Here is a 111,169-nt window from a genome sequence, read left to right as displayed (position 1 = left end):
GCGGCTGTTTTGCTGGCCGGTGCCGCCTCGGCTGAAACTGTTGCTGAGCTGCATGAAAACGAGTTGAAGGCCATCGACGCAAATAATGACGGTTTCCTGTCAAAAGACGAGTTCGACGCCTTTTCCGACTATGCGTTTCAGGAGATGGACGACGACAAGAACGGTACGCTGGGATTGGACGAGGCCAAACCGTTTCTGGACATTAAGCAGTTTCAAGACGTTGACCGTAACAACGATAGCTTTATCTCCCGTGCAGAATACGACGCGCAGATGAATGAAGACTTCTCATCTGCCGACAAGGATGGGAACGGTCAGTTGGATTAAGTGCCTGCAGCCCCGCAAGCGGCGGGGCTGACCCGCATAGACAGGAGCATGCGATGAACAGATGGGTTTGTGTTGGCCTTATAGGCCTGCTTGCGGCCTGTGACGTACCTCAGGCCCCGGTGGTTACCGGGCCAGATGGGCAGCCGCGCATTCAAATCAGTACATCGGGGCTGACCTGTTATAACAATCGTTGTCTGGACATTAACCCGGCCGCGCGCAGTGTGCGTCAGATCGGGAACCGGACAACGCGCATTCCCCGTGACATCGACGTCAGTGACGGTACCGTTACCCCCGCTGAATTCGAGCAAATGGGCGTAACCGCCGCATTGGCAGGTGGTGTCGGTGAGGGCAACCGCTAGCAGAGACTGTCCATCTTTCGTGCCAGCTTGGCGTCCAGCGCCGACAGGCCGCCCACGTCATGGGTGGCCAGCGTCACCTCGACCGTGCGGTAAACATTCGACCATTCGGGGTGGTGGTTCCATTTCTCGGCAAATATCGCCACCTGCGTCATCCAGCCAAAAGCGTGGACGAAATCCTCGAAAATAAAGGTCTTGGTGATCGCATCCCGGCCTTCAACCATGGTCCAGCCATTTTCGAACAGCGGGTCCAGCAGCGGGCCGCGGGTCTCGGGCGACAAGAGTTCGGTCATTGCTGTTCCTCCGGGTTCAATTTCCTGAACGGACCGTATTCCGTCAGAATCTCGATCTCTTCTCCCACTGCGGCGGCCTCGGCGTCCAGATATTTTCGAATCGCATCGGCAAAACCGGGGTCACCGACCCAATGCAAGCTATGCGTGCGCGTAGGCAAATAGCCTCGTGCCAGCTTGTGTTCACCTTGCGCGCCCGCTTCAACCCGGGTCAGGCCTTGGGCAATGGCAAAATCAATCGCCCTATAGTAGCACAATTCGAAATGCAGGCAGGGGTGATGTTCAACACAGCCCCAATAGCGGCCAAACAGAGTTTCGCGCCCGATGAAATTCAGCGCCCCGGCAATCGGATAGCCGTCGCGTTCCGCCAGCACCAAGGCCATGTCATCCGCCATGGTTTCCTGAGAGATATCAAAGAACTGACGGGTCAGGTACGGCATACCCCATTTGCGCGACCCGGTGTCCTGATAGAACCGCCAGAAGGCATCCCAATGCTCCGGCCGCAACTGGTCTCCGGTCAACGTGCGAATCTCACCGCCGAACCCGCAGGCCTGCGCCCGTTCCTTGCGGATATTCTTGCGTTTGCGCGACGAAAGCGCGGTCAGAAACCCGTTAAAGTCCGAGTAGGCGTCATTGAGCCAGTGAAACTGCTGCGAGGTGCGCAGCATCAGGCCCATCTGTTCACCGGCGATGGCCTCACCCTCGGTACAGAAGGTGGCGTGCAGCGACGACACACGGTTGTCTGCGGCCAGTTGCACCGCGCCTTGCACCAGCGCCGACATACCCACCGCCTCGTATCCCGGCCGCACCAGAAAGCGCCGCCCTGTTGCGGGAGTGAAGGGTACGGCGATCTGCAGCTTGGGATAGTACCGCCCCCCTGCGTTTTCGTAGGCATGGGCCCAGTTGTGGTCGAAGATATATTCGCCCTGACTGTGCGACTTGGCATACATCGGGGCCGCGCCGATCAGCATCCCGTCCAGATAGGCGGTCAGGTATTGCGGTTGCCAGCCGGTGCCACGCCCGACCGAGCCGCTGTTTTCCAGCGCCGACAGGAACCGATGGGTGGTGAACGGGTCCAGCGGCCGGCCGCCATCGGAGGCCTCGGGGCAGGCGCAACTGTCCCAATCCTCGGCAGAAATCTGCGACAGCGATCCCAGAACCTGAACTTCGATTTGCGCCTGATCCATGTGCCCTCCGCGTCTGGTCTTTATCTGTGACGGTGGGGGAAGGGTTCAACCCGCACGCCGGGCCAAATACCCCTCGAAGGTCACATTGTCGGCAACCTCGCGGGCCTGTGCCTCTTGTTCGGGCGACCGCACCGTCCAGCACAGGACCGGCACACCACGCGCTTTCAGTTCAGCCACGCGGGGGCGGGACAGATCGGCAACCTCATGGCTGATGAAACTGGCGCCGACCCGGTCGAAATCCGGGATGTCGCGCAGGTGATCGCATACCTTTTTCGGCAACAGTTCGACCTTGGGCTGATACGAGCAGGTCACGATGCCGCGCGGCAGGTGCGGCGCAAGGCGTGCCAACTCGGCCACGGAATTGGGGTTGAACGACATCAGCGCCACTGGCCCGTCATAGCCCTGCAATGCCCGCACCGCGTCCGCCTCAAGCGGGCCGACATCGGTTCCCATCGCGCCATCCTGATCCTTGAATTCGATCAGCAGTGGCACCTTGCCGCCGACCATCTCCAACACCTCGTCCAGCGTCGGAATGCCGTCATCTGCGTGTAGCAATTGGGTGGCCTTCGCCTGCGCCGCCGTGACCTGCTGAATTGGGCCGGACTGCCCGGTCAGGCGCGTCATGTCATAGTCATGAAACACCATCGCCCGGTAGTCCGAGCTCCGTTGCAGATCAATCTCGATCCCGTACCCGGCCTCGACCGCAGCCCGAATGGCCGCCCGGCTGTTTTCCGGGCGGCTGTCCGATTTGTCATGCAACGCCCGATGCGCAAGCGGGGTCTGCAGGAACACGGAAGGCAAGGACGGTGTCATTGGACCTCGAAAATACCTTCGATTTCGACGGCCACGCCCAGAGGCAGTGCTGCGGCGCTTACGGCGGAACGGGAATGGCGACCGGCATCACCCAGAGCTTCGACCAGGAAATCGGACGCGCCATTGATCACCTGCGGTTGCGCGGTGAAATCGGCGGTCGAGTTCACGAAACCGGTCAGCTTGATCACCCGCACCAGTTTTTCGATATCACCGTCGCAAGCCGCCTTGACCTGGGCCAGCAGGTTGATGGCGCAGACCTTAGCCGCTGCTGCGCCAGCCTCAACCTCCATGTTGTCGCCCAGCTTGCCGGTGATCAGATTTTCGTCTTTGGAAATCTGGCCCGACACATAAACGATGTTGCCGACCCGTACGAAAGGCACGTAGTTGGCCGCCGGTGCGGGCGCATCCGGCAGGGTGACGCCGAGGCTTTCCAGTTTCGCTGCGATGCTCATGAGGGTTCCTCCAAATCTTGAGTCGCGGCGAAGCTAACCGGGAAGGTCAGGTTCGGAAAGCCTGAAAACGGGGATGGACGTGCCCGAAAGGTGGGCGTAACTCTTCTTATTCCGAACAGTTGAAGCGGTGCCGCTTTACCTCAGCCCGTCGGGCGGGTTAAACGCTATCTGTTTCATACGTGTTTTGGAACGTATATGTGACGTCGGATTGGGCCGCTCTATGTGGCCATAGGCAGTATTGATTGATAGTTCGGGCAAACGAACCCGAAAGGTTTGGAGTGGCAAAGACCGTGTTGAGCAGACCCCGCCTGAAATACCTGATCGTTCTGCCCCTGATGGCAGTTCTAAGCGCCTGCGCTACGCGGCCACCAGAAGGCACCCCACCAAGCGAAGTTTTCGATCCCTATGAAAGAAACAACCGGGGCATTCACAAATTCAACCTCGGTGTTGACCGCTTTCTTTTCCGCCCGGCCTCGAAAGGGTACGTAAAGATCGTTCCGGATCCGATGGTGACCAGTTTCAGTAACTTCGCTGAAAACCTGACGCTGCCCGGACAGGCGCTGGACTATCTGCTTCAGGGTAACCCCAAGCAATCCGGTAACGCTCTGCTGCGGTTCGTCATCAACATGACAGTGGGCGGCGTGGGCCTGTCATCCCCCGCCGATGAATTGAACCTGCCGCCGGTGGATACCGATTTTGGCGAAACCCTTCACGTCTGGGGCGTTGGCGAAGGTGCTTATGTCGAACTGCCGTTCTATGGTCCGTCGACGCAGCGGGATGCGATCGGCGTTGTGGTTAACCTGTTTTCTAACCCGATCAACTTCAGCCCCACCCGCCCGGTCGATAACATCGGTGTCTATGCCGAAGTTGTGCGCCGAATGGGTGATCGGGGCCGGTTTTCGGATACGGTCGACTCGATTCTTTACGAAAGCGCCGATAGCTATGCGCAGGCACGGACAATTTTCATCCAGAACCGCCGCTTCGAACTGGCACGGGACGATGAGGAAGCCTATCTGGGTCTTTATGACGACCCCTATGCTGAAACCGGGACCGACCCAGTCAGGGACCCCTACCTAGACCCCTACGAGGACCCCTATGCCGAGTAATCATCTGAACAGACGCAATTTTATCGCCACTGGCCTGGCCGGTGTGATGCTGACCGCCCTTCCCGCCTTTGCCCAGACTGAAGCCAGCGCAAAGGCACTGGTTGTTAGTGTCGTTGACGAGATCAACCGCGTGATCGCCTCGGGCAAGTCCGAAAAAGCGATGATCCGCGATTTCGAAAAGATCTTCGTGCAATACGCCGATGTGCCGATCATGGCGCGCTATGTGCTGGGGGCCGATGGCCGCTCGGCCAACCCGTCGCAAATCAAGCAGTTCACCAAGGCGTTTCAGGACTATATCTCGAACAAATATGGCCGTCGCTTCCGTGAATTCATCGGCGGCCAGGTTACCGTGCGCAATGCCCGCAAGATCAAGGCAGGCTACGAAGTACGCACCTCGGTCAAGCTGCAGGGTTCGTCTCCGTTCGAGGTGACATTCCTTGTTTCGGACAAGTCGGGCCGCGACAAGTTCTTCAACATGTTCATCGAGGGGGTGAATATGCTGCTGACCGAAAGGACCGAGATCGGCGCGATGCTGGACGCGCGAGGCGGCGATCTGAATCGTCTGATCAAGGACATGAAGCAGAACAGGGTCAGCTGACCCTGTTCGCAAGTTAAAAAAGCGCCGCGCGATTGGGTTCGCGCGGCGTTTTTTCGTTTAGTTCAGCCGCTCACCGGTTTCCTTGGCAAAGTAGGACACTTTACTCATGTCGAAAGCGAGGTTTAGCATCCTGCCGGCCTGCGCGCTGGTTTCCGCGTGCAGACGCGCAGTGACCTGCTTGCCGCCCAGTTCTGACACCACATAGGTGTCGGCCCCGGCGGGTTCGACCATATCCACCAGACATTCGGCCTCTTGCACGCCCGCACCGGCGCGGAAGCCGGCCTCGGCGATATCTTCGGGACGCAGACCAAGGATCACGTCCTTGGGCAGCGACAGATCACGGGAATCTTTCAGCACCAGCGTATCACCGGTTTCACGCGCGATGGCGATCTCTGTGCCCGAGCCATTCTTGGTCGCCTGCGCCGGGATCAGGTTCATCGCGGGCGAGCCCATGAAGTCTGCCACAAACAGGTTGGCCGGATTGTTATAGATCTCGGCCGGGGTGCCGATCTGCTGTACGATGCCGCCTTTCAGAACCACAATTTTGGTCGCCAACGTCATCGCCTCGATCTGGTCATGGGTCACATAGACGATTGAAGCATCCAGCGTCTGGTGCAGTTTCTTGATCTCAGTCCGCATCTCGACCCGCAGCTTGGCGTCGAGGTTCGACAGCGGCTCGTCAAACAGGAACAGCTTGGGATCACGCACCAGCGCCCGGCCCATCGCCACACGCTGACGCTGACCACCCGACAATTGGCTGGGGCGGCGGTTCAGCAGCGGCTCGATCTGCAGCAGTTGGGCAACCTCTTTCAACTTGGCGTCCTGCGTCGCCTGATCAACCCCGCGCACCTTCATCCCGAAGGTGATGTTCTTGGCCACGGTCATGGTCGGGTACAGGGCGTAGGATTGGAACACCATCGCGATGTCGCGGTCCTTGGGGCTGACATGGGTCATGTCGTTGCCACCGATGGACAGGGTGCCGCCGGTGATTTCCTCTAGCCCTGCAATACAGTTCAGCAGGGTGGACTTGCCACAGCCCGAGGGGCCGACCAGCACCAGGAAATCGCCCGGTTCGATCGAGATGTTGATGTCCTTCAGAATCTCGGTCGCGCCGTAGTTCTTGTAGAGTTTGTTGATATCAAGGATGGGAGCCATGGGTCTTATCCCTTCACTGAGCCAGCGGTCAGACCGCGGATGAAATACTTACCGGCGACGACATAGACGAGCAGTGTCGGCAGCCCCGCGATGATCGCGGCGGCCATGTCGACGTTGTACTCTTTGACGCCGGTGGTGGAGTTTACGATGTTGTTGAGCGCCACGGTCACGGGCTGCGTGCCCGCCTGGCTGAACGACACGCCGAACAGGAAGTCGTTCCAGATCTGCGTGAACTGCCAGATGACGGTCACCACGATGATGGGTAGCGACAACGGCAGGAAGATCGACCAGAAAATCCGCATGAAACCCGCACCATCAACCCGGGCGGCCTTGGTCAGCTCAGCCGGAATGGTGACATAGTAGTTGCGGAAAAACAGCGTGGTGAAGCCCAGCCCGTAGATCACGTGGACAAAGATCAGACCCGGAATGGTACCTGCAATGCCCATGATACCCAGCAAACGCGCCATCGGCAGCAGAACAACCTGGAACGGGATGAAGCAACCAAACAGCATCAGCGAGAAGATGATGTTGGCGCCTTTGAACCGCCATTGCGCCACAACATAGCCATTCAGCGCGCCCAGCAGGGTCGAGATGGCCACCGCAGGCACTGCGATCAGGACCGAGTTCCAGAAGTAAGGCCGCAGTCCTTCGCACTGGATACCGGTACAGGCACCGGACCAAGCGGTTTTCCAGGCGTCGAAGCTCACCTCACGAGGCAGCGAGATCAGGGACCCGGTGCGGATTTCCTCAAGGCTTTTCAGCGATGTGGTCAACATCACGAACAGCGGCATCAGGTAATACAGCGCGAACAGGCCCAGCAGGACATACAGCAACCAGCGCAGGGCAATCTTGCCAGCGGCACTTTGGGTGCGGGTTTGAGTTTGGGATTGGGGCATCGAAATATCAGTCATTTTTAGCCCTCAGCTCTGAGTAAAGGTAAGGAACCACGATGGCAAAGACGACCAGCATCATGATCATCGCGGAAGACGCCGCCTGACCAATATCGCCACGCGAAAAGGCCATTGCGTACATGTAGGTTGCCGGCAGGTCGGTCGCGTAACCCGGACCGCCACCTGTCAGGGCGATGACAAGGTCAAAGCTCTTGATCGCAAGGTGCGCCAGCACGATGAAGGCGGACAGGAAGATCGGGGCCATCGAGGGGATGATAATCGCCGTGTAGATGCGCCATGTGGGGATGCCATCGACCTGGGCTGCCTTGATGATCTCACCATCCACCGACCGCAAACCGGCCAGAAACAGCGCCATGACGAAGCCCGAGCTTTGCCAGATGGCGGCCATCACGATGGTGTAGATGGCGTAATCGGGGTTCACCAGCCAGTCGAATTCGAAGTTTGTGAATCCCCAGCCCTGCACCATGGATTCGATGCCCAGACCCGGGTTTAGGATCCACTTCCACGCGGTACCGGTCACGATCATCGACAATGCCATCGGGTACAGATAGATCGTCCGAATGGCCCCTTCGACGCGGATTTTCTGGTCCAGCAGGATCGCCAGCAACAGGCCCAGCACCATTGCGATCACGATGAACAGCGCGCCAAAGATATACAGGTTGTTAATTGCCGTATCCCAGCGGGGCGAGTCGAACAGGCGTTCATACTGGATGAATCCCTTGATCTCGTATTTCGGCAACAGTTTCGATCGGGTCAGTGACACCCAGGCCGTCCATCCGATAAAGCCGTAGACAAAGATCAATACGGCAATGAACGACGGTGCCAGCACCACCTTGGGCAGGTGGTTTTCCAGCCATTCGGACATTTTTTCCTCCGGGAGAAAAGAGGTTCTGCCCCTCAGTATAGGGGCAGAACCGGTTCGGATCAGTAGCTGTTGGCCACCGCGTCCGCCAGTTGCTGAACCGCGTCAGCCGAGGACATTTCCGAGTTGAAGTGAGCGGTCACAACGTCAGTGATTGCACCGGACTGCGATCCGCGCAAAGCCATACCGTGCGCATAAGACGGCAGCAGCGAACCGGCCGCCGAGGTCGAGCCCATATCTTCGGCCGACAGGTTGGCGCAGATGTCAAAGTCATCCAGCGCCACGTCGGTGCGTGCGGGGATCGAGCCCTTGTTCAGGTTGAACACTTTCTGGAAGTTCGGTGCCACGATCAGCTTGGCCAGCAGGTCCTGACCGGCTTTCTTGTCATCACCGTCCACGTCGAACATGGCAAAACTGTCGACATTATACAGATAGCCGTCGCCGGGGGTCGAGGCACACAGGAAGTCTTCGCCGGGTTTCTTGCCCGCAGCCAGGAACTCACCCTTGGCCCAGTCGCCCATGATCTGGAAGGCAGCTTCGCCGTTCATGACCATCGCAGTGGCCAGGTTCCAATCACGGCCCGAGAAGTTTTCATCCACGTAACCGCGCATCATACGCATTTGGTCAAACACCTGAACCATCGTGTCCGAGGTCAGCGCCTCGGGGTCCAGGTCAACCAGCGCCTTCTGGTAGAATTCAGGTCCACCGATGCCCAGCACAACGGCTTCGAATACGGTGGCGTCCTGCCACGCCTGACCGCCATGGGCCAGCGGGATCACACCGGCATCCATCAGCTTGGTTGCAGCAGCGTTGAACTCATCCCAAGTTGTCGGCATCTCTATACCGTTTGCCGCCAGCACGTCGGCATTGGCCCAGATCCAGTCGACGCGGTGTACGTTCACCGGCGCGGCGCACCATGCGCCTTCGCACATCATGTGTCCCGCGATCGAGGCAGGCAGTACGTCGGCCCAGCCTTCGGCCTCGGCCACGCTCGAGATATCGGCCAGCACGCCCTCTTCATACCATTCCTGAATGGCGGGACCTTTCAGCTGAACAGCAGTCGGCGCGTTGCCCGAAAGAACACGCGCCCGCAGCGCGGTCATCGCCGCATCACCACCGCCACCGGCAACCGGCATATCGGTCCAGCTGCCACCGTTGGCCGCGAACTCTTCCTGCAATACAGCGACCGACTTGGCCTCACCACCCGACGTCCACCAATGCAGAACTTCGGCCTGCGGTTCGGCCACAACCGACGTCCCGGCCATCACGGCCAGAGTCGATGCAGTGGCAAATACAAAACGCTTCATTACGTGTCTCCTCCCTGAGAACTTTGTGACTGCAAACGCAGCGATGCCCGACATACTGCGCCCGGAATGCCATCTGGCAACGCTTAATCCCGTGCGAAATCCTGTCGCCGCCCAAATATTCACCGCTTTTGTTACAGCGTGTTACGTTGACATTGAATCTGTTTCCGTTCGTTACAATGCACGATACCGGAGGAGCAGAAATTGGGAGGACAAGCCGCGTGAGCATTCCGCGACTACTGGTGGTGGATGACGACCCCGAGATGCGGTCGATGATGACCCAGTTCCTGCAGCAGAACGGGTTCATCGCGCTGCCCGCCAGTTCGGAAAACGAAATCCGGTCGCACCTGACTGCAGGCCGGATCGACCTGATCCTGCTGGACGTGATGCTGGGGGATGAGAACGGGGTCGAGATCTGCGCCCGCCTGCGGGCCGAGCAGGATGTGCCGATTATCCTGGTCTCGGCGCTGTCTGCCGATCATCAGCGCATGGCGGGGTATGAGGTCGGTGCCGATGACTATATCGCCAAACCGTTTAACCCACAGTTGTTGCTGGCCCGTGTCCGCGCGGTGATGCAGCGTGCCCGGCGCACGCCGTCACTGGCTTATCGCCGCCGCACGCGCAACTTTCGGTTCAACGATTGGACCTATGACGGCAAGCGGGACGAGGTGCACTCGCCCGAGGGCTATCTGGTTTCTCTGTCTCAACGGGAAACCGCACTGCTGAAGGTTCTGCTGGCTAATCCGCATATCCCCTTGACCCGGGATGAGATCGCTGCCGCACTGGACGTCACCGGCAGCGCCGACAAGCCCGAAGCGCAGGGCCGCGCCATCGACATGTTGGTCGGGCGGCTACGATCCAAGATCGAGGCGAACCCTAAAGATCCACAAATGCTGCGCACTGAACGCGGTGTCGGATATGTCTTTGCCGCCGAGGTGTTCGTGGACGAGGGCGCATGACAACGCGCGCTCCGCGCCTGCGCAGCCTGGGCTGGATCTGGACCGGGGCGGCCTTTGCCTCGGGTCTTTTGTCCGCCGGGCTGTGGTTTTCATCGGCCCGCGCCTGGGACGAATTTCTCACCCGCGCCTATGTCGCTGGCTTTGCTGTCTACGAGGAGCTGCGGGTCGGAATAACCCCTCCGCCGGGTGTCACGGTCAATGCCTTGTCGCCCGAGGCGGCGAAACTGGCCGATGCGGGCCAGTTCGAACAATTGCCTGGCCTGTCGGACCGCAGTTTTGTCACTAACCTGTCGATCCTGACCGACAACACCGCCCCTCTGACCGGGCGAGAGTTGACGCTGGCGGTGATGTCCGAACGGCTGGTCTATCCGGTGTCCGATATCCTGTCGCGCATCGATCAGACCGGGGCCGAGAAGATGGGCAACCTGACCCGCCTGCTGGCTACCTATTGCAGCGAACCCATCCTGATCGCCCGGTTCGGGCGCAATGACTGGCGGCAAGTGGATGGCACAGATGTCTGGGGCTGCAAGGCCGCCCCCGCCGATCTTCGCCTTCCCGCCATTCTGGCCGCGATCGTGGCACTGGCGGTCATCCTGACCTCAGTTGGCAATGTTTCGGATACCTTCACCCGGTTCGCTGGCGCGCTGCGCGATCGCAAGCGCCGGGGCGGGCCGAACAACTATGAAGCCGATGGCCCGGCGGAACTGCGCGAGATTGTATCTGCTGTGAACGACCATCTGGATGCCGAGCGGGCGCAGCTTGAAAAACGCGCCACCGTTCTGTCCGGGGTCAGTCACGATCTGGGCACACCCGCCACCCGGGTCCGCCTGCGCGCCGCCCTAATCCCCGATGACGAATTGCGCGAAAAGCTTGAGGCGGATGTGGATCAGATGACCGGCATGATCGAAAGCGTCCTGACCTACACGCGATCCGAGTTGAGCGTCGAAGAACCCCGTCAGATTTCATTGACCGCGCTGGTCGAGTCTCTGGTCGCCGATTACCAGGATATGGACCTGCCAGTGACGCTGAGGAAAATTACTCCCGTCGCAGTCGAGGGCGCGCCGTCGCTTTTCATGTCGCGACGTGGGTATGGATCGCTGCCGGAAACACGGCGCATGCTGGTAATGGCGCGGCCAATCTCGTTGAAACGCGCGCTGACCAACCTCATCGACAATGCCTTGAAGTATGGCCGCCATGCCGAGGTTCAGCTGGAAACCGATGCCCGCACGGCCACCATCACCGTTGAGGATAAGGGGGCCGATCTGTCCGTTTCAGATATCGAAGTGCTGATGGCCCCGTTTCGCCGCGGGTCCAATATCGGGTCCTCGGATGGGTTCGGCCTTGGCCTGACCATCGTGGCCACGATTGCCGAACAACATGGCGGTTCCCTCAGTTTCGAGGCCGGGGATCAGGGCTTGCGGGCTCGGCTGCAGATCACCCGGCAGTAAGGGGTCAGGTCATGTAACTGCGCACCAATGCGCCTGCGATCATCGACCACCCGTCGGCGATGACGAAAAATGCCAGTTTGAACGGCAGCGAGACGGTTGCCGGCGGCACCATCATCATCCCCATCGACATCAACACCGCCGCCACCACCAGGTCGATGATCAGAAACGGCAGGAAGATCAGAAAGCCGATCTGAAAGGCGCGGGCTATCTCGGATAGCATGAAGGACGGCATCAGGATCGACAGCGGTGCCTCGGGTGACAACGCGATAGCGTCGCCGTCGGGGCGCAGGGCGGCCATGGAATGGAACGTATCGGGGTCCAGCCGCGCGGCCATGAAGGCGCGGAACGGTTGGATCGCGATTTCCAGTGCCGGCTCAACCTCCATCGTTTCTTCGACCATGGGTTTGATGCCGGTGGTCCAGGCCTGGGAAAAGACCGGTTCCATGATGAAATAGGTCAGGAACATCGCCAGACTAACGATCAGCATGTTGGGCGGAGATTGCTGCAACCCGATGCCTTGCCGCAGGATGGCCAGGACGGTGATCAAAAACGGAAAACAAGTAATCATGATCGCCAACCCCGGCGCGAGGCTGAGCACCGTGATCAACAGAATCAACTGGATGGTCCGCGCCGAGATCGAGCCCCCCTCACTCAGTGACAGCGACAATTCCTGCGCCGCAGCCAGCGAGGGGGACAGGGTTGCAAGCGCGATAACCAGCCAAAGCAAAACGCGCATCAACCTATCCCGTTCTGCAAATCCGCGATCTCGGTCAGGCGCACGGCCAGTTGCCCGGCCTGATCGCCCTCCATCTCTTCCAGCAGGCCACGGGCGACCAGCTGATCACCGACATACAAATCAACCGGGTCCTCGATCCGCTTGTCCAGCGTCAGCACTGCGTTTTCACCCATGTTCAGCAAATCGCGGATCAAAGGCCGCGCACGACCGACCGAGACTGTGACTTCGATCGGGACGGCTTCGAACGGGTTGGATTTCTCCGGTTTCGGGGTCTGGGGATCACTCATGGTTCACTGCCTCTTTAGCCTCAAATACATATGCGTCAAATGCCCCGGCGACCGAGGTGAGCAGGCCGCTGCAATCCACCTCGCGCTGCGAGATTCCGACCTGCAACCTTGCCTGTCCGGGCTCCAACGACGGGTCCTCGATCACGCGGGTGGGTGAGGACAAATCCTGCGGCAACAGGGCTTCGATCTCGTCCGTGCGACCTGCGGGTACGAATATCTGCATCGGCTGGCCGATCTGTTCGAGCGCCATGTCGGCCAGTTGTTCCACCAGCCGAGCGGCAAATCCTCGATCCAGCGTCTCGGGCAGGACAACCTGCACCAGACTTTGAAACATCGGTTCCAGCGACAGGGTCATCCGGGTGACGGCCTCGTGATAGGTAAAGGACATATCCTCAAGTGATTTGGCCAGTTCAGCCGAAACCTGCCCCCGGCTTTGTTCCTGCACCTGAATCGCGTCTTCCCACCCGGCGCTGTAGCCTTGCTCAAAGGCGGCCAGACGTTGCTCCTCCAGCGCATCTTCGTCCAGAAGGTGCAGTTTGCCGCCCCCGGCTTGCAGGGTGAAATCCTCAAGAAGATGAGCAATCGGCATCAGACACGCTCCTCCCCTTCTTCAAGCCAGCTGCGCAGGATCTCGACGGTTTCCTCCTGCTTTTCGCCGATCATCGCACGTAGCCGATCCACCGGATCAGCCCCTTGCTGCGTGGCCAGCGCCGGTACGTCACCAGCAGGTGCTTGCCCCGGCAGCGAAGTGAATTGTCCGTTCTCATCGGTTGCAATTTCACCGGTCAGATAGGCCTCAGGCTCAGGGGCAGTCCCGGCAGGCAGCAACGCGGGCGCCATCGCCGGTTTCGTCAGGATCGGGCGGATCACGAACAGCCCGAGCACCAGCGAGACAATCGCCAGAACCGCCATCTGGATCAGCGACATCGCGTCGAAATGCACCTTTTGCCAGATCGAGGCCGAGGCCATCGTGCCCTGTGGCTCAACTACCGGCAAGTTCAGCGATTTCAGGGTAATGACGTCCCCGCGCGCCTCGTCAAACCCAACGGCCGAAGCCACCAGCTCTTTCAGCGCGTCCATCTCGGCCTCGGGCATGGGTTCAAAGCTCTCGACCCCGGCCGCGTCCACCGTGCGGGTTCCATTGACCAGAACCGCAACGGTCAGGCGTTTGATTGCACCGGGTGCATTGTGAACCTCAAGCTCAGTCTCCGAGACTTCATAGTTCACCCGCTCGCGCGTCTGCGTCGCGTTGGAGTTCGATTCGTCGCCGCCAGCGCCATCGCCATCGGGCAGATTCGACGCCACGGTGACATCGGCGGATTGATTACGGGCGCTGTCCGAGCGTTCTTCGATATCGGTGCTGATGGCGACGCGCCCATTGGGATCAAAGCGGCGCTCGCGGATGGATTCGGTCTTGGTCACCGTATCGACGCTGACCTCAACCACCGCATTCCCGGTGCCGACGCGCGCCTCGACCAGTCGCATCACCCGTTCGCGCAGTTCGCGCGCCTTGTCATCGGCCGTATCCGCAGCCACGGCTGTTTCCTGCGCCCCGATCACCGCCCCGTTTGAATCAACGACGGTGACATTTTCGGGCGCCAGACCACTGACGGCCGAGGCCACCAGAAACCGGATCGCCTTGGCCTGATCGGACGTGACCTGCGCCCCCGACGGCACCAGATAGACCGAGGCCGTCGGCGCCACGCTGCGCTGGAATGGATTGGTCGACCCGTTGGCGATATGCACCCGCGCCTGGCTGACATGCGGGCTGCCGACGATGGTTCGGGCCAACTCACCCTCTTTCGCGCGCCAATAGGCGGCATCGAACATCTGCGACGTTGTACCGAACCCGCTGAGCGAATCCAGCAGCTCATAGCCCTGATTGCCGTTGGCGGGCAGGCCCTCGCTGGCCAGGGTCATGCGCAGCTCATCCCGCTGCGACCCGGGCACATAGATCGAGCCACCGCGAATCTCATACGTGACCCCGCGCTGTTCCAGCGAGCGGACAATATCCCCCGCGGCACCGCTTTCCAGCCCCGCATAAAGAAGGGTCATCGACGGCGCCGTCACCAGACGTGACATCGCAAGGACCCCAAGAAACACCAGCACGACCGCACCGGCAACGATGATTTGTTTACGCCTGTCCAAACTTGCCCAGACAGTTCCGATCTGCTGCACGCTCACCTCCGACTCGCCGACATTCTGCCCGGCGCATCCCCTGTTTGGACGATTGCCCTTAACAATCGGTTAGTCCCTGCCGGGTTATGACGATTGCAGAACGGACAAGTGAGGACGTCATGACTGACGCGACCGCAGAACAGGCAGAAGCCCCAGAAAAGTCGGGGAAAAAAGGGCTGATCATCGGGGTGATTCTGGCCGTCACCGGGGCGGCAGGCGGGTATTTTCTGACCACGTCCGGACTGTTGCCTTTCGGCGGCAAAGCGACTGTGGAAGAGGCCAAGGAAAAGGATAAGGGCAAGCCGGTCAAGGCGTTGCCGCAGGTCGGTTTCGTCGATCTTCCGCCGGTGATCCTGTCGGTAAACGCGGGCGATTCGCGGCACCTGAAATTTCACGCTCAGCTTGAGGTGAACAGCGAATACGCCGCCGATGTCGAGAAGATGAAACCGCGAATTATGGACATCCTGAACGGCTATCTGCGCGCGGTCGAAGTGTCGGATCTTGAGGATTCTCTGGCCCTGATGCGCATCCGCGGACATCTGCTACGGCGCATTGAAATTGTCGTCGGCGAGGGGCGTGTACGCGATGTCCTCGTGATGGAATTCGTATTGAACTAGGAGGCGAAGTTGGAGCTGATTGCAGATATTTTGCTGGTCGCCGGCGCGCTGGGTGCGGGTCTGTATTGTTTCGTGCTGTCCCGGCGGCTCAAGCGGTTCACCGATCTGGAAAGGGGCGTTGGCGGCGCGGTTGCTGTGCTGTCGACTCAGGCCGAAGAGCTGAAAAAGTCGCTCGGTGCGGCGCGAGAGGCATCGGATCAGTCCGGTGAGGTTCTGAAAGGGTTGACGCAACGCGCCGAAGCGGTCGCCCAACGCCTTGAGCTGATGATGGCCTCGATGCACGACGTCATTCCGCCCGAAGACAAGCCTGCGAAACCGGCCGAATCGGAACCTGCCAAACCCGCTAGAGAGACAAGCGCACAGCCTGAGGCGGATGGGGAAACAACCGCAACAGAGTCGGAAGACACGCCTGAGTCGAGCGAAAAACCTGCAGAGACGGAAGACAGTGTTGAAGCGGCCGACAAACCGGAACAGCCGGAAGACACCGCTGAAACAACCGAAAAGCCTGTAGAGCCGGACTGCGAGACACCTGCCGCAGCCCCGGCCAAGCGGCCCGACGGCCTGATGTTCTTCCGGCACAACCGGTCTCAGGGGAAGACCGCGACATGACCCGCAAGCCAACCAAAAAGCGCCCCAAAAGCGGCGTGCTGGCGGTCATCTCGTTACTGATGATCGGATCCGCCGCGATTCGCATCGGGCTGGAGGCCGGCCCTGCACTGGCAAAAGGTGCCGAGCCGTCAATGCCCGAAGCCCAACACGCGCGGGCCGAATTGCCCGGGGCTAAGGTTTTGTTGACCGAGTTGTTGCGACGGGAAGAGGCGCTGAAACAGCGCGAGGCGGCCGTTCTGGACAAGGAAAAGGTGCTGGCTATTGCCGATCAGGCGATCGAAAGCCGCCTGATTGCGCTGCAAGAGGCCGAAGAAGCCCTGCGCGAAACGCTGGCCATTGCCGATAAGGCCGCCGAGACCGACCTGACGCGCCTGACGGACGTCTATCAAAGCATGAAGCCCAAAGACGCGGCCGCGTTGTTTGAGACGATGGACCCCAGCTTTGCCGCTGGCTTCCTGTCGCGGATGCCGCCGGATGCGGCTGCAGGCGTTCTGGCCGGGCTGAGCCCCGAGGCCGCCTATACGATCAGCGTTATCATGGCGGGCCGCAACGCCGCGGCACCGCAGGAATAACATTTAAACCCGCACAGGAATTTGCTGGAGACCACCCATGATCGGAATAATCGGAATTGTCGTCATTTTCGCCATGGTGTTCGGCGGCTATCTGGCTGCGGGCGGCAAGATGGCCATCATTATGAAGTCGCTGCCGTTTGAGATGATGATGATCGGCGGCGCCGCGGTGGGTGCCTTCCTGATCAGCAACGACATGAGCGCCGTAAAACACACCGCCAAAGACATGGGCAAAGTGTTCAAGGGCCCCAAATGGAAGCCAGAAGATTACCGCGACCTGCTGTGCCTGCTGTTTTCGTTGATCCGCATCGCCAAGGCCAACCCGGTCGAGGTTGAACAACATATCGAAGACCCGGATAGCTCGTCTCTGTTCTCGGCTTACCCGAAGATTCAGGCCGATAGAGAAGCCGTTGACCTGATCTGTGACACGATGCGGTCTGCCTCGATGAACTACGACGATCCGCATCAGGTGGAAGAGGTGCTGGAAAAGCGGATGGAGGCGAATTTCCACCACGCCATGCATTCCAGCCACGCGTTGCAAACGGTTGCCGATGGCCTGCCCGCTCTGGGCATCGTGGCGGCGGTTCTGGGGGTGATCAAGACAATGGGCTCGATCGATCAGCCGCCCGAAGTGCTGGGTAAACTGATTGGCGGTGCGCTGGTGGGAACCTTTCTGGGCGTGTTTCTGGCCTACGGTCTGGTCGGTCCCTTTGCCGGCAAGCTGAAGGCGGTGGTCGAAGAGGACAACCATTTCTACCAACTGATCAAAGAGGTTCTGGTCGCCAACCTGCACAACCACAACGCTGCCATGTGTATCGAGGTCGGGCGCCAGAACACGCCGACCCATAACCGCCCGGACTTCACCGAGCTTGAAGAGGCGTTGAAAGAACTCAAACAGGCGGCGGCATGACCCGGTTTACGCTGATTTTATCTGCCCTGCTTGCAGTGGCCACCGGCGCCGTTGCGCGGGATGTAACCGTACGCTCGGGCGAGCATGACGGCTACACAAGGTTGGTTGTTCAGGTCCCACCAGACACCGGCTGGGTATTGAAACAGACAAAGAACGGCGCCCGCTTGAACGTCGCGCTGGAGGATGTGGCGTTTCAAACAGGAGCGGTTTTTCAGCGCCTGACCCGGAACCGCTTGGCCGCCATTTCACAGGCGGAACCCGGTGCGCCCCTCGAACTGGAGTTTGGCTGCGACTGCGTCGCCACGGCCTTTCTGTTCAAGAACACAATGATCGTGGTGGATATCGCGCCCGGCACCTTTCAGCCGCCGCTCACCAGCGACATTCCGGGCTTGGCTCTGCCCAAAGCACCCAGGAAAAACACGCCGCCCGGGCTGGATCACAGTACCTTTGCACTGGAACTGCCTTTGCTGAACCTGAACGCGAGCGGGTTCGAAGACCAGCTTGCAACGCGCCTGCTACAGGATGCGGACCGGGGAATCGTGGATCTGAAAATTGCACCGGGCGGGCCTCGTGCCTCCACGGGAAATCAGAGTCTATTCAATCCATCAGGCCTTGAACTGAACATTCAGGTCACCTCGATACTGGACGACCTGAACGGGCTTCTTGGTCCGAGTATACCTCTGCTGGAAAGGCGGCCGCCATGTGTGTCGAGCGCCGAACTAGCCTTTGACGACTGGTCCGACAAGTACCCATTTGCAGAACAGGCCGCACGGCTGCGAGCTGGGCTGTATCAGGAATTTGATACCATCGATAAGTCGCGCGCGCTGCAACTGGCAAAGCTTTACGCCTATTTCGGGTATGGTGCCGAAGCCATCCGCGTGTTGGAACTGCTGGACGACAACACGCCAGAAACTGATCGTATCGAGGCTATTGCCCGTGTGCTGGACGGAGGTCCGCTGAGCGATTCAAATGTGTTCGCAGGTCTTCAGCGTTGCGAAAGTGATGCCGCTTTTTGGGCCGCCCTGTCCCAAGGCAGGTTGTGGGATGACGCCAATCTGACGGCAATTGAACAGACTTTTGTACGTTTGCCCAACCACCTGCGGCGACACACCGGACCGATGCTATCGAACATTCTGTTAGAAGCGCAGGAGTTGGAGGCCGCTCGACGTGTCTTGCGTTCGGTGGGTCGGGTTGAACACCTTGCCAGTGCGAGTACGACCCAAGCCAAGGCAAAAGTTGCAGCCGCCGAACGTGACGATCCTTTGGCAGAAACGCTGTTGACCGAGGCGATTGAAGCCCCGGACGCGACCTTGGAAGCGCCGTTGGCATTGGCCCGGCTGGTTGACAAACGTTGGGTGGAACGGGGCTCAATCTCTCCACATCAGCTGGATCTGGCAGAGTCTTACACGGTTGAATTTCGTCGGTCAGACATTGGCTCCCTAATGCGCCAGACACATGCGGTTGCCCTGAGCCTGGGGCACGAATTCGACGCGGCGCTAGATGTCGTAGCTGATCTACAGACAGGCGACACCGCCGAGACGCTCAACCGTGTGGTGCTTGTTTTGACCGAGCGGGCCGATGATGCGACCTTTCTGCGGCGAGTTCTGACCTTGTCGCACGACCAGTCACAGGAGTTGACGACCGACACCGCAGTCATTGTTGCGGACAGGTTGGCAAGGCTGGGTTTTTTCACACAGGCGCGGGCTCTGGCAAAACGTCCACAAGACAGTCTGAAACGTAGGGAGCGTGCCCGCTTGCGCGCCAGGGCCGCTCTACACGACCAACGCCCGCATCAGGCAATTTTGGAACTGGCCGACGATTCCAGTGAAGAAGCCTCACCCATAAGGGCTGAAGCCTTTCAAAAAGCAGGGGATTTCGCGGCAGCAGGTGATCTTTTGCGCGTCTCAGGACGCTTGGAAGAGGCAAATCGATTGTTCTGGCTGGCAGATCTGACGGAAAAAGCCGTGCTGGAAGAGGGTGAAAAGTACAGCCGGATCACTGAAACGACCCAAGATTTAGTAACGTCGCCGTCCCGCTTGCCTGAAAAACCCTTGGCCGACGCCAGGGCTCTTTTGCAGGACAGTGAAGCAACCCGGAAGAGGATCAGTGAGCTGTTCGCGACTTTGCGAATAAAGAAGTAGCGGCTCCAACAAAAGAGTTCTACGTCGAATTCCACGAAAATAAGACCAACTTTCGCTCAGGCCAAAGATCCAGTTCTCAAGGATAATAAATCAGCTGTGAAAGATCGGAATACAGCGAGTTTGGATCGACCCAACCGAGTATGGCTTTGCGGATCGCGTCGGCCCGCGATTTTCCGATCACCGGGGTCGCGAACTCTGCATACTTGGCTAGCACCTCGTCCCAACTGATCGGCGCTTCGGGACCGCCGCGCGCATGGGTGTCTCCGGACTCAAACACCCGCCCGTCGCTGGTTGATATAATGACATCGGCCCAACGTCCTTGCGGGAAACGGCTGCTGTGTCGGTTGGATTCTGCCACCTCGATCCGCGTCATAAACTCTGCCACGACCGGATCACACAATCCGGCCCCGGATATATGCTCCACACCAATCCGGCCGTAAATGGCCTGAACAGCGACGGCAAAGGGCAGAGAGTACTGAGCCTGGGATGTCGTGCCGGGCATCCCGTCGTAAAGGCAAGCTGCCTGATGGAAACTGTTTATCCGGATGTTCTGTATCTGTGCGTGGGTCAGGTTATTGACTGACATGACTGCTCGTACAGCATCAATCGCCGCATGCGCCCAGCGACAAATTGGATAGGGTTTCACGTATTGATGTTCGACTTGCCAGAACTGCCCCAGATCAACCCAATAAGGGGCGGCAGCCTCTGCTTCGATGGTGATAGCGGGCGCGCCGGTAAACCCGCGCTCGGCCAGAACGGCGGCAGAGATGCCAACCATCGCGCCCCAGCCTGAACCATCATGCAGCATTGTTGGGTTGGCAATCTCGCGCATCATCTGACTGCGGGGTCCGTGATATTCGGCGATCCCCATCGCCTGCCGGGTCTGTTCGGGTGTGAATCCCCGCAAACGCGCCGCCATGGCCACTACGCCCAGCGCATTCCAGGCGCCCGAGGTATGGTAATCACTGACCGACGCATGCAGTGACAGCCCAGCGCGCCCCGCGATTTCGTATCCTGTGATCACCGCAGCCAGAGCTTCGGGTCCGGTCAGGTCAGGGCGATGTTCCGCCAAGGCCGCCAATGCGGGTAAAACCACTACCCCGATATGGCCCTTGGTTGGATTGTATCCGTCGTGCCCGTCCAGATTATCGGTCTGGGTGGCTGCTGCATAGGCCGCACCCGCTATACTGACCGGGCGGCCGTCGAACAACATGCGCGCGCTGTAAGCCGGATCAGAGCTGGCATAGAGCAGCGCCGCCGTATCGCGCGCGATCACCCCGGCCTCCATCGGGCCGGATGCGATCAGGATGCCTATTGTGTCCAGCATCATCAGCGCCGCGGCCTCTTTTGCACTGTCCGGCATTTCTTCGACAGAGCGGTTCAGGGTGAAATCGGCGACACGCGCGAAGGTTTCTGTCACGTGGCCCCCTCCAATACCGGTTGGACATCACGTAGCCGGAGACCTTCGGGATCAAACGGTGGTTTGGCCAGAATTGTGGCACGGTGCGGTTTGCCAAGGATGAAGATTTCAACCTTATCACCCGGACCCGCCACCTTGGGGTCGGCAAATCCGATGGAGAGAGATTTGCCCACCGAGTACCCATATGCGCCCGAGGTCACGCGACCAACAGGGGTGCCATCCGGGGTGAAGATCGGTTCTCCACCTGTGGCATCGGCCACATCGGCGTCGACCTCAAAGATCGACAGAACCTCACGCGCCGGGTTGTCCTTGACGGCAAGGTAAGCGTCTTTGTGCAGGAACTCCTTGTCGAGCTTGATCAGGCCCGCCAGGCCAACCTCTTGCGGCCAATATTCTTGAGAATACTCGCGGCCCCAGGAGCCATAGCCCTTTTCGATACGCAAAGACCCGAGCGCACGGCCACCGACCGGGCCGCCGTTTAATGCCTTTGCGGCCTCCAAAAGTGCGGAATAGAGCCTGATTTGATCCTCTTCTGCACAGTGCAGTTCCCACCCCAAATCGCCAGTAAAGCTGACGCGGATGGCCAGACAGGTGATCCCAGCGACTTCAATCGTGCGGGATCGCATGAAGCGGAAGGCCTCATTGCTCAGGTCCGCATTCGTCAGCCGCTGCAACAGATCGCGGGACTTTGGCCCAGCCACGTTGAAGCCCGCGATGCGGTTGGTGGCGACCTCGAAGGTCGTGCCCTCGGGCAGATCGACCATGTTGAAGAACCGTTGTTGATAGCGTTCGGCCATGCCGGAACCGATCATCATGTATTCGTCGTCTGCGACCTTGGTGATGGTGAAATCCCCCGCCACGCCACCACGGACCGAAATCAGCGGAGTCAGACAGGACCGTCCAACCTCGGTCGGCACCCGGTTGGCGACCAGACGGTCAAGCCAATCGTACGCCCCTGGCCCCTTTATCACGTAATTGGCAAAGTTCGAGATATCGATGACACCCACATGATCACGCAGCATCTGCACCTCGCGGCCCACCGGTTCCCACCAGTTCTGACGGGTGAAGCCGTTTGTCTCGACCGCGCCGGGCTGATCGGCGAACCACAGCGGGTGTTCCCAGCCGCAATTCAGGCCAAAGACGCAGCCCATGTCCTTTTGCATTTGATAGGCCGGGCGCAGGCGGGCGGGACGCCCTGCGCTGCGTTCTTCGTTCGGGAAATGAATGGCGAAGCGGTGGGTATAGACGTCCTCGACCCGTGCCTTTGTGAAGGCCTTGTCTGCCCAGTCACCGAACCGAGTCAAATCCCAGGCGAACATGTCGTATTGCGGTTCGCCCTCAATCATCCACTGCGCCGACAACAGACCAAGACCGCCCGATTGTGAGAATCCGGGGATGATCCCTGTACAGCAGAAGTAGTTTTTCAACTCCGGCACCGGCCCCCAAAGCGCGTTGGAATCCGGAGACCAGATCATCGGCCCGTTGATCACTCGTTTCACACCCGCAGTCGCGGCGACCGGCACACGTTCGGTGGCGCGGATCACATTCTCCATGATGCGGTCCAGATCGTCGGGGAACAGATCATGGGCAAAATCCAGCGGCGTGCCGTTTTCGGCCCAGAATCGCATGTCTTTCTCATAGGCGCCGATCAGCAGACCGTTGCCTTCCTGCCGGAAGTAGTACTCTCCATCCCGGTCGGCGATTGATGGCAGGCGACGACCAAGGGCGGCCACCTCATCAATCGCATCGGTGACGAAATACTGGTGTTCGGTTGGTTGCAGGGGCAGTTCGATCCCGGCCATCGCGGCCACCTCACGCCCCCAAAGGCCAGCCGCATTCACCACCCATTGCGTGTGAATATCACCCTTTTCGGTGCGCACGATCCACGATCCATCAGATTGCTGTTCAGTCCCTATTACAGGGCAAAACCGCTCAATCGTGGCCCCCATCGCCCGCGCACCGGCGGCATAGGCATAGGTCACGCCCGAGGGATCAACATTGCCGCCTTCGGGTTCGAACATGATACAGCGGATATCATTGAACTGCGCCAACGGGTGCAGTTCCATCGCCTGTTCGCGGCTGATCTCATAGAAGTTCAGGCCATAGAATTTCGCCTTGGCCTCTTGCAGGCGCAACTGATGTTCCCGGTCCTCGGTCTGCGCCAGATACAGCGAGCCGGGCTGGAACACGCCACACCCCTGCCCTGTCTGTTCCTCCAGCTCTTTATACAGGTTCATCGTATAGTGCTGGATACGGGTGATGTTGTTGTTGTCGTGCAGCCCGTGAATCCCGGCCGCTGCGTGCCAGGTCGAGCCCGAGGTCAGTTCATCCCGTTCCAGCAGGACAACGTCGGTCCAGCCGAGCTTGGCCAGATGGTAGAGGATCGAGCAACCGACAAGGCCACCTCCGATCACAACGGCCTGAGCGTGGGTTTTCATGGGCGGATCTCCTGCTTGCGTACAAAGCGCTTGCAGGAAATTCAGCCACAGGTCTGGGGCAGCTTATGCTCTGTTCCCGACGCGAAATGTCGGGAACAGAGCTCTCGTACCTCGAATAATTTTCAACCAGACTTGAATCAGTACGGTGCCTCGACATCGTTCATCGACACGTAGACCGTCTTCATCTCGCTGAAATGGTTGATCGCAAGCTTCGAGTTCTCGCGCCCAACACCCGACATCTTGGACCCGCCGAACGGCGCCTCAACCGGAGCGAGGTTGTAGGTGTTGATATAGCAGGTGCCCGCCTCGAACCCGGCCACAATACGATGAGCGCGCATGACGTCCTTGGTGAACACACCCGCAGCCAGACCGAATTCTGTGTCATTGGCACGGGCCATGACCTCTTCCTCGGTGTCGAAATCCAGCACCGACATGACCGGGCCAAAAATCTCTTCCCGCGCGATGGTCATATCGTCGGTCACGTCGGCAAAGACGGTCGGCTGCATGTAGAAACCGTCGCCATCAATGCGCTCTCCCCCGCAAAACAGACGCGCACCCTCGGCTTTACCCTTTTCGATATAGCCCAGCGCGATATTCATCTGGTTTTCGCTGACCATCGGCCCGAAATTGACCTCTTCATCCAGCGGATCGCCGATTTTTGCGGTCGCCAGGCGTTCGGACAGGCGGGCGAGGAACTGTTCCTTGATACCCTTTTGCACGAACACACGAGTACCGTTCGAACACACCTGACCCGAGGAATAGAAGTTCCCCAGAATCGCGCCCGAGACGGCGTTTTCGATATCAGCGTCGTCGAACACAATCATCGGGGACTTGCCGCCCAATTCCATGGTGACGTGCTTCATGTCCGCAGCAGCGGCAGCATAGACCTTGCGGCCCGTCGGCACCGAACCCGTCAGCGAGACTTTGGCCACGCGCGGGTCGGTCACCAGCGACGCGCCGACGTCGCCATAACCCTGAACCACGTTGTAGACGCCTTTGGGCGCTCCGGCCTCGATCAGGATTTCCGCCACTTTCAGCGCAGACAAGGGCGTGGTTTCGGACGGTTTGAAGATCATCGTGTTGCCACAAGCCAGCGCGGGTGCGCCTTTCCAGCAGGCGATCTGGGTCGGATAGTTCCATGCGCCGATGCCAACACAGACACCCAGCGCCTCGCGGATCGTATAGACGAAATCGCCACCACCCAGCGGGATATGCTCTCCGGTCAACGAGGCCGCCAGACCGCCGAAATACTCCAGCGCATCGGCGCCGCTGGTCGCATCGGCCACCAGCGTTTCCTGCAGCGGTTTGCCGGTGTCATGGGTTTCCAGAACCGAAAGGTCGTAGTTTCGTTCACGCATGATGTCAGCGGCACGGCGCAGAACGCGGCCGCGCTCAGTTCCTGACATCGCAGCCCACTCCGCTTGAGCGGCTTTTGCGCTATTTAGAGCCTGATTCACGATCTCGGGCGTCGCGGAATGCAGCTGTGCGATGACCTCGCCGGTGGCCGGATAGATGACGTCGATCGGGGCGCCATTGGTGTCTTCGACATATTCACCATTGATGAAATGGCTGGCCTTGGGCTGAAACTTCATGCCGCGTCCTTTTCTGTTCGGATGTCCCTTTGATGCAAGGGAGTTGGGTGCGTTACGCAGGGATTTAGCTTTTATTGATTTGTCAGTCAATAAAAGCCATTTCAGGCGGCTTATTGCCGAGTCGAAACAGCCAAACCTTGAAATGAAAGGTTTATGTTCTATTTATGTTCTATACAGTCAGAGGATCACCCGATGACCCGGAACATGCGAAATTCCGCCCTGAGCGGCCCGTCGAACGACTATCACCTGCTGCCTGTTACCGACCGGCAAATGCGGTATGCCCGCGCCATCGCGGAGCAGTCGGCGCTGGACATTCCGGTGGAGGCGCAACGCGACCGCAGATCGATGTCAGACTGGATTTCGGCCCACAAGCCGCACGACCCGTCACCGTTTGCCAATTATCCCACCGGCAAACAGGTCGCCTTTGCCGAGCGCATCTCGCGCAGCAAACGCAGGCCGATCCCGTCCGAGTGCTTTCGCGACAAACAGATGATGTCGCGCTGGATCGATCAGAACAAATAGGCCGGCGCAGTTCAATGCGGTTGGTGGTTACGGGAATAGATGCTGACCGCCGCCGCGACAAACATCCCCAACAGCACATAGCCCATCACGGCTTCGGCTGCGGCAAGCGCACGACACAACCCAACAGGAGCCATGTCGCCATACCCAACCGTGGTGAAGGTGACGTAAGAGAAATACAGCACGTCCGCTGGCCCTTTGGCGCCAAGCACACAGATGTCGTAGTACCCAAAAGCCCCATAGGCAGCCGCGAACAGGAACGGCACCACCTGTATGAAGGACACGCCCATCAGGAACACCAACCGGCGTGGGGATTTGACCTGCGTCACGTAATACCAAGACTGTGACGCGATCCAGATCACCAACCCGACGGAAGTGATCGTGCCGATCGTATCCCCCGCCGCCGCCTCGCTGAGACGGGACAACCCATACCAAGCCATGAAACTGGCCACGATCAGCCCCAGGGCTGCAACTAGGGTCGACTTCCACTCTGCCAGGGTTGTTGGTTCACGACGCATGACACCTCCGATACCGTGTGCGCGGAAGGATGATCCGCTTTCCGGTGCATGGCTGCAATAAGATTTATCAGTGCGTTAGTCGGTGCCCAGATGTTCCTGCCCGCGTTGCCGCGCCAGTAGGATCTGCTTTTGCCGTTCGCGGAACCGCGTCTTGTCGGCCTCGGAAGTCTCGTTGATGCACTGATGGCAAGACACGCCGTGTTCGTATTCGGGGCGCTTCATGTCCTCGGGCAGGATCGGACGGCGGCAGCCGTGGCACAGGTTGTGCGGCCCCTCGACAAGCCCGTGACCGACGGAGACACGGTTGTCGAACACGAAACACTCACCCTGCCAGGTGCTATCTTCGGAGGGCATCTCTTCAAGATAGCGCAGGATGCCACCCTTCAGGTGATACACATCCTCGACCCCCTGCCCCAGCAGGAAGTTGGTGGATTTCTCACAACGGATACCGCCAGTACAGAACATCGCGACGCGCTTGTTGTGAAAGCGATCCTTGTTCTTGTCCCACCAAGCCGGGAATTCACGGAAACTGGCTGTTTCAGGGTCTATTGCGCCCTCGAATGTACCAATCGCCACCTCGTAGTCGTTGCGGGTATCGATCACCACAACGTCGTCCGAACGGATCAGGTCGTTCCAATCCTCGGGCTCAACATAATTGCCGACGCGGGCGCGCGGATCGATGTCCGGCTGGCCCATGGTGACGATCTCTTTCTTCAGGCGCACTTTCATTTTGCCAAAGGGAGGATGATTGGCGCTGGCCTCCTTCCAGTCCAAATCAGCGCAACCGGGTAGTGCGCGGATGTGCGCCAGAACGGCGTCGATCCCCGCTCGGGGGCCCGCGATGGTTCCGTTAATCCCCTCTTGCGCCAGTAACAGGGTGCCTTTGACAGCCTGCTCGCGACACAGCGTAAGCAACGGCTCGCGCAGTGCGGCGGGATCGGTGAAACGGGTGAAGTGATAGAGAGCGGCAATTGTGTACATGCCGCGATCTAAACGCACTGGCGCAAAGTCGCAAGGGATTGGATTGACGGCCCCTGCGCAGCCCCGTACCGATAATGCAGCCCGAGGAGATCGCGATGACCCATGCTTTGCTTGTAATCGACGTCCAGAACGATTTCTGCCCCGGCGGTGCGCTGGCCGTGCCCGGAGGGGATGAGATCGTCGCCCATATCAACGCCATGATGGGTGAATTCGACGCCGTGATCCTGACGCAAGACTGGCATCCGGCGGGCCATTCCTCATTCGCCACCTCACATCCGGGTAAAAACCCCTACGACATGACCGAAATGCCCTATGGCCCACAGGTGCTGTGGCCAGATCACTGCGTGCAGGGCACACTGGGCGCGGCGTTTCACCCAGAATTGCGCACCGATGGTGATCTGATCATCCGCAAAGGGTTCCGCAGTGCCATTGACAGCTACTCGGCGTTCTTTGAGAACGACCAATCCACGCCGACGGGTCTTGAAGGCTATCTGAGAACGCGCGGCATCGACAAACTGACACTGGTTGGTCTCGCGACGGATTTTTGCGTCCATTTCTCGGCCGTTGATGCGGCGCGTTTGGGGTTTGATGTAACCGTGCGGATGGAGGCCTGCCGCGCCATTGATCTGGACGGTTCACTGGCTGCGGCTGAAACCGCGATGCAAAAGGACGGCGTCACGATGACCTAGGGCGTTGCGCCTGCCGCCGCCAGATATCTGAGTACCGCAATCACAACCACCGCCAACCCAAGTGCAAACCCGATTCGCCCCTGAATCGAGCGCCTTTTTGCTTTGGGTTTAGGAGGTTGTTGCGGTCTTGACGTCCGGACCTGTGCTTGGCCGGGTGTTTCAGGTTGCGGTCGGGCTGTTTTCACATCCTCAAGGAACTGCCAGAAATCAAAATCTCCACGAAGCTCACCCTTGACACCAACCGCCCTGATATTGGCGAACAGCGCACGCAGGACAAGTTCACGCTCAACGTTCTCTTCCGGCCGATAGAACCCGTGTGGAAGGTCGCTTTCTGTTGGTTCCAAAGCAAACCCGGCATCTTCGAATATAAAACGGATTTTAGGTGAGCTATGACGCAAAGCTTCGGCCGTTTGTGCACTACGAAACATGGCACACACCGCCCCATCCGCAGATGTTGCGATCTTCGCTGATCCTGACTTCGTTCCGTCGTCGTCAATCGTTACAATATCAAAGTCGTACTCGAGAACCATTCACCGACTTAACCTTTAACTTCCATCCCCTACTTCTCACTAACCCATGAAAAGACAACACAATATGCTCGCTTTGTGTCCTGACCTTGTCATTGTCATCAAACGAGCGACTCTTGCCAATTAACGCACCTATTGATCTAACAACGGAAATCGCAGGAGTTCCCCATGGTCGATATTGCGACGCGTGTGTACAACCATAAATGGAAGATCGACCCGATTGTTCGGTCTTTGATCGATACGGATTTCTACAAACTTCTGATGTGTCAGTCAGTGTTTCGAAATAAGCCCCAAACAGATGTGGTTTTTTCACTGATCAACCGTTCGAATCACATTCCGCTAGCTGAATTGATCGACGAAGGGGAACTGCGCGAACAACTGGATCATATCAGGTCGCTCAGCCTCAGCCGGGGTGAAAGCACATGGCTGCGGGGCAATACATTCTACGGCAAACGGCAGATGTTCCGCTCGGATTTCATGGAGTGGTTCGAGAATTTGCGCCTGCCGCCCTATCATCTGGAGCGCAAAGGGGATCAGTACGAACTGACCTTCGAGGGCAAGTGGCACGAAGTCATGCTGTGGGAAATCCCGGCTCTGGCGGTGTTGATGGAACTGCGATCCCGCGCGGTACTGAACGACATGCGCCGGTTCGAGCTGCAGGTTCTGTATGCCCGCGCGATGACTCGCGTCTGGGAAAAGATCGAGCAGCTTCGGGAAATCGACGGGCTGGGTATCGCCGATTTCGGCACCCGCCGCCGCCATTCCTTCCTGTGGCAAGACTGGTGCGTGCAGGCGATGATCGAGGGTCTGGGTCCTGCGTTTTCCGGCACCTCAAACTGTCTAATCGCAATGCGGCGCGAGGTTGAGGCGATCGGCACCAACGCCCACGAACTGCCCATGGTCTATTCCGCACTGGCCGAAACCGACGAGGCGCTGGCACAAGCCCCATATGATGTTCTCAGCGATTGGCATGACGAACACGACGGCAACCTGCGCATCATCCTGCCCGACACCTATGGCACGCAGGGGTTTCTGGACCGTGCCCCCGACTGGCTGGCGGGCTGGACCGGCATCCGCGTCGATAGCGGCGATCCGGCGACCGGGGCCGAGATTGCCATCAACTGGTGGAAGTCGCGCGGCGAGGATCCGACGCAGAAACGGGTGATATTCTCAGACGGGCTGGACGTGGACAAGATCCGCGAGTTGCACGGCCAGTTTGCCCACCGCACCAAGGTCTCGTTCGGTTGGGGTACTCTGCTGACCAACGATTTCCGCGGGTTGGTACCAGATGACGCGCTGGCGCCATTCTCACTGGTCTGCAAGGCGGTGTCGGCCAATGGCCGCCCGACGGTGAAACTGTCGGACAACCCGGAAAAGGCGATGGGACCACAGGACGAAATCAAACGCTATAAACGCGTGTTCGGCGTCGGTGCTCAGCAATCGATCGAGGTGATTGTTTAGACCCTACCCATGGAAAGCCGCCACGGTTTTCAGCTGTGAAAACCCGTAAAGCGCCTCGAATCCCTTTTCGCGGCCATGGCCTGACTTGCCGATCCCGCCAAAGGGCAGTTCCACCCCGCCGCCGGCGCCGTAATTGTTGATGAACACCTGACCCGAGCGCAGTTGTTTCGCCAACCGCATCTGCCGCGCGCCATCGCGGGTCCAGATACTGGCGACCAGTCCGTAATCGGTGCTGTTGGCGATTTGAACGGCCTCTTCCTCGGTTTCGAAGGGAATCAGAACCTGAACGGGGCCGAAAATCTCGTCGCGGGCCAGCACGTGATCCGGGGGGACATCGGCAAACAAGGTGGGCCGGACATAGGCCCCCTGCTCCGGCGCGTTGTCAACGACCCGCCCCTGCCCTGCGATGCTCAGATCAGAGCCCTTGGCCAGAAACCCGGTCACAATCTCTTTCTGCCGGGCCGAGATCAGGGGGCCGACCCGCAAATCCTCCTGCGCCGGACCAACGGTCAGATCGGCATAGGCCGCTGCCATGCGGGTTTTGACCTGCTCATACACCCCGCGCTGCACCAGAATGCGGGACGAGGCCGAGCAAGTCTGCCCCGCGTTCTGAATGCCCGCATTCACCAGAAACGGCAGCGCGGCGTCCAGATCGGCATCATCAAACACCAGTTGCGGGGATTTGCCGCCCAACTCCAGTGTCACCGGCACCACATTACGCCCCGCCGCCTGCTGTACCAGCGCGCCGGTGGCAACCGACCCCGTGAACGAGATATGGTCAACACTCGGATGTCCGGACAGCGCCACCCCGGCCTCGGCCCCCAGACCCGGCACCACATTCAACGCGCCCGCAGGCAAACCAGCCTCCTGCGCCAAGTGGGCGAATGCGAGCGCGGTCAGGCAGGCTTCTTCGGCAGGTTTCAAAACGCAGGCATTGCCCATCGCCAGCGCCGCCCCGACCGAGCGCCCGATGATCTGCATCGGGTAGTTCCACGGTACGATATGGCCGGTTACCCCGTGCGGCTCGCGCAGAGTATAGACGGTGTAACCGTCCAGATAGGGGATGGTCTCGCCCATCACCTTGTCGGCAGCACCGCCGTAGAACTCGCAATACCGTGCAAGGGCCACTGCGTCGGCGCGCGCCTGTGTCAGCGGTTTGCCCACGTCAATCGCTTCGATATGCGCCAGATCTTCCACCTTTTCCAGCACCAACTGGCCCAGTCGGGTCAGGATACGGCCCCGTTCCAGCGCGGTCTTGCGCCCCCAGTCGCCCTGCAGCGCGGCCTGAGCGGCCTGCACGGCAGCGTCGATATCCACCACGCCCCCGCGCGCAATCCGGCAAATCTCGGACCCGTCCGACGGGTTGATCAATGGAATATCCGCCTGTGAGGTGGGGCTAACCCATTTGTCGCCAATCAGACACAAGCCGGGATTGAACCAGAGGGGGTTGGGCATTTGGGCCTCCTTTCAGGCTCTAAAAAAGGAATTTAGGCGACGCTCATGCCAATATCCGGCAAGACGGGCGCAGCTTCGATCAGGGTTTGGGTGTAGGGATGTTGCGGATTTGCAAAGACCTGTTCAGTTTCACCCTGTTCAACAATCCTGCCCGCCTGCATCACCATTACCCGGTCGGTGATGGTGCGCACTACGCTCAGGTCGTGGCTGATGAACAGATAGGTCAGATCATAGGCTTCACAAAGCTCGGCCAGCAAATCCAGTATCTGCGCCCGGACCGAGACGTCCAGCGCCGAGACAGCCTCATCAAACAGGATCAGTTCCGGTCGTATAATCAACGCACGGGCAATGGCGATGCGTTGTCGCTGCCCACCCGAGAATTCATGGATGTATTTGCCCGCGTCGTCGGGGCCAAGGCCCACAGCGGTCAGCATCTCGGCAATGCGGTCCTGACGCTCGACCCCCGTGGGCGGCGTCTCCAACAGGTGAAAAGGTTCAGTGACCAGGCGGGCCACACGGTGACGCGGGTTGAAGCTGCCATAGGGGTCCTGAAACACAACCTGCATCTTGCGGCGCACCACCGGGTTAGGCCTGTGGCCCGAGAAAACCGGTTGGCCGTCCAGACGGATGTCGCCGCTTTGGACCTCTTCTAGCCCTAAAATTGCCCGTGTTAGGGTCGATTTTCCGCATCCGGATTCACCTACCAGCCCCAAACGCTCCCCCTTATTGAGGGTAAAGCTAACCTCGTCCACCGCGCGGTGATGCCCCGGCGTGCCAAACAGGCCCTTGCGGGGCAGATGGTAATCGCGGGTGACCTGTGTCACCTCCAGCAGAGGGCGAGGATCGGTGGCCCGGGGCAGCGAAACCTGATGGCCAGACGCCTCGAACAGCATCCGTGTATAGGGGTGCTGCATGTTGCGCAGCAGGTGGGCGGTTGCACCGTTTTCGACCACCTCTCCGTGACGCATCACCACGATCTGATCAGCCATATCAGCCACCACTGCCAGATCATGGGTGATCATCAGCAGGCCCATGCCGTATTCCCACACCAGCCCTTTGAGCAGGTCGAGGATCTGCGCCTGAGTGGTCACGTCCAGCGCGGTTGTCGGCTCGTCAGCGATCAACAGCTTTGGGCGCAGGGCGATGGCCATGGCGATTACGACGCGCTGGCGCTGGCCTCCGGACAGCTCATGCGGATAGCGGGACAGGGGAAAGCGGTCAGGCGGCAGGCCAACGCGGGTCAGAACTTCCTGCGCGCGCTCACGGGCCTGCGGGAGCGGCAGGGCTTTGTGGATCAGGATCGTCTCCATCACCTGATCGCCGATGGTCTTGACCGGGTTCAGGGCGGTCATCGGCTCCTGAAACACCATCCCGATCGAGGCCCCGCGCAAGGCACACATCTCGGCCTCGGGGCGGTTCAACAGGTCTTGCCCCTCAAGCCGGACCGCGCCCTGTGCCTGCGCCCCGTTCGGCAGCAACTGCATCACGGCCAACGCGGTCATCGACTTGCCCGAGCCGCTCTCTCCGGTCACAGCCACGATCTCACCTGGGGTGATGGACAGGCTGACCTGTTTCAGAATCTCCGCACCGTGGATCGACAACGACAGGTTTTCAATCTGCAACAAACTCATGCCCGCGCCACCCTGATCCTTGGGTCCAGCCAGTCGCGCAATCCGTCGCCCAGCAGGTTCAAGCCCAAGACGGTGACAATGATCGCCAACCCCGGAATCAGAGCCAAATGCGGGGCAAAACTGACCATTGTTTGCGCATCGGCCAGCATCCGACCCCAGCTGGGTGTGGGCGGCTGCGCGCCAAGGCCGACATAGGACAGCCCGGCCTCGGCCAGAATGCCCAAGGAGAACTGAATGGTCCCCTGCACGATCAGCAAGTTGGCCACATTGGGCAGGATATGTTCGGCCGATATCCGCGCGGCCCCCTTGCCCGAAACGCGGGCGGCGAGGATGAACTCCCGCTCCCACAGCGACAGGGCCGCCCCACGGGTGATGCGGGCAAAAACAGGAATGTTGAAGATGCCAATGGCAATGATGGCGTTGATCGCCCCGGCCCCGAACACGGCGGTGATCAGGATCGCAATGACCAGCGAGGGGAAGGCAAAGACCAGATCATTGCCACGCATGATCACCTCATCCAGCCAGGACCCTTTGCGGGCCGCCGCCGCCAGACCCAGAGGCACGCCCAGCGCCATACCGATGCCCACCGCCACCAGCGCCACTGCAATCGACGTGCGCGCGCCAACCATGATCATCGAAAACATGTCGCGGCCGAAGTGATCCCTCCCGAACCAATGCTGCGCATTTGGTGGCTGCAATTTGTTGGGGATATCCAACGCCGCATAGTCATAAGGCGTCCAGACAAAGGACACCAAAGCCGCCAGCAGAACCAGCGAGGACAGCGCCGCGCCAAGGATCAGGTTGCGGCTCATGTCCGGCTCCTCAACCTTGGGTCAACGGCAGCATAAGCCAGGTCGACAAGGAAATTCACCGTGATGACGGCAAAGACCAGCAACATCACGACAGATTCCACCACGATCAGGTCGCGGGCGGAAATGGCCTGAAACACCAGCCGCCCGAGGCCGGGCAAGTAGAAGACCTGCTCGATGATGATCGACCCCGCCAGCAGGAAGGAAAACTGCAGCCCGATGATGGTCAGCACCGGGATCAGCGCGTTGCGCACCCCGTGCCGCCACAGCGCCTGACGGCGGGACAGGCCCTTGGCGCGGGCGGTGCGCATGAAATCCTCGCCCAGTATGTCCAGCAGCGATGACCGCATGACCCGTGCCAGAATCGCCGCTTGCGGCAAGGCCAGCGCGATTGCGGGCAAAGTCAGGGAATGCACTCCAGTCCAGAACCCCTTGTCCCAGCCCGCGAACCCGCCCGCGTTGAACCAGCGCAGGTTGATGGCGAAGATCAACACCAGCATCATTGCAAACCAAAAATTCGGCACGGCGATGCCCAACTGCGTCGCGCCCATCACCGTCAGGTCACCGGGTTTGCCACGACGTGCTGCCGCGTAAATCCCGGCGGGAAAGGCAATCAGGGTGGACAATGTCAGCGCGTACAAAGCCAGCGGCAGGGATACCCACATCCGGTCTGTAATCATCTGCGATACCGGCGTGCGATAGGTGTAAGAGGTGCCGAAATCCCCTACCAACATCCCGCCGACCCAGTTGAAATACCGCTGTGCCTTGGAAACATCCAACCCAAGCTCGGCCCGCAACGCGGCCAGAGTGTCTTCCTGCGCATTTACGCCCAGCATGAATGAGGCCGGATCACCGGGCGCAACCTCAATCACCGCAAAGATGACGACCGAGGCGACGGCGAGGCTGATCAGCAGTGAAATCAGTCGTTTGAGGGCATAGCGCAGCATTGGGGCCACGTTAGGCACACATCCCGCGCGGGTCCAGCGCCTATGGCACCAGAAGATAGATGAAAACCGCGTAGACGACGATGGCGCCGTACCCCAAAGGGTAAATCCATTTGATCGCGTAATTGTCCAGCTTTCTGGCCCCGTCTTCGCGCCCAATCACTTTCATTTTGCGCAAGGCGACGTTGAAGACGATCAATGCTCCGGTCATCAGGAACATGCATTGAAGGATGAAATCCAGAAAGGTCAGATAGCCCAGCTTGGGCAGATCTGCTGAGATGGCCCAGTTGAAGGCGACAAAGACCAGCAGATTGCCCCCGGCAATTTCGATCCGTCGGCGGTATTCGTCCAGAAAGAACAATGCCCAGCCGACACTCACCAGAACCAGCATCGGCAGAAACACTCGTATCACGTAATAGGTCAGATGCCGGTGACCTTCGAAGGCCAGCGCGATCTGATCGCTATCCCGACCGGACAACCCGATCACCGTCGAATGCTCGACCCGTGCGTTATCCAGTATCCACTCTTCTTCACCCAGCAGATCACCGAGGCCCGAATACTCCTCAAGCGGGTAATAAGACACGTAGTCGGACGGAAAAACCGAAACGACTTCGAAAAAGAACTCCTGCGTGTCGAACGGGTATTTGCGGAAATCGAAATGCGGGGCCTGCAAGGTCAGCGAGGATTTCTCGACATAGACCACATGCCCGTCATAGCGCAGCGAGGCGGCAGACTCGTGGATCCATTTGTTGGATTGCTGGTTGTGGATGACGAACGCGGGCACAACCGCGCCCAGACCCCGCGCATGATCGGCCAGGGCCGGAGGGTTGAAGACCTGAATTTCGCGCCCGACCTCATCGCGATCAAAGGCCAATGCCGGGTCTGTCCATTCGACCCGCAGAACGACGACTGCACCATAATTCTCGGCCTTCTGATCCACACTGGTGACCTGATCAATGTGAATGCCGACACCCACCTGCAGCGGGTTTTCAGGCGTACCGACCAGCGGACCCACCCCGCCTTCCAGCCCGTTTTGCGCCTGCGCCTTTCCGCCCACGAAAGAAAGGCAGGCGGTAACTATGACAAGGCACAAAAAACGGACCAGATTCATTGTCAGGCTCACTCTGGAACGGAACACTGGGGCCAGCTTCAGCCCCAGGATTGGTTATTCGGACCAGCTGATCTGGGTCAGGTCAATCGCGGCGGTGGGCGCGTTTTTCCAAAGACCTTGAACACCGGCCTTGGCGATCACCAACTTGGGCAGTTGGAACAAATACCCGTTGACGAAGTCATTTGCGATCAGGCGCTGCATTTCACCCAGCAGTTTCTTGCGTTCGTCCGGGTCAGTGGTCGCGTTCAGCGTCTCAATCAGCGTCTGTGCATCCAGACTGTCATACTGGAAATAGTAGTCCGGGCGCGCGTAGATGCCGATATCCATCGGTTCGGTATGGCTGATGATGGTCAGGCCGTAGTCCTTCCCCTTGAACACCGATTCCAGCCACTGCGCCCATTCCACGTTGATGATCTCGGCGGTGATGCCGACTTCGGCAAGTTGGGCGGCGATGATCTCACCCCCGCGACGGGCGTATGAGGGCGGTGGCAGGTGCAGCGTGGTCTCGAACCCCTCTTCATACCCTGCGTCGGCCAACAGCTTGGCGGCCTTTTCCGGGTCATGGGTCGAGAGCCCGGTCAGATCGACATAGGCAGGGTTATGCGGCGCGAAATGAGTGCCGATTGGCGTGCCATACCCGAACATCGCCCCGTCGATAATCGCCTGACGGTCGATGGCATGGGCCAGCGCCTGCCGCACCCGGATATCATCGAACGGAGGCTTCTTGTTGTTGGTTGACAGGATCGTTTCCCCCTCGGTCGAGCCCACCAGCACCTGAAAGCGCGGATCGGCCTCGAACTGAGGCAGGTTTTCCGGCGCGGGGAAGTTGTCGAACACGTCTATATCCTCGGCCATCATGGCGGCAAACGCGGCGGTCGGGTCCGAGATGAATTTGAACGTTGCAGTCTCTAACGCGGGCTGATCGCCCCAATAATCCGGGTTCTGGTTCAGCGTGATACTGTCGCCCTGCACCCAGTTGCCAAAGGTAAAGGCCCCGGTGCCCACGGGATTAGTTGTGACGTTTTCGATGCTATCAGGGGACACGATCACCGCATCGCCCCAAGCCATGTTGAACAGAAAATTGCCGTTAGGTTCAGACAGGGTGACCTTGACGGTCAGAGGATCGACCACCTCAACGCTTTCGATCCCGGCAAATAACGCCTTTTGTGCGTTGGCGCTGTCGTCGGCGCTGGCGCGGTCGAGGCTGAACTTGACGTCCTCGGCATCCATCACGGTGCCGTCATGGAAGGTCACGCCATCGCGCAGCTTGAAGGTATAGACGGTGCCGTCCTCGGAAATCTCCCAGCTTTCGGCCAGCCCGGGCACAACCGAACCATCGCCCATGAACCGGGTCAGCCCTTCGAAGATATTGGTGTAAACAACCGAGTCAATCGCCTGTGCCGCGGCACTTGTGGGGTCCAGATGCGGTGGCTCAAGCTGCATCGCAATGGTGATATCGGATTTGGCCAATGCCCCGGTGGCAAAGACACTGGCCCCCAGCACCAACGCCGATGCAAAGGATTTCAACATCTGATTTGTCATAAAAATCTCCCACCGTTTTTATGGCTGAACCCGCTGTTTTGCGGACCTTTCTGCAGTTAATGTCCCTTTAAACCTCGGGTCATTCAAGGAAATGTTCGCGCAACCGGGGTTTCTTTGGACCGTTCCGATCTGCTATGCCGCGCTGCAACATGAACACCGGAGGAGCGATCATGAGCGCCACCGCCCATAAAAAAGCGCCCAATGCCGAGGACATCCGCGCCCGCAAAGGGGGCACGCCGCTGGTCTCTCTGACCGCTTACACGACCCCGATGGCGCGGCTGATGGATGCCCATTGCGACTTTGTTCTGGTGGGCGACAGCGTGGGCATGGTGCTGCACGGTCTGGAATCGACGCTGGGCGTGACGATGGAGATGATGGTCCTGCACGGACAAGCCGTTTCGCGCGGGCTGGACAAGGCGATGATGGTCATCGACATGCCGTTTGGCAGCTACGAACACTCTCCGGCAGACGCGTTCCGCAACTCCGCCCGCCTGATGGCGGAAACCGGGGCCGGCGCGGTCAAGCTGGAGGGCGGCGTCGAGATGGCCGAGACCATCCGCTTTCTGGTCAAGCGCGGCATCCCGGTGATGGCCCATATCGGCCTGACGCCGCAGTCGATCAACACGCTGGGTGGCTACAAAGTTCAAGGCCGGGACGCACAGGCCGAGGCGGTGCTAGCCGACGCCCGCGCGGTGGCCGATGCAGGCGCGTTTTCCGTGGTGCTTGAGAAAGTGCCACAGGGTCTGGCTGACCAGATCACGGCTGAGATTGCGATTCCCACCATCGGCATCGGGGCCTCTGCCGGGTGCGACGGGCAAATCCTTGTAGTCGACGACATGGTCGGCTTTTTCACCGCCTTCAAACCGAAATTCGTCAAACGCTATGCCGAGCTTGGCCCGCAGGCCGAGGCCGCCATTGCCGAATACGCCGCCGACGTGCGCGCCCGCGCCTTTCCGGCCGACGAACATGTGTTCGCCGATCAGGCGCCCTCCAAAGGACCCAAGACATGACCGCCCCTATCCTGCGCCGCTTGGCCGACCTGCGCGCGCTGACGACCGAATGGCACCGCGACGGTGAAACCATCGGCGTTGTCCCAACCATGGGCGCGCTGCATCAGGGGCATCTGTCACTGGTCGAGGCAGCAAAGGCCGGTACCGACCGGGTGATCGTGACGATCTTTGTGAACCCCAAACAGTTCAACAACCCCGAGGATCTGGCCAAATACCCGCGCACCGAACACGAGGATGCGCAGAAACTGGCCCCCTTCGGCATCGACGCGATCTACGTGCCCGAGCCCGAAGAAATCTATCCGCAGGGCTTTGCCACTAACGTCTCTGTTGCGGGCCTGACCGATGTGATGGAGGGCGAGTTCCGCCCCGGCCATTTCGACGGCGTTGCCACCGTGGTCGCCAAACTGTTCCTACAGACTCAGGCGGATCGGGCTTATTTCGGGGAAAAAGACTTCCAGCAACTGATGGTGGTGCGCCGCATGGCGCGCGATCTGGATATTCCAATCGAGGTAATCGGCTGCCCAACGGTGCGCGAACCCTCAGGCCTGGCGATGTCATCGCGCAACCTGCGCCTGTCGCCCGACGGGCTGGCAATTGCCGCCAACAAGCACCGGATCATGCAGGGCCTGGCCCAGTCGTTGCAGGCCGGGGCTGCGTTTGATGCGCTGACCGTAAAGGCCGAGACCGATCTGCTGGCCGCAGGGTTCACGCAGGTCGAATACATCCACCTGCGATGCGCCGAAACGCTAGAGCCTTTGACCCATGCCAACCGCCCTGCGCGGCTGTTTGCGGCTGCCTGGGCGGATGGGGTTCGGCTGATCGACAATATTCCTGTCTGAGCCTCTGGCCCGAGTGTCATTGTTTGCGCTAAAGTCTCGCAAAACCAAACGGGAGGGGCGCGGGGAATGACCTATATTCTGGCCATTGATCAGGGCACCACATCATCGCGGGCCATTTTGTTCGACGCGGATATGCAGCGCGCTGGTACGGCGCAGCATGAATTCACCCAGCATTTCCCGCAGGAAGGTTGGGTCGAACACGATGCCGAGGAAATCTGGGAAAGTGTGTTGCGCGTCTGCCGCGAGGTGATGGAAACCACCGGCGTCACTCCTGACCAGATCGCGGGCATTGGTATCACCAACCAGCGCGAAACCACCGTGGTTTGGAACCGCAACACCGGCAAGCCGATCTACAACGCCATTGTCTGGCAGGATCGCCGCACCGCCGAAATCTGCGCCCGCTACAAACAGGCCGGATGTGAGGATGATGTGACCGCCCAAACCGGTCTGCTGCTGGACCCCTATTTCTCGGGCACCAAGGTGAAATGGCTGCTGGACAACGTGCCGGGTGCCCGCAACCGGGCCGAGGCCGGAGAGCTGATGTTCGGCACCATCGACTGTTTCCTGATCTGGCGCCTGACCGAGGGGCGCAGCCACGCCACCGACGCCACCAACGCCGCCCGTACGTTGCTGTTCGACATCCACAAGGGCGAATGGAGCGCCGAAATCTGCGACTTGCTGGACGTGCCGATGAACATACTGCCCGAGGTGCATGATTGTGCGTCGGATTTCGGAAATACGAGCCTAATTGGGGGAAATATCCCGATTTTGGGCGTGGCCGGGGATCAGCAGGCCGCCACCATCGGACAGGCCTGCTTCCAACCCGGCATGATGAAATCCACCTATGGCACCGGCTGCTTTGCGCTGCTGAACACCGGGGACCGACCGGTTGAATCGAAAAATCGCCTGCTGACGACCATTGCCTATCAATTGGACGGCAAGCGGACCTATGCGCTGGAAGGCTCGATCTTTGTCGCCGGGGCCGCGGTGCAATGGTTGCGCGATGCGTTGCAGATCATCGAAACCGCCCCCGAAAGCGGAGAGCTGGCGCAGCAGGCTGACCCGAACCAGCATGTGGTGCTGGTACCTGCCTTTACAGGCCTCGGCGCGCCTTATTGGAAGCCTGACTGCCGCGGCGCGGTGTTTGGCTTGACCCGCAACTCGGGCCGGGCGGAATTTGCCAAGGCGACGCTGGAAAGCATCGCCTACCAGACCCGCGACCTGTGGCACGCCATGCAGGGCGACTGGGGCGCCGAGACCGATGTGACCCTGCGGGTTGACGGTGGCGCCAGCGCCTCGGACTGGGCGATGCAGGGCCTGTCAGACTATCTGGGGGCCGAAGTTGACCGCCCTGTCATGCAGGAAACCACCGCATTGGGTGCGGCCTGGCTGGCGGGGATGCGGGCAGGTGTTTACTCGGATCAACAGGGATTTGCGGAGACCTGGGCGCTGGACCGCCGTTTCAAACCGGAATTGTCTGCCGAAGAACGCGACGCCGCCTATGATCGTTGGAAACGTGCCGTTTCCGCAGCGATGGCGTTCTGAAACTGCCGAAGGATCAGCTGTGATCCTTCATCAACCGCTGCTTCTGACGTGACCAGTCGCGCTTGGCCTGCGTCTCACGCTTGTCGTGCAGTTTCTTACCCTTGGCGATGCCGATCTTCAGCTTCGCCCGGCCCTTGTGGTTGAAATACAGAACCAGCGGCACCAGCGTCATGCCCTTGCGCTGGGTCGCGTTCCACAGGGCGGCCAGTTCCTTGCGGGACACCAGCAACTTGCGGCGGCGGCGTTCTTCGTGCTTGAATACCTTCGCCTGCTCATACGGCGCGATGTAGCTGTTGATCAGCCACAACTCGCCATCATCAACCGAGGCATAGCTTTCGGCGATGTTCGACCCGCCCGCGCGCAGGGATTTGACCTCGGACCCCTCCAGCACGATGCCGCACTCGATATCGTCCTCGATCGCGTAATCGAAGCGCGCACGCCGGTTTTCGGCGATGACTTTGTAATTCGGGTCTGAGTTCTGCTTTTGCTTGGCCATGACGCGTTGATTTAGGCGGCTTGGGCGGCCCTTGCAAGCCGTAGCCGTCAGGTCTTGGCCGAGATGATCAGATCGGGGCCAAAAATCGTGTCGGCATGGTTGTGCAAATAGATCTTCAGCCACGGCGTAAACCGCGCCGGATGGCGCTGCACTTCGGCCAGCAAATCGTGGTAATCGATCCAGCGGATATCCATCACTTCGTCCGGGTTAGGCTCAATCTTCAGCGGGCCGCGCACATGGGCAAGGAAGACGTCGACCACCTCATGCTCGACCATGTTGTTGCCGACATCGGCGTGATATTCCAGCCGGTGGCGGTATTCGGGGTACAGCCCGGTGATCCCCAGCTCTTCACGCAGACGGCGCACGGCGCATTCCGAGGGCGTTTCACCCCAATCCGGATGGGTGCAGCAGGTATTCGCCCACAGGCCCGGCGTATGGTATTTGCCCATCGCCCGGCGCTGCAGCAGAATCTCGGTGCCACGGACAACAAAGACGGACACAGCCTTGTGTTTGAGGCCTTTTTCATGCGCCTCGAGCTTGTCCACGGGGGTCAATTCGCCATCAACCCAGGCCGGGATCATGATTCCCATCTGTCGTCTCCTGCTGCCGATCTGTCTGAAGGGCCAAAGATATGAAAGTGACTTAGGCCGGATCGGCTTGGCTTTGCGCAAACATGCGGGCAAGGCATGACAGATCGCGCATACCCAAGGTGGCGCTGATCTTTCCTGTTATCAAGCGCACGAAAGGCCGCAGGGGCTGCGGCCTTTTGTAACTGTAGATGTTGTCAGGTTCGGACGTTATTCGCCTGAAACACTGACGATATAGGCATAGACGTCTTCGGCGCCCTTCTTCAGCTTGAAGGTCATCTTGGATTTGGCGGCGGTGTCATCCAGATAGGTTTTCAGGAACGTCTTGGGATCCTGGGCATATTCAACGAAAGTGGTTTCATCCCAGACCAGACCGTTTTCACCAGCGGCGACGATGCTGTCCCCATATTTGAACCCTTCGACAGTGCCTGCCGTGCGGCCTGCAATGCCGTAGAGGTTCGGACCGGTCTTGCCGCCTTTGACGATTGCCTCGCCGTCGGGGCCAGCAATCTGATGACAGGATTTGCATTTGTTGAAGGTTTTCTTGCCAGCTTCGGCATCGCCTTCGGCGTAAACGGGTGCGGCCAGAAGGCCTAGAATTGCGGTAGCAAGGATGCGATTCATAGCTTTAGCTCCGATACAAATTGGCTGCACCGAATGGACCGCCGGCGCAGTTGAGAGTCAACGCGCGGATTGCCGCGCGCGGGCACTGTGCCACTGCGGCATATTGGTCGTCCTTAACTTAAGTCATGTGACGCGGACCAACAGGGCAAAAGATCGCCCTTGGCCGGGGTCGCCAGATAGATCGCCCGCGCGATGGCCCGCGCAAGGCAGACCGAGGCCGCGTGTCCAATCAGCCCCAATTCCGCTTCAGCCGCGACCGGACGCACGTCTGTGCTGATCCCGAACACCAGATCGCCGTCGCCCGGCGTGTGGGCGGGTAGGATCGCCCGGGCAATGCCATCATGTGCCGCCACCGCCAGCCGCTGGCATTGCGGTTTCGTCAGCGCGGCATCGGTGGCGACGATGGCGATGGTGGTATTGCCCTTTTCCGGTTCAGCCAGGCGCATGGCCTGAGCCTTGAGGCTGGGCGCGGGCTGACCCATACCGGCGCCAGAATCAGACCCTAATCCGCCGAATTCACCGTCAAATTCGAAGGGCGCGGCCCAGAAATGACGATCTCCGGGCGTGGTGACACTGCCCAGCGGGTTGGCCGCGACCAGTGCGCCCAGGGTGATCCCGTTGTCCAGCACCAGCGAGGCAGATCCCAGCCCACCCTTGTGCCTTGCAGTCAAAGCTCCTGTGCCCGCCCCTGCCGTGCCCAGCGCGAAATCTTCGACGGCAGCTTCGAAAGCGGCCCGGCCCAAGGCACGATAGGGGTTTTCGCTCCAACCCTTGTCGCCGCCATTCAGCAGATCGAACAGGATTGCTCCGGGCACGATCGGCACCACTGTATCGCCGACCGGATAGCCCCGGCCCTGTGCCCGCAACGCATCCGACACGCCGGAACAGGCATCGAGCCCAAAGGCCGACCCGCCGGACAAGGTTATCGCGTCCACCCGTGCGACCGATTTATCCGGTGCCAGCAGATCGGTTTCCCGCGTTCCCGGTGCGCCGCCCATGACGTGAACTGAGGCGGTGAAAGCCTGATCTGCTGTCAGGACGGTTGAGCCGGATTTAAGGACTGTATCCTGCGCGTTCCCGACCAACAGGCCGGGAACATCAGTGATCAGGTTTCTGAGCCCGGGGGTCATAAGCGCACCTCAGATACAGCGGCCACCGTCGACCTCCAACGCTGCGCCGGTGATCATGCTGGCCTCGTCCGAACACAGGAAACAGGCGGCGTTGGCCATGTCTTCGGGGGTCGAGAACCGGCCCAGAGGGATGGTCGCCAGAAATTTGGCGCGCATTTCGGGGGTGTCTTGGCCCATGAATGATTTCAGCAGAGGCGTTTCCCCTGCCACAGGGCAGATCGCGTTCACCCGCACGCCGGACTGGGCCAGCTCTACCGCCATGGTCTTGGTTGCGGTGATCATCCAACCCTTTGAGGCGTTGTACCAGTTCAGGTTGGGGCGCGGCGACAGACCCGCGGTCGAGGCCACGTTCAGGATCGCCCCCGTCCCGCGCGCCTTCATCGCCGGCACCAGCGCCCGTGCGGTCAGGTAGACGGATTTCATGTTCACGTTGAAGACGCGGTCGAAATCGTCCTCGGTGACCTCTTCCAGCGGCATTGGCATATGGGTGATGCCGGCATTGTTCACCAGAATGTCCAGATGCCCGAACCGATCCCGCACGATGTCGGCCATTGCCTGCACCGAGGCGGCATCCGCCACGTCCACCAGTTGTGCAATTGCGTTGGGGCCGAGTTGCTTTGCCTGAACCTCGGCCGCGTCACCATTGACGTCGGCAATCATGACCCGTGCACCTTCGGACAGGAATTTCTGCGCGATCCCGGCACCAAAGCCCGACGCGCCACCGGTGACGATTGCGGTTTTTCCCTCTAACCTCATGATCTTGCTCTCCCTTGCGGGGCCAGAGTAACAAGGCGCGGCGAAACTACCAGATCAATCTTCCGAGACTTTGCCGCGCAGCGCCTTCACATCGCCGCGCGCCTTTTTCGCCGCCAGCCGCCGTTTGACTGACCCATAGGTGGGTTTCGTCGCAATCCGTCGCTTGGGTTTGACTAGCGCGCGGGTGATCAGCTCGGCCAGTCGCGCGCGGGCAATCTCGCGGTTGCGGGCTTGGCTGCGGGTTTCCTCGCACTGGATGATGATCGCACCATCCTTGGTCCAGCGCCGCCCCGCCAGCCGTTTCAGCCTGTTTTTCACAGGATCGGGCAACGAAGGTGAGCGCGCGGCTTCGAACCGCAGTTCAACAGCGGTCGAGACTTTGTTCACGTTCTGCCCACCGGGACCGGACGAGCGGACAAAGCTCTCGGTCATTTCCCAGTCTTGCAGGGTGATATCGTCGGTGATGCGCAACATGGGGTGGACCTTATCCGGCACGGGCAGAAACAAAAAGGGCCGCCCCGGCGGGACGGCCCTTCGAAAGTATAAGGAGGTCGGGTCGGTTAGATCAATCGACCAGCCGGAGCAAGCGCTCCGCCAAGGGCTGCCCTAGTAGGCGATCCCCCCGGTTGTTCCGACACCTCTCTCCAATCTCTTTCTCGACACTGGATCACCTCCTTTTCTATCTGTTGCGGTTAACTTTGAGCCTGACACAAGATGCGCCAATCTCAAAGCACTTTTTTACGCAGGCTGCGCGGTCAGGCGCGCCACGATCACTTTGAACGGGACCAAAGCGATCAGCGCCAGTGACAGTTTCACCAGCCAATCCGCAAAGGCCAACGTCACCCACAGAGGCGCCATCGGGCCGGACAGCATGAAGGGCACAGGCTCCCACGCCCAGTTGATCGCGGCATCCGCATTGGCGCCGAAGAAAGTGACTGAGGCCGAAAACGCGATGGTGAAGAACAGTGCGGTATCCAGTGCCGAACCAACCAGCGTAGAGACCAGCGGTGCGCGCCACCAGCGGCCACCGCGCATCGCGTTGAACACTGTGACGTCGGTCAGTTGCGCAATCAGGAAGGCAGTGCCCGAGGCCACGGCGATCCGCAGCGGCACTGCCGCATAGGTGAATCCATCGCCCTGCAGCATAATCTGGCTGCCGATCAGCGAGCAGATGATACCGGTAATAAAACCAGCAAACACGACCTTGCGGGCGGTGGCCACGCCGTAGACGCGGTTCATGATGTCGGTGACCAGAAAGGCCAACGGATAGGTAAAGGCACCCCATGTCAGCAGCCCGTCAAAGATCAGGAACTGGACCAGGATGTTCGAGGCCACAACGATGGCGGCCATGGCAAGAATGCCGGGAATATAAGCGCGTTGCATGTTTTGATGCCCGTTTTGACAAGGTAGCGGCGACTTGGCCAAGGGACCGTCCCAAGGCAAGCCGTGCGTTTAGACCTTCGGCGACTGCGAGTCAATCCGGCAGCAAAAATTCCACCAACTCGGTGCGTTGCAGGGCCAGAAAGTTGTCGTCCGAGATCATGGTGGCCCGCAGACGCCCCTGATCGTCGCGCCAAACTGACAGTCCTTCCAGGTTGTCATGTGCGCCAGTTCCGGTCTCGAACAATGTCTCTTCTGCCACTGGCGTGTCGCCGTCAATCTGCCACCGGCGCAGACGCGAGCGAAAACCGATGAGGGAAGCCGCGCGTTCCAAAACATACAATCGCCCGTCCGGCCCAAAATCGGCGGCAACGGGCAGAAACTTGCCTCGGGGTGGCAGAACAAAGGGCAAAGACCACCGTTGGCCATCCCACCGATAAACGGGGATTTGACCATTACGGGTGCGGCTTTCCTCTGTCAGAGTATACAGCCGTCCGGCTTTATCAATCGCCAGCCCCTCAAACGAACCGTTGCTTGCAAGTGCCTTGAAGTCCCGGGGTATTGGCAAGACCTGTGCCTTTGTTCCCGGCGCAGGGTAATAAGCAACCCGGTGAACGCCTTCGAACGAGATAAAAAAGCTGCCATCCGGCGCAACGGCGATTCCCTCGGAATCTCCGGCTCTGCCCGACATAAGGCGACCCTTGCTGGATAGAACCGGCCAATGGCCTGAAATCTCTACACCCTCGATGTGATCTCCGTTGCGGTCGATCTGTGCGGACACAAGAGTAGCCCGGTCACTAAGGGCTATCATGCGGCGCCCGCCATCAAAGATGTGAACCGCCGAAAACCCACCGAACCACTCGGCCTTGTGCCGCCAGGCAAAGCTGCTCAGTTGGGTGGCCGTCTTGAACTCGACCGCCCAAACCGACCCGGCCAGCAAGATAGCAATCAGTTGGATTGCAAAACGGCTGCGCATTGCTGAGGCAAATCAGTTAGAACATATTCTCGGCGTTTCTTGGGCGGCGGGGCGTTGGGATCGGGCGGCGGCGGGTTGAGGATATTGCGCACCCATTGCTGCGCCTCGGCACAGCCATCCCCTTTGGGCGGCGGATCCTGATTGACGCATCCGCGCGATCCTCTGGGGCATTTCAGGCGCACGTGGAAGTGATAGTGATGCCCCCACCAGGGTCGGATCTTGCGCAGATAGGCGCGGTTGCCCTTCTCATCCTTGCACATCTGGGCCTTGGCACCGGGAAAGACGAAAATCCGCGCCACGCGCTTGTCCTTGGCTGCCTCGCGCAGCACTGCGTGGTGCTGTTTCGTCCAATTGCCGTTCACATAGGCCCCGTTTGCGCGACGCAGGGAAATCGACGAGATATTCTCGCGCGCCTTACGGCTAAGGCGCATATTGTCACCGGGCAGCATCCAGATATCGATATCCAGACCGAGTTGATGCGAGCGATGGCCCGAGGTCATCGGCCCGCCCCGCGGCTGGCTGATATCCCCGACATAGAGACCATTCCATCCCGGCTGCTTGGCCGCAAACCGGCTGAGGTCCTGCACATAGTCGATCGCCACCGGGTGCCCCCAGTTGCGATTGCGCGACAGGCGCATAGCCTGCCATGTCGGCCCGGTCTCGGGCAGTTGCACCGACCCGGCGGCGCATCCGCGCGAATAACTGCCGAACGCCGCCGGCTTTTGCTGTGAACTTTGCTTTTGCGCCCCGAACAATTGCTTGGCCAGCGGTTGTGCGCCCGCTGTGCCAGCCCATGTGATCGTGGCGAGTATTGCCAAAAAACGTAGTAAATTCATCTGCTCTGATCCCCTTCCGGCTTGACCCAGCGCATCAGGAATAGGCCCAGAATAAACAACAGAATGATTGGTGACACCCCCAGCCGCGCACTGCCGGTGGCGGTTGTGGCAATCCCGATCAGCAAGGGCGCGGCAAAAGCGGTGGCACGCCCCGACAGACCATAAAGACCAAAGCTTTCAACAGGGGCTTCGGGATCAGTGTGGCGCACCATCAACGAGCGGCTGGCCGATTGCAGAATGCCGCCCATGCCACCGATCAGAACACCGCAGCCAAAGAACACCATATCCGGAAGGCCCGACCCTTCGGGCAACGGAATGCCGTAAATCTGCGTCCGATCCATCGACACCACGGTGATGCAGACGAAGATCAGAACCCAGATCGCGACCAGAATGACCGGTTTAGGGCCGTATTTCTTGTCCATCTTGCCGCCGATCCAGGCAAAGATGGCCGAGGCCAGAACGCTGACAATCCCGAACACGCCGATCTTGATCAGCCCCCATTCCAGCACCAGCCGCGCGTAGACGCCGCCAAAGCTGTAAAGCCCGTTCAGCGCGTCGCGGTAGAACATGGAAGAACCCAGATAGGTCGCCAGACTGACCCGATGGCGCAGATCCGATACCGCCTTTGCCAGAACACCCAGCGCTTCGCGCAGACTGCCGTGTTTACCGCTATCGGGATCATCGCGGACCCACAGGAAATAAGGCACCATGAATAGGATGAACCACCCGGCAGTGAACGGACCCACAAACCGCGTGCCCTGCTGCGTGGCGGCATCCAAGCCAAAAATCGGGTCGATACCAATCAGCGTTTTGCCATTAGGTTGTTCGACAAACATCGTCAGCATGATCGCCAGAGAGATCAGCCCGCCGAAATAGCCAAACGCAAAGCCCGAGCCCGAAATCTCTCCGACCTCATTGTCATCCCCCAGATCAGGCAGCTGCGAGTTGATAAAGATCAGCGCGTATTCCGCACCCACAAAGCCCAGCCCAAAGGCCGACAGCATCAGCCACATGTTTGAGCCATCGGGCATCGTAAACCACAGCGCCGCCGAGCCCACCGCATACATCACCGAAAAGGCGAATATCCACGGAATGCGCCGCCCTGTCACATCCGCCATTGCGCCCAAAAGCGGCGCACCAAAGGCGATGATCAGCCCGGTGATGGTCAGGCAATTGGCCCAGACCGTCTGCGCCTGAGCGGCAGCGGCCTCGGAGTCCAGCCCAGTGTTAGAGTAGTATCCCGCAGCGACCCCGGCGAAATAGGGGCCGAACACAAAAGTGACCAGAAGGGTATGATAGGGCTGGCTGGCCCAGTCGAAAAACCACCAGCCCCAAATGCGCTTGCGCTTGGAAATCTCTGCCATGACCGCCCCTGATTATCGTTGCGTTCATAAGACGGGCCTTTGTCCTGTTTCGCAAGCGTTCTGTTGGCGCGGGCTTGCTCTTTGCTGCAGGGGCGCTTAGGTCTCGGCAGACGAATACTCCGGAGGCCCCATGCTGTCGCTGATCCAAATTCTGCTGCTGATCCTGGACATTGTCTGGTTCATCATTCTGGCCCATGTGATCATGAGCTGGCTGATCAACTTTCAGGTGCTCAACCTGCATCAACAGTTGGTCGCGCAAATCTGGTACGGCCTGAACCGCATATTAGAGCCTATCTATGGCCCTATCCGCCGCTTTCTGCCCGCGATGGGCGGGCTGGACCTGACGCCTCTAGTCGTGCTGGTCGGCGTCTATGCACTGCGGATCATCCTGATCAACAATATGGTCTATTTCGTCTGACCTCTTGTTCACCGAATCTTAGTATGTGATTGTCCTGTCTTAAGAGCAGATAAACCTTAAAACAGGGCAACCCCGCACATGTTCGACGCCGCGCCTTTGCTGCGAGATGTCTTTGGATTCGACGACTTCCGCCCCGGTCAGGAAGAGATCGTCGATGCCGTGACCGCAGGCGAAAACGTGCTGGCGATCATGCCGACGGGCGGCGGTAAATCTCTGTGTTATCAGCTGCCTGCCCTGCTTCGCGACGGGGTGACGGTGGTGATTTCCCCGCTGATCGCCCTGATGCGCGATCAGGTGCGTGGGCTGCAAGAGGCGGGCGTTGAGGCGGGTGCGCTGACCTCGGGCAACACCCCCGAAGAAACCGACGCAGTGTGGGAGGCGTTGGAGGCCGGGCGGCTGAAACTGCTCTACATGGCCCCCGAACGTCTGGCCGCCGGGTCGGCGCTGGGCATGCTGCGGCGGATCAATGTCAGCCTGATCGCCGTGGACGAGGCCCACTGCGTCAGCCAATGGGGTCACGATTTCCGCCCCGATTACCTGCGGATCGGAGAGCTGCGGCGCACGCTGAACGTGCCGCTAGCTGCTTTCACCGCGACAGCCGACGCGGAAACGCAGGACGAAATTGTCGATAAGCTGTTTGACGGCACCGCACCCCGTAAGTTCCTACGCGGCTTCGACCGGCCCAACATCCATCTGGCCTTTGCCGCCAAGGACGGGCCGCGCAAGCAAATCCTCGACTTCGCCGCCGCTCGTAAAGGCCAGTCCGGCATCGTCTATTGCGGCACTCGCAACAAGACCGAAGTGCTGGCCCAAGCCCTGCGCGACGAAGGCCGCGTAGCCTGTTACTATCACGGCGGCATGGGCCCCGAAGATCGTCGTATCGTCGAAACCCGCTTTGCCCGCGAGGACGGGTTGATCGTTGTCGCCACCGTCGCTTTTGGCATGGGCATCGACAAACCCGATATCCGCTGGGTCGCCCATGCGGACCTACCCAAGTCCATCGAAGCCTACTATCAGGAAATCGGCCGCGCGGGACGTGATGGCGGCCCTGCCGAGACGTTGACCCTATTCGGCCCCGATGACATCCGCCTACGCCGCTCTCAAATCGACGAGGGTCTGGCGCCGCCCGAGCGCCGCATGGCCGACCACGCCCGCCTGAACGCTCTGCTTGGACTGGCCGAGGCGCTGGTCTGCCGCCGTCAAACCCTGTTGGGATATTTCGGCGAACAGGCTGCACCCTGCGGCAAATGCGATCTGTGCGATACGCCGCCCGAGGTGTTCGACGGCACCACGCCGGTCCGTATGGCACTGTCCGCCATTCTGCGTACCGAAGAATGGTTTGGCGCGGGCCATCTGATCGACATTCTGCTGGGCAATGAGACCGACAAGATCCGCGCGCGCCGCCATGACAATCTATCCACCTGGGCCATCGGCAAAGACTGGTCCCGCCCGCAATGGCAGGCCATCTTCCGGCAGATGATGGGCCATGACCTGGTCCGTCCAGACCCAGAACGTCACGGCGCACTGCGCATGACCGAGGCCGCCAAGCCGATTCTGAAGGGCGAGGCGCAAATCAACCTGCGCAAGGACACGCTGCGCAAAGCCGGACGTCGTCCCGCCGTCAAGATGATGGTGTCCGAGGAAGACGCGCCCTTGCTGAGCGCACTGAAAGCCAAACGCCGCGCTCTGGCGGAATCCGCACGCGTGCCTGCCTATGTCATCTTCCCCGACCGCACCCTGATCGAGATGGCCGAAAACCGCCCCGTAACGCTGGACGACATGGCACGCATCGGCGGCGTTGGCGCAAAAAAGCTGGAACGCTATGGCGATACCTTTCTTGAGGTGATCGCTGGCGCGGTCGAGGCCGTTCACCCCGCCCGCCGCAAACTGGCCGGGCGCGATCAGGGTGAGATTTACGACCGGCTGCTTGAGGTTCAATCGCGGCTATCGCGCGGTCCCGACGGGATCGACAAACCGCTGACCTGCTCGGCCTCGCAACTGGCCAAAGTTGCGCTGCTACGGCCCGACGATCCGCGCGGTTTGGAGCAAGTTCTGGGCGACCGCCGTCACGAAAGGTTTGGCGCCGCGTTTCTGGACGTGTTGCAACAGGCGGGCTAGTTCATTTCGCGTTTCAAAGGCGTCAAAAGACACCGTCTCTCCCAGTCGTCGACCGCGCCTTTCGACAAAAGCTCTTTTGGTAATACGCAAAACGACCTAGATACCGCAGGACAGGCAAGAAACGAGGGCGGATATGCTGGTAGTGATTTCCCCGGCCAAGCGGCTGGACTGGGCAGAACGGGACATTGAAGTTACACAGCCCGACTTTCAGGACGACGCGATCCGGCTTTCGAAAACCGCCCGCAATCTGACGCTGGGCGATCTGAAGAAACTGATGGACCTGAGCGACGATCTGGCGCGTCTGAACCGTGACCGGTATCGCGCCTTTTCCGACATCCCGGACGCCGACGTAACCCGCCCTGCCGCGCTGGCCTTTGCGGGCGACACGTATCAAGGATTGGAAGCGGCCTCGCTGGATGCCGAGGAAATGGCATGGGCGCAGGATCACCTTCGAATTCTGTCCGGCCTATACGGCGTACTGCGCCCTCTGGACGCGATTCAGGCTTATCGGCTTGAGATGGGCAGCAAGCTGAAAACCCGCCGCGGCAAGAACCTTTATGAATATTGGCGCGATCAGCTGAGCAAGGCTCTGAACACACAAGGGAATCAGATCGGCTCGGACGTGCTGGTGAACTGCGCCAGTCAGGAATATTTTGGCGCGGTCGATCCTAAGGCGCTGAAGCTGCGAGTAATCACGCCGGTCTTTATGGAGGACAAGGCGGGCACCCCCAAGATCGTTAGCTTCTTTGCCAAAAAGGCCCGCGGCGCAATGGCGCGTTATATCATCCAACATCGCCTGACTGATCCCAAATCCCTGTTGGATTTCGACACCGGCGGCTATGCATACCGCCCAGACCTGTCAGAGGACGACAAGCCCGTCTTTGTACGCCCCTATCAGGCCTGATCCAGCATCGACCGGTCATAGGCAACCAATTCAACCGTATTGCCCTCGGGGTCTTCGGTGAAAATACCGCGCCATCCGATCCAGCCGAACTGTTCGACGCGGTAGGGCTGGCCGATTTCGTCATACCAGCGCATCACGGCCTCTTGTTCTTCAAAGGGCAGAGACAGCGCGATATGATGCAGCGACGACCCGGCTCCGGTCGCAGGTTTGCCCTTGCCGCTCGGGTGCAGCCCGGGCCGTGGGGCAGCTGTGTGATGAAACAGGGCCAGCACCTGCGTGTGGCCGCCAAACCCTTCGGCAATGCGAAAAAAGGTGATTGTGCTGTTGTGATCTCCGGTTAGGCGTTCCAGCCCGATCACGTTCTCATAAAACGCAACCATCGCGCCCATATTGGCGCACCGAATAGCAATCTCACCTAATGCACGGGGCTGAAATCCACGGTTTGACATGGGGTCACGCTAGCTGGCAGTGACGCCTTCGGCAATGACGGGCAAGGTCTCCTCGGGCTGGTGATCCGCAATCATCTGGTGGATTTTGCGTTTCTGCAGCGGCTTGGTCAGATAGTGATCCAGCCCCGCCGACAGGATACCCTGATCATCCCCGGCCATGGCATGCGCGGTCAGGGCGACAATCGGCACGTGCCGCCCCGTTTCAATCTCGCGCCGTCGGATTTCCGCCGTCGCTTGTTTGCCATCCATTTTGGGCATCGAGATATCCATGAAAATCAGGTCTGGGTCGAAGTCCAGATGTTTATCCACCGCCTCGACCCCGTTGCCCGCAAATTGCAGGTCGATGTTCAGGTCCTTGACCATCTTTTGCAGGATCAGCTGATTGGTCCGGTTGTCCTCGGCCGCCAGCACACGCATCTGCCGTTGGCGTTCGTTGGTCTGCACGGGCGGGAATTCCGACGGCTCCAGCCCTAAGCCCGGAACGGCAGAGGCCCGCCCCAGCATGGTCAGGCGCGCATAAAGCTCGGCCCGGGGAATGGGCTTCTGCAACACCCCCTCGATCAAGTGACGGGCCGAGTTGGCATGGATCACGCCCGGATTGACCGACATCACCACAACCGGCAAGTCATCCCACCCCCTATCCTTGAGCGTGGTCGCCAGTTCCAACCCGTCCATGTCCGGCAGATCATGATCGCACAGCAGCAGGTCGACGCTGTCATCGACGGCCGCCAGCGCCTCACCCCTAGAGGCGCAGACGGTGACCCGAGACCCCAGTCGCCCCAACTGTTTCGAAAGGATGGCGCGGTTGACGGCCAGATCCTCGACCACGATCACATGGCGCAGGCGGCCCGCCAGATCGGGCGGTAAGGGTTGCGGACCTTCGACCGTGGGCAGTGAGATCCGGAACCCGAAACACGACCCCTGCCCCGGTTCGCTTTCGACCCAGACGGTTCCGCCCATCAACGTGACCAGCCGTTTGGTGATGGCCAGCCCCAGCCCGGTGCCTTCGAATTCGCGGTTCTTCTCGTCCTCAACCTGATTGAATTCACCAAAGATATGCCCGATCTTGTCGGCCTCGATCCCGATGCCAGTATCCTCGATCGCGACGTGGATATCGCACGTGTTAGTCTCTGAATTCGGCACCCCGGTCACGCGGATCAGCACATGCCCGTCCGAGGTGAACTTAACCGCGTTGCCCACCAGATTGGTCAGCACCTGCCGCACGCGGCCGGGGTCACCCACAAACAGGGTCGGCAGGAATAGGTCATAGTCGACCAGCAGCGACAGCCCCTTGTCGCGGACGCTGGGCTGCAGCAGCATCGCGACTTCAAGAATGCAGCGTTCGAAGTCGAACTGTTCGGGGTGCAGGATCAGCTTGTCGGCCTCGATCTTGGAATAGTCCAGCACGTCGTTGATGATCACCAGCAACGCCTCGCCCGAGTTGCGGATGGTGTTGAGATACAGGCGCTGCTCCTCGTCCAGCGGGGTTTCCGACAGCAATTCCGTCATCCCGACAATGCCGTTCATCGGCGTCCTGATCTCATGGCTCATATTGGCCAGAAAAGCGGACTTGGCCCGGTTCGCGGCCTCTGCCCGTTCGCGAGCGGCGTTCAGTTCGGCCTCATTGCGGACCGAAGCCGTGATGTTCAGACCCAGGCTGACCACGTCGCCGCCATTGCCGCGCTGGTCGATCATCTTGAAATACTCACCGTTCCACAGCTTGATCACCACCGGATCCGGATGCGGTTGCACCCAGCGCTCCTGCATTCTGGCCTGCCAGTCCGCCGCCTTTTCCGCCCCGGTATCGACGAGCCCCTCTTCGGTCAGAATCTCAAGGATACGCGCGTAGGTGATACCCGGCTCCACCTCATCCAGCCCGTCAAACAAGCTGAGGTAAGTCGCATTGGCCCCGATCAGGCGGTTTTGATGATCAAAGAAAGCAAAGCCGTCCTGAATGGTCTGCATCGAATGCCAAAGGCGGCGCTCGGCCACTTCGATCTTGGCGTTGGCCTCGGTCAGGTCGGATTTAACCTTTTCGTTTTCACCCCGAACGGTTTCAACCTCGGCCTGGGTTTCGCCGATGCGTTTGGTCAGCGCCATTGCGTGCAGGCCCAGCTTGCGATTGGCCGAGGAAAGCTCGGCCTGTTTCATCGCCAACAGACGCTCGGCCGCCAGCCGCGCGCGCCGCTCCTGTGCCAGTTTGTTTGCAAGACTCATCTTTGGTGATCCCGGACCGTTCCGCGACAAGCATCCGGGCAGAGCATGAAAAAGTGTTTAAGCCGTTGCTGGACCCGCGTGCCCCGTGTCAGAGTTTTCAAAACCGGAGGTCCGCCATGCGTTTTTTTCTCTCAACCGCAGCACTTTGTTTTCTTGCCTCAGTTGCATCGGCGCAGGCCGATTGCGCCACGGATGCGCAGGTGGATCAATATGTGCAGGACTATCTGACCAAGACGCCCACGCCCGCCCTGTCCGTTGGTGGCAGCATCGAGGACGCGTTGTGCACCCAAGCCAAGATTGTCTCTGCGTTAGAGCCACATATGGGTCCGGTGATCGGCTACAAGGCAGGCCTGACCAGCGCCCCTGCGCAGGAGCGTTTTGGCGCTTCTGAACCGGTTCAGGGCGTCCTGTTCCGCGACATGATGCTGGTGGACGGAACGACTGTGCCAATCAACTGGGGCGCCCGTCCGGTATTCGAGGCCGATTTGATTCTGGTCGTCGGCGACGCGGGCATCAATCAGGCCACAACTCCCGTCGAAGTCATGCAGAACATCCAGGCCATCCGCCCCTTCATCGAATTGCCCGACCTGACTCTGACTGAGGGCGAACCGATCACCCCGGTGACCCTGACCGCGATCGCGGTTGCGCCGAAACTGGGGGTGTTAGGTTCTGAAATTCAGGTATCTGATCCTGCGGCGATGACACAGGCGTTGGCAGATATGACCGTCACGCTCAGCGCCGCGGACGGGGAGGTTCTGGCAAAAGCCCCCGGCGCGGCGGTTCTGGGGCATCCGGCGAACGCGGCTCTATGGCTGATATCCAAAGGGATCGAGTTCCAGCCCGGCGACCTGATCTCAGTCGGGTCCTTCGGGCCGCTTGTGCCGCCTGCCAAAGGCAAGGGCGGCGCATCCGCCACCTATGTCGGGTTGCCCGGTGATCCGACGGTCAGCGTGGTGTTCGAATAATCAGCGCCGCCCCTCACGCAGCCAACCGGCCAGCAGGAATCCTCCGGCCAGCACCAGGACAAGCCACGGCGGCAGCAACCCGGCCTGCGTGACGTCGCGCGTCTCATAGGCGTTGCGCGGTGTCAGGCCGATCCAACCGCGACCCGAGGCCGGACGTCCGGCTCGGACATTTCGGATCGACGGCAAGCCGTCCTCCAACCGCATTGCACCGCCACGCAACTCATCCAGTACGGGTTGCAGAACCTCGTTGGTGGCAATGGTGCGCTCAAATTCCTTCGGTGCCGCAGGGCCAAGTCCGATCACCGCCATCTGTTCGCCCTCCTGCAGACGATAGAGCCCGATCTCTGGCCCAAAATACAGCGCCTCGAACCGCCCCGGAGACACCTCGTCCAGCGTGATCTCAAGCGTTTCGCCATTGGGGCGGGTAATGGTCACAGGCCCGGCCTGATCCTCAAGCGTCTGGCGGATGATACGCATGAGCTGACCGTTGGCCTCGGCCCACAGGGCTTCTTCCTCCAACTCGGGCTCCTTCATCATCCAATGGGCCAGGCGGCGCAGCAGCTCCAATTGCGGGCCGCCGCCATCGAACCCCCGGCTCCAAAGCCACGCGTGGTCCGAGGCCAGCAGCGCCACGCGCCCTTCGCCCACGCGGTCCAGTACCAACAAGGGGCGGTCATCCACGCCGGTCATCAGCAGCTCACCGGTGAGTTGATTCACGTCGATCTGACGCAGCCACGCACCCCAATCCTCGGAATCGCCCAGATTGGTCGTCACCGGGTGGCGATGGCCCAGATCGGTAACCATTGGCACAAAGCGTTCCTCGATCACGCGGGCGGTAGGTTGCGCCGGCAGAATCGACGCCAAGGGCGAGCGAAAGATACTGTCGGCACTGGCAAAATCCGGCCCGGCGGCAATCAGCACCGCTCCACCGTCGTTGATATAATTGGTGACGTTGTCCAGATAGATCGCAGGCAGGATGCCGCGCCGCTTGTAACGATCAAAGATGATCAAGTCGAAATCGTTGATCTTTTCCAGAAACAGCTCGCGCGTCGGAAAGGCGATCAGCGAGAGTTCGTCCACCGGCACGCCGTCTTGTTTCTCGGGCGGGCGCAGGATGGTGAAATGCACCAGATCGACCGAACTGTCGGATTTCAGCAGGTTGCGCCAAGTTCGTCCGCCCGGATGCGGCTCACCCGAAACCAGCAGCACCCGCAGACGGTCACGCACGCCGTTCATCTGGATCAGCGCGGTGTTGTTGCGGTCGGTCAGCTCACCCTCGGCCTGCGGTACAGTGAACTGGATGACGTTGCGGCCACCATGGGGCAGCGTGATGGGCAGTTCGACATCAATACCGATGGGGATGTTCAATTGCTCGGGCTCGGCCCCATCGACCGACAGCTCAAGCGGCGCGGTCACGGCCCCGGCGGGGGCGGCGCCGCTGTCCTCGATCCGCAGGGTCAGGGTCACGGGTTCACCGATGATGGCAAAGGCGGGGGCGTTGCGGACGATCAGACGGCGATCCCAGTCGCTGTCGCGCCCGGTTTGCAGCAGGTGTAGCGGCGCGGGCAGTTCGGGGGCCTGATCGACGTCATGCACGATGCCATCCGACACCACCAGAATACCCGCGATCCGGGCGCGCGGTTCCTCGGCCAGCGCTTCGTTCAGCGCGGCCATGACCTGAGTGCCTTCGTCACCGTTACCGTCACCCACCTTGATCCGGCGCAATTCGGTATTGTCGCGGGATTCGATCTCGGCGGCCAAGTCCTCGGCCGCCCGCGCGGTTTGCTCGGCCCGGTCCGAGAGGGTCTGGCTGGCGCTTTCATCCTCGATCATCAGCACGATGTCGGTCAGCGGCGCGCGGTCCTCGACCTGATAGACCGGACCCGCCAGCGCAGCGATCACCACCAAGGCCGCCAGCCCGCGCAAGGCCCAGCCGGACAGTCCGCGCCACAACGCCAATAGAACGCCAGCAATCGCAATCGCGGCAACAGCGGCCAGAACCGGCCACGGGATCAGTGGATCGAATATGACGGTTCCGGTCATTGTCCCAACCTGTCCAAAAGCGCAGGCACGTGGACCTGATCGGATTTATAGTTCCCGGTCAGCACATGCATCACCAGATTGACGCCAAAGCGATTGGCCAGCTCGCGCTGACGTTCGCCCGCATACCCGCGCCCCACCGGCAACAGCGCCTGCCCGTTGCGATCCACCGCCCAGGCCGAAGCCCAGTCATTGCCGCCGATCACCACCGGGGTCACGTTGTCATTGAGGTTGCGGAAGGGCATCCCTTCGATCTGTTCCGCATCCAGCGGCGCGGCCTCGACCCAGACCTCGGTGCCTGCGTAACGACCCGGAAAATCCTGCAGCAAATAAAACGCGCGCGTAAGCACATGGTCACGCGGAACAGGCTCTAGCGAAGGGATATTCAGCGGACCGGCCAGTTGTTGCAACTTGCGCCCATTGGGGCTGGCAGCACCAAACCGTGCCACATCCGCGTCCCGCGTGTCGAACAGGATCATCCCGCCCGAACGCAGATAGGCGTTCAGCTTGGCATATGCCTCTACAGAAGGCTGCGGCTGATCCGGTGTAATTGGCCAGTAGAGCAGCGGGAAGAATGCCAGCTCATCGCGTTCCAGATCCACACCGATGGGTTCCGCCGGTTCGACCGAGGTACGATAGAACAGCGTCTGCGCCAGTCCACGCATTCCCGCGCCTGCTACATCATCGACTTGCGCATTGCCGGTCAGCACATGGGCCAGCACCAGTTCCTGCGTGGCGTTCAGCGCAAAGTCGGTCTCTTCCGGCGTCTGCGCCTGCGCCTCAGGCACCAGCAACACCGCGCCCAGCGCAACTGCCGCTGCTTTGGCCAGACCAAGGCGACCAGACAAGGCCAGCGAGGCGATGACGTCCACGGTCAGCAACAGCAGCGCAATGCTGAGCAGGATGCCCCCAATGGGTGTCTCGTTGTTCACCTCTTGCCCTTTGATCGGCACCTCCGAGGGCCAGGCTATCGGGTTCAGCACCGCATCTTCTGACAAGACATTCAAAGCCAGCTTTTCCTTGCCGCTTTCATACAATCCGGGCTGCAAGTCCGGGCCGATTGTGCCCGAGATCAGGTCGGACCCCTCAACACCCGCCAGATTGCCCGCATCCGACAGAGTACCAAACCCGTCCATGACCTGTATCGGCTCCCACGTGGTCCCCTTTAACTGAGCCTCCTGACGGGATTTGGCGGCCGAGGCGACGGCAAGACGATCCAGCATTTCGACAAACAGGCCCGACAGCGGCAGGCTGGACCATTCCGCATCCGCGGTCACGTGAAACAGCACCACCTGCCCCAGCCCCAGCGCCTTGCGCGTGACCAAGGGCGTGCCGTCCGACAGGGATGCAATCACCCGATCCGCCAGATTAGGGTCTGGTTGTGCCATGACCTGCGTGGTGACGGTGACATCACCCGGCACCTGCAACCCGTAGAAAGGCGAATTTTCCGGGAACGCCGCCAACCCCTTGGCCTCACCCCAGCTCATCGCGCCACCAACTGAACGGCCACCGCTGCGCAGGCGGACCGGCAGCAGGTCATCTTCGGCATCGCGGCCCAAATCGCTGGCGGCCATGCGCGGACCGGCAAAGCGCAGCAGCAGCCCGCCCTGTTCCACCCATTCGACCAGCGCAGCCTGTTCGCCCTCGGACATTTTGGCCACATCGGCCAGAACAATCACATCCGGGTTGGCAGGTAGAACCTCAAGCAACCCGCCTTCGACGAACTCCGCCGTGGGTTTCAGAACCTGTGTCAGGTAATGCAGCGGCGAAAGCAGCTCCAGCCCCTCGCGGTTCAGGGTTCCGGCGATCAGGGCGACCTCGCGCCGACGCAGGCTGTCATCGGTCAGCGTCACCGCCCCGGCGGAACGCTGGCCCTGAATCTCGAACCGGGTGATCCGGGCGCGCAGTTCGGACGGCAGAGCTAGATCCACTTGCGCCAGGGTTTCTCCGCTGGGGAATTCCATTTCGACCGATTGCAAAACGCGCATTGCACCCGCCGGATCGCGGCCTTGCGCCAGCACAGTGACGCGGTCGGCGGGTCCCGGCACCGCGCGTTGGGCGGTCAGCTGGATCACACCGTCCTGATAGGCGGCAGGCAGGATCGCAACCACAGGCGCTGTGGATTGGTACACCGTTACCGCCCCCCGCGCCTGCAACGCCGCCAGAACTCGGTCATGGCCGTCATAGGCCAGACGGTCACTGAACCAATGGGTGTCGAACCCTCCATCCAATTGATCTAGCGCAGCCAGCGCCTGATCGATCTGTGTTTCAGTGGGCTGCCACGGGGTCGGCGTCAGACCCGGCAGGCGTCCACGCCATGCCTCCGCCGCCTGAAACACCGGCGCTTCGGGTTCGGTCAGGCGCAGGATGGCCACGGTGCGGCCCGCGCGCCCGGCCTCGGACAGTTGTACGTCGATCTGGTCCAGCGTTGAGGACAACCGCGTTGCCCCTGCCCAGCTGGCATCCAGTACCAGTAGCAGAGGCCCCGAACCAGTTTCATCCCGCGAAGGGTTCAGGACCGGACCGGCCAACCCGATAATGATCGCCGCCGCCGCCAGCATCCGCAACAGCATCAGCCACCACGGGGTGCGATCCGAGACGCTTTCGTCATCCTTCAACCCCAGCAGCAGGGTCACCGCCGGGAACAGGCGGCGGATCGGTGCGGGTGGCACCGCGCGCAGGATCAGCCACAGGATCGGCAGGGTCAACAGACCCAGCAGCACCCATGGGGCGGTAAAGCCGATGCCCGCCAGAACCGTCATCGCGTTCCCCCATCAAGCGCCCGATAGAGCCACAACAGAGCCGCTTGCGCGCTGTCACCGGTATGGTGCAGACCCAATTGCCAGCCCGTCGCGCGGCAGAGTTGCGTCAGCGCGTCCTTGCGTTTCGCAAGACGTTCCAGATAGCGGTCGCGCAGGTCCCCGGCCTTGAGGGTTTCATGCCGGACCGAGCCACCAACGCTTTCAAAAATGGTCCGACCGCGATAAGGAAAAGTCTCTTCACCCGGATCGAGAACCTGCAGCAAAACGCCCCGCACACCGCGATCGGCGGCTTTGGTCAGGGCCAGTTCGACCTCGTCCAGAGGCCCAAGGAAATCGGAAATGAACACGGCGCGGGCATGCGGGATCATCGCGCGATGTTCGGGTGGGGTATAGTCGGTGTCGGAATCCTCGGACCAGGCCTGCGCCAGACGGATGACCTGCGCATTTCCGCGCCGGGGCGGCAGAGTGGTGCCGGTCAGGCCAACACGTTCGCCGCCACGCACCAGCAGGATAGCCGTGGACAGGCCCAATAGACGCGCGCGGTCGGCCTTGGTGGGCAGAGACTTGTCAGACGCAAACCGCATCGACGCGCCTTGATCGACCCAAAGCATGACCGATTGCGCGATCTGCCATTCGCGTTCGCGCACAAACTGCTGATCCCCACGGGCCGAGCGCCTGTGGTCAATCATCCGGCGGCTGTCACCGATCTGCGCGGGGCGGTATTGCCAGAAGTCATCGCCAAGCCCGGAACGTCTGCGCCCGTGGTCGCCCAGTAAAACCGTTCCGGCCAGATGTTCGGCCCGCGCCAACAGGGGCGGCAGCCGGGACGCCTCGGCCTCAGATCTTTCGCGAAGGGTCAGCGCGGCATTCACGCCGCAGCCTCAGTGCGGATCAGACCGGCCGCGGTCGAGTCGATCAGATCGGCCAGACTGTCACCGCGCGCCCGTGCCGCAAAGTTCAGCGCCATCCGGTGGCTGAGGACCGGACGTGCCATGTCCAGCACATCCTCGGCATTGGGCGCCAGCCGTCCCTGCAGCATGGCCCGTGCACGCACCGTCATCATCAACGCCTGTGCCGCACGGGGGCCGGGGCCCCAGGCCACGGTTTCGGCGACGCGCTCGGACACGCCCGCCTCTTCAGGACGGAAAGCGCGGACCAGATCGAGGATCAGTTCAACCACCGACTCCCCTACCGGCATCCGGCGCAACAGGACCTGCGCGGCCAGCAATTCCTCTTTGGTGAAAATCTCGTGCGAGTCATCTTCTTCGACCCCCGTTGTCGCCAACAGGATATCGCGTTCGGTCTGACGATCCGGGTAGTCCACGTCGATCTGCACCAGAAAACGGTCCAACTGCGCCTCGGGCAGCGGATAGGTGCCCTCTTGCTCAATCGGGTTTTGCGTGGCCAGCACGTGGAAGGGTTCACCCAACGATCGATCTTCGCCCGCCACGGTCACGGTGCGTTCCTGCATCGCCTGCAGCAGCGCCGATTGCGTTCTCGGGCTGGCACGGTTGATCTCATCCGCCATCAACAGCTGACAGAAGATCGGGCCGGAAATGAACCGGAAATGGCGGCTGCCGTCATCGGCGGTGTCCAGAACCTCGGAACCCAGAATATCGGCAGGCATCAGGTCGGGCGTGAACTGAATACGGTTGCCATGCAAACCCATTACAGTCGACAAGGTTTCAACCAATCGCGTCTTACCCAGACCCGGCAAACCGATCAACAACGCGTGACCACCACACAGCAACGCGGTCAGGGTCAGATCCACGACCCTTTCCTGCCCGATAAAGCGGCGGGTGATCGAGGATTTGGCCTCTTGCAGCTTGTTTTCCAGCGCTTCGATCTCGGACACGAGGTCGACAGGTTCGGTCATGACTTTCCCTTCCGTGGACTATTATGATTGAAGTGTATCGCGCTGAGAGGAAATGGCAAAAGCAATGAGCGGACAAAAACCTGTGACACCTTCGCCTGATGGCCTGGCTGCATCAGTCAAAGCAGCCAAAACCAAGGGTTTGCCCCCCGTTCACCTTTGGAATCCTCCGTTTTGCGGCGATCTGGACATCCGGATCGCAAAAGATGGTACATGGAGTTACTTAGGGTCACCCATCAACAGGTTCGAGCTTGTGAAGCTATTTTCCTCAATTCTTAAGAAAGAAGACGGAAAATACTATCTGGTGACCCCGGTCGAAAAGGTGGGAATCATCGTCGAGGATGCGCCCTTTGTGGCCGTCGATTTCGACGTCGAAGGCGAAGGCAAGGCCCAAAACCTGAGCTTTACCACCCATGTCGGCGACACCGCGGTGGCAGGGCCGGACCATCCGATCCGCATTGTCATTGATCCCGAAACAGATGAGCCATCGCCCTACATATTGGTTCGCGCAAACCTTGAGGCGCGGATCGACCGCAAGAGCTTCTATCGCCTTGTGGACATCGCGGAACACAATGGCGATTGGTTCGGCGTCTGGTCCGGCGAGCAGTTTTTCCCCTTGATCAAGTCCGAAGACCTGCCGGATTAAGCGGGCTTTGCGACCTTCCGGTCCTGCGCCAGCACTACCGCCATTGCCACGATCCCCGCGCCCAGCGCGCGGGTCCAGTTCCACTCTTCCCCCAGCACCAGCATGATCAGCATCACGTAAAACGGCGCGATGTTGATGTGGAACGAGGCCAGCGCTACTCCCAGCCGTCCAACGGATGAGATGAACAACACCTGGCTCACTCCCATCGCCACCAGCGCGTAGATGCCCAGCATGCCGATCTGTTGAACATCGATAGGCGCGGAGGGCATGACTTCCATCCCCAGTTTCCCGGCCACGAAGAACAGCAGCAACGCCACAACCAACCCACCCGCAAAGGTAATGGTGCTGCGCCCGGTCTGGCTAAGCTCGGGAAAGTCCCGCGCGGTTGCCATACAGGCCCAGCAGAACAACCCCGTGGACACGATGGCACAGGCCGCCCCCATCCCCAATTGGGCCGGAGCCACGGCGCTGGTGGCAATCAGACCGCCAATGATCGACACGATCACGCCAAGGGCAAAGTTCCACCGCAACCGCCGCGTTCCCGTTGCCAGTTCGATCAGGGTCGCAAACAAAGGCGCGCAGGACGCGATGATCGCCACGGTCACTGGGTCAGTCATCTTTTGCGCCAGAATGATCAGGAACATCCCCGCACCCAGCATTCCGCCAACAAACAACGCATGTCCCCAGCGCGCCCGCAATACACGATTTGACCCGTCGATCAGCAGCCAGATCGGCAGCATGACTGCCACCGCAAGTGCCAGCCGTGCGGCAAACAACGCGACCGGAGGCCAACTCTGCAGCAGCACCTCAGCCGCCGGAAACCCTGCTGCCCATGTCAGCATCGAGGCTACGGCCAAGCCGTTGCCAGACAAGGCGGAATTTCCGCCACCAGACACAGAGAGAGTGTTCCCGCGCACGGGATCAGGGCTCATTGCCATGGGGTTCATACCTTCTGTTGGCACGGCGCCGATAAAATGATTCGCCGTATTCTTCGGAACGTCTCTGATTTGCGCGGGGCGTTCTGGCCGATTTTCGACAATCTGTCGTTTTCAGTCCCTTTCACCGAAAACTCGGCGCAGTTATGGTCCTGTGACCAACTGCACTGAGGCCATTCATGCCCAAATTCGCCGCCAACATTTCACTGCTTTTTGCAGAGCTTCCCTATCTGGAACGATTTCAGGCGGCGGCCGAGGCCGGCTTTCAAGCCGTCGAAATTCTGTTCCCCTATGAGTTGGCCGCCAAGGAGACCCACCGCGCCCTGCTGGCCAACGGGCTCGAACTGGTGCTGATCAACGCTCCACCGCCCAATTACACCGGGGGTGAGCCCGGTTATGCAGCCGTTCCGGGCGGTGAGGCGCGGTTCCAGTCCGATATCCGCCGCGTGATGCGCTATGCCTATATCCTTAGTCCGGGGCTGATCCACATCATGTCAGGCTATGCCTCCGGGCCGGATGCGTTAGAGAGTTTCGTGCGCAACCTGCAATGGGCCGCCGACTTTGCGCCGCAGCAGCAGTTCACAATCGAGCCGCTCAACCCGGTGTCACAACCCGGCTATTTCCTGAATGACTACGATCTGGCCGAGCAAGTGCTGGACCGGGTGGACCGCCCCAACATCGGCCTGCAATTTGACAGTTTCCACGCCCATATGATCCACGGCGATGCACAGGCAATTTGGGATCGCTTTCACCCTCGGGTCGTCCACGCCCAGATTGGGGCTGCCCCGGATCGCTGCGAACCGGGACTGGGGCCAACAGATTTCGGCCGGTTGTTCACCACCATGGACGCCGCAGGCTATGCCGGTTGGGTCAGCGCCGAATACACGCCCTCAACACCCCGAACTCCTGACAGTCTCGGCTGGATGCGGGTCTAGCTCTGGCCTTTTGACGGAAAATACAGCACATCAGAGGCATCTCGACCCTCAGGATGCCCACAATGATCCCTGCCCGCTATGCCCGCGCCTTATTCAGCCTGATCATGTCCGGCCTGATGTCCTGCATCGTGACCGGCATCGCAACGGTAAAGGCCATCGGCTTTGGCCCGAGCACCCTTGGTGACTGGATGGCCTCCTGGGCCTTTTGCTGGCCCATTGCCTTCACGGTAATCCTGCTTCTTGGCCCATCCGTGCAGCGGTTGGTGAACCGCATGGTCAGTCCACAGGACTGACCCGCTGCGAAGAGGGCCCGCCGGGCCTGATGAGCAGCGCGCGCCCAAATTGCCGGTCAGTGCGCCTCGGCCCAGTTCGCCCCTTGCCCGGCATCCACGCTCAACTTTACATCCAACTCCACGGCAGGATCGGACGCACCCTCCATGACGTCGCGCGCCACGCCGATTACCTGATCGACTGCGTCCTCGGCCACTTCGAACAGCAATTCGTCATGCACCTGCAGCAACATCTTGGCGGGCAGCCCGTTGATTGCATCCGGCATCCGCACCATAGCGCGCCGGATCACATCCGCCGCCGTGCCCTGAATCGGCGCGTTGATCGCCGCCCGGCGTGAAAAGCCCGCATGCGGGCCTTTGGCGTTGATCTCGGGCGTATGAATTTTGCGCCCGAACAGCGTCTGCACATAGCCATGCTCTTTGGCGAATGCGACGGTGTCATCCATGTACTTCCGAATACCGGGGAAGCGTTCGAAATAGCGGTCAATGAACCCCTGCGCCTCGGCCCGCGGAATGCGCAGGTTGCGCGCCAGACCAAAGCCCGAGATGCCATAAATCACACCAAAGTTGATCGCCTTGGCCTGACGGCGGATATCCGGCGTCATCTCGTCCAACGGCACATCGAACATCTCGGACGCGGTCATCGCGTGAATATCCAACCCATCGGCAAATGCCTGTTTCAAAGCGGGAATATCGGCGATGTGGGCCAGAATCCGCAGTTCGATCTGGCTATAGTCGAGGCTGACCATCACATTGCCCGGCTCGGCAATGAACGCCTCGCGAATGCGCCGCCCTTCCTCGGTTCGCACCGGAATGTTTTGCAGGTTTGGATCGGTCGAGGCCAGACGGCCCGTGTTCGCCCCGGTAATCGAATAAGACGTATGCACCCGTCCCGTATCCGGGTTGATATGGGTCTGCAGCGCATCTGTGTAGGTCGATTTCAGTTTGGACAGCTGCCGCCAGTCCAACACCCGGCGCGGCAGTTCATGCTCGGTCGAGAGGTCCTCAAGAATATCGGCCCCGGTAGAGTATTTCCCGGTCTTGCCCTTCTTGCCGCCCTCAAGCCCCATCTTGTCGAACAGGATCTCACCCAGTTGTGCAGGCGAGCCGACGTTGAAATTCTCACCCGCCAATTCGTGGATTTCAGCCTCTAATCCGGCCATTTTCTGCGCAAAGGCGTTCGACATGCGGCTCAGCACATCGCGGTCGACCTTGATGCCATGCATTTCCATCTCGGCCAGTACCGGCACCAGCGGACGTTCGAGCGTTTCATAGACCGTAGTCACCTGAACCTGATGCAGTTGCGGCTTGAACAGCTTCCACAGGCGCAAGGTGATATCCGCATCCTCAGCGGCATAGGCGGTGGCCTCGTCAATCGGCACCTTGTCAAAGGTGATCGCCGACTTGCCCGAGCCCAGCAGCGGTTTGATCGGGATCGGCGTGTGACTCAGATATCGTTCGGACAGCGTATCCATGCCATGCCCATGCTCACCGCCATGCATCGCGTAGGACATCAGCATCGTGTCGTCGATCGGGGCGACATCGACACCGTAGCGCTTAAAAATCTTGGCGTCGTATTTCATGTTCTGCCCGATTTTCAGGATCGACGGATCCTCGAGCATCGGTTTCAGCAGTGTCAGAGCCTCATCCAGCGGCATCTGCCCTTCGGCCAGCGCATCCGAGCCGAACAGGTCATCCGCCGCCCCATCGCGGTGAGTCAGCGGGACATAGCAAGCCTCGCCCGCCTCAACACACAGCGATATGCCCACCAAATCGGCGATCATTTCATTCAGGCCGGTGGTTTCGTTATCCACGGCCACCCAGCCCCGCTCGTAGGCCTGATCGATCCATTTCTGCAGCGCCTCGGCATCCCGGACGCAATCATATTTCGTCGCATCGAATGGCAGCGCTTCGGCTTCCTCGACCTCGGCAACCGGCGCGGGTGCATCAGCGATCACCGGGGCCTCGGCCCCCAGCTTGTCAGCGATGCGTTTTGTGAGAGTACGGAACTCCATCTCGGCCAGAAAACCCAGCAGGGTCTCGGCATCGGGGTCCTTCACCTCAAGATCATCCAGCGTGAAGTCCAGCGGCGTCTGCTCGTCCAGTTGCACCAGCTTCTTCGACAGTTCGATCTGGTCGCGTTTCTCGATCAGGGTCTGACGGCGTTTGGGTTGTTTGATCTCTTCCGCGCGGTCCAGCAGGGTTTCGAGGTCACCATATTCATTGATCAGCAGTGCCGCAGTCTTGATCCCGATACCCGGCGCCCCCGGAACGTTATCCACGCTATCCCCGGCCAACGCCTGCACATCAACCACACGGTCAGGACCCACGCCGAACTTCTCGAACACGCCATCGGTATCGATGCGCTTGTTCTTCATAGCATCCAGCATTTCCACACCGCCGCCGACCAGTTGCATCAGGTCCTTGTCCGAACTAACGATGGTCACACGGCCCCCCGCCTCACGGGCTTGCACGGCCAGCGTGGCAATGATGTCGTCGGCCTCGTAGCCCTCAAGCTCTTTGCAGGCGATGTTAAATGCTTTGGTCGCCTCACGGGTCAGCGGCATCTGCGGGCGCAGATCTTCGGGCATCGCCTCACGGTTGGCCTTGTAGAGGTCATATAGATCATTGCGGAACGTGTGCGACCCTTTGTCGAAAATCACCGCCACGTGGGTCGGGGCGTCGGGCCCGGCGTTTCCTTCTACATATTTCTGCAGCATGTTGCAGAACCCGGAAACTGCGCCGATCGGCAGCCCGTCCGACTTGCGCGTCAGTGGCGGCAGCGCGTGATAGGCCCTGAAAATAAAGGCCGATCCGTCGATCAGATGCAGATGACACCCTTTTCCGAAACTGCTCATGCCTTTGCTCCCTTCGCCGCTTGTTGGTCTGTCCTGCCATGGAATGCGTGCAGATACCAGTCGCTGTACGACGAGTCGCCAAAGGAAGAACTCAGATAAATTGCGTCACCGTGCGCCGTGCAGCCTGTTGGCGGCGGTCAGGGGTAGAATTCGCACCATCCGGTGTGACTCCAGCCACGAAATGTCGACTCAACATTGTTAATCGCGCCATTTTCGACATAGCACCATTTACCGTCGCATGCTCGGATATAGGCGGCGTCGCCATTCCTCAGACTGCCAATTTGTTGATACGAGGAACCAGGCCCGGTTCGGAGTGCCAGAAACCCGTCGCCATTCGGATTAAGCCCTTTGACGAGGCAACCGGTATCGGTGATCGCCGGTCCGGTGGGTTTTACAATCTGCTGAGACAGAGCAGCGCCTGCGGTCAAAAGGGAGAACACCACTGTCAGAAAAATCTTCATTCCAAACTACTGAAAACTGATCACATCAAAAAAATATGCGTCAGTTTATAGACCGAGTTTGGCTTTGCGTCCAACAGCGCCCTTTCAGGGGCCACCATCCCAGTCTTACAGGACTTCGAATTCCCTGCCCTTCAGAACATATTTGCAATCGCAATAGGGGCACTCGACCCAGCCGGTATCCTCGGGGATTTGTAGCCAGACGCGCGGATGACCCAATGCGCCTTCGCCGCCATCACAGGCAACACGGGCGGTTTCCACGATCTTGGTTTCCGGCGCTTCGATTGTCACGGCTTGCGATCCTTCTTCGGTTGTCGGCCTCGCGGGCATGTACTAGGTGCGTTTATGAGCGATGAGCAAACCGGGGGCAAGAGCCACATGAGCGATGCGGCAATCAGGATCGAAGGACTGCGCAAGACCTATCGCGGCGGCAAGGGGCAGCCCGAGAAACAGGCATTGAAGGGCATTGATCTGACTGTCCCGCGCGGGTCTGTCTTTGGCCTGTTGGGGCCGAACGGGGCTGGAAAATCGACCCTGATCAATATCCTTGCCGGGCTGGTGGTGAAATCCGCTGGTAACGTGTCGATCTGGGGATTCAATCAGGACCAGAACCCACGCTCGTCCCGCGCCGCGATCGGCGTGATGCCGCAAGAGCTGAACCTGGACCCGTTCTTTACCCCTCGGGGCGCGTTGGAGGTTCAGGCCGGGCTTTATGGTGTGCCAAAAGCCCAGCGCCGCAGCGATGAGATTCTCGAACTGGTCGGCCTCAGCGACAAGGCCGAGGCCTATGCCCGCACGCTGTCCGGCGGTATGCGGCGGCGATTGCTGTTGGCAAAGGCGTTGGTGCATCATCCCAAGATTCTGGTGTTGGACGAGCCCACGGCGGGCGTGGATATCGAGCTGCGGCAGATGCTCTGGAGCAATGTGCGCAAGCTGAACGAACAAGGCATGACCATCATCCTGACCACCCACTACCTGGAAGAAGCACAAGAAATGTGTGACGAGATCGCCATCATCAATCACGGTGAAAAGATCGCGCAGGACAGCACCGCCAACCTGCTGGGCCGCATGGACAGCCGCACTATGGTCATCGTCCCAGACAGCCCGGTTGTTGACTTGCCCGCAACCGACGGGGTCGAAGCGACCCTACGCGACGATGGCAGTCTCGTGCTGCAATATCGCAGCGCCCTGACCAGTGCCGAACAGGTTCTGGAATCCGTCCGCGCCGCCAGCATCCGCATCCGCGACGTTCGCACTGAAGAAGCCGACCTTGAGGATGTGTTCCTTGCACTCACGTCCTCTCCTGCGGATGAACCCGCCGATGATCAGGATCAGCCACGCAGGGGGATGCACCGGGTCAAGCTTTAGACCCGGTCGATCCGCGCATGGTAGCAGTTGTTCAACGCCGAGCGGATATGGATATAGGCGACATCTGCGCGGGCGAAGATGTCCTCTGCTGCTTGGTGCAAATTGGCCTGTGGTGTGATGATCCCGGTGCCATAGACGATCCGGTCATCCGCCCCATATCCCTTGATCAGATAGTTGGGCGACGCAGTCAGCGCTTCGGGTAATTCCGCTTGTTTCTCATAGCGCTGGCAAGACTCTGAGCAAAGGTAAATTGGCCCTGTTTCGGCAAATGGCTGCGTCTCGGGGAAGGGGCGATGCGCCAGCACCAACATCTCTTTGCCTTCAGGTATATAGGTCAGGCAGTGGCGACAGGGGTTCCCCTGACCGTTCGATATGGCCCGTTCGGGCGGATTACCGTAACCATCCGGCGCGCCGTTTCGATAGGCCTCAACCTGGTCGGTAGGGAGGGCGGATATTCTGTGCATGATATGTCTCCTTCTCTGCCCGGAACGTGCCTGCCCAACCACGTTCTGACGACCCGGTTCCTGCGCAATGACGCAAAGGACTCGGAAAAAGAACAAAACGTGAATATAATATGGAATCGCCATGTATGCCGAACTGTCGATCACGTCGAATTTCACCTTCCTCACCGGGGCCTCTCACCCCGAGGAGTATATGGAGCGTGCCGTCACCTTGGGCCTACCTGCCATCGCGATCGCCGATGACAACTCGGTAGCGGGGATTGTCCGCGCCCACACCCAAGGGCGCGAGATCGCCCGCAAGGTCCGCGAACGGCTGGCGTGGGAGGCGCAGAATACATCTATCGGCCCGCCCTGTCCCGATCACATTCCCAAACCACCGTCCTACCCGGTCCACGCGGTGCCCCGCCTGATCCCGGCGGCGCGGTTAATCTTCACCGACGCGCCCACCGTCACCGCCCTGCCCCTGAACCGACAGGGCTGGGCCAACCTGTGCCGCATCCTCTCTGCAGGTCGCCTGCGGGCCGAGAAAGGTGACTGCATCCTGCACCTGTCCGACCTGCTCGAATTCTCCGACGGCCTCCACCTGCTGCTCTGGCCACAAGCGACGCGCTCTCCGGGCGGCGCGGAGGCATGGCGGACACAGGCGCAACAGCTGACGCGCCGCTTTGCCGGGCGGATGCATCTGTTGATGCACCCCCGGTACGATGGCGCGGATACTGCGTATTTCTCTTTATTAGAGACTGAATCAGGACAGCTCGGCATCCCAACTCTCGCCAGCGCCACGCCGCTGATGCATCACGGCGCCCGCCGCAAGCTGGCCGATGTGGTGACGGCCATCCGCCTGCGGCGCAAGGTGGATGATCTGGGCCGAGACGCGCTGGCCAATGGCGAACAACGTCTGCGGTCCGAGGGTGAGATGCTGCGCATTTTCAAAGGCCATGAGGGGGCTGTTACTCGCGCCCATGCGCTCAGTGAGCAACTCACATTCTCACTCGACGAATTGCGCTATGAATATCCCAGCGAGGGCAGTGAGCAGGAAACCCCGACCGAACGCCTACATCGCCTGGCCCATGAGGGGCTAAAATGGCGCTATCCGGCGGGCGCGTCAGAAAAGGCGCAAAAGATGCTGGCGCATGAGCTCACCCTGATCGGCAAGCTGAAATACGAACCCTATTTCCTGACCGTCCGCGACATCGTCCATTTCGCCCGATCCCGCAGCATCCTCTGTCAGGGGCGCGGTTCAGCGGCCAATTCGGTGGTCTGTTTCTGCCTCGGCATCACCGAGGTCAGCCCCGAGATGGGCACCATGGTTTTTGAGCGCTTTGTCTCCGAGGCGCGCGATGAACCACCCGATATCGATGTCGACTTCGAACACGAACGCCGCGAAGAGGTGATCCAGCACATCTATGACCGCTATGGTCGCCACCGCGCCGGTCTCTGCGCCACCGTCATCCACTATCGCGGCAAGCGCGCCATCCGCGAGGTCGGCCGCGCCATGGGCTTGACCGAAGACACGATCTCGGCGCTCTCTTCACAGCTCTGGGGGTTCTTTTCGGCCGCCGGGCTCGAAGCCCAACGCATGCGCGAGATTGGCCTCGACCCCGAGGACCGGCGCCTAAAACAGACTCTAATGCTGGTCTATGAGATCAACGGTTTCCCCCGCCACCTATCGCAACATGTGGGCGGATTCATCATCACCGAGGGGCGGCTGGACGAACTTGTCCCCATCGAAAACGCCACGATGGAGGACCGCACGGTCATCTGCTGGGACAAGGACGACATCGACAGTCTGGGCATCCTCAAGGTCGATGTCCTCAGCCTCGGGATGCTCACCTGCATCCGCAAGGCGTTCGATCTGATCACCCAGCACCACCAGACCGGCTATACGCTGGCCACCCTGCCGCCCGAGGACCCCACGGTCTATGACATGCTCTGCAAAGCCGACAGTATCGGCGTGTTTCAGGTGGAATCACGCGCGCAGATGAACTTCCTACCCCGAATGCGGCCGCGCAATTTCTATGATCTGGTCATCGAGGTCGCCATCATCCGTCCCGGCCCCATTCAGGGCGACATGGTCCACCCCTATATCCGCCGCCGGAATGGCGAGGAGGAGGTCAGCTTCCCTTCGGACGAATTGGGTGAGGTGCTGGGCAAAACGCTGGGCGTACCGCTGTTTCAAGAACAGGCGATGCAGATCGCCATTGTCGGTGCGGGCTTTACCCCGGAACAGGCCGACCGGTTACGGCGGTCTCTGGCCACCTTCAAGAAGCATGGCAATGTCAGCGAATTCCGCGCCCTGTTCCTGCGCGGGATGGAGCGTAACGGCTATCAGGATGACTTTGCCGAGCGCTGCTTTTCTCAGATCGAAGGGTTCGGGTCATATGGCTTCCCAGAAAGCCACGCGGCCAGCTTTGCGTTACTGGTCTATGCCTCGGCCTGGATCAAATGCCACCATCCGGGCATCTTCGCCTGCGCGCTGCTGAACTCGCAGCCGATGGGGTTCTATGCGCCCGCCCAGATCGTGCGGGATGCGCGCGAACACGGGGTTCAGGTGCGCCCGGTCTGCATCAATGCCAGTTTCTGGGACAATGTGATGGAGCCCGATGGCCATGGCGGGCTGGCCCTGCGGCTGGGCTTTCGCCAGATCAAGGGGCTAAGCGAAGAAGATGCCAGCTGGCTCACCGCCGCGCGCGGCAATGGCTACCATCAGGTCGACGATGTCTGGCGCCGTGCGGGCCTTGGCCCCTCGGTGATCGAACGTCTGGCCGAGGCTGATGCCTTTGCCGCCTGCGACCTGACCCGGCGCGAGGCGCTGTGGCAGGCCAAGGCGATTGCCACCGCGAAACCGCTGCCGCTGTTCTCGCAGGATCTGGAGGGCGAGGCGCTGGACGAGCCCGAAGCATACTTGCCCCAGATGACACTGGGCGAGCAGGTGGTTGAGGATTACGTCGCCACCCGCCTCAGCCTGAAGGCGCATCCAGTGGCTTTGATACGGCACCTGCTGACACCGGAGCCGCGCGACAAAACCACCCCTGTCGCTTGACGCCTCAACCAGATATTGGCCCACAACAGAGTCGAATTCGGTGCTTTCATGACCAGACCAACCCTGCCGCCGCGCTTTCCGGCCACGTCGGACCAGATCAACGCACAGGTCCGCGCCTTTTATGCCCGCGTACGCGAGGACGCAGTGCTGGGACCGGTCTTCAACACCCATGTCACCGACTGGCCCGCGCATGAGGAAAAGATCGCTGCCTTCTGGCGTAACGCCATCCTGTATGAGCGCAGCTATAACGGCAATCCGCAGCAGGTTCATATCGAACGGCCCGACGTGAAACCCGAATTCTTCGCCCATTGGCTGGACCTGTTCGAAGAGGTTGCCTCCGAAACCCTTCCGCCGGAAACGGCCACCCCGTGGGTCGCTCTGGCCCGGCGCATTGGGGTGGGCATGAAGGCCGGTGTGCAATCCGCCCGCCAACCCAAGGACGCGCCGCCGATCCTGCGTTGATCTCACAACATGGCGGCTTTGCCATGTTAGCGGTAAATTAGGGGCTATGCGGGCCGACGAAATGGGTTTACTCAGGGGCAAGACAGCCCCTTTGCGCTGCGCCGGCATAGTGCCACCACACCGATACATCCCCCGAGGCCGATCTATGAGCACTCAGAACACCACCCTTAGGGGCCTTGGCTTTGCGTTTGCGGGCTTTGCTGTCTTTGCCAGCCATGATGCGTTGATCAAAGTGCTGGGCAGCACCTATTCGGTGATGCAGATCATCTTTTTCGCCACGCTGTTTTCCTTTGTGCCGATGGCGGTCACGATCCTGACCGACCGGACCACTGGGAATTTCCTGCCGCACCACCCGTGGCTTGTCCTGATCCGCTCAGCTTTGCTGGTCACCTCGATGGTCTGTGCCTTTTACGCCTTCTCGGTTTTGCCGCTGGCCGAGGTCTATTCACTGCTGTTTGCCTTTCCCCTGTTCGTCACGGTCCTGTCGATCCCCATATTGGGGGAAATCGTGCGCGCCCAACGCTGGGCCGCCGTCGTCGTTGGCCTGATCGGCGTGCTGATCGTCCTGCGCCCCGGAGCAACGGACATCACCCTTGGCCACCTGGCCGCCCTGACTGCAGCGTTTTGCAGCGCGTTAGGCTCTGTTTTGGTACGAAAGATCGGCAATGAGGAACGCTCGGCGGTGCTGATTCTCTATCCGATGCTGCTTGCCATTGTGGTGATGAGCCTTGCGCAGCCCGCCGTCTATCTGCCGCCTTCGCTTCTGCATCTGGCGATGATGGCACTGGTAGGCGTGTTCTCGGTGATCGCGCAACATCTGATCATTCTGGCCTACCGCGCCGCGCCCGCCGGGGTCGTGGCCCCCAGCCAATACAGCCAGATCATCTGGGCTACGTTGTTCGGCATGATCTTCTTTGGCGAGCGCCCGGACGGCTGGGTCGCCGTCGGGGCCAGCGTCATCATCGCATCAGGCGTGTTCGTGGTCTGGCGCGAGAGCCGGGCGAACACGTCGTCGGCGAATACTCCGGTTCTTAGGGTGCGGTCACCGCGGTCGGATACAGGGGCCTCGCGCCCCGGAAAATAAGAAACGGCGCGCCAGACAGCGCGCCGATCAGGAATACCCTTGGCTCGGAGGCTTAATAGATCACAACCGAGCGGATGCTCTCGCCCTTGTGCATCAGGTCAAACCCGTGGTTGATGTCGTCCAGACCCATGGTGTGGGTGATCATCGGGTCGATCTCGATCTTGCCGTCCATGTACCAGTCGACGATCTTGGGCACGTCGGTCCGGCCACGGGCACCGCCGAAGGCGGTACCGCGCCACGAACGACCGGTGACCAGCTGGAACGGGCGGGTCGAGATTTCGGCCCCAGCAGGTGCCACGCCGATGATGATCGATTCACCCCAGCCCTTATGGGCCGATTCCAGCGCGTCGCGCATCACACCGACATTGCCGGTGGCGTCGAATGTGTAGTCTGCGCCGCCCTTGGTCAGGTTGACCAGATAGGGAACCAGATCACCTTCGACCTCTTTGGGGTTCACGAAATCGGTCATGCCGAATTTCGTGGCCATTTCCACTTTGGACGGGTTCAGGTCAACGCCCACGATCTGATCGGCCCCGGCCAGACGCAGGCCCTGGATCACGTTCAGGCCGATACCGCCCAAACCGAACACGATGGCGCGACTGCCGATTTCCACCTTGGCGGTGTTGATCACCGCGCCGATACCGGTGGTCACGCCGCAACCGATATAGCAGATTTTGTCAAACGGCGCGTCCTCACGCACTTTGGCCAGCGCGATTTCCGGCAGAACGGTGTGGTTCGAGAAGGTCGAACAGCCCATGTAGTGCAGGATCGGGTCGCCATCCAGCGTCGAGAACCGGGATGTCCCGTCAGGCATCAGACCCTTACCCTGCGTCTCGCGGATCGCCTGACACAGGTTGGTTTTGGGGTGCAGACAGTATTCACACTCGCGACATTCAGGTGTGTAGAGTGGGATCACGTGGTCGCCCGGCTTCAGGCTGGTCACGCCCGGACCAACTTCGACCACGACGCCCGCACCTTCGTGGCCAAGAATGGCCGGAAACAGGCCCTCGGGGTCGGCGCCCGACAGGGTGAATTCATCGGTATGGCAGATACCGGTGGCCTTAATTTCCACCAGAACCTCGCCCGCCTTGGGGCCTTCGAGGTTCACATCCATCACTTCCAAAGGTTTGCCCGCCTGAACGGCGACGGCGGCACGGGTACGCATGGTGCTTGTCTCCCTGTCTTCTTTGACCCGACCCTGCGTCAAATACAGGGTGTTTTCAACTGCGCTTTCATGGCAGGTTGGCTAAATGTTTGATATTGCAGAAACGACATTGTCACGATGAGGACCGCCAATGCACCGATTTTTTCCGATCCTGATCCTTCTGGCAGCTTGTGCGGACACCAGCATTCCCCAGGACGTTGCCGCCACTTCGGGAAACGCTGCGGTGGATCTGGCCTTTTGCAAGGGCGAGCCGTTTGCTGATGCAGTTGGCCAGTCTGTGTCGACCATTCAAGCCGACCTTCCGGAACGGTCGCGCGTTCTGGGCCCGGATGACATCGCCACGCAGGATTATCGCATCGATCGGCTAAATGTTTACGTGAACGGAGCGGGGACCATTCAGCGCCTGACCTGCGGGTAAGCGTGGACTCGGCAGATGATTCTGCGATAAGAACAAAATGGGAACATTTTGATGTCTGCCGATGCCCAAACGCCGAATACTCTCACTGTGGTTCCCCCGTCTGGGGGCTGAACGGCTGGTCCGCGCTGCGCGGGGCCTGCAGGATGGGCCTTTGGCCGTGGTGGCTGAACAGTCGAACATGCAGGTGATCACCTCGCTAAACGCCGAGGCCCACGCCGCCGGTCTGCGCGTCGGTCAACCGGTGCGCGACGCCCATGCCATGTGTGCGGCACTGGTAACGCGCCCCCGCAACGCCCCGGCCGAGGCTGCATTCCTGACCGCTTTGCGCCGCTGGGCGGGCAAGTTCAGCCCATGGGTAGCTGAGGAGGCTCCGGACGGGCTGATCGTCGACCTGTCCGGCTGCGCGCATCTGTTCGGCGGCGAAGAGGCGCTGCTGAGCGTCCTTGAAACCGACTGCGCCGATATGGGCCTCAGCGTGCAGATGGGCATCGCCGACACGCTGGGCGCGGCCTGGGCCTTGGCGCGTTATGCGGGGCAAGAGGCCACGTCCGACCGCAATGGTGACGCCATCAGCCAAGAGGCGCGCGCCACTCGCGCCCGGGCGGGCAAACGGCGGCACTGGACCAAAGGCGGAGCCGCGCCGCAGGTAATGGCCTTGGGCGGCGGTGCACGCATTGCGGCACCGGGGCAATCCTATGGCGCGCTCAGCCCCCTGCCCATTGCGGCGCTACGGTTGGAGGATCAGGTGGTTGCGCAATTGAACCGTCTGGGTCTGCGCCGGATCGGCGACCTGCTGGGCCAACCCCGCGCCTCGCTGGCGCGGCGGTTTGGGCGCGGGCTGGTACTGCGGCTGGATCAGGCCATGGGCAGCGCGCCCGAGCCGGTTTCCCCTGCTCGTCCGCCGCATCATTTCGCGGTGCGCATGACGCTACCCAACCCGATCGGCCTGACCGAAGACGTGATAGCCGCCATCGACCGGGTGCTGCCGACGCTCTGCACCAAGCTGGAAGAGAAAGGTCGCGGCGTCCGCACCCTGCGGCTTGAGGCGCATCGCGCCGATCAGGCGGCTGAGATCATCGAGGTCGGGCTGGCCCGCCCAACCCATGACAAACACCGCATTCGCCCCTTGCTAGAGATGAAAATTGATCAGATCGACGCGGGCTATGGCATCGACATGCTGCGGCTTGAGGCGATTCAGACCGAACCCATCCACGCCCGCACCATGGCCGGCCATGCCGAGGCCCGTCAGGTGGCGCGCAACCGCCTTGAAGGCAATACCGCCGTGGACGACCTTATCGGCAAGCTGGGTGCGCGGGTCGGCTTGGAGGCGATCACACGGCGCCACCCGGCGGCCTCTCACATCCCCGAAAAAACCGCGCAAACGCTGGCCGCCGCATGGTCGGAACCCGCGCGCGACTGGCCGGTCCCGCCCCGTCCGCGCCCCTTGCAGATGTGGCAACCCGAGCCGGTGATGGCCCCGGAAACCCCGGATGTACCCAGCGCCTTTCGCTGGCGCGGGCGCGACTGGCAACTGGCGCAGGCCACCGGCCCGGAACGGATCGCCCCGGAATGGTGGCTGGACGACCCAAACTGGCGCAGCGGTGTACGCGATTACTGGGTGGTGGTGACCGAACAGGGGGAACGGCTGTGGCTGTTCTACGGCCATGGCGGCACCCTGTCGGCGGGCTGGTTCTGTCAGGGACAGTTTGGCTGAATTGACCTGATTAGGGTCTATTTTCCACGATATACCAGCCAATCTGGCAAATAATCCAGCAATCGGATCACCCAGGAAAACGGGGCCGGAAAATCAGTGCGGAAGCGGCGGCGTGACATGGCTTTGACCACCCGCTCAGCCGCATCCTCAGGGCTCATCAACATCGGCATCCTGAAGTTATTCTTCTCGGTCAGACGGGTTTTGATGAAACCCGGATTGACGATCCGCACCGTTACCCCTGTGCCCCCCAGATCGAACCGCATGGTCTCGGCCAGCGAGATCAGCGCCGCCTTACTGCCCGCATATCCCACTGCCGCTGGCAAACCGCGATAGCCGGACAAGGATCCGATCAGCGTGATATCCCCCCGGCCCGCACGGACGAATCTGCGCACCGTTTCCCCCAGAACCCGCAACGCGCCGGTGTAGTTCACGTCAGTCATTACCAACACGGCCTCGGTATCCCAATCGGCCGAGCGCATCGGCTCATAGGCTCCAGCGTTATAGACCAGCCCGTCTACCTCTCCGGCCTCAACCGCGGCACGGCGCACGGAATCCAGATCGGTCACATCACACGGCACGGCTTGCGCATTGGGGAGGATGGCGCAGATTTCGGCCAGACGGTCGGCATTGCGGGCAGACAGGACCAGATGCGCACCTTGGCGGCTCAGCGCCTCGGCCAGCGCCCGGCCCAGACCCTCGCTGGCACCAATGATCCAATAGGTTTTTCCGTCAAAACTGCTCATGCGCCCGTTCCAGTTGCGTCTCATCTATTACGGACGGGGCAAGGGGTCGGATCACTTCACCAGACGTCAAGACATAGTGCGTTTCAGAAAAACTTCTAATCCGATTGATCCACCCCCGCATATGCTGCGTATCCTGTTGTAAAATGTCGCACAAAGAGGATGGCATGTTCGACGAAACCCGAGGCGTACGCAAGAAAATCGCAGTAGTAGGTGCAGGTATCTCAGGTCTGTCGGCCGCTTACTATCTTTCCGACACCAACGACGTCACCGTTTATGAGGCCGAACCCCGGCTGGGTGGTCACGCCCGCACGGTGATGGCGGGCAAGAACGGCGATCAGCCCGTTGATACCGGCTTCATTGTGTTCAACTACGTTACCTACCCTTATCTGACACGCCTATTTGATGAGTTGAACGTACCGGTCATCGAGTCCGAAATGAGCTTTGGTGCCACCATCGACAACGGCCGCATCGAATACGGCCTGAACAACCTGCGCACACTGACGGCGCAAAAACGCAATCTTGCGCGTCCGGCTTATTATAAGATGATCGCCGACATTTTGCGCTTTGGTAAAGAAGCCCCCGAGGCCGCGCAGGACGATGACACAACGATCGGAGAGTTGGTTGATCAGCTGCGTCTGGGTCATTGGTTCCGTCACAACTACCTGATGCCGATGTGCGGTGCGATCTGGTCTACGCCAGTGGAGTTTGTGGATCAGTTCCCGGCACGCTCGTTGGTGCAGTTCTTCCGCAATCACGCCCTGTTGGCCAGCGGTCGCGCCAACCAGCATCAATGGTACACGGTCAAAGGTGGCAGCATCGAATATGTTCGCCGTGTTGATGCCGCTCTGCGCGCGCGGGGCAGCGAAATTCGTCTGGCCTCGCCCGTGGACCACATACAGCGGGATGAAACCGGTGTTACGGTTCACAGCCAGGGTCAGGCCGATTTGTATGACGAGATCATCCTGGCCACCCATTCTGACCAGTCGCTTGCCATTCTGGGTGAGGCGGCAACGGATGCGGAAAAGGCCGCGTTAGGGTCTATTCGTTACCAGCCCAACACCGCCATTCTGCATTGCGACCCAAGCCAGATGCCGCGCAGGCGGGCCTGCTGGTCCAGCTGGACCTATCGCTCGCAAGCCGGGAATGTGGGGGTCACCTATTGGATGAACCGTTTGCAAAACATTCCGGACAGCGATCCACTGTTCGTTACGCTTAATGCATCATCAGAAATTCCCGCGGATAAAATCTATGACCAGGTCGAGTTTGCCCATCCGGTCTTCGACAAGGCAGCCCTGAAAGCACAAGGGCAAATCCGCGAGATGCAGGGACAGAACCGAACCTGGTTTGCCGGAGCCTACAACCGGCATGGTTTCCACGAAGACGGGATTGCCAGCGCGATGCACGTTGTCGAGCGCTTGAACGGCACCCCGCAAACACTCGGAGCTGAAAATGGCATTCTTGCAAAAGATCCGGCCATCCCTGCCTCGGCCGAAGTATGAATTTCTTCGCCCAGCGCTGCTGTCCCTCTGCCTGCTGACCCCCGGTGGCTTGGCGGCGTCATCCGGCCTGAACGAACTCGACAACCCACAACTGCGCGGCACCGCGACCTTTCGTTATCTCGGGCTTCCGTTGTATGACGCGCAACTGTTCACACCGGACGGTTCTGCGTTCAGTTGGAACCAGGACTTTGGGTTGCAGCTGCAATACCGCCGCAACGTGAGCCAAAAGGCGTTGGTCAACTCGACATTGGATGAGATGCAGCGCATTGGCCGCGCGGCACCTGTACGCGATCAGCTTCAGGCCTGCTTCAAAGCGGTCAAAAAGGGAGATCGCTATCTGGCGGTGTCCGAGGGACCAGACAAAGTTTCGTTCTGGCTGAACGGGCGCAAGACCTGCACAATGTCGTATCCGGGGATAAAGCGCAGCTTCATGTCCGTCTTCTTGGGCGAAAACACCCGCTCCGCCGCCTTTACGCAAAGGCTGCGAGGGCAGTGATGCTGTACCCGCGGGTCAGCCTTTATGCGTTGATGCTGGCTGCGGCGGGTATCCCGCTTTACATCCATCTGCCTCGCTTTGCTGCGGTGAATCTGGGCATTGGGTTGGGGGTGATCGGGACCGTTCTGCTGGTAATCCGCATTGTCGATTTGGTGCAGGACCCGCTGATCGGATGGGCCATCGATCGCTGGCCACGGGCGCAGGTGCTGTTCGCTGCGGCGGCTGCGATTGGGCTGGCTATTGGGTTTCCTTTATTGTTTGGCCTGCCCCAAGGTGTAAGTATCACCTTATTAGTGTCTGTTTTGGTGCTGTTATTCTCGGCCTATAGCCTCGGAACAATTCTACTCTATGGCCGCAGCGCAACGCTGGCTAAACAGGCTGACGCCAAAGAACTAATGACGCTGGCCGCGTGGCGCGAGGGTGGGCAACTGACCGGAGTGATCCTTGCCGCCAGCGCTCCCGCCTTGTTCGTGGCATTCGGGGCGAGCGCGCAAGGGTATCCTGCCTTTGGGTTGTTTCTGGGTCTGCTGGGCGTCCTGACACTGGTGCTGACCTTCCCGATCTGGCGTCGTACCCCGATCACTGGTCAGGGGTTATCTTTCGCCGGGCTGGGTCAGGCTGGAGCGCTACGCCTTCTGTTTTTGGCGTTGGTCAACAGCCTGCCGGTGGCCATCACCTCTACGCTGTTTCTGTTTTTTGTTGAGGACCGCCTGCAACTGCCCGGAAAGGCCGGGCCGCTGCTGATCCTGTTCTTCCTCAGCGCCGGGGCAAGCGTGCCACTCTGGGCCAAGCTCAGCAACCGGATTGGCCCAAAACAGACCCTGATGATCGCCATGCCGCTGTCGATCGCGGGTTTTATTGGGGCTGCCACTTTGACGGCCGGTAACCTGACCGGATTTGCGGTGATCTGCCTGACATCCGGTGCGGCGCTAGGGGCGGATATGGTCGTGCTGCCTGCCATGTTCTCAGTAGTGCTGACACGCGCCGGGCTAAATGCCTCGGCCGCCTTCGGTATCTGGTCCTTCGCGGGCAAGTTGGGTCTCGCACTTGCCGCCTTTTTCACTCTGCCGCTGCTGGAACGTAGCGGGTTCACTCCGGGGCAGACAAACTCGGCCGAGGCGTTGCGTACACTCAACTTCGCCTATGCCGTGCTGCCCTGCATCCTGAAACTCGGCGCGTTCGGGCTGGTCCTGACGCTGCCAACGGAGGTCTCAGCCAAATGACTGTCATCGCCACCCTTCTGCTCGCCATCCTTATCCTGATTGTCGCCCAGCGCCGGTTCCTAAGCTTCCGGTCGCAGGTGCCAACGGACTACGCAGCCACCGGGCCTGCGTTCAAAATGAAGGAAAACCTGAACGGAGAAATCCTGTCCGAAGGGCTGATCTATGGGCCCAATGGCAAAATGTCGAACAGCTTTGTCGCCCGTATGGTTGGCCAATGGGACGGCAATACCGGTACGCTATCCGAGTATTTCACCTATTCCAACGGTAAGGAGATGACCCGCAAATGGTATCTGACGCTGGGCACCGGAAATACGTTTACAGCCACGGCGGACGACATCGTGGGCGAGGGTCACGGCACCATCTCCGGTTCCACCGTCAAGCTGACCTACCGGATCATCCTTCCCGCGGATGCGGGCGGACACACTCTGGACGTCACCGATTGGATGTACCTGACGGAGAACGGCGTGATCATGAATCGCTCCGAGATGCGCAAATTTGGCCTCAAAGTCGCTGAACTGGTCGCCACAATGCGCCCTGCGCCCGAGGCGAAGCCGGCCCATGTCAGCGGATCGAACGGTTACGACGCGACGGCCGAAACAAGGACGTTGCAATGATCACCCGCCGGTTTCTGATCTCGGCCCTCGCCATTCTCGGACTTGCCGCGCTGGCGGCTTGTTCGGCCAAGCCGCGCGTGCCCAAGTCCTTCCTGTCCGACCGGCAACTGAACCTTGAGGAGTTTTTTGAAGGCAAAACCGTCGCCTATGGTCAGTTTCAGGATGTGTTGGGCAATGTGCCCCGCCGGTTCACCGTCGAGATTGACGGTACATGGGATGGTAAAACCCTGACGCTGGTCGAGGATTTCGTCTATGACGACGGAGCTACCGAACAACGCATCTGGACCTTGACCAAAACCGGCGAGGATACATGGACCGGCACCGCTCCGGGCGTGTTAGGCACCGCCAGCGGAGTTGAACGCGGCGATACATTCAACTGGAAGTACAAGATCGACCTACCCGTGAAAGACGGCACCATGCGGGTGAATTTCGATGATTGGATGTGGCTGCTGAGTGACGACCGGCTGCTGAACCGCGCCTACGTCTCTCGCTATGGCGTGCGGCTGGGTGAGGTTATTCTGTTCTTCGAAAAGCACTAGGGCAAACCATCCGCACCTAAACCTTCAGTTACTGGTATAAAAGAAGGACAGCTTTCGGCTGACGCCTCCAGGTGGTTTTGGGAAGGGTGAGGCCGCGCGGACTTGCGCCTTGGCTGCGCGCTCGACTTCGGACGTGCCACTGCTGTCCACAACGTCAACCCAGGCCAATGTGCCATCCGCGTTGATCTCGAAAAAGACCTTCGCAAAGCCCCGAGCGGACGTGTAGACAATCGGTGCGCGGTTCAGGTGAACCAGAACCCGCCCGGCATAGTTGGTTCTATCCGAGTTTCCGGGCCCACGCCCGCCCGATCGCGCGCCGCTGTCGCCCGAGGTGAATGAATCAACGCCGCGACGCTGATAAGTGGTGAGAGGCGACTCGATTTCGCGTGTTGGAAACCGCAGATCGCTGAAATCCCGTGCCCCGCGTAACGTACCCACAGATTCAGGTTGCGACCGACGATCCGGCAGGCGTGGACGAATCGAAGAGGTCAGCGCCTGCTCCGACTCCTCGCTGTTTTCTTCTGCGTCGGGCACTGGCTCAGTCGGGGTGGCGGGGATATCGGCCTCGATCGCCTCGCTTTCAGAAGGCACGACCGGCACAACCGACGGAACGGGGTTTTCCGCTGGTTCGGGCAAAGCGGCTATCTGCTCAGCTTCGGTGAGTTCGGGTGCGGCGGGGGTTTCCTCTTCCGGTTCTGTGGCTTCGGGGCTGCCTTCGGGCGTTTCGGCAACCTCAGTTTCCTCGACCGGCGGGGTCTCCTCCACCTCATCGCTGGCGGATTTGTCACCATCCGTCGTGTCCTGTGTTTCCGGAGCCTCGGCATCGATCGGTTCAGGGGCGACTGGCTGCAGGATTTCGGACGTGCCGGTGTCGGGTGCATAGGTCTGCTGCGGGTTGTCCGAAGCTACATGCACCTCACTGATCGGAATCTCCTCCGGTTCAGGCGCCGGTTCCAATGGTTCCTCCACCGGGGGTTCCGGAGCCTCAGGCGGTTCAACTTCTACCGGTTCGGCGACAGACTCCACAAGGTCTTCGAAACTGTTGCTCAGCTCGACGGAGTCCCCCCGACCTGCGTTATCCGGCTGCTGAGCCAGTCTGGGCGCGGTCAGGCTTAACCCCATCAGGTGCAGCAGCAAGGACAGCAGCGCCGCAAGGACAGCGATGACGACCGAACCCCGGATCATTCCAGCGCCTTCTCGGTCACGACAAACACCGATGCCGCGCCAAGCTGGCGCAGCTCGCCGGTGACCTCAATCAGTCGCGCGCCCGAGGCTTCACGATCCGGAACGATCCGCACTGGCCCGGGGTCGCGCCCGGCCATATAGGCTTCCGGCTCCACAGGTGTACCGCGAAAGCTGAGTGTACCATCCCGGTGCAACACCAGCGCGTCTGGCGGCTCACGGCCTTCCAGCTCGGACGTGTCGACCAGGTTCAGGTCGGGGTCCAGCGGAGTGGCCACCGTACCTGCGATCAGAAAGAAGATCAGCATCAGGAACACGACGTTGATCAGCGCTATGGTCGAGTCGCGTTTGCGGCGGGGGCGGCTACGGCGGATCATTCCAGCACCAACACGCTCAGACCTTCACGCCCGCGCAGCAGGACCAGCAGGTCCACCAGACGCTGCGCTGTCGTATCAGTATCGAGGTTGACCAACACCTGCCCAGTGGTCACCTGCGCCGTCAATTCATCCAGCGTGACCGGCGTGCCGTTCAGATACAGCCGGTCTTCGCCCAGCTGGACAAAGGCACGGTCTTGCGGCGCATCCGTCGAGGCCCCTCCGGTCGTGGCGTTACTCATCTCGATCTCGCCGTATTTCGAAAAAGTCGAGGTCAGCATAAAGAACAGCAACAACAGAAAGATCACGTCGATGAGCGGTGTCATCGCCATGGGTCGTCTGACAAAGGGTGCGAGGTTACGCATGTCCGGGCGTGGCCGCCATGGGTTGGGCATCTTCGGCCAGCGGGATCGCCTGCCCCGGCACCAAAACCGTGCGAAGCGCCTTGTCGGCAAACACCCGTTCACGTGCGGTGCGGCTTTCGAACCAAGACAGCACCATCGAGGTCGGCATTGCCACCGCCAGACCAACAGCGGTGGTCACCAGCGCCACCCAGATACCGCCCGCCAGCAGCGACGGATCAACCGAAGAGCCCGCAGATTGCAAGCTGCGGAACGCGTCGATCATGCCCAGAACAGTGCCGAACAACCCTAACAGGGGGGCCAATTGCGCCACGGTATCGAGCAGGCGAAAACCGCGCTCAAGACCAGCCAGCGCCAGCCCCGCCTCGGCGTCCAGCCGCTGATCCAAACCGGGTGCGTCCGGTGCGTCCATCGCAACGCCGACCAGCGGCGCAAGGTAGCTGTGGCTTTTGGCCAGGCGCGCGCGGGCGGTCTGTTCGTCACCGGCGTCCCAGGCCTCCAATGCCTGTGACAGCACCCGATGCCGCCCAACGCCCGAGGCCGCGAATTGCCAGAGCTTGTAAAGTGTGACCGCCAACGTCACCACGGACATGGCGATCAGGATGGCAACCACCGGCCCACCAAGGGCCAGGATTTCACGCAGCGCGTCAAGAAAACTCATCCCAAAAGCTCCACTTCTGTTCGGCTGTTCAAGGTCGGTGTCTCATCACATAGATCGCTGTCGGTGCCGCCGACTTTGCAATTGCTCACACCGTTGATCAGAACACGCCCAATGTTTTCGCAGGTGGTATCGCGGATATCAAACTGACGCACCCGAGGACGTTTTGCCGGCAGATCCCGAAATCCGAAAAGCGTGACGCGTTCGAAAACACCTGCGGCATCGAAAATCACCACTTGATAGCTGGCAGAGTCGATCGACGTTGAGGTTTCATTTTCGACCAGAAATGTTAGGCGGCAAGCCCCTTCCATCTCTTCCACTGCGTTCAACTCGACCATCAGGCCCGGCGCGTCTTCTTCGGTTTGGGCCTGTGCCATAAACGGCAGCGCGCAAACGATGGCGGCAAGGGCCGAACGGTGAAACTTCATAGACACGCTCCCGATTGTTCAGCGCAGGCAGGGCTTTGGCGGCGCTGTTCCTGTCATATCCAAGACCGTCGGGGCACGAAAGGTTAGCCGACATTTTAGTGATAAAGGGTGTTTCACAACGCCTTCAACCCCACCTCAGCCTGTCGTCCGGGTAAGGGACCCGTTCCTAAAGTAGATCTGCCCGGTTTTCTTGAACCTTCACGCAGATCAAGAAACGCTGCAATTGGCTGAACTTGATCTCGAGTTTCGGCGCAAATCGCGTTTCCATGGCTTTCGAAATCCTGCAGCAAAGGCGGGGCCGTTACGTTCCGTCGAAAAGATCGTATCCAAAGTTTTTTGGGTTGCCCCATCAGTGCTGCTTACCGCCTTCCAAATTACGGCTGACCAGCCCCACCAGTTTTGCGATCACCTGCCGCCCGGATGCGGTCAGCCGGGCTTTGCGTCCATTCCAACCCATCAGTTTGCACCTCCAGCGTCTCAACGCTTTCAGTGTCCAGTCGGAAGGTTGCGCGCATCGGCATAAAACCATCGACAACCATCATGCTTTGTTCCGATGGGTCGACGACCAGCTTTCCGGTCAAACGTACGGGTTCGTGGTAATAGCTGGGTGCCCAGTCACCGTTCAGCCGCACCCGTATCATCTGATTGGGCGGCGGCGGAGGAAGGTGACTGCACATACCGCGCTGAGGCACCAAATAGGCTATGGAGCGCCCGTCCGCATCGGGCGGGGCCGGAATGGCAAAACCCGCCAATGTCACTGTTTGATTATCGAATTTAGGGTTTCCCGCTGTACCGGCGCGCTTTCGGCGTTGGGCCACGACATGTCGCTGCTCCAGCAACCAGTCGACATCGATTCCGTCCCCTTCCAAAGCCCCTTCTGTCTCAACCAGAAGTTCTTGCCACTTAAGACGTTCTTCGACACTGCCTACATCTTGCTGCAGCCTGCCCCGCAGACGCACAACGAAAAGCACATCGTCAAACTGTTCCGGACTGAGATCGCGATACGGATCTTCGAATACCTGCGCAGACGGGTCGGGCAAGTCGGACCATTCCAGTGCAGCCCCCGGGGCCGCCATTGCGTATGGACCGCACAGGGCCAGTGCCAGAATCGTCATAAGAGGAAACCAATATCGCATGATCGGATTCTACCGCTCTGCCGGGCTCATTCCAGTGGGTTTTTGTCGAAACCGTCCATCGCAGAGCGCGCGCCCTACTTCAGGACTTACCGGTCAACAAAGGAACAAAAAATTTTATATTGACGCATTGGGCGATCTCGGGCAGTCATTCTGGCGATGGTTCCCCGTATTGGGGATGAAAAGGGAATACGGTGAGGTCCGCCAACTGGCACCAACTCCGTAACTGCCCCCGCAACTGTAAGCGGTGAGCAATGCCAAAACACCACTGGCCGCAAGGCTGGGAAGGTCGGCAAAGCGATGACCCGCAAGTCAGGAGACCTGCCATCTCGAATTCAACCAACCCGGGGCGGGGCGTCCTGGAAGGAGGCAAAGTGACGAAATCGTTACGTTATTACATTGCAATAAACTCGCCTCGGCAATAGACGGAGCGGGTAATGGCAAACACTCCCGAACACTGCCTGCTGATTTGTGAAACCTGCAAAGGTTCGGACGCGGCGCGTTTAATCCAAAAGGCACTGACAGATCGACTGCCCTGTGGCTACTCCGTACATTCGGTGTCGTGCATGGCAGGTTGTGACCGGCCCATAACCGTCGGCTTTCAGGCTGTTGGCAAAGCACAATACTTGTTTGGGGATATCCAAACCTCGCAAGATGTCGACGCTCTGGCCGATTTCGCGCGGCAATTCCACGCCAGTGGCGACGGCTGGACAAATGCCACAGACCGTCCGCGTGCCTTGCTCAACAAGACCCTGGCCCGCATGCCAAGGTTGAACGTGGAGGAGCGCTCATGACGGACCCTGCGTTTCTGGTCGCGCGTGACCTCGAATACTACGCGCTCAACGGCGATGTTTTGCTGCAGGGTGCATCGTTTGAACTGGACAGGGGCGCAATCCTGGCCATTGCCGGACCGAACGGGGCCGGGAAGACCACACTTCTGAACCTGCTCTGCGGCGCGGCCGAACTGGTTCTGGGCGATGTTCTGGTCAACGGGCGCAGCCTGAAACAGATGTCCGCATCCGAGCGCGCCCGCATGATCGCCGTTGTCAGCCAGCAGGAATTCCCGGACGGTCGTCTGCTGCTGCGGGATTATGTTGCCCTGGGTCAGATTCCGATCCGGTCCGACCGATCTGCCGACGCCCACGCGGCCGAGCTGGATCGGATACTGGACCTGACCGGGCTGACCGCACTGGCAGGCAAACGGATGGCCCTGCTGTCCGGCGGTGAGCGTCAGAGGGCGCACATCGCCCGGGCACTAGCGCAGAACCCGTCGCTGCTATTCCTGGATGAGCCCACCAATCATCTGGACCCGGATGCCAAGGGGCGGATGCTGTCGCTGGTGGCCGAGCTTGGCATCACCGTGGTCATGATCGTGCATGACCTCGTCATGATACCCGAATTCGCCACCCATGTGGCGCTGATGAAATCCACACGCCTGACCAGTTTCGGCCCTGTGGCCGAGGTGCTGACACCCGCGCATGTACGCGACACGTTCGGCGTTGATTACCTGTGTTTCCAGCACGAAGGCCGGGTGATCCCGGCGCTGGATATCCGAAGAACTCCCGTCTCAAACTAAAGTTAAGGAAACTCCCCCAATGAAGCAAATCTGGTCTGCGGCCCTGATCACCGCCGTGGCAGGCGGCGCCTTTGCGCATGAGGTGACGGTCGACAATTGCGGCGCGCCGCTGGTTTTTGAGACCCAACCCGAACGGCTGGTCGTGCATGACATGAACATGACCGACATGGCCTTTGTGCTGGGTCTACAAGACAAGATCGTGGGTCTGACCGGCATCACCGGCTGGTACAAAACCAGTCCGGAATTCGACACCCTGCGCGGTGACATCCCCGAGCTTGCGCCGAAATATCCGACCGTTGAAAACCTTGTCGCGGTTGAACCCGACCTGTTCTTTGCCGGTTGGTATTATGGCATGAAGCCCGGTGGCGACGTCACGCCCGACACGCTGGAGCCTTTTGGCATCAAGACTATGATTCTGACTGAAAGCTGCGTGCATCTGGACAAGGATCGCCCCCAGGCCAGCATGGATCTGCTGTTTGACGACGTGCTGCGTCTGGGCAAAGTGATGCATGTCGAAGACAAGGCAGAAGAACTGGTCGATGGCTGGAAAGAGGAACTGGCAGCCATCGAAGCGCAAACCGCCGAACTGCCGAAACCCCGTGTGTTCCTGCTGGATGGCCCGGCCGACGCGCCCTTCACCGCGGGCAAATTCGCTATCCCCGACGCGATGATCGCGGCTGCGGGCGGCGAGAACGTTACCCATGATATGGAAACCAGCTGGGGCCGCACTTCGTGGGAGGCCGTCGCTGCCGCAAACCCGGAATTCCTGGTGCTGCTGGACTATCAAACCGGCAATGGCGCGGAGGATACGTTCAAGTTCCTTCAGGAACACCCGGTGATGTCGCAGACCGATGCGGTCAAGAACGAACGCTGGATCGGCCTACGGTACGAGGAACTGACCCCCGGACCAGCGAACATCGAGGCGATCTCGAAAATGGCCCAAGCCATGCACCCGGGCATCAACTGATATGGGCCGATTGGGCCTGGTTCTGATTTTGGGGGCGGTCATTCTGGCCGCCCTCTTGCTGATTTCGACCGTCTACGGCACCACACCCATCCCCGCGCGGGATGCGTTTGATGCGGTGTTGCTGGGTACTGGTCTGGCGGACGGAGATATGTCCGCACTGCACCGGATCGTGTTCGATCTACGTTTGCCCCGTGCTCTGTTCGCGGCCGTCATCGGCGCCGGGCTTGGCCTTGTCGGCGTCGTTCTACAGACCACCACCCGCAACGATCTGGCCGACCCCTTCCTGTTCGGCCTGTCCTCGGGCGCGGCGGCCGGAGCGGTTTTCGTCATAACCGTGACCGGCGATATTCTGGGTTTCTGGACTTTGCCACTGGCGGCGTTCTGCGGTGGCCTTGTGGCGTCCGGTATCGTGCTGGCGCTGGTGCATGCCTTGCGCACAAGCGCGCCTGAAAAACTAATTCTGGCCGGTCTGGCGGTTTCCTTCCTGTTCTCGGCCATCACCAATTATCTGATTTTCGCTGGCGACAGCCGTGCCGCTCATTCGGTGATCTTCTGGATGCTGGGCGGGTTGGGTTTGGCCCGGTGGGAGACCTTCCCACTGGTCTGCGTCGGCCTGCTGCTGATCCTGTCTTATTCGCTGTATCGCAGCCGCTGGCTGGACGCCCTGCTGACCGGGGATCTAACCGCCTCAACGCTGGGCGTACCTGTGCGAGGGCTGCGGTTCAGCATGTTCTTTGTTGCGGCCCTTGCGACCGCAGTCTTCGTCTCGGTCGCCGGGGTGATCGGCTTTGTCGGCCTGATGGTGCCTCATATTGCCCGAGGCATCGCCGGACCGCTACACAACCGGTTGTTGCCAACCGCCGCAATCGTCGGCGCAGCGCTTCTGACAGGCTCGGACATAATCAGCAGGCTTCTGCTGGCACCGCAGGAGTTACCGGTAGGAATCGTAACAACCTCGATTGGCTCAGTCTTTGTGTTTTTGCTGCTGTTCAGAACAGCGAAGGCCCGACACTAACTCCGACTTCATCGCAATTCAGTCCAGCGTCGCGGAATCCACTCACGACTTCTATTTGTGTGTGACTTTATGGAGATCAAAGGACGCAGAACGCAAATTGTCCAAATGACCCTAGTCGTTGATCGAAATCATTGAAAAGTATGAAATTTTCAAATGCGCACTGCCTGAGAGCGTCAGGGACATCGCTGTCACATGAAACACAAGAACCAATTACCTGCGTTGTCCCTGACGGAGTTTGGCCCGGTCGATGTTTCAAATTCGACCGGGCCCGTCTTTCAGGTTAAAGGCACTCTGCCAGTGTCTTTGCCATATTGCGGATAACTTGTGGGTAGAGCGCCACTCCGGGTTCCAGATCAGACCCAAGCGGATCGATCACGCCAGTATTGGCTTCGGTTCCATCCAGAACAGTAGCGACAATCCCGGAGTCGAACTGCGGTTCTGCCAGCACGCAATCGACGCCTTCTTCGCGAATACGGCCCTGAATTTCAGCGATGCGCGCAGGGCTCGGGTCAACTGCATCACCTACTGAAATCGCGCCAGAGGCCGGGAAGTCGAATGCATCCTCGAAGTATTGGTAGGCATCGTGGAACACGACGAAGCTGCCGCCACGGACAGGCTCCAGAGTTTCAGCCACTTCGGCAGACAGCGCAGCCATTTCTTCGCGCGCAGCCGCCGCGTTTGCAAAATACGCGCCCGCGTTGTCAGGGTCAGCCGCCGACAGTTGCGCCGCGATCAGGTTCAACCAGGTTTCCGCATTTGCCGGAGACAGCCAGGCATGCGGGTCATGTTCGCCATGTGCGTGACCTTCATGGTCGTCGTGCCCGTCGTGGTCGGCATGATCTTCGTGGTCATGATCGTCATGTTCTTCATGGTCAGCATGGTCCTCGTGATCATCATCCTTGGCGTGATCATCGTGGTCATGCTCGTCTTCATGCGCATGCTCTTCCTCATGACCGTGGTCATCATGGCCCTTGTCTTCAGCATGCTCATCATGATCGTGTTCATCGTGACCATGTTCGTCTTCGTGTTCATGCTCACCGTCCTCGGCATGCTCGTCGCCATGGTCGTGGTCGTCATGGTCATCGTGGTCGGCGTGGTCTTCGTGATCCTCATGATCATGCGCTTCGAACAAAGCGCTTTCACGGAAATCCAAAAGAACGGTGCCGTCCGATTCAAGCAAGCTCGTAACGGTTGCGCCATCTGCCAGGGTTCCAACCGCGTCTTCCAGCCAAGGCGTCAGATCTTCACCGATCCAGAACACCAGGTCCGCCTCTTGCAGTGCAGAGGCCTCCGAGGGACGCAGGTTGTATTCATGGGGCGACGCGCCCGGCGGGATAATAAGGTCAGGCGTTCCAACACCTTCCATAACGCGGGCCACCAGCGAATGAACTGGCGCGATATCGACCGCAACCTTAGGTACTTCAGCCATGGCCGTTCCGCCCATAAGCGCAGCCGAGATAGATAGTGGGAGAAGCTTTCTGGACATCAGACCCTCTGTGTGATTTTATAACATTATGAGCCGCATACATGATATGGAATAACATGACAAGTGACGCACACCCCATACCGGTGGACGATTCAGCCCCGGTCGGGTTTCAGAAACATGACCACGAGCATTGCGTCGAGACCGCGCTGGCCACGGCGGAAGCGCGCTGCAAAGAAGAAGGGCTGCGCCTTACCCCGGTTCGCCGCAAGGTTCTGGAGATGCTGCTGCAAGAGCATCGCGCGCTTGGGGCTTATGCCATTCTTGATCGTTTGCGTGACGAAGGGTTTGGGTCTCAACCTCCGGTCGCTTATCGCGCCCTCGACTTCCTTGTCCAAAACGGCTTCGTGCATAAAATCGAGCGTTTAAATGCATTCGTCGCCTGTTCGCATCCCGGTGCAGCGCATTCCCCGGCTTTCATGATCTGCAGAAAATGCGATGCCGTGGCCGAAGCGCAATCGGCGCCGGCCAAAGGCGTTCTGGGTGCGGCTGCGCGTGCAGCGGGTTTCGAGATTGAGCGAACGGTTGTAGAAGCCGAGGGACTCTGCCCGGACTGCACCGAAAAGGCGTAGCGATGACTCTGATCACCGTTGAGAATCTCAGCGTCCGCTATGGCGCAAATACCGTTTTGCGTCATGTGGATATGGCAATCGAGCCCGGTGAGATCGTCACCATTGTCGGCCCAAACGGGTCAGGCAAAACCAGCCTGTTGCGAGCCATCATTGGGGCGACCAAGCCATCTGTTGGAAATGTCTCTCTCAAGCCCGGCCTGAAACTGGGCTATGTTCCGCAAAAACTGCATATCGATCCGACACTGCCGATCTCAGTTGAACGGTTCATGCGTCTGACCAACCCCGTTTCGCGCAAACAATGCATGGAAGCGCTTGAATCGGCCGGTGTGCCAGACCTGTTGAAACGCCAAATGTCGCAGCTATCGGGCGGGCAGTTCCAAAGGGTTTTGTTAGCTCGGGCGCTGATAAACCGCCCTGACGTTCTGCTTTTGGATGAGGCGACGCAAGGTCTCGATCAGCCGGGCTCAGCCGCCTTTTATCGTCAGATCGAAGATGTACGGCGTGACACTGGCTGTGCCATTTTGATGATCAGCCACGAATTGCATGTGGTCATGAGCGCGTCTGACCGTGTGATCTGCCTCAACGGCCACGTGTGCTGCGAAGGCTCCCCCGCCGTTGTCGCCTCAGCCCCGGAATACCGCGCGCTGTTCGGGACGGGTACCGGCGGTGCGCTGGCGCTTTACCGCCATGACCATGACCACGAACACGACAACTGTGACCACTCTCAGGAAGCCGCAGAATAATGCTTGATGATTTTATGACCCGCGCGACGCTTGCGGGTGTCGGCGTTGCCTTTGCCGCAGCCCCCCTTGGGTGTTTCGTCGTTTGGCGCCGGATGGCCTACTTCGGAGATGCGACGGCGCATGCGGCAATCCTTGGTGTCGCCCTTTCACTGACCTTTCAAATGTCGGTTTTCACAGGCGCGTTGGCCGTTGCGTTGATCATGGCGCTGACCGTCACACTGCTGGCAGGTCGCGGCTATGCGATGGACACGCTGCTGGGTGTTCTGGCGCATTCCGCGCTGGCTTTTGGCCTTGTTGCGGTATCGTTCCTGTCCGGCGTTCGCATTGACCTGATGGCGTATCTCTTTGGCGATATTCTCGCGGTTTCACGCTCTGATCTGCTTGTGATTTGGGGCGGAGCCGCGCTGGTCGTCGCGCTGATTGCGTGGCGCTGGTCGCAACTGTTGACTGCAACGCTGAACGAAGAACTGGCCTATGCCAGCGGCTATGACCCTAAGCGCGAGCAGTTGATCCTGACGCTTTCTCTTGCGGTGACCGTGGCGGTGGCGATCAAGGTTGTGGGCGTTCTGCTGATTGCAGCGATGCTGATCATACCGGCGGCGGCAGCCCGCAGCTTGGCAAAATCGCCTGAAACGATGGCTTTGATCGCAGCGGCAATCGGTGCGTTCTCTGCAGTCGCCGGATTACGGGCGGCCTACGTCTTCGATACGCCCGCGGGCCCGTCAATTGTCTGTGTGGCGGCTGTCGTATTCGCGTGCTTCAGCCTCATCGGATGGCAGACACGCAGCAGAACCTAGATCGCCTCGGCCCATCGTTGTGCTGTGGGTACGGAAATGCCCAAAAGGTCAATCGCACGGGCCGCAATCTGGTCAACGATATCCGACACGCCCTGTGGCTTCAGATAGAATGCCGGGACCGGCGGCAAAACAATCGCGCCCATCTCGGTCACGGTCGTCATGTTTCGAAGATGCACCAAGGTCAGCGGCGCCTCTCGGGTCAGCAGGACCAGACGCCTGCGTTCCTTGAGCTGAACGCTGGCGGCGCGGGTCAGCAGGTTGTCGTCCAGACCATGCGCAATTGCTGCCAAGGATCGCATCGAACATGGCGCGACTACCATTCCGGAGACCGGGACTGACCCCGATGCAATACTGGCACCGATGTTACCTATAGAATGGTGGCGTGTCGCCAGTGCGCTTAGAGTATCAAACGCATTGCCCCCACATTCTTCAAGCAGCGTGCGTCTTGCCGCGTCGCTGGTGACAAGGTCAATCTCGACGCCCAAATCCGACAACTGCTGCGCCACCGACACCCCAAGTGCCGCACCCGAGGCTCCGGCTACGCCCAGGATTACACGATGATGGCTCATGACACCCCTCCTTTCATCAGGCGGGAAACAAGACCTGCGGCAAACTCCACGTTCTTGTCCGCTGTTTTCATCACCGTTCCCCATTCCCGCGTGGTTTCACTCTCGATCTTGGTTGTGGCATCGATGCCCATTTTTCCAGACAACCCCGGTTGCGGAGAGGCAAAATCGAGATAGTCCATCGGCGTGTTTTCCAGCGTCATCACATCGCGCACCGGATCCATGCGCGTGGCAAGCGCCCACGCGATGTCATCCCAGTTTGTGGGGTCGATATCGTCATCCACAACCACGATCACCTTGGTATAGCTGAATTGCGGCAGCATCCCCCACAATGCCAACATCACCCGCCGCGCCTGACCTGGATAGCGTTTGTCGATGCTGACAACGGCCATGCGGTACGAACAGGCGGCGGGCGGCAGCCACAGATCACGAACCTCGGGAATCTGGGCGCGAATGGTGGGCAGCGCGAGACGGTTGAAAACCTCGCCAATGATCGCGGGCTCATCTGGCGGGCGGCCGGTATAGGTGGACAGGTACAGCGGGTCTTGCCGATGGGTCACAGCCGTGACCTGCATCACCGGGAAAGGCTCGGCCCGGTTGTAATATCCGGTGTGATCGCCGAACGGCCCCTCGGGCGCGGTTTCTGTGGGCGATACCCAACCCTCAAGGATGATCTCGGCCTCGGCGGGAACCATCAAGGGTACCGACTTGGCGGCCGCCATGCGGGGGCGGGCCCCGTTGAGCGCGCCCGCAAAGGTCAGTTCCGATACGGTCTCAGGCAGCGGCAGCGCGGCAGACAACAGCGTGGCCGGATCCGCCCCCAGAACAACGGCGACCGGGGTCTTTTCCCCGCGTTTCGTCCAGCTTCGATGATGGGCAGCGCCACCGCGATGGGGCAGCCATCGCATGATCAGCTTGTCCCGGTCCAACACCTGCGCGCGGTATATGCCCGCATTGTAGGACGTGACATTCCCCGCCTCGGACCCGTGCGGCCGGGTGATGACCACCGGCCAGGTCACAAGCGGCGCCGCATCTCCCGGCCAATGGGTCTGCACCGGGATGGACGCCAGATCAATATCCGCCCCTTCCAGCACCACTTCCTGGCTGGATGCGGACTTGGTGATTTTGGGCCGCGTCGCCAAGGCGGCCTTCAACATCGGCCAGCGCGACAGGGCATCACGTAGCCCATCTGGCGGTGTTGGGGTTTTGAGAGCGGCAAGAAACGCGCCCATCTCCTCCAGTTCGTCCGGTTTTATCCCAAGCCCGGCACACACGCGTTCTGTTGTCCCGAACAGATTTGCGACCACCGGTATTTTTGAAACGGCTCCATCTTCGGTTACCGGGCTATCGAACCGCAGCACCGGGCCAGCCCGTTCCAGCACATTGCGGTGGACCGCTGTCATCTGGTGGCGAACCGTGACGGGCTCGGACACCGACAGCAACTGATTGGCGTCTCCGCACCAGTCAAGAAAACTGCGCAGGCTGGGGAAGGAGGGCAAAGATCGCACGGGAGATCCTGTTCAAGAATACCCGGCCTGCCTATCAGCGAAATTCCACAACAGAATTGACAATCGTCAACTTGGGAAAGCGCGCAAACACTTATGAGTTCCGGCAAGAGACATGTCGACCGTACCAAAGGAGCTCTGCTTGCCCCAATCGCCCGCTATGATTCCGCGCTTTCCGCAGGTGGCCACCTATCCGTTGCGCGTTTTGCCCTTCGCCCCATTGTCGGCAATCCTGACTGCCTTTTCCCGCAAGATCGCCCAAAAACACCCGGGCATGTTCCGCAGGCTGGGTGAACATGATCATACCCGGTTCGTCCTTGATCCGACCGACTTGCCGTTTGTGATCTGTCTTGAACCAAACGGCGGCAACCCGCGGGTAACGGTCACACGCGGCTGCGGCGACGGTGCTGCACGGATCGCCGGCCCGCTGGCCGCCCTACTGGGTCTGGTTCACGGCGCCTATGACGGGGACGCGCTGTTCTTTTCCCGCGATCTGGTGATCGAAGGCGATACCGCCGCAGCGCTGGCCCTGCGCAACGCTGTCGATGATGCTGAGCTGGACTTCGCGCAGGAACTCTCGGACCTGTCCGGCCCCTTAGCGCAATCCATGCAGAGGGTTCTTGCACTGATCGAGCGAAGAACCGGCGTTAACCTGAGCAGACCTGAAGAGGCAGACCTATGGTAATGGAAATTGTCTGCCCTGCCGGCACTCCCGCCGCGTTGCGTGCGGCAGTAAAGGCGGGTGCGCACACGGTTTACTGCGGCTTTGCCGATGAAACCAACGCCCGGAACTTTCCCGGCCTGAACTTCGACCGCGCGGAAATGCGCGAGGGCGTGGCCTTTGCCCACCAACATGGCGCTAAGGTTCTGGTCGCCATCAACACCTTTCCGCGCGCCGGGCACGAGGCGATCTGGCACAGCGCCGTAGCCGATGCCGAAACCTGCGGCGCCGATGCGGTGATCCTGGCCGATGCGGGCCTTCTGGCCCACACCGCACGCCACCATCCCGGCCTGCGCCGTCACCTGTCGGTCCAGGCAGCCGCCGCCAATGCGGATGTCATCAACTATTATGCCGAGGCCTTTAGCGTGAAACGTGTGGTGCTGCCGCGCGTGCTTTCGGTGCCCGAGATTGCCGCGATCAACGCCGAAACCGAGGTTGAAACCGAGGTGTTCGTCTTTGGTGGCCTGTGTGTGATGGCCGAGGGCCGCTGTTCGCTGTCGTCCTATGCCACCGGCAAATCGCCCAACATGAACGGTGTCTGCTCGCCAGCAAGCCATGTGGAATATCATGAGGAAAACGGCGTGCTGGATGCGCGGCTAGGCGGCTACATCATTCACCGCGTCAACAAAGGCGAAGCCGCCCCTTATCCGACCCTGTGCAAAGGCTGCTTCAGCGCTGGCGAGAAAACCGGTCACCTGTTCGAAGACCCGGTCAGCCTGAACGCCGAGAAACTGATCCCACAACTGCAAAAGGCAGGCGTCACCGCACTCAAGATCGAAGGCCGCCAGCGGTCGCGTTCCTACGTGGCGCAGGTGGTGCGCAACTTCCGCGCCGCCGTGGATGCGTTGGACGCGGGCCGCCCTCTGCCCGAGGGCATGTTGGCCCGCCTGTCCGAGGGTCAGGCCATGACCACCGGCGCCTACAAAAAAACCTGGAGATAACCCATGGATCTCACCGCTGGGCCGACCCAGTTCTTCTGGTCCAAAGACCGTTGGCTGGAGTTTCATACCTCACTGGCCGATACGCCCGTTGCTCGTGTCGTTCTGGGCGAACTGGTCTGTTCCAAACGTTTGCCGTTTTATCAGGAGCATATCTCCGAGGCGATCGACACGCTGCAAAACGCTGGCAAAGAAGTCGCCCTGACCAGTCTGGCGCTTGTCACCCTGAAACGCGAGCGCAAGCTGACCGCCGATCTTGTCGACATGGGCCTGCCGGTTGAGGTCAACGACCTTTCCACCCTGCCCCATCTTCCCAAAGGCACGCCATTCTGGGTCGGCCCGCTGGTCAATGTCTACAACGAAGGCACCCTGGCATGGCTTGCCTCGCTGGGTGCCACGCGGGTGTGCCTGCCGCCCGAATTGCCGTTGGAAGGCGTTGAGGTGCTGTCCAAAACCGCCGCTGATCTCGGCGTTGCTGTCGAGGTCTGGGGGCATGGTCGCCTGCCCCTGGCAATCTCAGGCCGCTGCTATCACGCGCGCCTGCATGGCCGCACCAAGGACAACTGTCAATTTGCCTGCGAAGACGATCCGGACGGGCTGGAGGTAAAAACGCTGGAAGGTCAGCCATTCATGACCATGAACGGTGTGCAGACCCTGTCCTCTACGTACGCCGCTGCGGTTTATCAGGCCGACACGCTGGCACGCGCGGGTGTCTCTGCCCTGCGTCTTTCCCCCCAATCACAGGGGTTCCCCGCCATTTGCGCGGCCTATCACACCCTCCTGCAAGGAGGCACTACAGCGACGACGACGGCAGCCGAGCTTCAATCCCTCACGCCGGATGCCCGCTTTTCCGATGGTTTCCTGCAAGGTGCATGCGGCGCAGACTGGTCCGGCGGTCAGCCCGTTCCGGCAGAGTGACCGAGTATTCGTTCTGGGCCGCGCCGTATCGGCCTATGTTCACCGGCGCGGCGCTTTGGGCGCTGATCTGCATCGGGTGGTGGCCATTGGGCGTACGTCTGGGCCTGCCAGCACCGGGGTTTGGCCCAATTGTGCTGTGGCACGTGCATGAATTGCTGTTCGGCTTCGCCGCGCTGGCCGTGGGTGGTTACCTGCTGACGGCCCTTCCCAACTGGGTGGCCAAGCCGCCTGAACAGGGCTTGGTCTTAAAGGCTCTGATGGGCTTCTGGGCATTGTGCCGCCTTGCAACGTTAACGGCTGACCATCTTCCCCTCGGCTTGGTATTGATCGGCAATGCGATCTTTTTCATCGTTTTATTTGGCCTACTTTTTTGGCGCATCGTAGCAGCGGGCGTCTATGTGAAAACACCGTTTGCTTTCGCAATCCTCGCTTTGGGTATCTTCGACGCCACCTATATGACCCTCGCAAAATCCGGCGATGTCAGCGCCAGCCTGTCGCTTGCTCGCGCGGTACTGGTCGGCTTTGCGATCCTGATCACTACCATCGGAACTCGTGCCGTCCCGGCCTTCACCACCATCTGGCGTCAACACCAGAACCTTCCGCCACTGAATGCGGCCCACAATGAACAGCTCCGCTTGGCCTCACTTGTGTTATTGGCCAGTGCCGTATTTGCTCTGCTTCTGAACACTCCCGACTATACATATGCCTTGCTCGTTCCGGCTGCTCTGGTCCTGTTGGTAACGATGACCCGATGGCGCAGCCTCAGCACGTGGCGAAACCCGCTTCTGTTTGGGCTACAAGTAGCGTTTCTCTGGCTTCCTCTTGGTCTGCTGCTTGTGGGATCTCTGTGGTTTTTTCCAACCGCTTATCCAGTGAGAGACGCCCTGCACGCCCTGACCATTGGGGCGATTTCCGGCATGATCATGGCTTTTGCCGGTCGCGCCGCGTCTCATACCCCAGAGGGTTTTCTGCGTGCACCCCCGTCTCTGACCTGTGCCATGGTCTTGCTGTGGAGCGCCACCGTGACGCGCCTGGCCGCACCTTTGGTCGCCGACGCCGAAACCTTTGAAAACACCGCCGCCTTACTTTGGTGCGCCAGTTGGGCATTTTATCTGAGCGCCCTGCGCCCCACACTTTCAGGACCACCTGTTCGACCAGTGCTCAGCGGCAGATTACCTAAGAACGCAGCTTAGGACCGTGATCGACGGTTGAAGGTGGGACGAAGGTGGTTTCAAAAACCAACCGCCTCGACAAACTCAGGCCTTGGCAATTCGTCGATCAAAACGCACCACAAAAACTGCTCAGATTCACCGGACGGAAACACGAAAGCTGAAATTTTGAGAGTTTGAGTGGAGATGTGATTACGTTGATTTCATTGGGGAAGTCATGAATCTTTCGACCAACTCCGCGCACATCAATAAAAAGTGCGACGCGCCAAACTCGTACCCCCTCAAGAAATTGTTAACCCCCTCTAGGCGCGTCGCACTTTCTTAATAGCGGCTTGCTCTGTCTGAATTGTGTCTGAAAGATTAAATTTAACCGACTACGGGGAACCCCCAATGTTACGGCTATCTGTCATTCGTTAGAGTTTAGTTAACGGAGCCAGTGCACGTAGCTCCGCACACCCCCTAAGAATGAGGGGCTGGCTTTTACCCCCTCGTCCAGCCCCTCGTTCCACCCATCTCGCAAAAGAACATCTACGGTAGGCGGTTTTTTCGCCGCAAGGCAACTATGGATTAGTGCAGCCTGAATTCTTATCTGAGTCTACTCGCCAGAAATGGGGAGTTTTTTGCAAAGTGGAAATGGCGCAATCCATCCACAAAGCGTTCCTGCCGCGCTGATTTATAAACCATGGGTTTATCCTGCCAATTTAGTTGGAATGGCCCCTGTCCGGTTCTTGGGGGGAATAGTCGAAGTACACCCAGTGTGCGCGGTTCGCCAAATTGCGAAGGCTTTGAGTGAAGTCAAACCCTTAGTGTTCAGTCCGATTTTCACAGGCATCACCTACGGTGCCAAAGCAATGAATATGAAAACCTCTCGGTACACCGGCAAACAGAACGCAAAAACAGCACATACTTGCGGTTATCGGTCCTCAAGGTCCGATACAGACTGCATCCTTGCAACAATGGCAGCCTTGGAATGAGATCGTTATTTACGTGTCAGAGAACCAACCGCCGTGAATGACGTGGAATTGGCATGTTTGTCCTCCAATCCTGAAGTGTACGGCTCACCTTTGCGTTCTGGGTTCTCTTGAAGCCGCTGGCTCGAAATGTGTCAGTGGCCGGTGACCTTTTTATAGAGTTCAGATTTAAAGCCAAATGGGATGCCAAGAACGCCAACCAGCCATCCAGCGGTACGGGCAATATCGATAAATCTTTTTTGTGGCTGGAATGGCAATAAAACAATCAAACCCGCCAACGCTACTATTCGAAGAGGCGCGGCGGCGATCTGCACCACCGCATTGACCGGCCTTTGTTCCAGCTTTCTGCGCATGTAAGTGTTGGATTGATCCCTGCCGCGTGCAGCCTGATACCAGAAAGACAGACGTTCAGGTGGTATCCTTTCGTAAACAAACGCATTGTCGACCCAACCGACTGGCAATCCTGCGGCAACAGTTTCAGCATAAAACTTGGCGTCAGTACCGCCTGTCATCCGCATGGTTTCATCGAACCAGATATTGTGGTCGGTAAAAAGCCGGGTCTCCCCCAGCCAGTTATTGGTTACGATTGTCACTCCACCGGTGTCTTCCAGCGTGGCCCGCTTGGACGCCTTTCTTTCCTTTGTCAGATATCGGTTTTTGATATTGCTCAGCATCAACCTCTGTATTGCGGTTTCGTCTCCCGAGGGTGGTGCGGCCCGTAGTGGTGCGCCCAATAGAACGGCTGAACTGGTTCTGTATCCGGTCACCAGATTGTCTAGCCAATCAGACGCGACAGTTTCGTCGTCATCCATAAAGCACAGCAGATCAGACTTTTGCGCGATTGCATTGCGGGCGGCGCAATTGCGACCAAACGGAATGCCCGGTTCGGTCTCAAGCGCATAAAGAAGCGGTACGCCATTCGGCAGTGTTCCCTCATACGCACGAACCACGTCTTCACTGAGCGGAACCGAGTCATTCTCGACTACCAGACACTGGACTGAGCAGTTTTCCGGAACACCCATCTCTCCCCAACTTTCCAGCAACGCCGACAGCATTTCCGGGCGCTGTCTGGTCAGGGTCGAGACGGTGATCTTAAGATGAGTCGAACGACGATCCATATATACTTCATATAGCTCTGGTTTAGATTTGATAAGCTGGTGTTAAATTTCTTAAAACGGCCTCTGAACAGGGTTCTCCGGGCGCGTTTATCGCCCGATGCCGACATAGGTGTCAAAGCCCGATTTTGGCACCGTGATCATTGTATGAAATCTACATGTAACCACTCGGTTGGCCGAATTCATCGGCTCTGCATGATCGGTGCGACAGTCGTTCCACTCCGTCGTCAACGCCATTACTACTACATCTTATGCGAAGTGATAGGAAACTTTCGGATTCGTATTCCAAATGCATGTGCGACCCCGCCCGAGCGTCCTACATTCACCAAAACCCATTAAATTCAGCGCGATGCCAAAATTCTGATATTCGGGTTGAAACCTGATTTTAGCGCCATAAGTAACGGCAACTTCATTAAAAGATGTATAGCCACCGTTTGGCAAATGCCGGGCTCCGAGCGGCAAGAAGTCAACTACATTGCGGAGACAAACTTGTAGTAGGTGCAGAACCAGCCAAAATTGGTTCTGGCAATTGGAAAACGTGCCGGGTGTCGTCTGGCTAAGCGCACGATCAATCGGGTAGGGTTGCATTGCGGCCCGAATTCGATCAGGAACAACTGCAACTCAGACAGGTTGGAATTTTGCATTGCAAAAAACAAAACTGAAAATCGCAGAAACGCTGGACAACTCGATTCTGTGGCGCCTGTTAAGGGAAAACCTGAAATCTCAGATGGTCCCATATATCATTGCAATCATTGCAATGGTATTTGTCGCAGGGACCACTGCCGGTATAGCCTTCATCATGAGAGATGTCGTGGACTCATTGTTCGAGGCGGATAATGCGTCGCAGGTTATGAGTGTTTCAATCGCAGTGTTTGTGATTTTTCTGGTCAAAGGTCTTGCAACCTATGTACAGGTTGTGGCCTTGACGCGCGCTGGTAACAGAATTGTTTCGCATCAACAGATAAAACTCTATGATAAACTGCTGCGTCAGGGCGTGTCTTTCTTCAATCTCACGGAAAGCTCCAACCTGTTGATGAGGGTCACCCAATCGGCTCAGGCAGCGCGTAAGGTCGTCGAGATCATCGTTACCACGGCCGTTCGCGACACGCTGAGTTTGATCGGATTGCTGGCAGTTATGTTCTACCAGCAACCTCTGCTGTCGCTTTTTACATTAGTAATTGGTCCTCTTGCGATCTGGGGTGTCAGAACTCTTTTGCGAAAAGTAAGAGAGATTGCCGATATGGAAATGCAATCTCTTGGGGCGATCATGCAAGTGATCCAGGAAACGTCTGGCGGTATCCGGGTCATAAAGTCGTTCGGGCTGGAAGAGCGGATGGCCAATCGCATGTTCGACGCCGTCAAGAGTGTCGAGAAACGCCGAAATAAACTTGCACGCTTACAAGCTGCGACCAGCCCCCTGATGGATATCCTTGCGGGCTTTGCTATCGCATCAGTCATCGGATTGAGCGCGGCCAACATATTCGGGTCCGGCGGCTCGACGCCCGGTGAGCTAATGTCGTTCGTAACGGCATTGATGATGGCATATGAGCCCGCCAAAAGACTGTCACGTGTTCGCGTCAAGCTCGAAGTCAGTTTGCGAGCCGTAAAAATGCTGTTCAATCTGCTGGATCAACCTGAGACCCTGGCGGAAGGTGACGATCCCAAAGCCCTTCCTTCCGGCGCCAAAGAGGTAAAGTTCGAGAATGTCACCTTTGGCTATCGCACGAGCGATCCAATACTCAAAGACCTTTCTCTGACTTTTGACGCTGGGAAAACAACCGCGCTTGTTGGTTTGTCTGGAGGTGGAAAATCGACGATCCTTAACCTCGCGCTTCGACTCTACGACCCGCAAACCGGCACGGTCACGATTGATGGCCAGGACGTCAAGCATGCTTCGTTCAAAAGCTTACGGGCGAACATGTCGTTTGTCGGACAAGAAACCTTTTTGTTCTCGGCATCTATTGCTGACAATATCAGGCTCGGCAGAGAGGGGGCGTCGCGACAGGAAGTAATCGAAGCCGCCAAAGCCGCTAACGCCTACGATTTTATCCAAAATCTTGATGATGGCTTCGACACTCTAGTGGGTGAAAATGGTGCTTTCCTGTCTGGTGGTCAAAAACAGCGGTTGGCAATTGCCCGCGCCTTGCTGCGTGACAGCCCAATTTTATTGCTGGACGAGCCGACAAGTGCGCTGGACTCGAAATCTGAACACCTAGTGCAGGAGGCTTTGCGGCGACTGACCGCAGGACGGACAACCATTATCGTCGCCCACCGACTTTCCACTATTCTGCACGCTGACCAAATCGTGGTGATCGAGGCAGGGCAGGTTGTCGAAAAAGGAAACGCCGACGAGTTGCTGAAAAACAGCGGCCCATTCCGAATTTTGTACGATCACCAGTATGCAAATGTGGTGCATGCAGATTGACCAAGGGTATACCCGGAAAATGCGTTGCCAGTTCTGTGTAAAACTGGACGGCGACGCCATGTTTTTGCTGGTTTCATACATCAATAAAAATTGCGCAACGGGCTCAATACAAAAAGAATTGACATGGATGCATCAATTATAATTCCGACTTATCATAGCTGGGACAAGCTGCAATCCTGCCTGGATTGCCTTGCGTCCCAGACTGTTGAACCCGAAAAATTTGAAATCGTTGTGGTAAACAACGATCCTTCGGATCCCACTCCTGCAGACTTCCGTCTTCCAGCAAATGCGCAGATTATCTCGGAAGGCAAGCCGGGGTCTTATGCCGCCCGAAACAAGGGAATTGCTGCAGCGCGCGCCGAGTTGTTATTCTTCACTGACTCCGATTGTCTCCCGGTGCCGGAATATGTTGAAAGCGGGTTACGCATCGCACGCGAACACCCGGAAGTCGGCCGTTTCGGGGGGGATGTTGCACTCATTCCCAATGGTTCGGAATGGACAGCTGTTGAGTTGTACGACTACCACCTCGGGCTTGAGCAACGGAAATGGGTAGAGCGAGGCCGCGCTGTCACGGCTAATCTCATCGTGCGTCGCGACATGTTTGACCGCATCGGTTTGTTCAATAGCGAAGTGCTGTCAGGGGGCGACATGGAGTGGAATGATCGGGCAGCTGCAGCCGGCGAACCTATTGTTTTCGCCGCGGACGCAATCGTCCGCCATCCCGCCCGGGCCACTTTGCGCGAATTCGCCCAAAAAACGCGCCGCATCGAAGGCGCGAGAATAAGGCGAAACGCCCGGCGCGGTGCCATAAACTATATCCCACCGATCCAGAAACTGATCCCGTCGTTTCGCACGTTGAAAAAGCTGCGGAAAAACCCAGACCTAAGCTTGCCGCAGGTTTTGGCGATTTGGAGAGTACAATACATACTGCGACTGGTCCGGGTTTCAGAAACGGTTCGGCTACTTTGGTTTCGACAGCCGGACGTGCGAAAATAGTAGCGGGTAAGAAAACTGCGGTGTGATGCAAAGTCAAAAAGCACTCACTTGAGCGTAGATTTGAGTACCACCAAACTGATCGAGCCTTGCGAGAACCAAAGGTCTGTGTCTCAAGCTCGTGAAGAGACCACATCAATCAAAAGAGTACTGGCAGGGGCAGTGTCCATCGACACAAAAACCAAAAGATACATTGCGTTTAAACAATAAAGTTTGAAGGCTAGATGCGAAACTTAAGCGCTTAACCAAATCATCAAAAGTTAAAGCGCATCGACATTAACCTGAGACATATCCAGCAGCCTTGAAGTAGTTCTGGCACTCTGCTGTGTCGTCAAGGTCGCAGATTGCCCCGATGGCTTCGAAGACCCCTGCATAGGTTCTGGCCCCGATTTTTCGAAGATGCGCTTTGAGCTTTGAGAAGGATTTTTCGATGGGGTTCAGGTCTGGTGAGTAAGGTGGCAAGTACAAGAACCAGCAGCCGTGTTCGCGCAGGTCTTGGGCAGCGCGCCTGTCGCGATGGGTCGCTAGGTTATCGAGGATGACCACCGTGCCGGGCGCGATTTCCGGAACCAGCATTTTGCGGAGTAAGCGGCAAAAGCCGGACCATCCAATGCGCCCTTGATGACTCATGGTGCGATGAATGCGTCCTGCGTCCAACCTGTGATCAGGGTCTGCGTTCTCCAATTTCAAAAGGGCGCGTCCATGGTCAACCGCGTTTCCCCGCTGCGCCCCGCCGCGCAAGCGGGTCCGCTGGCCTCTCCGTGCTATCGCCGGATCGCAATCAATTCGACTTGTGCGAGCCTATACCATCAAAACCAGAAAAAAATTTTGTAACAAATGCTTGCGATACACTATGCTGAAATCACGCGAGTGATTTTTGGGAAAACCAACGATGTAATGTATGCCCTCGGTTGCACCTCGCAAGCGTTAATGAGATTGCATAACAGTATTTTGAGCGTCAGTGATTTCTAAAGCTCTGGCACCGCTTCGCCATATGCAGAGACAGGTTGAATAAATGAATACAAAGGTGAGAACAGAGGCGAAAAAAACCGCCCTATCTCTGGAGGAACGAATTCGCCGTAAAAAACGGCGTAACCTCGTACTCATCCTCCTGTCACCTGTCTTGGTTCTATTATCTCCCGTATTGTTGCCAATCTACTTTGTGCACCGCGCGGCACAAAAGGGCTCCGTAGCACGACAGCGCTCAAAGCCCAGCATGGGCCAAATCGCCGGATCGCTTAAGTCTGTCGCGCCTGCGGCAAAGGACGAAGCGGAAGAAGAACGCGTCAACTCTCTGCCTGATACGTTTGCTCTTTGCCGCGTCATCGGTAACGATCTGATCCCCCGACACCGCGCAGGTCAGTCATTGGCAAACGTAAAGTTTATTCTGGAAAACGAGCCGGAGTTTCAAAACTGCACCAAGCTGTGGATTTTAAATCGGATCTTCGACCCTGAGAACGAGGCAAAACTTGTTGCGCTTCTGGATGAGCACCAACAGGTATATGAGAAAATCCCGTACGATGCGGAAGAACTGCAAGCGACGGGTTATGATTTTGACACGTTTGAAAACCCATTGGTCCTTTCTGATGGTACGCTCGATTCCGTGGATGAGGAAACCCGGGCCCGAATGATAACTCAGGCCTACCGAGCTAAGAACAACTATGTGATGAACAATAACGGCGCACGAAATGCAGCACTTGAGTTGTGCTTGCGCCACGCCAAATGGGCGCTGCCATTCGATGGTAACTGCTACTTTACCAAGAGCGCTTGGAACTCATTTCGCGACGATGTTGTAGCCAATAGGGACAAGCGGTATTTCACCGTTCCGATGGCTCGGATGCAGGACAACGCGGAACTTCTTGAGGAAGGCACCACGTTCAATGCGACTGAAGAACCACAGATGGCGTTCCGGTGCGATGCCCCTCTGCGGTTTGACGAGAAGCACCCCTACGGGCGCAGGCCAAAGGTCGAACTTTTAGTGCACCTTGGCATCGACGGCCCTTGGCAAAAATGGCCAGTGGAGTTCTTTGACACACCCCCACGAAAAGTCAGCCCCGAAGGCCACCGGGTTGCACAGGCGGGCTGGGTAGCGCGACTGTTCTCCGGCCAATCGGGCTTGGAAAAAGAAGATACAAAAAGCTTCAAAAACCGCGGACTGGCAAGAAATGACGCAATCCGCGCAACTCTGGACATGCTGGAAGCGCGCAAAGTGACCGAAAATTTGAGCGGTCATGGTCAATTCTTCTACGATCCGACACGTTTGGAAGCACTATCGGCCAAGAACGACGATCCGGATTATGTAGCGCTCCGTTCTGCCGCGGATGAGGCAATGACGCGCGGGCCGTACTCTGTGACGGACAAACCAGAGCCAGCGCCCAGTGGCGACCCGCATGACTATTACCATCCTGCGCCCTATTGGTGGCCGAATCCGAAAAAGAAAGACGGCCTGCCCTATATTCGTCAGGACGGGAAACGGGTGCCCGGAACGCAGCTATATGAAGCGGATAGTGACCGCTATGACAGAACCCGCTTGCAACGGCTTTTCGACGACACGACGGCGCTTGCCCTTGCGGCGCGCGTGACCGGAGACAAAGAATATTCGGACAAGGCCAAGAGCCTGGTTCGAACATGGTTCGTTGACCCTGAAACGCGGATGAACCCCAATTTGAACTACGCGCAGGTACGCCGAGGTCATAGGAGCGACAGAGGGGAGGCACATGGCCTGATCGAAACAAAGGACTTCTACTTCTTTCTTGATGCTGTCCGGCTGCTGGAAGATGATCTGCTCGCAAAGGAACTCAAAACCTGGCTTTCCGCATTTCTGGAATGGTTGACCACCAGCGAGCAAGGCATTGATGAATGCGGTGCTACCAACAACCATGGCACCTGTTTTGATCTTCAGGTGGCATCCATTGCAGCCTTTCTGAATGACGTACAGGCCCTACAAGAAATCAATCTGCGAGCCCAGGCACGACTACTTGGCACTATTACACCGAATGGCGAGCAACCGTTTGAGATGGAACGCACGCTGACCCAGCACTATTGCACGTTCAATTTGCAGTCCTGGATAAACCTGTTCAATTTGCTCGAAAATGTGGGACTTCGTCCTTGGAGCAGCGCCGCCGGTGAAAGATTGATTTCCGCAATGAATCGTCTTCTTTCAGAGTCGGAGGCTGGGTGGAGCCATCCGCAGATTGATCCGTTCAATTTGGCGCGGCTGTTCCCGATTGATAGCGCAATGCGTGAGCGAACCGGAAAAGGAATATGGGCGACGGAAGACGCACCATGTTGCTACTTCCCGCATGATGGGGTGGCACCTTTCTGGCGTCAGGCAAGCGGATACAAGGTCTCTCACTAGTCATCAGCGGGCACCGGTTTGAAGCTGGAGGAGGCACCTCGACTATGCGACATCACATCCTATGAACTTGATGGACCCGCGTTGGCTTGGGGCAGCGATCTTCAAGCGCTTCGGGACCACCCGACAGATATCGGTCGTACCAGCGATAGAATGTAGTCTTCGGTATCCCCAGATTTTCCAAAGTGCGCTTGGTTGGCAGATGGGATTGCTCAACCAATCGGACAATGGAGGCTCAAGTGGTTCCGGCTTATACGAGAGAACGCGGCAGGCAAAATGATGTTGACCTGTTGCATCAATGTCGTCCGTAAATCGTTCTATGAGAACTGGTGTGAAGGATATGACTTCCCGGTACATAAAGCACCCGCTTTGAACCCGACCGGTAAGAACGGGCAGGCTTTCTGACCAAAGCCTGAAGCCAGCAAACGGGCGCTGTGCGGACAAAACCGCCGTTCAGTTTTTGGGTGGTTCGTAGGGATCAGGCGTTCCTGGTGGTATTGGGGGGTATTCCTCGAAGCTTGCAATGTGCTGCTGCAATTGAGGCAGCGCCTTTTCGACCGCCCATGTGTGAGGGAAAAGTACACTTTCACGTTCGTGTGGATCATTCAGAAGATTGTAGACCCTTGGTGTATCGAAAGACTCTGTCGCTCCGAAAGCCGTCGTATTTTCTTTGAAGAGAACTTTCCAATTTTTCCACTTCACGCCGAAGATCTGCTCTCCCATGTAAACGATCACGCCTTCTCGGTTTGAGTTTGGCTGGACACCAAGAAAGAACTTGGACTGGTCGATGCCATCAAAGGCCCTATCATCCGGCACCTTGCCACCTGCAAATGCCGCAAGTGTCGGATAGAGATCCATAGAGTGGACAACATCATTGCTTTCTGAACCCGCAGAGATCTTTCCCGGCCACTTGATCGCAAAAGGCACACGCATGCTTCCTTCGAGGCTGGTGAACAGAGTTCCGCGCCAAGGCCCGGCTGTACCATGTACCGCAGGAACCGGCGAGACGTTGGCGTTTCCAACCGGAAGAGCTTCAGGGCCATTGTCAGCAGTAAATATCACCACGGTGTCGTCGGAAACACCTGCCGCCTCAATCGCATCAACGATGCGTCCGATATAGCTATCTGTTTGGAGTAGAATGTCGGCCCAGACGCCGTTTCCAGTGGCGCCATCAAATTCTTCCGACACGATGTTTGGATAGTGGGTCTGCGTGTATGCAAGATAGATAAAGAATGGTGCCTCTTCCCCACTCTTGGCTTCGATGAAATCGATGGCTTTCTTTGTCAGGTCGCCATCTATCTCACCGCGATAATCCAGATCATAGTCACGCGCTACTGTCGCCGGTTCACCCGCGACACCCTGCATCACAACCGGTTCTTCCATGTTGGCTTCAGCAAATCCCGGAAGCGTGCGCCAGACTGTAACATCAGTGGTCTCCACGCCGTAAAATTCGTCGAATCCTTGATTCGTTGGAAAGCGCCCCTCGGTCCACCCAAGGTGCCACTTGCCGTACA

The 111,169-nt window shown here is 59.4% G+C and carries 108 protein-coding genes, 1 pseudogene and 1 riboswitch (2 of these 110 running past the window's edge); of the genes and pseudogenes, 49 read left to right on the top strand and 60 right to left on the bottom strand.

The window, feature by feature from the left end; translation table 11 throughout:
• Both ACR0ER_RS07645 and ACR0ER_RS07640 read left to right on the top strand, forming a co-directional pair.
• A protein-coding gene (locus ACR0ER_RS07645; protein ID WP_480768409.1) for an EF-hand domain-containing protein crosses the window boundary here: on the top strand, positions 1-324 show its 3' portion. It extends 24 nt beyond the left edge of the window; 324 of the gene's 348 nt are visible here — the last part of the coding sequence; its start codon lies off the left edge, out of view; its stop codon occupies positions 322-324.
• A gap of 53 nt (positions 325-377) precedes the next feature.
• Positions 378-683 carry a hypothetical protein gene (locus ACR0ER_RS07640; RefSeq protein WP_480768408.1) on the top strand — a complete coding sequence of 102 codons (306 nt, stop codon included), beginning with the start codon at positions 378-380 and terminating at the stop codon, positions 681-683.
• Here ACR0ER_RS07640 and ACR0ER_RS07635 read toward each other — a convergent pair.
• From ACR0ER_RS07635 to ACR0ER_RS07620, 4 genes are read right to left on the bottom strand one after another with little or no spacing between them, the layout of a single operon-like run.
• Positions 680-973, bottom strand: coding sequence for a 4a-hydroxytetrahydrobiopterin dehydratase (locus tag ACR0ER_RS07635; protein WP_170329672.1), 294 nt, complete (start codon positions 971-973; stop codon positions 680-682). The two genes, ACR0ER_RS07640 and ACR0ER_RS07635, sit on opposite strands and share 4 nt — an antisense overlap.
• Entirely contained in the window at positions 970-2,157 is a 1,188-nt protein-coding gene (locus ACR0ER_RS07630) for a GNAT family N-acetyltransferase (RefSeq protein WP_480768407.1), read from the bottom strand. Before ACR0ER_RS07630 ends, ACR0ER_RS07635 begins: the two co-directional genes overlap by 4 nt.
• Positions 2,158-2,202: 45 nt before the next feature.
• Positions 2,203-2,970, bottom strand: coding sequence for a glycerophosphodiester phosphodiesterase family protein (locus tag ACR0ER_RS07625; protein ID WP_480768406.1), 768 nt, complete (start codon positions 2,968-2,970; stop codon positions 2,203-2,205).
• Positions 2,967-3,422 (bottom strand): RidA family protein, encoded by a 456-nt coding sequence (locus ACR0ER_RS07620; RefSeq protein ID WP_480768405.1) that lies wholly within the window; start codon positions 3,420-3,422, stop codon positions 2,967-2,969. The genes ACR0ER_RS07625 and ACR0ER_RS07620 overlap by 4 nt, the downstream gene beginning before the upstream one ends.
• Before the next feature lie 335 nt (positions 3,423-3,757).
• Between ACR0ER_RS07620 and ACR0ER_RS07615 the strand changes: the two genes are divergently transcribed.
• Together ACR0ER_RS07615 and ACR0ER_RS07610 are read left to right on the top strand one after the other, a co-directional pair.
• On the top strand, positions 3,758-4,528 hold the full coding sequence (locus tag ACR0ER_RS07615) for an MlaA family lipoprotein (protein ID WP_170329853.1): 771 nt from the start codon (positions 3,758-3,760) through the stop codon (positions 4,526-4,528).
• Positions 4,518-5,126: an MlaC/ttg2D family ABC transporter substrate-binding protein gene (locus tag ACR0ER_RS07610; protein WP_480768404.1), complete on the top strand. Its 609-nt coding sequence runs from the start codon at positions 4,518-4,520 to the stop codon at positions 5,124-5,126. Before ACR0ER_RS07615 ends, ACR0ER_RS07610 begins: the two co-directional genes overlap by 11 nt.
• Positions 5,127-5,183: 57 nt before the next feature.
• Here ACR0ER_RS07610 and ACR0ER_RS07605 read toward each other — a convergent pair whose 3' ends face one another.
• From ACR0ER_RS07605 to ACR0ER_RS07590, 4 genes are read right to left on the bottom strand one after another with little or no spacing between them, the layout of a single operon-like run.
• Complete coding sequence (locus tag ACR0ER_RS07605; protein ID WP_480768403.1) at positions 5,184-6,281, bottom strand: ABC transporter ATP-binding protein; 1,098 nt, start codon at positions 6,279-6,281, stop codon at positions 5,184-5,186.
• Positions 6,282-6,286: 5 nt separating this feature from the next.
• Positions 6,287-7,192 carry a carbohydrate ABC transporter permease gene (locus ACR0ER_RS07600; protein WP_480768402.1) on the bottom strand — a complete coding sequence of 302 codons (906 nt, stop codon included), beginning with the start codon at positions 7,190-7,192 and terminating at the stop codon, positions 6,287-6,289.
• Positions 7,185-8,057: a carbohydrate ABC transporter permease gene (locus tag ACR0ER_RS07595; protein ID WP_170387762.1), complete on the bottom strand. Its 873-nt coding sequence runs from the start codon at positions 8,055-8,057 to the stop codon at positions 7,185-7,187. The genes ACR0ER_RS07600 and ACR0ER_RS07595 overlap by 8 nt, the downstream gene beginning before the upstream one ends.
• Before the next feature lie 59 nt (positions 8,058-8,116).
• A complete protein-coding gene (locus ACR0ER_RS07590; RefSeq protein ID WP_480768401.1) occupies positions 8,117-9,361 on the bottom strand; it encodes an ABC transporter substrate-binding protein in 1,245 nt (414 codons plus the stop codon).
• 218 nt (positions 9,362-9,579) lie between these two features.
• Between ACR0ER_RS07590 and ACR0ER_RS07585 the strand changes: the two genes are divergently transcribed.
• Entirely contained in the window at positions 9,580-10,317 is a 738-nt protein-coding gene (locus ACR0ER_RS07585) for a response regulator transcription factor (protein ID WP_170329681.1), read from the top strand.
• Positions 10,314-11,765, top strand: a complete 1,452-nt coding sequence (locus ACR0ER_RS07580; RefSeq protein WP_170329682.1) for a sensor histidine kinase — start codon at positions 10,314-10,316, stop codon at positions 11,763-11,765. The genes ACR0ER_RS07585 and ACR0ER_RS07580 overlap by 4 nt, the downstream gene beginning before the upstream one ends.
• Before the next feature lie 4 nt (positions 11,766-11,769).
• Here the strand turns inward: ACR0ER_RS07580 and fliP are convergent, their stop codons facing one another.
• The 4 genes from fliP to fliF are packed head-to-tail and all read right to left on the bottom strand — an operon-like array spanning position 11,770 to position 14,966.
• Positions 11,770-12,501: a flagellar type III secretion system pore protein FliP gene (gene fliP / locus ACR0ER_RS07575; RefSeq protein WP_480768400.1), complete on the bottom strand. Its 732-nt coding sequence runs from the start codon at positions 12,499-12,501 to the stop codon at positions 11,770-11,772.
• On the bottom strand, positions 12,501-12,788 hold the full coding sequence (locus ACR0ER_RS07570; RefSeq protein WP_037313776.1) for a FliM/FliN family flagellar motor switch protein: 288 nt from the start codon (positions 12,786-12,788) through the stop codon (positions 12,501-12,503). The genes fliP and ACR0ER_RS07570 overlap by 1 nt, the downstream gene beginning before the upstream one ends.
• A complete protein-coding gene (locus ACR0ER_RS07565) occupies positions 12,781-13,377 on the bottom strand; it encodes a FliH/SctL family protein (RefSeq protein ID WP_480768399.1) in 597 nt (198 codons plus the stop codon). The genes ACR0ER_RS07570 and ACR0ER_RS07565 overlap by 8 nt, the downstream gene beginning before the upstream one ends.
• Complete coding sequence (gene fliF, locus ACR0ER_RS07560) at positions 13,377-14,966, bottom strand: flagellar basal-body MS-ring/collar protein FliF (protein WP_480768398.1); 1,590 nt, start codon at positions 14,964-14,966, stop codon at positions 13,377-13,379. The genes ACR0ER_RS07565 and fliF overlap by 1 nt, the downstream gene beginning before the upstream one ends.
• 119 nt (positions 14,967-15,085) lie before the next feature.
• Between fliF and ACR0ER_RS07555 the strand changes: the two genes are divergently transcribed.
• Genes ACR0ER_RS07555 through ACR0ER_RS07535 form a run of 5 tightly spaced genes read left to right on the top strand, consistent with a single transcriptional unit; the run spans position 15,086 to position 19,812 of the window.
• Positions 15,086-15,583, top strand: coding sequence for a flagellar basal body-associated FliL family protein (locus ACR0ER_RS07555; RefSeq protein WP_480768397.1), 498 nt, complete (start codon positions 15,086-15,088; stop codon positions 15,581-15,583).
• 9 nt (positions 15,584-15,592) lie between these two features.
• The gene (locus ACR0ER_RS07550) at positions 15,593-16,192 is read left to right on the top strand and encodes a hypothetical protein (protein ID WP_480768396.1); all 600 of its coding nucleotides are present in this window, start codon (positions 15,593-15,595) and stop codon (positions 16,190-16,192) included.
• Positions 16,189-16,764: a MotE family protein gene (locus ACR0ER_RS07545; protein WP_480768395.1), complete on the top strand. Its 576-nt coding sequence runs from the start codon at positions 16,189-16,191 to the stop codon at positions 16,762-16,764. The genes ACR0ER_RS07550 and ACR0ER_RS07545 overlap by 4 nt, the downstream gene beginning before the upstream one ends.
• Positions 16,765-16,801: 37 nt before the next feature.
• Positions 16,802-17,671: a flagellar motor stator protein MotA gene (motA, locus tag ACR0ER_RS07540; protein WP_170329690.1), complete on the top strand. Its 870-nt coding sequence runs from the start codon at positions 16,802-16,804 to the stop codon at positions 17,669-17,671.
• Positions 17,668-19,812, top strand: a complete 2,145-nt coding sequence (locus ACR0ER_RS07535; protein WP_480768394.1) for a hypothetical protein — start codon at positions 17,668-17,670, stop codon at positions 19,810-19,812. The genes motA and ACR0ER_RS07535 overlap by 4 nt, the downstream gene beginning before the upstream one ends.
• 76 nt (positions 19,813-19,888) lie before the next feature.
• On the opposite strand, the gene ACR0ER_RS07530 is transcribed toward ACR0ER_RS07535, so the two are convergent.
• The 3 genes from ACR0ER_RS07530 to betB form a co-directional block, all read right to left on the bottom strand.
• Positions 19,889-21,232 carry an MmgE/PrpD family protein gene (locus tag ACR0ER_RS07530; RefSeq protein WP_480768393.1) on the bottom strand — a complete coding sequence of 448 codons (1,344 nt, stop codon included), beginning with the start codon at positions 21,230-21,232 and terminating at the stop codon, positions 19,889-19,891.
• Positions 21,229-23,670 carry a GcvT family protein gene (locus ACR0ER_RS07525; protein ID WP_480768392.1) on the bottom strand — a complete coding sequence of 814 codons (2,442 nt, stop codon included), beginning with the start codon at positions 23,668-23,670 and terminating at the stop codon, positions 21,229-21,231. Before ACR0ER_RS07525 ends, ACR0ER_RS07530 begins: the two co-directional genes overlap by 4 nt.
• A 137-nt stretch (positions 23,671-23,807) precedes the next feature.
• A complete protein-coding gene (betB, locus tag ACR0ER_RS07520) occupies positions 23,808-25,262 on the bottom strand; it encodes a betaine-aldehyde dehydrogenase (RefSeq protein ID WP_480768391.1) in 1,455 nt (484 codons plus the stop codon).
• A 192-nt stretch (positions 25,263-25,454) separates the two neighbouring features.
• Here betB and ACR0ER_RS07515 point away from each other — a divergent pair, with 192 nt between their 5' ends.
• Positions 25,455-25,784, top strand: a complete 330-nt coding sequence (locus tag ACR0ER_RS07515) for a hypothetical protein (protein ID WP_170329695.1) — start codon at positions 25,455-25,457, stop codon at positions 25,782-25,784.
• A gap of 11 nt (positions 25,785-25,795) precedes the next feature.
• Here the strand turns inward: ACR0ER_RS07515 and ACR0ER_RS07510 are convergent, their stop codons facing one another.
• Both ACR0ER_RS07510 and trhO read right to left on the bottom strand, forming a co-directional pair.
• A complete protein-coding gene (locus ACR0ER_RS07510) occupies positions 25,796-26,299 on the bottom strand; it encodes a potassium channel family protein (protein ID WP_480768390.1) in 504 nt (167 codons plus the stop codon).
• A 75-nt stretch (positions 26,300-26,374) separates the two neighbouring features.
• Positions 26,375-27,280, bottom strand: coding sequence for an oxygen-dependent tRNA uridine(34) hydroxylase TrhO (gene trhO, locus ACR0ER_RS07505; protein ID WP_480768389.1), 906 nt, complete (start codon positions 27,278-27,280; stop codon positions 26,375-26,377).
• Between the two features lie 95 nt (positions 27,281-27,375).
• On the opposite strand from trhO, the gene pncA reads away from it, so the two are divergent.
• Positions 27,376-27,969: a bifunctional nicotinamidase/pyrazinamidase gene (pncA, locus tag ACR0ER_RS07500; protein WP_480768388.1), complete on the top strand. Its 594-nt coding sequence runs from the start codon at positions 27,376-27,378 to the stop codon at positions 27,967-27,969.
• On the opposite strand, the gene ACR0ER_RS07495 is transcribed toward pncA, so the two are convergent.
• Positions 27,966-28,397, bottom strand: a complete 432-nt coding sequence (locus ACR0ER_RS07495) for a hypothetical protein (RefSeq protein WP_480768387.1) — start codon at positions 28,395-28,397, stop codon at positions 27,966-27,968. The genes pncA and ACR0ER_RS07495 overlap by 4 nt on opposite strands.
• A 267-nt stretch (positions 28,398-28,664) precedes the next feature.
• Here ACR0ER_RS07495 and pncB point away from each other — a divergent pair, with 267 nt between their 5' ends.
• The gene (gene pncB, locus ACR0ER_RS07490) at positions 28,665-29,957 is read left to right on the top strand and encodes a nicotinate phosphoribosyltransferase (protein ID WP_480768386.1); all 1,293 of its coding nucleotides are present in this window, start codon (positions 28,665-28,667) and stop codon (positions 29,955-29,957) included.
• A gap of 3 nt (positions 29,958-29,960) precedes the next feature.
• Here pncB and ACR0ER_RS07485 read toward each other — a convergent pair whose 3' ends face one another.
• From ACR0ER_RS07485 to ACR0ER_RS07460, 6 genes are read right to left on the bottom strand one after another with little or no spacing between them, the layout of a single operon-like run.
• The gene (locus tag ACR0ER_RS07485) at positions 29,961-31,412 is read right to left on the bottom strand and encodes an aldehyde dehydrogenase family protein (RefSeq protein WP_480768385.1); all 1,452 of its coding nucleotides are present in this window, start codon (positions 31,410-31,412) and stop codon (positions 29,961-29,963) included.
• Positions 31,413-31,444: 32 nt separating this feature from the next.
• Positions 31,445-33,043, bottom strand: a complete 1,599-nt coding sequence (locus ACR0ER_RS07480; RefSeq protein WP_480768384.1) for an ABC transporter ATP-binding protein — start codon at positions 33,041-33,043, stop codon at positions 31,445-31,447.
• Positions 33,040-33,855 (bottom strand): ABC transporter permease, encoded by an 816-nt coding sequence (locus ACR0ER_RS07475; protein WP_480768383.1) that lies wholly within the window; start codon positions 33,853-33,855, stop codon positions 33,040-33,042. Before ACR0ER_RS07475 ends, ACR0ER_RS07480 begins: the two co-directional genes overlap by 4 nt.
• Positions 33,852-34,799, bottom strand: coding sequence for an ABC transporter permease (locus ACR0ER_RS07470; RefSeq protein WP_480768382.1), 948 nt, complete (start codon positions 34,797-34,799; stop codon positions 33,852-33,854). Before ACR0ER_RS07470 ends, ACR0ER_RS07475 begins: the two co-directional genes overlap by 4 nt.
• Before the next feature lie 40 nt (positions 34,800-34,839).
• A complete protein-coding gene (locus ACR0ER_RS07465) occupies positions 34,840-35,907 on the bottom strand; it encodes a ligand-gated ion channel (protein ID WP_480768381.1) in 1,068 nt (355 codons plus the stop codon).
• Between the two features lie 54 nt (positions 35,908-35,961).
• The gene (locus ACR0ER_RS07460; protein ID WP_480768380.1) at positions 35,962-37,449 is read right to left on the bottom strand and encodes an ABC transporter substrate-binding protein; all 1,488 of its coding nucleotides are present in this window, start codon (positions 37,447-37,449) and stop codon (positions 35,962-35,964) included.
• A 170-nt stretch (positions 37,450-37,619) separates the two neighbouring features.
• Here ACR0ER_RS07460 and panB point away from each other — a divergent pair, with 170 nt between their 5' ends.
• The 3 genes from panB (at position 37,620) to glpK (ending at position 40,843) form a co-directional block, all read left to right on the top strand.
• Positions 37,620-38,459, top strand: a complete 840-nt coding sequence (gene panB, locus ACR0ER_RS07455; protein WP_480768379.1) for a 3-methyl-2-oxobutanoate hydroxymethyltransferase — start codon at positions 37,620-37,622, stop codon at positions 38,457-38,459.
• Entirely contained in the window at positions 38,456-39,298 is an 843-nt protein-coding gene (gene panC / locus ACR0ER_RS07450) for a pantoate--beta-alanine ligase (RefSeq protein ID WP_480768378.1), read from the top strand. The genes panB and panC overlap by 4 nt, the downstream gene beginning before the upstream one ends.
• Positions 39,299-39,364: 66 nt before the next feature.
• Positions 39,365-40,843, top strand: coding sequence for a glycerol kinase GlpK (glpK, locus tag ACR0ER_RS07445; protein ID WP_480768377.1), 1,479 nt, complete (start codon positions 39,365-39,367; stop codon positions 40,841-40,843).
• A gap of 13 nt (positions 40,844-40,856) precedes the next feature.
• On the opposite strand, the gene smpB is transcribed toward glpK, so the two are convergent.
• From smpB to ACR0ER_RS07395, 10 genes are all read right to left on the bottom strand, one after another.
• Positions 40,857-41,339 carry an SsrA-binding protein SmpB gene (gene smpB / locus ACR0ER_RS07440; RefSeq protein ID WP_480768376.1) on the bottom strand — a complete coding sequence of 161 codons (483 nt, stop codon included), beginning with the start codon at positions 41,337-41,339 and terminating at the stop codon, positions 40,857-40,859.
• A gap of 47 nt (positions 41,340-41,386) precedes the next feature.
• The gene (gene idi / locus ACR0ER_RS07435) at positions 41,387-41,929 is read right to left on the bottom strand and encodes an isopentenyl-diphosphate Delta-isomerase (protein WP_170329710.1); all 543 of its coding nucleotides are present in this window, start codon (positions 41,927-41,929) and stop codon (positions 41,387-41,389) included.
• A 207-nt stretch (positions 41,930-42,136) separates the two neighbouring features.
• Complete coding sequence (locus tag ACR0ER_RS07430) at positions 42,137-42,550, bottom strand: c-type cytochrome (RefSeq protein ID WP_170329711.1); 414 nt, start codon at positions 42,548-42,550, stop codon at positions 42,137-42,139.
• Between the two features lie 113 nt (positions 42,551-42,663).
• The gene (locus ACR0ER_RS07425) at positions 42,664-43,680 is read right to left on the bottom strand and encodes a P1 family peptidase (RefSeq protein ID WP_480768375.1); all 1,017 of its coding nucleotides are present in this window, start codon (positions 43,678-43,680) and stop codon (positions 42,664-42,666) included.
• A gap of 9 nt (positions 43,681-43,689) precedes the next feature.
• The gene (locus ACR0ER_RS07420) at positions 43,690-44,436 is read right to left on the bottom strand and encodes an SDR family oxidoreductase (protein ID WP_480768374.1); all 747 of its coding nucleotides are present in this window, start codon (positions 44,434-44,436) and stop codon (positions 43,690-43,692) included.
• 54 nt (positions 44,437-44,490) lie between these two features.
• Positions 44,491-44,910 (bottom strand): alternative ribosome rescue aminoacyl-tRNA hydrolase ArfB, encoded by a 420-nt coding sequence (gene arfB / locus ACR0ER_RS07415; RefSeq protein WP_170444134.1) that lies wholly within the window; start codon positions 44,908-44,910, stop codon positions 44,491-44,493.
• A 264-nt stretch (positions 44,911-45,174) separates the two neighbouring features.
• Positions 45,175-45,819 carry a queuosine precursor transporter gene (locus ACR0ER_RS07410; protein ID WP_480768373.1) on the bottom strand — a complete coding sequence of 215 codons (645 nt, stop codon included), beginning with the start codon at positions 45,817-45,819 and terminating at the stop codon, positions 45,175-45,177.
• Between the two features lie 91 nt (positions 45,820-45,910).
• Entirely contained in the window at positions 45,911-46,792 is an 882-nt protein-coding gene (locus ACR0ER_RS07405; RefSeq protein WP_480768372.1) for an esterase-like activity of phytase family protein, read from the bottom strand.
• Positions 46,765-47,628 carry a penicillin-insensitive murein endopeptidase gene (gene mepA, locus ACR0ER_RS07400; RefSeq protein ID WP_480768371.1) on the bottom strand — a complete coding sequence of 288 codons (864 nt, stop codon included), beginning with the start codon at positions 47,626-47,628 and terminating at the stop codon, positions 46,765-46,767. The genes ACR0ER_RS07405 and mepA overlap by 28 nt, the downstream gene beginning before the upstream one ends.
• On the bottom strand, positions 47,625-48,992 hold the full coding sequence (locus ACR0ER_RS07395) for an MFS transporter (protein WP_480768370.1): 1,368 nt from the start codon (positions 48,990-48,992) through the stop codon (positions 47,625-47,627). Before ACR0ER_RS07395 ends, mepA begins: the two co-directional genes overlap by 4 nt.
• Before the next feature lie 130 nt (positions 48,993-49,122).
• Between ACR0ER_RS07395 and ACR0ER_RS07390 the strand changes: the two genes are divergently transcribed.
• The 3 genes from ACR0ER_RS07390 to yaaA all read left to right on the top strand — a co-directional run bounded on the left by ACR0ER_RS07390 (position 49,123) and on the right by yaaA (position 52,432).
• Positions 49,123-49,410 carry a YggT family protein gene (locus ACR0ER_RS07390; RefSeq protein ID WP_170329719.1) on the top strand — a complete coding sequence of 96 codons (288 nt, stop codon included), beginning with the start codon at positions 49,123-49,125 and terminating at the stop codon, positions 49,408-49,410.
• Positions 49,411-49,488: 78 nt separating this feature from the next.
• Positions 49,489-51,528: a DNA helicase RecQ gene (gene recQ / locus ACR0ER_RS07385; RefSeq protein ID WP_480768369.1), complete on the top strand. Its 2,040-nt coding sequence runs from the start codon at positions 49,489-49,491 to the stop codon at positions 51,526-51,528.
• A gap of 133 nt (positions 51,529-51,661) precedes the next feature.
• Positions 51,662-52,432 (top strand): peroxide stress protein YaaA, encoded by a 771-nt coding sequence (gene yaaA, locus ACR0ER_RS07380; RefSeq protein ID WP_480768368.1) that lies wholly within the window; start codon positions 51,662-51,664, stop codon positions 52,430-52,432.
• Here the strand turns inward: yaaA and ACR0ER_RS07375 are convergent.
• Entirely contained in the window at positions 52,423-52,881 is a 459-nt protein-coding gene (locus tag ACR0ER_RS07375; RefSeq protein WP_480768367.1) for a VOC family protein, read from the bottom strand. The genes yaaA and ACR0ER_RS07375 overlap by 10 nt on opposite strands.
• A 9-nt stretch (positions 52,882-52,890) precedes the next feature.
• Positions 52,891-55,098, bottom strand: coding sequence for a response regulator (locus ACR0ER_RS07370; protein ID WP_480768366.1), 2,208 nt, complete (start codon positions 55,096-55,098; stop codon positions 52,891-52,893).
• A gap of 116 nt (positions 55,099-55,214) precedes the next feature.
• On the opposite strand from ACR0ER_RS07370, the gene ACR0ER_RS07365 reads away from it, so the two are divergent.
• Positions 55,215-56,063 carry a 2-keto-4-pentenoate hydratase gene (locus ACR0ER_RS07365; RefSeq protein WP_480768365.1) on the top strand — a complete coding sequence of 283 codons (849 nt, stop codon included), beginning with the start codon at positions 55,215-55,217 and terminating at the stop codon, positions 56,061-56,063.
• Here the strand turns inward: ACR0ER_RS07365 and ACR0ER_RS07360 are convergent, their stop codons facing one another.
• Genes ACR0ER_RS07360 through ACR0ER_RS07345 form a run of 4 tightly spaced genes read right to left on the bottom strand, consistent with a single transcriptional unit; the run spans position 56,064 to position 62,741 of the window.
• On the bottom strand, positions 56,064-58,106 hold the full coding sequence (locus ACR0ER_RS07360; protein ID WP_480768364.1) for a hypothetical protein: 2,043 nt from the start codon (positions 58,104-58,106) through the stop codon (positions 56,064-56,066).
• Positions 58,103-60,865: a DUF4159 domain-containing protein gene (locus ACR0ER_RS07355; RefSeq protein ID WP_480768363.1), complete on the bottom strand. Its 2,763-nt coding sequence runs from the start codon at positions 60,863-60,865 to the stop codon at positions 58,103-58,105. The genes ACR0ER_RS07360 and ACR0ER_RS07355 overlap by 4 nt, the downstream gene beginning before the upstream one ends.
• Positions 60,862-61,737, bottom strand: coding sequence for a DUF58 domain-containing protein (locus ACR0ER_RS07350; protein ID WP_480768362.1), 876 nt, complete (start codon positions 61,735-61,737; stop codon positions 60,862-60,864). The genes ACR0ER_RS07355 and ACR0ER_RS07350 overlap by 4 nt, the downstream gene beginning before the upstream one ends.
• Positions 61,734-62,741 carry an AAA family ATPase gene (locus tag ACR0ER_RS07345; RefSeq protein WP_480768361.1) on the bottom strand — a complete coding sequence of 336 codons (1,008 nt, stop codon included), beginning with the start codon at positions 62,739-62,741 and terminating at the stop codon, positions 61,734-61,736. Before ACR0ER_RS07345 ends, ACR0ER_RS07350 begins: the two co-directional genes overlap by 4 nt.
• Before the next feature lie 64 nt (positions 62,742-62,805).
• Between ACR0ER_RS07345 and ACR0ER_RS07340 the strand changes: the two genes are divergently transcribed.
• The gene (locus ACR0ER_RS07340) at positions 62,806-63,384 is read left to right on the top strand and encodes a DUF1285 domain-containing protein (protein ID WP_480768360.1); all 579 of its coding nucleotides are present in this window, start codon (positions 62,806-62,808) and stop codon (positions 63,382-63,384) included.
• On the opposite strand, the gene ACR0ER_RS07335 is transcribed toward ACR0ER_RS07340, so the two are convergent.
• The gene (locus ACR0ER_RS07335) at positions 63,381-64,322 is read right to left on the bottom strand and encodes a DMT family transporter (RefSeq protein ID WP_480768359.1); all 942 of its coding nucleotides are present in this window, start codon (positions 64,320-64,322) and stop codon (positions 63,381-63,383) included. The two genes, ACR0ER_RS07340 and ACR0ER_RS07335, sit on opposite strands and share 4 nt — an antisense overlap.
• A gap of 176 nt (positions 64,323-64,498) precedes the next feature.
• Between ACR0ER_RS07335 and ACR0ER_RS07330 the strand changes: the two genes are divergently transcribed.
• On the top strand, positions 64,499-65,254 hold the full coding sequence (locus tag ACR0ER_RS07330; RefSeq protein WP_480768358.1) for a hydroxypyruvate isomerase family protein: 756 nt from the start codon (positions 64,499-64,501) through the stop codon (positions 65,252-65,254).
• Positions 65,255-65,316: 62 nt separating this feature from the next.
• Positions 65,317-65,547 (top strand): DUF2798 domain-containing protein, encoded by a 231-nt coding sequence (locus tag ACR0ER_RS07325; RefSeq protein ID WP_480768357.1) that lies wholly within the window; start codon positions 65,317-65,319, stop codon positions 65,545-65,547.
• 56 nt (positions 65,548-65,603) lie between these two features.
• Here the strand turns inward: ACR0ER_RS07325 and polA are convergent, their stop codons facing one another.
• The 3 genes from polA to ACR0ER_RS07310 all read right to left on the bottom strand — a co-directional run bounded on the left by polA (position 65,604) and on the right by ACR0ER_RS07310 (position 69,151).
• On the bottom strand, positions 65,604-68,402 hold the full coding sequence (gene polA, locus ACR0ER_RS07320) for a DNA polymerase I (protein ID WP_480768356.1): 2,799 nt from the start codon (positions 68,400-68,402) through the stop codon (positions 65,604-65,606).
• Positions 68,403-68,539: 137 nt separating this feature from the next.
• Positions 68,540-68,863, bottom strand: a complete 324-nt coding sequence (locus ACR0ER_RS07315) for an SH3 domain-containing protein (RefSeq protein ID WP_480768355.1) — start codon at positions 68,861-68,863, stop codon at positions 68,540-68,542.
• A gap of 105 nt (positions 68,864-68,968) precedes the next feature.
• Positions 68,969-69,151, bottom strand: coding sequence for a zinc-finger domain-containing protein (locus tag ACR0ER_RS07310; RefSeq protein WP_170329734.1), 183 nt, complete (start codon positions 69,149-69,151; stop codon positions 68,969-68,971).
• 87 nt (positions 69,152-69,238) lie between these two features.
• On the opposite strand from ACR0ER_RS07310, the gene ACR0ER_RS07305 reads away from it, so the two are divergent.
• Entirely contained in the window at positions 69,239-70,228 is a 990-nt protein-coding gene (locus ACR0ER_RS07305) for an ABC transporter ATP-binding protein (RefSeq protein ID WP_480768489.1), read from the top strand.
• On the opposite strand, the gene ACR0ER_RS07300 is transcribed toward ACR0ER_RS07305, so the two are convergent.
• Positions 70,225-70,692: a DUF1203 domain-containing protein gene (locus tag ACR0ER_RS07300; protein ID WP_480768354.1), complete on the bottom strand. Its 468-nt coding sequence runs from the start codon at positions 70,690-70,692 to the stop codon at positions 70,225-70,227. The two genes, ACR0ER_RS07305 and ACR0ER_RS07300, sit on opposite strands and share 4 nt — an antisense overlap.
• 121 nt (positions 70,693-70,813) lie before the next feature.
• Here ACR0ER_RS07300 and ACR0ER_RS07295 point away from each other — a divergent pair, with 121 nt between their 5' ends.
• The 3 genes from ACR0ER_RS07295 to ACR0ER_RS07285 all read left to right on the top strand — a co-directional run bounded on the left by ACR0ER_RS07295 (position 70,814) and on the right by ACR0ER_RS07285 (position 75,278).
• On the top strand, positions 70,814-73,732 hold the full coding sequence (locus ACR0ER_RS07295) for an error-prone DNA polymerase (protein WP_480768353.1): 2,919 nt from the start codon (positions 70,814-70,816) through the stop codon (positions 73,730-73,732).
• Between the two features lie 48 nt (positions 73,733-73,780).
• A complete protein-coding gene (locus ACR0ER_RS07290; RefSeq protein WP_480768352.1) occupies positions 73,781-74,194 on the top strand; it encodes a group III truncated hemoglobin in 414 nt (137 codons plus the stop codon).
• A 145-nt stretch (positions 74,195-74,339) separates the two neighbouring features.
• Positions 74,340-75,278 carry a DMT family transporter gene (locus ACR0ER_RS07285; protein ID WP_480768351.1) on the top strand — a complete coding sequence of 313 codons (939 nt, stop codon included), beginning with the start codon at positions 74,340-74,342 and terminating at the stop codon, positions 75,276-75,278.
• A 52-nt stretch (positions 75,279-75,330) separates the two neighbouring features.
• Here the strand turns inward: ACR0ER_RS07285 and ACR0ER_RS07280 are convergent, their stop codons facing one another.
• Positions 75,331-76,443 (bottom strand): S-(hydroxymethyl)glutathione dehydrogenase/class III alcohol dehydrogenase, encoded by a 1,113-nt coding sequence (locus ACR0ER_RS07280; RefSeq protein ID WP_170329739.1) that lies wholly within the window; start codon positions 76,441-76,443, stop codon positions 75,331-75,333.
• A gap of 130 nt (positions 76,444-76,573) precedes the next feature.
• Between ACR0ER_RS07280 and ACR0ER_RS07275 the strand changes: the two genes are divergently transcribed.
• Together ACR0ER_RS07275 and ACR0ER_RS07270 are read left to right on the top strand one after the other, a co-directional pair.
• Positions 76,574-76,861, top strand: coding sequence for an I78 family peptidase inhibitor (locus tag ACR0ER_RS07275; RefSeq protein ID WP_170329740.1), 288 nt, complete (start codon positions 76,574-76,576; stop codon positions 76,859-76,861).
• A 61-nt stretch (positions 76,862-76,922) separates the two neighbouring features.
• Positions 76,923-78,575: a DUF6504 family protein gene (locus ACR0ER_RS07270; protein ID WP_480768350.1), complete on the top strand. Its 1,653-nt coding sequence runs from the start codon at positions 76,923-76,925 to the stop codon at positions 78,573-78,575.
• A 17-nt stretch (positions 78,576-78,592) separates the two neighbouring features.
• Here ACR0ER_RS07270 and ACR0ER_RS07265 read toward each other — a convergent pair whose 3' ends face one another.
• Positions 78,593-79,318, bottom strand: a complete 726-nt coding sequence (locus ACR0ER_RS07265) for an SDR family NAD(P)-dependent oxidoreductase (RefSeq protein WP_480768349.1) — start codon at positions 79,316-79,318, stop codon at positions 78,593-78,595.
• A 164-nt stretch (positions 79,319-79,482) separates the two neighbouring features.
• On the opposite strand from ACR0ER_RS07265, the gene ACR0ER_RS07260 reads away from it, so the two are divergent.
• From ACR0ER_RS07260 to ACR0ER_RS07240, 5 genes are read left to right on the top strand one after another with little or no spacing between them, the layout of a single operon-like run.
• Complete coding sequence (locus ACR0ER_RS07260; protein WP_480768348.1) at positions 79,483-80,817, top strand: NAD(P)/FAD-dependent oxidoreductase; 1,335 nt, start codon at positions 79,483-79,485, stop codon at positions 80,815-80,817.
• On the top strand, positions 80,768-81,313 hold the full coding sequence (locus tag ACR0ER_RS07255; RefSeq protein ID WP_480768347.1) for a hypothetical protein: 546 nt from the start codon (positions 80,768-80,770) through the stop codon (positions 81,311-81,313). The genes ACR0ER_RS07260 and ACR0ER_RS07255 overlap by 50 nt, the downstream gene beginning before the upstream one ends.
• The gene (locus ACR0ER_RS07250; RefSeq protein ID WP_480768346.1) at positions 81,313-82,536 is read left to right on the top strand and encodes an MFS transporter; all 1,224 of its coding nucleotides are present in this window, start codon (positions 81,313-81,315) and stop codon (positions 82,534-82,536) included. Before ACR0ER_RS07255 ends, ACR0ER_RS07250 begins: the two co-directional genes overlap by 1 nt.
• Positions 82,533-83,150, top strand: coding sequence for a DUF3833 domain-containing protein (locus ACR0ER_RS07245; RefSeq protein WP_480768345.1), 618 nt, complete (start codon positions 82,533-82,535; stop codon positions 83,148-83,150). Before ACR0ER_RS07250 ends, ACR0ER_RS07245 begins: the two co-directional genes overlap by 4 nt.
• Positions 83,147-83,689: a DUF3833 domain-containing protein gene (locus tag ACR0ER_RS07240; protein ID WP_480768344.1), complete on the top strand. Its 543-nt coding sequence runs from the start codon at positions 83,147-83,149 to the stop codon at positions 83,687-83,689. Before ACR0ER_RS07245 ends, ACR0ER_RS07240 begins: the two co-directional genes overlap by 4 nt.
• 24 nt (positions 83,690-83,713) lie before the next feature.
• Here ACR0ER_RS07240 and ACR0ER_RS07235 read toward each other — a convergent pair whose 3' ends face one another.
• The 6 genes from ACR0ER_RS07235 to ACR0ER_RS07210 all read right to left on the bottom strand — a co-directional run bounded on the left by ACR0ER_RS07235 (position 83,714) and on the right by ACR0ER_RS07210 (position 87,829).
• Entirely contained in the window at positions 83,714-84,874 is a 1,161-nt protein-coding gene (locus ACR0ER_RS07235) for an energy transducer TonB family protein (protein WP_480768343.1), read from the bottom strand.
• A complete protein-coding gene (locus ACR0ER_RS07230; RefSeq protein ID WP_480768342.1) occupies positions 84,871-85,248 on the bottom strand; it encodes an ExbD/TolR family protein in 378 nt (125 codons plus the stop codon). Before ACR0ER_RS07230 ends, ACR0ER_RS07235 begins: the two co-directional genes overlap by 4 nt.
• A complete protein-coding gene (locus tag ACR0ER_RS07225; RefSeq protein ID WP_480768341.1) occupies positions 85,245-85,577 on the bottom strand; it encodes an ExbD/TolR family protein in 333 nt (110 codons plus the stop codon). The genes ACR0ER_RS07230 and ACR0ER_RS07225 overlap by 4 nt, the downstream gene beginning before the upstream one ends.
• Positions 85,578-85,602: 25 nt before the next feature.
• A complete protein-coding gene (locus tag ACR0ER_RS07220) occupies positions 85,603-86,268 on the bottom strand; it encodes a MotA/TolQ/ExbB proton channel family protein (RefSeq protein WP_480768340.1) in 666 nt (221 codons plus the stop codon).
• Entirely contained in the window at positions 86,265-86,693 is a 429-nt protein-coding gene (locus ACR0ER_RS07215) for a hypothetical protein (protein ID WP_480768339.1), read from the bottom strand. Before ACR0ER_RS07215 ends, ACR0ER_RS07220 begins: the two co-directional genes overlap by 4 nt.
• A 374-nt stretch (positions 86,694-87,067) precedes the next feature.
• Positions 87,068-87,829 carry a DUF3299 domain-containing protein gene (locus tag ACR0ER_RS07210; RefSeq protein WP_480768338.1) on the bottom strand — a complete coding sequence of 254 codons (762 nt, stop codon included), beginning with the start codon at positions 87,827-87,829 and terminating at the stop codon, positions 87,068-87,070.
• A gap of 140 nt (positions 87,830-87,969) precedes the next feature.
• Positions 87,970-88,169: riboswitch (cobalamin riboswitch) on the top strand.
• Between the two features lie 94 nt (positions 88,170-88,263).
• Here ACR0ER_RS07210 and ACR0ER_RS07205 point away from each other — a divergent pair.
• The 4 genes from ACR0ER_RS07205 to ACR0ER_RS07190 are packed head-to-tail and all read left to right on the top strand — an operon-like array spanning position 88,264 to position 91,384.
• Positions 88,264-88,620 (top strand): DUF1636 family protein, encoded by a 357-nt coding sequence (locus ACR0ER_RS07205; protein WP_480768337.1) that lies wholly within the window; start codon positions 88,264-88,266, stop codon positions 88,618-88,620.
• Positions 88,617-89,402: an ABC transporter ATP-binding protein gene (locus ACR0ER_RS07200; protein WP_480768336.1), complete on the top strand. Its 786-nt coding sequence runs from the start codon at positions 88,617-88,619 to the stop codon at positions 89,400-89,402. Before ACR0ER_RS07205 ends, ACR0ER_RS07200 begins: the two co-directional genes overlap by 4 nt.
• 19 nt (positions 89,403-89,421) lie before the next feature.
• Entirely contained in the window at positions 89,422-90,369 is a 948-nt protein-coding gene (locus ACR0ER_RS07195; RefSeq protein WP_480768335.1) for an ABC transporter substrate-binding protein, read from the top strand.
• 1 nt (position 90,370) lies between these two features.
• Positions 90,371-91,384 (top strand): FecCD family ABC transporter permease, encoded by a 1,014-nt coding sequence (locus ACR0ER_RS07190; RefSeq protein WP_480768334.1) that lies wholly within the window; start codon positions 90,371-90,373, stop codon positions 91,382-91,384.
• Between the two features lie 280 nt (positions 91,385-91,664).
• Here ACR0ER_RS07190 and ACR0ER_RS07185 read toward each other — a convergent pair whose 3' ends face one another.
• Positions 91,665-92,870, bottom strand: coding sequence for a zinc ABC transporter substrate-binding protein (locus tag ACR0ER_RS07185; protein WP_480768333.1), 1,206 nt, complete (start codon positions 92,868-92,870; stop codon positions 91,665-91,667).
• A 56-nt stretch (positions 92,871-92,926) separates the two neighbouring features.
• On the opposite strand from ACR0ER_RS07185, the gene ACR0ER_RS07180 reads away from it, so the two are divergent.
• The 3 genes from ACR0ER_RS07180 to ACR0ER_RS07170 are packed head-to-tail and all read left to right on the top strand — an operon-like array spanning position 92,927 to position 94,979.
• A complete protein-coding gene (locus ACR0ER_RS07180) occupies positions 92,927-93,439 on the top strand; it encodes a Fur family transcriptional regulator (RefSeq protein WP_480768332.1) in 513 nt (170 codons plus the stop codon).
• A gap of 2 nt (positions 93,440-93,441) precedes the next feature.
• Positions 93,442-94,182, top strand: a complete 741-nt coding sequence (locus ACR0ER_RS07175; protein WP_480768331.1) for an ATP-binding cassette domain-containing protein — start codon at positions 93,442-93,444, stop codon at positions 94,180-94,182.
• Positions 94,182-94,979, top strand: coding sequence for an iron chelate uptake ABC transporter family permease subunit (locus ACR0ER_RS07170; RefSeq protein ID WP_170329759.1), 798 nt, complete (start codon positions 94,182-94,184; stop codon positions 94,977-94,979). The genes ACR0ER_RS07175 and ACR0ER_RS07170 overlap by 1 nt, the downstream gene beginning before the upstream one ends.
• Here ACR0ER_RS07170 and ACR0ER_RS07165 read toward each other — a convergent pair.
• Together ACR0ER_RS07165 and ACR0ER_RS07160 are read right to left on the bottom strand one after the other, a co-directional pair.
• Positions 94,976-95,548: a UbiX family flavin prenyltransferase gene (locus tag ACR0ER_RS07165; protein ID WP_480768330.1), complete on the bottom strand. Its 573-nt coding sequence runs from the start codon at positions 95,546-95,548 to the stop codon at positions 94,976-94,978. The two genes, ACR0ER_RS07170 and ACR0ER_RS07165, sit on opposite strands and share 4 nt — an antisense overlap.
• Positions 95,545-97,053: a UbiD family decarboxylase gene (locus tag ACR0ER_RS07160; protein ID WP_480768329.1), complete on the bottom strand. Its 1,509-nt coding sequence runs from the start codon at positions 97,051-97,053 to the stop codon at positions 95,545-95,547. Before ACR0ER_RS07160 ends, ACR0ER_RS07165 begins: the two co-directional genes overlap by 4 nt.
• A 139-nt stretch (positions 97,054-97,192) precedes the next feature.
• Here ACR0ER_RS07160 and ubiT point away from each other — a divergent pair, with 139 nt between their 5' ends.
• Genes ubiT through ACR0ER_RS07140 form a run of 4 tightly spaced genes read left to right on the top strand, consistent with a single transcriptional unit; the run spans position 97,193 to position 100,820 of the window.
• The gene (gene ubiT, locus ACR0ER_RS07155; protein WP_480768328.1) at positions 97,193-97,735 is read left to right on the top strand and encodes a ubiquinone anaerobic biosynthesis accessory factor UbiT; all 543 of its coding nucleotides are present in this window, start codon (positions 97,193-97,195) and stop codon (positions 97,733-97,735) included.
• Positions 97,735-98,712, top strand: a complete 978-nt coding sequence (gene ubiU, locus ACR0ER_RS07150; RefSeq protein ID WP_480768488.1) for a ubiquinone anaerobic biosynthesis protein UbiU — start codon at positions 97,735-97,737, stop codon at positions 98,710-98,712. Before ubiT ends, ubiU begins: the two co-directional genes overlap by 1 nt.
• A gap of 3 nt (positions 98,713-98,715) precedes the next feature.
• Positions 98,716-99,627, top strand: a complete 912-nt coding sequence (gene ubiV, locus ACR0ER_RS07145; protein WP_480768327.1) for a ubiquinone anaerobic biosynthesis protein UbiV — start codon at positions 98,716-98,718, stop codon at positions 99,625-99,627.
• Positions 99,582-100,820: an NnrS family protein gene (locus ACR0ER_RS07140; protein WP_480768326.1), complete on the top strand. Its 1,239-nt coding sequence runs from the start codon at positions 99,582-99,584 to the stop codon at positions 100,818-100,820. The genes ubiV and ACR0ER_RS07140 overlap by 46 nt, the downstream gene beginning before the upstream one ends.
• Positions 100,821-101,901: 1,081 nt before the next feature.
• Here ACR0ER_RS07140 and ACR0ER_RS07135 read toward each other — a convergent pair.
• Positions 101,902-102,885 (bottom strand): glycosyltransferase, encoded by a 984-nt coding sequence (locus ACR0ER_RS07135; RefSeq protein WP_480768325.1) that lies wholly within the window; start codon positions 102,883-102,885, stop codon positions 101,902-101,904.
• Between the two features lie 640 nt (positions 102,886-103,525).
• Between ACR0ER_RS07135 and ACR0ER_RS07130 the strand changes: the two genes are divergently transcribed.
• Both ACR0ER_RS07130 and ACR0ER_RS07125 read left to right on the top strand, forming a co-directional pair.
• On the top strand, positions 103,526-105,307 hold the full coding sequence (locus tag ACR0ER_RS07130; RefSeq protein WP_480768324.1) for an ABC transporter ATP-binding protein: 1,782 nt from the start codon (positions 103,526-103,528) through the stop codon (positions 105,305-105,307).
• Positions 105,308-105,397: 90 nt separating this feature from the next.
• Positions 105,398-106,303, top strand: a complete 906-nt coding sequence (locus ACR0ER_RS07125; RefSeq protein ID WP_480768323.1) for a glycosyltransferase family 2 protein — start codon at positions 105,398-105,400, stop codon at positions 106,301-106,303.
• 273 nt (positions 106,304-106,576) lie between these two features.
• On the opposite strand, the gene ACR0ER_RS07120 is transcribed toward ACR0ER_RS07125, so the two are convergent.
• Positions 106,577-106,957, bottom strand: coding sequence for a transposase (locus ACR0ER_RS07120; RefSeq protein ID WP_480768487.1), 381 nt, complete (start codon positions 106,955-106,957; stop codon positions 106,577-106,579).
• Between the two features lie 358 nt (positions 106,958-107,315).
• On the opposite strand from ACR0ER_RS07120, the gene ACR0ER_RS07115 reads away from it, so the two are divergent.
• On the top strand, positions 107,316-109,658 hold the full coding sequence (locus ACR0ER_RS07115; protein ID WP_480768322.1) for an alginate lyase family protein: 2,343 nt from the start codon (positions 107,316-107,318) through the stop codon (positions 109,656-109,658).
• Between the two features lie 73 nt (positions 109,659-109,731).
• Here the strand turns inward: ACR0ER_RS07115 and ACR0ER_RS07110 are convergent.
• Both ACR0ER_RS07110 and ACR0ER_RS07105 read right to left on the bottom strand, forming a co-directional pair.
• Positions 109,732-109,884 (bottom strand): annotated as a pseudogene (locus ACR0ER_RS07110) (helix-turn-helix domain-containing protein); the annotation flags it as partial.
• A gap of 224 nt (positions 109,885-110,108) precedes the next feature.
• Positions 110,109-111,169: the 3' portion of an arylsulfatase gene (locus ACR0ER_RS07105; protein ID WP_480768321.1), read on the bottom strand. The gene runs 376 nt beyond the window's last position; the window shows 1,061 of its 1,437 coding nt (coding positions 377-1,437); the start codon falls outside the window, past its right edge; the stop codon is at positions 110,109-110,111.

It is taken from the genome of Ruegeria sp. CH8 (assembly GCF_056536985.1).
This window is presented reverse-complemented; position numbering and strand designations above follow the sequence as displayed.

Bases quoted from the DNA above. Each gene is read 5' to 3' on its own strand.
- ACR0ER_RS07640 (WP_480768408.1), top strand. From the start codon at position 378: ATGAACAGATGGGTTTGTGTTGGCCTTATAGGCCTGCTTGCGGCCTGT.
- ACR0ER_RS07635 (WP_170329672.1), bottom strand. From the start codon at position 973: ATGACCGAACTCTTGTCGCCCGAGACCCGCGGCCCGCTGCTGGACCCG.
- ACR0ER_RS07630 (WP_480768407.1), bottom strand. From the start codon at position 2,157: ATGGATCAGGCGCAAATCGAAGTTCAGGTTCTGGGATCGCTGTCGCAG.
- ACR0ER_RS07625 (WP_480768406.1), bottom strand. From the start codon at position 2,970: ATGACACCGTCCTTGCCTTCCGTGTTCCTGCAGACCCCGCTTGCGCAT.
- ACR0ER_RS07620 (WP_480768405.1), bottom strand. From the start codon at position 3,422: ATGAGCATCGCAGCGAAACTGGAAAGCCTCGGCGTCACCCTGCCGGAT.
- ACR0ER_RS07615 (WP_170329853.1), top strand. From the start codon at position 3,758: ATGGCAGTTCTAAGCGCCTGCGCTACGCGGCCACCAGAAGGCACCCCA.
- ACR0ER_RS07610 (WP_480768404.1), top strand. From the start codon at position 4,518: ATGCCGAGTAATCATCTGAACAGACGCAATTTTATCGCCACTGGCCTG.
- ACR0ER_RS07605 (WP_480768403.1), bottom strand. From the start codon at position 6,281: ATGGCTCCCATCCTTGATATCAACAAACTCTACAAGAACTACGGCGCG.
- ACR0ER_RS07600 (WP_480768402.1), bottom strand. From the start codon at position 7,192: ATGACTGATATTTCGATGCCCCAATCCCAAACTCAAACCCGCACCCAA.
- ACR0ER_RS07595 (WP_170387762.1), bottom strand. From the start codon at position 8,057: ATGTCCGAATGGCTGGAAAACCACCTGCCCAAGGTGGTGCTGGCACCG.
- ACR0ER_RS07590 (WP_480768401.1), bottom strand. From the start codon at position 9,361: ATGAAGCGTTTTGTATTTGCCACTGCATCGACTCTGGCCGTGATGGCC.
- ACR0ER_RS07580 (WP_170329682.1), top strand. From the start codon at position 10,314: ATGACAACGCGCGCTCCGCGCCTGCGCAGCCTGGGCTGGATCTGGACC.
- fliP (WP_480768400.1), bottom strand. From the start codon at position 12,501: ATGCGCGTTTTGCTTTGGCTGGTTATCGCGCTTGCAACCCTGTCCCCC.
- ACR0ER_RS07570 (WP_037313776.1), bottom strand. From the start codon at position 12,788: ATGAGTGATCCCCAGACCCCGAAACCGGAGAAATCCAACCCGTTCGAA.
- ACR0ER_RS07565 (WP_480768399.1), bottom strand. From the start codon at position 13,377: ATGCCGATTGCTCATCTTCTTGAGGATTTCACCCTGCAAGCCGGGGGC.
- ACR0ER_RS07555 (WP_480768397.1), top strand. From the start codon at position 15,086: ATGACTGACGCGACCGCAGAACAGGCAGAAGCCCCAGAAAAGTCGGGG.
- ACR0ER_RS07545 (WP_480768395.1), top strand. From the start codon at position 16,189: ATGACCCGCAAGCCAACCAAAAAGCGCCCCAAAAGCGGCGTGCTGGCG.
- motA (WP_170329690.1), top strand. From the start codon at position 16,802: ATGATCGGAATAATCGGAATTGTCGTCATTTTCGCCATGGTGTTCGGC.
- ACR0ER_RS07535 (WP_480768394.1), top strand. From the start codon at position 17,668: ATGACCCGGTTTACGCTGATTTTATCTGCCCTGCTTGCAGTGGCCACC.
- ACR0ER_RS07525 (WP_480768392.1), bottom strand. From the start codon at position 23,670: ATGAAAACCCACGCTCAGGCCGTTGTGATCGGAGGTGGCCTTGTCGGT.
- betB (WP_480768391.1), bottom strand. From the start codon at position 25,262: ATGAAGTTTCAGCCCAAGGCCAGCCATTTCATCAATGGTGAATATGTC.
- ACR0ER_RS07515 (WP_170329695.1), top strand. From the start codon at position 25,455: ATGACCCGGAACATGCGAAATTCCGCCCTGAGCGGCCCGTCGAACGAC.
- ACR0ER_RS07510 (WP_480768390.1), bottom strand. From the start codon at position 26,299: ATGCGTCGTGAACCAACAACCCTGGCAGAGTGGAAGTCGACCCTAGTT.
- trhO (WP_480768389.1), bottom strand. From the start codon at position 27,280: ATGTACACAATTGCCGCTCTCTATCACTTCACCCGTTTCACCGATCCC.
- pncA (WP_480768388.1), top strand. From the start codon at position 27,376: ATGACCCATGCTTTGCTTGTAATCGACGTCCAGAACGATTTCTGCCCC.
- ACR0ER_RS07495 (WP_480768387.1), bottom strand. From the start codon at position 28,397: ATGTTTCGTAGTGCACAAACGGCCGAAGCTTTGCGTCATAGCTCACCT.
- pncB (WP_480768386.1), top strand. From the start codon at position 28,665: ATGGTCGATATTGCGACGCGTGTGTACAACCATAAATGGAAGATCGAC.
- ACR0ER_RS07485 (WP_480768385.1), bottom strand. From the start codon at position 31,412: ATGCCCAACCCCCTCTGGTTCAATCCCGGCTTGTGTCTGATTGGCGAC.
- ACR0ER_RS07480 (WP_480768384.1), bottom strand. From the start codon at position 33,043: ATGAGTTTGTTGCAGATTGAAAACCTGTCGTTGTCGATCCACGGTGCG.
- ACR0ER_RS07475 (WP_480768383.1), bottom strand. From the start codon at position 33,855: ATGAGCCGCAACCTGATCCTTGGCGCGGCGCTGTCCTCGCTGGTTCTG.
- ACR0ER_RS07470 (WP_480768382.1), bottom strand. From the start codon at position 34,799: ATGCTGCGCTATGCCCTCAAACGACTGATTTCACTGCTGATCAGCCTC.
- ACR0ER_RS07465 (WP_480768381.1), bottom strand. From the start codon at position 35,907: ATGAATCTGGTCCGTTTTTTGTGCCTTGTCATAGTTACCGCCTGCCTT.
- ACR0ER_RS07460 (WP_480768380.1), bottom strand. From the start codon at position 37,449: ATGACAAATCAGATGTTGAAATCCTTTGCATCGGCGTTGGTGCTGGGG.
- panB (WP_480768379.1), top strand. From the start codon at position 37,620: ATGAGCGCCACCGCCCATAAAAAAGCGCCCAATGCCGAGGACATCCGC.
- panC (WP_480768378.1), top strand. From the start codon at position 38,456: ATGACCGCCCCTATCCTGCGCCGCTTGGCCGACCTGCGCGCGCTGACG.
- glpK (WP_480768377.1), top strand. From the start codon at position 39,365: ATGACCTATATTCTGGCCATTGATCAGGGCACCACATCATCGCGGGCC.
- smpB (WP_480768376.1), bottom strand. From the start codon at position 41,339: ATGGCCAAGCAAAAGCAGAACTCAGACCCGAATTACAAAGTCATCGCC.
- idi (WP_170329710.1), bottom strand. From the start codon at position 41,929: ATGGGAATCATGATCCCGGCCTGGGTTGATGGCGAATTGACCCCCGTG.
- ACR0ER_RS07430 (WP_170329711.1), bottom strand. From the start codon at position 42,550: ATGAATCGCATCCTTGCTACCGCAATTCTAGGCCTTCTGGCCGCACCC.
- ACR0ER_RS07425 (WP_480768375.1), bottom strand. From the start codon at position 43,680: ATGACCCCCGGGCTCAGAAACCTGATCACTGATGTTCCCGGCCTGTTG.
- ACR0ER_RS07420 (WP_480768374.1), bottom strand. From the start codon at position 44,436: ATGAGGTTAGAGGGAAAAACCGCAATCGTCACCGGTGGCGCGTCGGGC.
- arfB (WP_170444134.1), bottom strand. From the start codon at position 44,910: ATGTTGCGCATCACCGACGATATCACCCTGCAAGACTGGGAAATGACC.
- ACR0ER_RS07410 (WP_480768373.1), bottom strand. From the start codon at position 45,819: ATGCAACGCGCTTATATTCCCGGCATTCTTGCCATGGCCGCCATCGTT.
- ACR0ER_RS07405 (WP_480768372.1), bottom strand. From the start codon at position 46,792: ATGCGCAGCCGTTTTGCAATCCAACTGATTGCTATCTTGCTGGCCGGG.
- mepA (WP_480768371.1), bottom strand. From the start codon at position 47,628: ATGAATTTACTACGTTTTTTGGCAATACTCGCCACGATCACATGGGCT.
- ACR0ER_RS07395 (WP_480768370.1), bottom strand. From the start codon at position 48,992: ATGGCAGAGATTTCCAAGCGCAAGCGCATTTGGGGCTGGTGGTTTTTC.
- ACR0ER_RS07390 (WP_170329719.1), top strand. From the start codon at position 49,123: ATGCTGTCGCTGATCCAAATTCTGCTGCTGATCCTGGACATTGTCTGG.
- recQ (WP_480768369.1), top strand. From the start codon at position 49,489: ATGTTCGACGCCGCGCCTTTGCTGCGAGATGTCTTTGGATTCGACGAC.
- yaaA (WP_480768368.1), top strand. From the start codon at position 51,662: ATGCTGGTAGTGATTTCCCCGGCCAAGCGGCTGGACTGGGCAGAACGG.
- ACR0ER_RS07375 (WP_480768367.1), bottom strand. From the start codon at position 52,881: ATGTCAAACCGTGGATTTCAGCCCCGTGCATTAGGTGAGATTGCTATT.
- ACR0ER_RS07370 (WP_480768366.1), bottom strand. From the start codon at position 55,098: ATGAGTCTTGCAAACAAACTGGCACAGGAGCGGCGCGCGCGGCTGGCG.
- ACR0ER_RS07365 (WP_480768365.1), top strand. From the start codon at position 55,215: ATGCGTTTTTTTCTCTCAACCGCAGCACTTTGTTTTCTTGCCTCAGTT.
- ACR0ER_RS07360 (WP_480768364.1), bottom strand. From the start codon at position 58,106: ATGACCGGAACCGTCATATTCGATCCACTGATCCCGTGGCCGGTTCTG.
- ACR0ER_RS07355 (WP_480768363.1), bottom strand. From the start codon at position 60,865: ATGACGGTTCTGGCGGGCATCGGCTTTACCGCCCCATGGGTGCTGCTG.
- ACR0ER_RS07345 (WP_480768361.1), bottom strand. From the start codon at position 62,741: ATGACCGAACCTGTCGACCTCGTGTCCGAGATCGAAGCGCTGGAAAAC.
- ACR0ER_RS07340 (WP_480768360.1), top strand. From the start codon at position 62,806: ATGAGCGGACAAAAACCTGTGACACCTTCGCCTGATGGCCTGGCTGCA.
- ACR0ER_RS07335 (WP_480768359.1), bottom strand. From the start codon at position 64,322: ATGGCAATGAGCCCTGATCCCGTGCGCGGGAACACTCTCTCTGTGTCT.
- ACR0ER_RS07330 (WP_480768358.1), top strand. From the start codon at position 64,499: ATGCCCAAATTCGCCGCCAACATTTCACTGCTTTTTGCAGAGCTTCCC.
- ACR0ER_RS07325 (WP_480768357.1), top strand. From the start codon at position 65,317: ATGATCCCTGCCCGCTATGCCCGCGCCTTATTCAGCCTGATCATGTCC.
- polA (WP_480768356.1), bottom strand. From the start codon at position 68,402: ATGAGCAGTTTCGGAAAAGGGTGTCATCTGCATCTGATCGACGGATCG.
- ACR0ER_RS07315 (WP_480768355.1), bottom strand. From the start codon at position 68,863: ATGAAGATTTTTCTGACAGTGGTGTTCTCCCTTTTGACCGCAGGCGCT.
- ACR0ER_RS07305 (WP_480768489.1), top strand. From the start codon at position 69,239: ATGAGCGATGCGGCAATCAGGATCGAAGGACTGCGCAAGACCTATCGC.
- ACR0ER_RS07300 (WP_480768354.1), bottom strand. From the start codon at position 70,692: ATGCACAGAATATCCGCCCTCCCTACCGACCAGGTTGAGGCCTATCGA.
- ACR0ER_RS07295 (WP_480768353.1), top strand. From the start codon at position 70,814: ATGTATGCCGAACTGTCGATCACGTCGAATTTCACCTTCCTCACCGGG.
- ACR0ER_RS07290 (WP_480768352.1), top strand. From the start codon at position 73,781: ATGACCAGACCAACCCTGCCGCCGCGCTTTCCGGCCACGTCGGACCAG.
- ACR0ER_RS07285 (WP_480768351.1), top strand. From the start codon at position 74,340: ATGAGCACTCAGAACACCACCCTTAGGGGCCTTGGCTTTGCGTTTGCG.
- ACR0ER_RS07280 (WP_170329739.1), bottom strand. From the start codon at position 76,443: ATGCGTACCCGTGCCGCCGTCGCCGTTCAGGCGGGCAAACCTTTGGAA.
- ACR0ER_RS07275 (WP_170329740.1), top strand. From the start codon at position 76,574: ATGCACCGATTTTTTCCGATCCTGATCCTTCTGGCAGCTTGTGCGGAC.
- ACR0ER_RS07270 (WP_480768350.1), top strand. From the start codon at position 76,923: ATGCCCAAACGCCGAATACTCTCACTGTGGTTCCCCCGTCTGGGGGCT.
- ACR0ER_RS07265 (WP_480768349.1), bottom strand. From the start codon at position 79,318: ATGAGCAGTTTTGACGGAAAAACCTATTGGATCATTGGTGCCAGCGAG.
- ACR0ER_RS07260 (WP_480768348.1), top strand. From the start codon at position 79,483: ATGTTCGACGAAACCCGAGGCGTACGCAAGAAAATCGCAGTAGTAGGT.
- ACR0ER_RS07255 (WP_480768347.1), top strand. From the start codon at position 80,768: ATGGCATTCTTGCAAAAGATCCGGCCATCCCTGCCTCGGCCGAAGTAT.
- ACR0ER_RS07250 (WP_480768346.1), top strand. From the start codon at position 81,313: ATGCTGTACCCGCGGGTCAGCCTTTATGCGTTGATGCTGGCTGCGGCG.
- ACR0ER_RS07245 (WP_480768345.1), top strand. From the start codon at position 82,533: ATGACTGTCATCGCCACCCTTCTGCTCGCCATCCTTATCCTGATTGTC.
- ACR0ER_RS07240 (WP_480768344.1), top strand. From the start codon at position 83,147: ATGATCACCCGCCGGTTTCTGATCTCGGCCCTCGCCATTCTCGGACTT.
- ACR0ER_RS07235 (WP_480768343.1), bottom strand. From the start codon at position 84,874: ATGATCCGGGGTTCGGTCGTCATCGCTGTCCTTGCGGCGCTGCTGTCC.
- ACR0ER_RS07230 (WP_480768342.1), bottom strand. From the start codon at position 85,248: ATGATCCGCCGTAGCCGCCCCCGCCGCAAACGCGACTCGACCATAGCG.
- ACR0ER_RS07225 (WP_480768341.1), bottom strand. From the start codon at position 85,577: ATGGCGATGACACCGCTCATCGACGTGATCTTTCTGTTGTTGCTGTTC.
- ACR0ER_RS07220 (WP_480768340.1), bottom strand. From the start codon at position 86,268: ATGAGTTTTCTTGACGCGCTGCGTGAAATCCTGGCCCTTGGTGGGCCG.
- ACR0ER_RS07215 (WP_480768339.1), bottom strand. From the start codon at position 86,693: ATGAAGTTTCACCGTTCGGCCCTTGCCGCCATCGTTTGCGCGCTGCCG.
- ACR0ER_RS07210 (WP_480768338.1), bottom strand. From the start codon at position 87,829: ATGCGATATTGGTTTCCTCTTATGACGATTCTGGCACTGGCCCTGTGC.
- ACR0ER_RS07205 (WP_480768337.1), top strand. From the start codon at position 88,264: ATGGCAAACACTCCCGAACACTGCCTGCTGATTTGTGAAACCTGCAAA.
- ACR0ER_RS07200 (WP_480768336.1), top strand. From the start codon at position 88,617: ATGACGGACCCTGCGTTTCTGGTCGCGCGTGACCTCGAATACTACGCG.
- ACR0ER_RS07195 (WP_480768335.1), top strand. From the start codon at position 89,422: ATGAAGCAAATCTGGTCTGCGGCCCTGATCACCGCCGTGGCAGGCGGC.
- ACR0ER_RS07190 (WP_480768334.1), top strand. From the start codon at position 90,371: ATGGGCCGATTGGGCCTGGTTCTGATTTTGGGGGCGGTCATTCTGGCC.
- ACR0ER_RS07185 (WP_480768333.1), bottom strand. From the start codon at position 92,870: ATGTCCAGAAAGCTTCTCCCACTATCTATCTCGGCTGCGCTTATGGGC.
- ACR0ER_RS07180 (WP_480768332.1), top strand. From the start codon at position 92,927: ATGACAAGTGACGCACACCCCATACCGGTGGACGATTCAGCCCCGGTC.
- ACR0ER_RS07175 (WP_480768331.1), top strand. From the start codon at position 93,442: ATGACTCTGATCACCGTTGAGAATCTCAGCGTCCGCTATGGCGCAAAT.
- ACR0ER_RS07170 (WP_170329759.1), top strand. From the start codon at position 94,182: ATGCTTGATGATTTTATGACCCGCGCGACGCTTGCGGGTGTCGGCGTT.
- ACR0ER_RS07165 (WP_480768330.1), bottom strand. From the start codon at position 95,548: ATGAGCCATCATCGTGTAATCCTGGGCGTAGCCGGAGCCTCGGGTGCG.
- ubiU (WP_480768488.1), top strand. From the start codon at position 97,735: ATGGAAATTGTCTGCCCTGCCGGCACTCCCGCCGCGTTGCGTGCGGCA.
- ubiV (WP_480768327.1), top strand. From the start codon at position 98,716: ATGGATCTCACCGCTGGGCCGACCCAGTTCTTCTGGTCCAAAGACCGT.
- ACR0ER_RS07140 (WP_480768326.1), top strand. From the start codon at position 99,582: ATGCGGCGCAGACTGGTCCGGCGGTCAGCCCGTTCCGGCAGAGTGACC.
- ACR0ER_RS07135 (WP_480768325.1), bottom strand. From the start codon at position 102,885: ATGGATCGTCGTTCGACTCATCTTAAGATCACCGTCTCGACCCTGACC.
- ACR0ER_RS07115 (WP_480768322.1), top strand. From the start codon at position 107,316: ATGAATACAAAGGTGAGAACAGAGGCGAAAAAAACCGCCCTATCTCTG.